The 115,343-nt window shown below is 54.6% G+C and carries 79 protein-coding genes, 1 tRNA gene and 3 pseudogenes (1 of these 83 running past the window's edge); 35 read left to right on the top strand and 48 right to left on the bottom strand.

The window, feature by feature from the left end; genetic code table 11:
- A protein-coding gene (locus tag KTE_RS14115; protein ID WP_201381877.1) for an SRPBCC family protein crosses the window boundary here: on the top strand, positions 1 to 140 show its final stretch. The gene continues 322 nt to the left of window position 1, outside the view; 140 of the gene's 462 nt are visible here — the last part of the coding sequence; the start codon falls outside the window, past its left edge; the stop codon is at positions 138 to 140.
- A gap of 78 nt (positions 141 to 218) precedes the next feature.
- Here KTE_RS14115 and KTE_RS14110 read toward each other — a convergent pair whose 3' ends face one another.
- From KTE_RS14110 to KTE_RS14100, 3 genes are all read right to left on the bottom strand, one after another.
- On the bottom strand, positions 219 to 1,709 hold the full coding sequence (locus KTE_RS14110; RefSeq protein WP_201381875.1) for an aldehyde dehydrogenase family protein: 1,491 nt from the start codon (positions 1,707 to 1,709) through the stop codon (positions 219 to 221).
- A 211-nt stretch (positions 1,710 to 1,920) separates the two neighbouring features.
- Positions 1,921 to 3,189, bottom strand: a complete 1,269-nt coding sequence (rho, locus tag KTE_RS14105) for a transcription termination factor Rho (protein ID WP_201381872.1) — start codon at positions 3,187 to 3,189, stop codon at positions 1,921 to 1,923.
- Positions 3,190 to 3,711: 522 nt separating this feature from the next.
- On the bottom strand, positions 3,712 to 4,155 hold the full coding sequence (locus KTE_RS14100; protein WP_157507109.1) for a hypothetical protein: 444 nt from the start codon (positions 4,153 to 4,155) through the stop codon (positions 3,712 to 3,714).
- A 602-nt stretch (positions 4,156 to 4,757) separates the two neighbouring features.
- Here KTE_RS14100 and KTE_RS14095 point away from each other — a divergent pair.
- From KTE_RS14095 to KTE_RS14085, 3 genes are all read left to right on the top strand, one after another.
- Complete coding sequence (locus tag KTE_RS14095) at positions 4,758 to 5,210, top strand: hypothetical protein (protein WP_201381870.1); 453 nt, start codon at positions 4,758 to 4,760, stop codon at positions 5,208 to 5,210.
- A 436-nt stretch (positions 5,211 to 5,646) separates the two neighbouring features.
- Positions 5,647 to 6,129: a septum formation initiator family protein gene (locus tag KTE_RS14090; protein ID WP_201381868.1), complete on the top strand. Its 483-nt coding sequence runs from the start codon at positions 5,647 to 5,649 to the stop codon at positions 6,127 to 6,129.
- 437 nt (positions 6,130 to 6,566) lie between these two features.
- Positions 6,567 to 7,346 carry a gamma-glutamyl-gamma-aminobutyrate hydrolase family protein gene (locus KTE_RS14085; protein ID WP_007912885.1) on the top strand — a complete coding sequence of 260 codons (780 nt, stop codon included), beginning with the start codon at positions 6,567 to 6,569 and terminating at the stop codon, positions 7,344 to 7,346.
- A gap of 344 nt (positions 7,347 to 7,690) precedes the next feature.
- Here KTE_RS14085 and KTE_RS14080 read toward each other — a convergent pair whose 3' ends face one another.
- The 5 genes from KTE_RS14080 to KTE_RS14060 form a co-directional block, all read right to left on the bottom strand.
- The gene (locus KTE_RS14080) at positions 7,691 to 8,785 is read right to left on the bottom strand and encodes a BMP family protein (RefSeq protein ID WP_201381866.1); all 1,095 of its coding nucleotides are present in this window, start codon (positions 8,783 to 8,785) and stop codon (positions 7,691 to 7,693) included.
- A gap of 351 nt (positions 8,786 to 9,136) precedes the next feature.
- The gene (locus tag KTE_RS14075; protein WP_201381864.1) at positions 9,137 to 11,899 is read right to left on the bottom strand and encodes an NYN domain-containing protein; all 2,763 of its coding nucleotides are present in this window, start codon (positions 11,897 to 11,899) and stop codon (positions 9,137 to 9,139) included.
- Between the two features lie 530 nt (positions 11,900 to 12,429).
- On the bottom strand, positions 12,430 to 13,191 hold the full coding sequence (locus KTE_RS14070) for a CDP-alcohol phosphatidyltransferase family protein (protein WP_201370118.1): 762 nt from the start codon (positions 13,189 to 13,191) through the stop codon (positions 12,430 to 12,432).
- A gap of 439 nt (positions 13,192 to 13,630) precedes the next feature.
- A complete protein-coding gene (locus tag KTE_RS14065; protein ID WP_201381862.1) occupies positions 13,631 to 14,494 on the bottom strand; it encodes a PHP domain-containing protein in 864 nt (287 codons plus the stop codon).
- Between the two features lie 264 nt (positions 14,495 to 14,758).
- Complete coding sequence (locus KTE_RS14060; protein ID WP_201381860.1) at positions 14,759 to 15,160, bottom strand: helix-turn-helix transcriptional regulator; 402 nt, start codon at positions 15,158 to 15,160, stop codon at positions 14,759 to 14,761.
- Positions 15,161 to 15,485: 325 nt separating this feature from the next.
- Between KTE_RS14060 and KTE_RS14055 the strand changes: the two genes are divergently transcribed.
- On the top strand, positions 15,486 to 16,385 hold the full coding sequence (locus KTE_RS14055; RefSeq protein ID WP_201381859.1) for an LLM class flavin-dependent oxidoreductase: 900 nt from the start codon (positions 15,486 to 15,488) through the stop codon (positions 16,383 to 16,385).
- A 56-nt stretch (positions 16,386 to 16,441) separates the two neighbouring features.
- Here the strand turns inward: KTE_RS14055 and KTE_RS14050 are convergent.
- The 8 genes from KTE_RS14050 to KTE_RS14015 all read right to left on the bottom strand — a co-directional run bounded on the left by KTE_RS14050 (position 16,442) and on the right by KTE_RS14015 (position 24,225).
- Positions 16,442 to 16,516 (bottom strand) — tRNA-Lys (locus KTE_RS14050).
- A 138-nt stretch (positions 16,517 to 16,654) separates the two neighbouring features.
- Positions 16,655 to 18,142, bottom strand: a complete 1,488-nt coding sequence (locus KTE_RS14045; RefSeq protein ID WP_201381858.1) for a cell wall metabolism sensor histidine kinase WalK — start codon at positions 18,140 to 18,142, stop codon at positions 16,655 to 16,657.
- A gap of 53 nt (positions 18,143 to 18,195) precedes the next feature.
- Entirely contained in the window at positions 18,196 to 18,939 is a 744-nt protein-coding gene (locus tag KTE_RS14040; RefSeq protein ID WP_201381857.1) for a response regulator transcription factor, read from the bottom strand.
- Positions 18,940 to 19,177: 238 nt separating this feature from the next.
- A complete protein-coding gene (locus KTE_RS14035) occupies positions 19,178 to 19,750 on the bottom strand; it encodes an NUDIX hydrolase (RefSeq protein WP_236600660.1) in 573 nt (190 codons plus the stop codon).
- A 275-nt stretch (positions 19,751 to 20,025) separates the two neighbouring features.
- Entirely contained in the window at positions 20,026 to 20,421 is a 396-nt protein-coding gene (locus KTE_RS14030) for a response regulator (RefSeq protein ID WP_201381854.1), read from the bottom strand.
- Positions 20,422 to 20,612: 191 nt separating this feature from the next.
- On the bottom strand, positions 20,613 to 22,238 hold the full coding sequence (locus KTE_RS14025) for a benzoate-CoA ligase family protein (RefSeq protein ID WP_201381852.1): 1,626 nt from the start codon (positions 22,236 to 22,238) through the stop codon (positions 20,613 to 20,615).
- A gap of 139 nt (positions 22,239 to 22,377) precedes the next feature.
- A complete protein-coding gene (locus tag KTE_RS14020) occupies positions 22,378 to 23,139 on the bottom strand; it encodes a TlyA family RNA methyltransferase (RefSeq protein WP_201381850.1) in 762 nt (253 codons plus the stop codon).
- Between the two features lie 69 nt (positions 23,140 to 23,208).
- Positions 23,209 to 24,225, bottom strand: coding sequence for an ROK family protein (locus KTE_RS14015; RefSeq protein WP_201381848.1), 1,017 nt, complete (start codon positions 24,223 to 24,225; stop codon positions 23,209 to 23,211).
- A gap of 318 nt (positions 24,226 to 24,543) precedes the next feature.
- Between KTE_RS14015 and KTE_RS14010 the strand changes: the two genes are divergently transcribed.
- The 6 genes and pseudogenes from KTE_RS14010 (at position 24,544) to KTE_RS13985 (ending at position 35,489) form a co-directional block, all read left to right on the top strand.
- The gene (locus tag KTE_RS14010) at positions 24,544 to 25,728 is read left to right on the top strand and encodes a lysylphosphatidylglycerol synthase transmembrane domain-containing protein (protein WP_201381846.1); all 1,185 of its coding nucleotides are present in this window, start codon (positions 24,544 to 24,546) and stop codon (positions 25,726 to 25,728) included.
- A gap of 220 nt (positions 25,729 to 25,948) precedes the next feature.
- The gene (locus tag KTE_RS14005) at positions 25,949 to 29,467 is read left to right on the top strand and encodes a DNA polymerase III subunit alpha (RefSeq protein ID WP_201381844.1); all 3,519 of its coding nucleotides are present in this window, start codon (positions 25,949 to 25,951) and stop codon (positions 29,465 to 29,467) included.
- Positions 29,468 to 29,629: 162 nt separating this feature from the next.
- On the top strand, positions 29,630 to 31,387 hold the full coding sequence (locus KTE_RS14000; protein ID WP_236600659.1) for a PrsW family glutamic-type intramembrane protease: 1,758 nt from the start codon (positions 29,630 to 29,632) through the stop codon (positions 31,385 to 31,387).
- A gap of 442 nt (positions 31,388 to 31,829) precedes the next feature.
- Positions 31,830 to 33,152: an MFS transporter gene (locus KTE_RS13995; protein ID WP_201381840.1), complete on the top strand. Its 1,323-nt coding sequence runs from the start codon at positions 31,830 to 31,832 to the stop codon at positions 33,150 to 33,152.
- Between the two features lie 93 nt (positions 33,153 to 33,245).
- Positions 33,246 to 34,410 (top strand): annotated as a pseudogene (locus tag KTE_RS13990) (RNA-guided endonuclease InsQ/TnpB family protein).
- A gap of 314 nt (positions 34,411 to 34,724) precedes the next feature.
- The gene (locus KTE_RS13985) at positions 34,725 to 35,489 is read left to right on the top strand and encodes a nucleotidyltransferase family protein (RefSeq protein ID WP_201381838.1); all 765 of its coding nucleotides are present in this window, start codon (positions 34,725 to 34,727) and stop codon (positions 35,487 to 35,489) included.
- A 201-nt stretch (positions 35,490 to 35,690) separates the two neighbouring features.
- On the opposite strand, the gene KTE_RS13980 is transcribed toward KTE_RS13985, so the two are convergent.
- Positions 35,691 to 36,131: a hypothetical protein gene (locus KTE_RS13980; protein WP_201381836.1), complete on the bottom strand. Its 441-nt coding sequence runs from the start codon at positions 36,129 to 36,131 to the stop codon at positions 35,691 to 35,693.
- A 69-nt stretch (positions 36,132 to 36,200) separates the two neighbouring features.
- On the opposite strand from KTE_RS13980, the gene aspS reads away from it, so the two are divergent.
- The 3 genes from aspS (at position 36,201) to KTE_RS13965 (ending at position 38,780) form a co-directional block, all read left to right on the top strand.
- A complete protein-coding gene (aspS, locus tag KTE_RS13975; protein ID WP_201381834.1) occupies positions 36,201 to 37,514 on the top strand; it encodes an aspartate--tRNA(Asn) ligase in 1,314 nt (437 codons plus the stop codon).
- A 152-nt stretch (positions 37,515 to 37,666) separates the two neighbouring features.
- Positions 37,667 to 38,203 (top strand): NUDIX domain-containing protein, encoded by a 537-nt coding sequence (locus KTE_RS13970; protein WP_201381832.1) that lies wholly within the window; start codon positions 37,667 to 37,669, stop codon positions 38,201 to 38,203.
- A gap of 28 nt (positions 38,204 to 38,231) precedes the next feature.
- Positions 38,232 to 38,780: a GNAT family N-acetyltransferase gene (locus tag KTE_RS13965; protein ID WP_201381830.1), complete on the top strand. Its 549-nt coding sequence runs from the start codon at positions 38,232 to 38,234 to the stop codon at positions 38,778 to 38,780.
- Positions 38,781 to 38,821: 41 nt separating this feature from the next.
- Here the strand turns inward: KTE_RS13965 and KTE_RS13960 are convergent, their stop codons facing one another.
- The 10 genes from KTE_RS13960 to KTE_RS13915 all read right to left on the bottom strand — a co-directional run bounded on the left by KTE_RS13960 (position 38,822) and on the right by KTE_RS13915 (position 62,533).
- Complete coding sequence (locus tag KTE_RS13960) at positions 38,822 to 39,601, bottom strand: class I SAM-dependent methyltransferase (protein WP_201381828.1); 780 nt, start codon at positions 39,599 to 39,601, stop codon at positions 38,822 to 38,824.
- An 83-nt stretch (positions 39,602 to 39,684) separates the two neighbouring features.
- Positions 39,685 to 41,097, bottom strand: a complete 1,413-nt coding sequence (locus KTE_RS13955; protein ID WP_236600390.1) for an aspartate ammonia-lyase — start codon at positions 41,095 to 41,097, stop codon at positions 39,685 to 39,687.
- Positions 41,098 to 41,137: 40 nt separating this feature from the next.
- Positions 41,138 to 42,397, bottom strand: a complete 1,260-nt coding sequence (locus KTE_RS13950; protein ID WP_201381824.1) for an RNA-guided endonuclease TnpB family protein — start codon at positions 42,395 to 42,397, stop codon at positions 41,138 to 41,140.
- Positions 42,398 to 42,876: 479 nt separating this feature from the next.
- The gene (locus tag KTE_RS13945; RefSeq protein ID WP_201381822.1) at positions 42,877 to 46,110 is read right to left on the bottom strand and encodes a protease pro-enzyme activation domain-containing protein; all 3,234 of its coding nucleotides are present in this window, start codon (positions 46,108 to 46,110) and stop codon (positions 42,877 to 42,879) included.
- Positions 46,111 to 46,369: 259 nt separating this feature from the next.
- Complete coding sequence (locus KTE_RS13940) at positions 46,370 to 46,612, bottom strand: hypothetical protein (RefSeq protein WP_201368949.1); 243 nt, start codon at positions 46,610 to 46,612, stop codon at positions 46,370 to 46,372.
- A complete protein-coding gene (locus tag KTE_RS13935; RefSeq protein WP_201381820.1) occupies positions 46,572 to 47,957 on the bottom strand; it encodes an IS701 family transposase in 1,386 nt (461 codons plus the stop codon). Before KTE_RS13935 ends, KTE_RS13940 begins: the two co-directional genes overlap by 41 nt.
- Positions 47,958 to 48,361: 404 nt before the next feature.
- Entirely contained in the window at positions 48,362 to 51,589 is a 3,228-nt protein-coding gene (locus KTE_RS13930; protein WP_201381818.1) for a protease pro-enzyme activation domain-containing protein, read from the bottom strand.
- A gap of 137 nt (positions 51,590 to 51,726) precedes the next feature.
- Positions 51,727 to 54,948, bottom strand: coding sequence for a protease pro-enzyme activation domain-containing protein (locus KTE_RS13925; protein WP_201381816.1), 3,222 nt, complete (start codon positions 54,946 to 54,948; stop codon positions 51,727 to 51,729).
- A gap of 567 nt (positions 54,949 to 55,515) precedes the next feature.
- Complete coding sequence (locus tag KTE_RS13920; protein ID WP_201381814.1) at positions 55,516 to 58,728, bottom strand: protease pro-enzyme activation domain-containing protein; 3,213 nt, start codon at positions 58,726 to 58,728, stop codon at positions 55,516 to 55,518.
- Between the two features lie 577 nt (positions 58,729 to 59,305).
- Positions 59,306 to 62,533 (bottom strand): protease pro-enzyme activation domain-containing protein, encoded by a 3,228-nt coding sequence (locus KTE_RS13915; protein ID WP_201381812.1) that lies wholly within the window; start codon positions 62,531 to 62,533, stop codon positions 59,306 to 59,308.
- A gap of 660 nt (positions 62,534 to 63,193) precedes the next feature.
- Here KTE_RS13915 and KTE_RS13910 point away from each other — a divergent pair.
- The 4 genes from KTE_RS13910 (at position 63,194) to KTE_RS13895 (ending at position 65,648) form a co-directional block, all read left to right on the top strand.
- Complete coding sequence (locus tag KTE_RS13910) at positions 63,194 to 63,691, top strand: NUDIX domain-containing protein (protein ID WP_007912934.1); 498 nt, start codon at positions 63,194 to 63,196, stop codon at positions 63,689 to 63,691.
- Positions 63,692 to 63,830: 139 nt separating this feature from the next.
- Entirely contained in the window at positions 63,831 to 64,106 is a 276-nt protein-coding gene (locus KTE_RS13905; RefSeq protein ID WP_201381810.1) for a hypothetical protein, read from the top strand.
- Positions 64,107 to 64,338: 232 nt separating this feature from the next.
- On the top strand, positions 64,339 to 64,743 hold the full coding sequence (gene panD, locus KTE_RS13900) for an aspartate 1-decarboxylase (RefSeq protein WP_007912939.1): 405 nt from the start codon (positions 64,339 to 64,341) through the stop codon (positions 64,741 to 64,743).
- 251 nt (positions 64,744 to 64,994) lie between these two features.
- Complete coding sequence (locus KTE_RS13895) at positions 64,995 to 65,648, top strand: RecX family transcriptional regulator (RefSeq protein WP_007912941.1); 654 nt, start codon at positions 64,995 to 64,997, stop codon at positions 65,646 to 65,648.
- Positions 65,649 to 65,747: 99 nt separating this feature from the next.
- Here KTE_RS13895 and KTE_RS13890 read toward each other — a convergent pair whose 3' ends face one another.
- The gene (locus KTE_RS13890) at positions 65,748 to 68,033 is read right to left on the bottom strand and encodes a serine/threonine-protein kinase (RefSeq protein ID WP_201381808.1); all 2,286 of its coding nucleotides are present in this window, start codon (positions 68,031 to 68,033) and stop codon (positions 65,748 to 65,750) included.
- Between the two features lie 723 nt (positions 68,034 to 68,756).
- On the opposite strand from KTE_RS13890, the gene groES reads away from it, so the two are divergent.
- Together groES and groL are read left to right on the top strand one after the other, a co-directional pair.
- The gene (gene groES, locus KTE_RS13885) at positions 68,757 to 69,059 is read left to right on the top strand and encodes a co-chaperone GroES (protein ID WP_007912946.1); all 303 of its coding nucleotides are present in this window, start codon (positions 68,757 to 68,759) and stop codon (positions 69,057 to 69,059) included.
- A gap of 137 nt (positions 69,060 to 69,196) precedes the next feature.
- Positions 69,197 to 70,780 carry a chaperonin GroEL gene (groL, locus tag KTE_RS13880; RefSeq protein ID WP_374226808.1) on the top strand — a complete coding sequence of 528 codons (1,584 nt, stop codon included), beginning with the start codon at positions 69,197 to 69,199 and terminating at the stop codon, positions 70,778 to 70,780.
- A 108-nt stretch (positions 70,781 to 70,888) separates the two neighbouring features.
- On the opposite strand, the gene KTE_RS13875 is transcribed toward groL, so the two are convergent.
- The 5 genes from KTE_RS13875 to KTE_RS13855 all read right to left on the bottom strand — a co-directional run bounded on the left by KTE_RS13875 (position 70,889) and on the right by KTE_RS13855 (position 80,140).
- Positions 70,889 to 72,427 (bottom strand): carboxypeptidase M32, encoded by a 1,539-nt coding sequence (locus KTE_RS13875; protein ID WP_201381806.1) that lies wholly within the window; start codon positions 72,425 to 72,427, stop codon positions 70,889 to 70,891.
- 21 nt (positions 72,428 to 72,448) lie between these two features.
- Complete coding sequence (locus KTE_RS13870) at positions 72,449 to 74,377, bottom strand: prolyl oligopeptidase family serine peptidase (protein ID WP_201381804.1); 1,929 nt, start codon at positions 74,375 to 74,377, stop codon at positions 72,449 to 72,451.
- 248 nt (positions 74,378 to 74,625) lie between these two features.
- Positions 74,626 to 75,849 (bottom strand): RNA-guided endonuclease TnpB family protein, encoded by a 1,224-nt coding sequence (locus KTE_RS13865; protein WP_201381802.1) that lies wholly within the window; start codon positions 75,847 to 75,849, stop codon positions 74,626 to 74,628.
- Entirely contained in the window at positions 75,821 to 76,435 is a 615-nt protein-coding gene (locus KTE_RS13860; RefSeq protein ID WP_201381799.1) for an IS607 family transposase, read from the bottom strand. The genes KTE_RS13865 and KTE_RS13860 overlap by 29 nt, the downstream gene beginning before the upstream one ends.
- 45 nt (positions 76,436 to 76,480) lie before the next feature.
- Positions 76,481 to 80,140, bottom strand: a complete 3,660-nt coding sequence (locus KTE_RS13855; protein WP_201381797.1) for a helix-turn-helix domain-containing protein — start codon at positions 80,138 to 80,140, stop codon at positions 76,481 to 76,483.
- A gap of 263 nt (positions 80,141 to 80,403) precedes the next feature.
- On the opposite strand from KTE_RS13855, the gene KTE_RS13850 reads away from it, so the two are divergent.
- Together KTE_RS13850 and KTE_RS13845 are read left to right on the top strand one after the other, a co-directional pair.
- Positions 80,404 to 81,102 carry a hypothetical protein gene (locus KTE_RS13850; protein WP_201381796.1) on the top strand — a complete coding sequence of 233 codons (699 nt, stop codon included), beginning with the start codon at positions 80,404 to 80,406 and terminating at the stop codon, positions 81,100 to 81,102.
- A gap of 244 nt (positions 81,103 to 81,346) precedes the next feature.
- Positions 81,347 to 82,681 (top strand): hypothetical protein, encoded by a 1,335-nt coding sequence (locus KTE_RS13845; protein ID WP_201381794.1) that lies wholly within the window; start codon positions 81,347 to 81,349, stop codon positions 82,679 to 82,681.
- A gap of 75 nt (positions 82,682 to 82,756) precedes the next feature.
- Here KTE_RS13845 and KTE_RS13840 read toward each other — a convergent pair whose 3' ends face one another.
- The 3 genes from KTE_RS13840 to KTE_RS13830 all read right to left on the bottom strand — a co-directional run bounded on the left by KTE_RS13840 (position 82,757) and on the right by KTE_RS13830 (position 84,490).
- Positions 82,757 to 83,239 (bottom strand): peroxiredoxin, encoded by a 483-nt coding sequence (locus tag KTE_RS13840; protein WP_201381792.1) that lies wholly within the window; start codon positions 83,237 to 83,239, stop codon positions 82,757 to 82,759.
- Positions 83,240 to 83,304: 65 nt separating this feature from the next.
- The gene (locus KTE_RS13835; protein WP_201381790.1) at positions 83,305 to 83,730 is read right to left on the bottom strand and encodes a DUF3037 domain-containing protein; all 426 of its coding nucleotides are present in this window, start codon (positions 83,728 to 83,730) and stop codon (positions 83,305 to 83,307) included.
- A complete protein-coding gene (locus tag KTE_RS13830; protein WP_201381788.1) occupies positions 83,708 to 84,490 on the bottom strand; it encodes a HipA family kinase in 783 nt (260 codons plus the stop codon). Before KTE_RS13830 ends, KTE_RS13835 begins: the two co-directional genes overlap by 23 nt.
- 506 nt (positions 84,491 to 84,996) lie before the next feature.
- On the opposite strand from KTE_RS13830, the gene KTE_RS13825 reads away from it, so the two are divergent.
- Both KTE_RS13825 and otsB read left to right on the top strand, forming a co-directional pair.
- On the top strand, positions 84,997 to 87,168 hold the full coding sequence (locus KTE_RS13825) for an amylo-alpha-1,6-glucosidase (protein WP_201381786.1): 2,172 nt from the start codon (positions 84,997 to 84,999) through the stop codon (positions 87,166 to 87,168).
- 89 nt (positions 87,169 to 87,257) lie between these two features.
- The gene (otsB, locus tag KTE_RS13820) at positions 87,258 to 88,085 is read left to right on the top strand and encodes a trehalose-phosphatase (RefSeq protein ID WP_201381784.1); all 828 of its coding nucleotides are present in this window, start codon (positions 87,258 to 87,260) and stop codon (positions 88,083 to 88,085) included.
- A 214-nt stretch (positions 88,086 to 88,299) separates the two neighbouring features.
- Here otsB and KTE_RS48855 read toward each other — a convergent pair whose 3' ends face one another.
- Positions 88,300 to 89,121, bottom strand: coding sequence for a trehalose-6-phosphate synthase (locus KTE_RS48855; RefSeq protein ID WP_201381782.1), 822 nt, complete (start codon positions 89,119 to 89,121; stop codon positions 88,300 to 88,302).
- A complete protein-coding gene (locus KTE_RS48850; protein WP_201381780.1) occupies positions 89,022 to 89,870 on the bottom strand; it encodes a trehalose-6-phosphate synthase in 849 nt (282 codons plus the stop codon). Before KTE_RS48850 ends, KTE_RS48855 begins: the two co-directional genes overlap by 100 nt.
- An 835-nt stretch (positions 89,871 to 90,705) precedes the next feature.
- Here KTE_RS48850 and KTE_RS13805 point away from each other — a divergent pair.
- The 4 genes from KTE_RS13805 to KTE_RS13790 all read left to right on the top strand — a co-directional run bounded on the left by KTE_RS13805 (position 90,706) and on the right by KTE_RS13790 (position 95,795).
- On the top strand, positions 90,706 to 91,872 hold the full coding sequence (locus KTE_RS13805; RefSeq protein ID WP_201381778.1) for a hypothetical protein: 1,167 nt from the start codon (positions 90,706 to 90,708) through the stop codon (positions 91,870 to 91,872).
- 12 nt (positions 91,873 to 91,884) lie between these two features.
- A complete protein-coding gene (gene hisC, locus KTE_RS13800) occupies positions 91,885 to 92,997 on the top strand; it encodes a histidinol-phosphate transaminase (RefSeq protein ID WP_201381776.1) in 1,113 nt (370 codons plus the stop codon).
- A 306-nt stretch (positions 92,998 to 93,303) separates the two neighbouring features.
- Complete coding sequence (eno, locus tag KTE_RS13795) at positions 93,304 to 94,608, top strand: phosphopyruvate hydratase (protein ID WP_201387074.1); 1,305 nt, start codon at positions 93,304 to 93,306, stop codon at positions 94,606 to 94,608.
- A 317-nt stretch (positions 94,609 to 94,925) separates the two neighbouring features.
- Entirely contained in the window at positions 94,926 to 95,795 is an 870-nt protein-coding gene (locus tag KTE_RS13790; RefSeq protein WP_201381774.1) for an alpha/beta fold hydrolase, read from the top strand.
- A 69-nt stretch (positions 95,796 to 95,864) separates the two neighbouring features.
- Here KTE_RS13790 and KTE_RS13785 read toward each other — a convergent pair whose 3' ends face one another.
- Positions 95,865 to 96,149, bottom strand: a complete 285-nt coding sequence (locus KTE_RS13785; protein WP_201381772.1) for a hypothetical protein — start codon at positions 96,147 to 96,149, stop codon at positions 95,865 to 95,867.
- A gap of 26 nt (positions 96,150 to 96,175) precedes the next feature.
- On the bottom strand, positions 96,176 to 96,946 hold the full coding sequence (locus tag KTE_RS13780) for a hypothetical protein (protein WP_201381770.1): 771 nt from the start codon (positions 96,944 to 96,946) through the stop codon (positions 96,176 to 96,178).
- A gap of 426 nt (positions 96,947 to 97,372) precedes the next feature.
- Here KTE_RS13780 and KTE_RS13775 point away from each other — a divergent pair, with 426 nt between their 5' ends.
- Together KTE_RS13775 and iscB are read left to right on the top strand one after the other, a co-directional pair.
- Positions 97,373 to 98,203 carry an XdhC family protein gene (locus KTE_RS13775; protein WP_201381768.1) on the top strand — a complete coding sequence of 277 codons (831 nt, stop codon included), beginning with the start codon at positions 97,373 to 97,375 and terminating at the stop codon, positions 98,201 to 98,203.
- Between the two features lie 355 nt (positions 98,204 to 98,558).
- A pseudogene (gene iscB / locus KTE_RS13770) lies at positions 98,559 to 99,883 on the top strand (RNA-guided endonuclease IscB).
- A gap of 18 nt (positions 99,884 to 99,901) precedes the next feature.
- Here the strand turns inward: iscB and KTE_RS13765 are convergent.
- Together KTE_RS13765 and KTE_RS13760 are read right to left on the bottom strand one after the other, a co-directional pair.
- Positions 99,902 to 101,308 (bottom strand): glycoside hydrolase family 18 protein, encoded by a 1,407-nt coding sequence (locus KTE_RS13765; RefSeq protein ID WP_201381766.1) that lies wholly within the window; start codon positions 101,306 to 101,308, stop codon positions 99,902 to 99,904.
- A gap of 190 nt (positions 101,309 to 101,498) precedes the next feature.
- Positions 101,499 to 102,443, bottom strand: a complete 945-nt coding sequence (locus KTE_RS13760; RefSeq protein WP_201381764.1) for an LLM class F420-dependent oxidoreductase — start codon at positions 102,441 to 102,443, stop codon at positions 101,499 to 101,501.
- Between the two features lie 329 nt (positions 102,444 to 102,772).
- Here KTE_RS13760 and KTE_RS13755 point away from each other — a divergent pair, with 329 nt between their 5' ends.
- The 3 genes from KTE_RS13755 (at position 102,773) to KTE_RS13745 (ending at position 105,665) form a co-directional block, all read left to right on the top strand.
- On the top strand, positions 102,773 to 103,402 hold the full coding sequence (locus KTE_RS13755) for an IS607 family transposase (RefSeq protein ID WP_201381762.1): 630 nt from the start codon (positions 102,773 to 102,775) through the stop codon (positions 103,400 to 103,402).
- Positions 103,362 to 104,657 (top strand): RNA-guided endonuclease TnpB family protein, encoded by a 1,296-nt coding sequence (locus tag KTE_RS13750; RefSeq protein ID WP_201381760.1) that lies wholly within the window; start codon positions 103,362 to 103,364, stop codon positions 104,655 to 104,657. The genes KTE_RS13755 and KTE_RS13750 overlap by 41 nt, the downstream gene beginning before the upstream one ends.
- A 189-nt stretch (positions 104,658 to 104,846) precedes the next feature.
- A complete protein-coding gene (locus KTE_RS13745) occupies positions 104,847 to 105,665 on the top strand; it encodes a helix-turn-helix transcriptional regulator (protein ID WP_201381758.1) in 819 nt (272 codons plus the stop codon).
- A 274-nt stretch (positions 105,666 to 105,939) separates the two neighbouring features.
- Here KTE_RS13745 and KTE_RS13740 read toward each other — a convergent pair whose 3' ends face one another.
- The 5 genes and pseudogenes from KTE_RS13740 to KTE_RS13720 all read right to left on the bottom strand — a co-directional run bounded on the left by KTE_RS13740 (position 105,940) and on the right by KTE_RS13720 (position 111,572).
- Entirely contained in the window at positions 105,940 to 106,395 is a 456-nt protein-coding gene (locus KTE_RS13740; protein ID WP_201381756.1) for a carboxymuconolactone decarboxylase family protein, read from the bottom strand.
- 325 nt (positions 106,396 to 106,720) lie between these two features.
- Positions 106,721 to 107,482 (bottom strand): NAD-dependent deacylase, encoded by a 762-nt coding sequence (locus tag KTE_RS13735; protein WP_201381754.1) that lies wholly within the window; start codon positions 107,480 to 107,482, stop codon positions 106,721 to 106,723.
- Positions 107,483 to 107,621: 139 nt separating this feature from the next.
- Positions 107,622 to 109,216, bottom strand: a pseudogene (locus KTE_RS49555) (ABC transporter ATP-binding protein).
- A 14-nt stretch (positions 109,217 to 109,230) separates the two neighbouring features.
- The gene (locus KTE_RS13725) at positions 109,231 to 110,175 is read right to left on the bottom strand and encodes an ABC transporter permease (protein WP_201381752.1); all 945 of its coding nucleotides are present in this window, start codon (positions 110,173 to 110,175) and stop codon (positions 109,231 to 109,233) included.
- A gap of 2 nt (positions 110,176 to 110,177) precedes the next feature.
- Entirely contained in the window at positions 110,178 to 111,572 is a 1,395-nt protein-coding gene (locus KTE_RS13720) for an ABC transporter permease (protein WP_201381750.1), read from the bottom strand.
- Positions 111,573 to 111,923: 351 nt separating this feature from the next.
- Here KTE_RS13720 and KTE_RS13715 point away from each other — a divergent pair, with 351 nt between their 5' ends.
- Entirely contained in the window at positions 111,924 to 113,138 is a 1,215-nt protein-coding gene (locus KTE_RS13715) for a GAF domain-containing sensor histidine kinase (RefSeq protein ID WP_201381749.1), read from the top strand.
- Between the two features lie 137 nt (positions 113,139 to 113,275).
- A complete protein-coding gene (locus KTE_RS13710) occupies positions 113,276 to 113,938 on the top strand; it encodes a response regulator transcription factor (RefSeq protein WP_236037969.1) in 663 nt (220 codons plus the stop codon).
- Between the two features lie 68 nt (positions 113,939 to 114,006).
- Here KTE_RS13710 and rsgA read toward each other — a convergent pair whose 3' ends face one another.
- Positions 114,007 to 115,113, bottom strand: a complete 1,107-nt coding sequence (gene rsgA, locus KTE_RS13705) for a ribosome small subunit-dependent GTPase A (RefSeq protein WP_201381748.1) — start codon at positions 115,111 to 115,113, stop codon at positions 114,007 to 114,009.
- Positions 115,114 to 115,343 lie beyond the last annotated feature (230 nt).

Below are 115,343 nucleotides of genomic sequence, written 5' to 3'. Positions count from 1 at the left end.
CCAAGATCAGCCGCGAACTGCACGAGGGCACCGGCTCGCAGGAACAAACCATCAACGAAAGCCTGGATCACGCCCTGCAATCCCTCAAGAATCTCGTCGAGGGCACCGGCGGCAAGGTTGAAGGCCGCGCCGAGCGCTAGCAGATCATACACTCAAAGTCTATACACGAAAGCGAGGGACCTGCCCGCGGGCAGGTCCCTCGCTTTCGTGTATAGACTTTAACTATCAATCTGGGCTTTCTGGAGTTTGCCGCTGTAGTCGGTGTAGACCACCTTCCATTCGGTGAAGACATCCAGTCCGGCGATGCCCGCCTCGCGGTGACCGTTGCCGGTGCCGCGCGTGCCGCCGAAGGGAAGTTGGATCTCGGCTCCCGTTGTGCCGGAATTGATATAGAGGATACCCGTGGTCAGGTCGCGCATGGCTCGCTGGGCGTTGTTGATGTTCTGGGTATAGATCGCGCTGGAGAGACCAAAGGGCGTCTGGTTGTTGACCTTGATGGCCTCGTCAAAGGTATCAACCGCGATCACGGAGAGCACCGGGCCAAAGATCTCCTCCTGGGCGATGCGCATCTCCGGGCGCACATCTTTAAAGAGCGTCGGGCGATAGAAATTCCCGGAAGTCAGCCCTTCGCCTTCAGCACACGCTCCACCTGTTACCAGGGTCGCTCCCTCGCCCTGGCCAATCTCGACATAGGCATGAATCTTCTCAAGCTGGCTGGCATTGATCACCGGCCCGACATCTACCTGCTCATCCAAACCATCACCCAGGCGCAGTTGCTCAATACGCGGCAGCAACTTCTCTAGCAAGTGATCATGCACGCCACGCTGTACGATCAGGCGGCTACAGGCGGTACAGCGCTGGCCCGTGGTACCATAGGCACTCCAGAGAATGCCCTCCACCGCCAGTTCCAGGTCGGCATCATCGAGAACAATAACGGCGTTTTTGCCACCCATCTCCAGCGAGACGCGTTTCAGCGATTGTGCCGCCTCGACCGCTACATGACGTCCCGATTCAGTCGAACCGGTAAAGGAAATGACCGCCACGTCGGGATGGTGAATCAGGGCCTCGCCTACCTCCTGACCAGAGCCGCACACGAGATTGACTACGCCCTCAGGCAGACCAGCTTCCTGAAGGATCTCGACCAGGCGCAAGGCACTCTGTGGTGTATCCGAGGCGGGTTTAAGGACAATGGTATTGCCGGCAACCAGCGCCGGAAACATCTTCCAGGTCGGGATGGCAATGGGAAAGTTCCAGGGCGTGATGCAGGCCACAACCCCCACGGGATCGCGCAGAGCCATACCACTCTTATTGGGTAGCTCCACGGGCACGGTATAGCCAAAGAGGCGGCGGCCCTCACCAGCCATATAGTAGGCCATGTCGATGCCTTCTTGCACATCGCCGCGTGTCTCTTTGAGTACCTTCCCCATCTCGCGCGTCATGATACGCGCCAATTCCTCTTTGTGGCGCGAAAGCAGCTCGCCAACACGAAAGAGAATCTGGCCGCGCTTGGGCGCGGGAACGAGACGCCAGCCCTCAAAGGCCTGGCGGGCCGAGGCGACAGCCGCATCTACGTCGGCCGTGGACGAGAGCGGGAAATGGCCCAGGGTTTCGCCTGTGGCGGGATTATAGTTGGCAAAGGTTCTTCCCTCACGCGCGGCCTGCCACTTGCCACCAATGAAGTTTTGAAATGTCTGCACAGTAGTCGTCATGCAATACCTCCTGACAAAAAATACAGCGCTCCACCATCTGGACCGCTCAAGCGATGAGACGAGAGAAGGCCAGTTCTGCTAGCTGGTATCCTGCTCGTTGTGGTTCTACTAGCATTTAGTATGCTATGCCAAACCACCAGTCAGGCGCAAGAGCGAGGTGAAGCGCTGTATATATCAGGGAATATGCGATTGTGAAGCAGTCAAACGACTGTTACGAGATGCTCCCTTTGAGGGTCGCCAGGAACTCCATGTTGTTGCCTGTCTTCGACATATGCTGCAAGAGAGCCTCCATGGCCTCCAGACCCGTGCGGCCTTGCTGATCGGACAGGGTCGCGAACATGCGGCGCATGACCACAACGGCGCGTAGTGTCTTCTCGTCGAGCAGGAGTTCTTCGCGGCGAGTGCTGGAGAGGGAGATGTCGATGGCGGGGAAGATGCGGCGTTCGGCAAGTTTACGATTCAGGACGAGCTCCATATTGCCGGTACCTTTGAACTCTTCGTAGATCACATCGTCCATACGGCTGCCTGTATCAACCAGGCAGGTACCGATAATGGTCAGGCTACCACCCTCTTCAATCTTACGGGCGGCACCGAAGAAGCGCTTGGGGGGGAAGAGCGCGCTGGGATCGAGACCACCTGAGAGGGTACGCCCACTTGGCTGCACAGCCAGGTTATAGGCGCGACTCAGACGCGTGATACTATCGAGCAGAACGACGACATCGCGTCCACCTTCCACCAGGCGCTTGGCCCGTTCGAGCACCATCTCAGCCACGCGTGTATGCGCCTCTGTTGGCTCGTCGAAAGTTGAGCTAATGACCTCGGCCTTCACGGAACGCTTCATATCCGTGACTTCCTCAGGGCGCTCACCAATCAGGGCGATCATCAAATGCACATCGTCATAGTTCGCGGTGATGGAATTGGCGATGGACTTGAGGAGCATGGTTTTACCGGCTTTAGGAGGGGAGACGATCAGGCCGCGCTGTCCACGACCGATGGGGGAGACAAGGTTAATGATGCGTCCGGAGATGTTGGAGGCACCCGTCTCAAGGTTGAACATCTCTCGTGGGGAGATCGGCGTCAGAACCTCGAAATGGGGTCGCCGTTTAGCGACTTCCGGATCGACACCGTTGATCGCCTCGACGCGCAACAGGCCATAGTATTTCTCGTTATCCTTGGGTGGGCGAACCTGGCCTGACACCATGTCACCGGTACGCAGGCCAAAGCGGCGAATCTGCGATTGCGAGACATAGACATCCATATTTCCGGGCAAGAAGCGCTCTTGACGGAGGAAGCCAAAGCCATCTTCAACGATCTCCAATACCCCTGCGCTAAAGATGTTGCCTTGCTGTTCAGTGTTGGCCTGGAGGAGTCGGAAAACGAGGTCTTGTTTCTTGAGGGTGCTGTAGCCGGAGAGTTCGAGGTCGCGAGCGATATCACGTAACTCCGGCAGCGTTTTAACTTCTAACTCTGCAATGTTCACGGTATGTAGGGCGGCGAAGCATTCAATTGCTTGAGGAAAGCGCCCCTTCTCCTTTCTGGGTTGAACCTAGATGAAATTGGTGGGAAAGAAACAAAGCTTTGACTGGAAACAAAGCTTTTAATGAAAGTACAATCATGCGGGAAGAGCAGACCTCCCCTGTAAAGCGTGGTTGTGGCATCGGGTAGCTTTGATGAAGTAAGAGGTGCCAGCTAATGGTCCAAAGAGCATGTACGACTTCTCAACACATAGCCATCGTTGGCGTGTAAAATTTTGGAATTTGCACTTGGAATTTGTATTTGTGTGCCTGGAATTTGCTTGGACCTGGTTGTTCACCAATGGTGGCGTGGCACACATCTTTGGAGCTAGCATGAATATATCATATGGTATAAAGAGATGTCAAGAGCTGGAGTACATATCTACCTTCACATCCACTGGAGCAGTGATTAAGGTTGATTGCCAGGATCAGGAGTGTAGAAGAGAGAAGGGAGAAAGGATATCAACAACAGCTACACTCACAGAGGACTAGCGCGACCTACGACCACGACGCGCAGAATAGCGCGCACTCAGCCAGCTCACCCAGCCAGCTTTCTGTTGCTTATCATAAAAGGGATACCACTCTTTGTCAATCCACTCATTACAAAGGTATAGCTGTTCACCCAGCGAGCGCTGCTCTAGCTCTTTATCAACAACGCTATTAGCGTGAGGATGCTGATATAGGCGCGGACGTGGAGAGCCGAAGCCGTGCACATAGTGCACCAGTTCATGCGCAATTGTCGTGATTAGCACACATTCTGGCACTTGCGCAACCTGGAGCAAAGAGTTAATGCCAATGAAGGATGTGTTCTCATCTAACGTCATGCGAATCACTCCCAGGCGCGTCTTCCAGGGATAGCAGTAGGCAATACAGACCTCGTTGACAGGTTGAATATCAGCAAAATAACTCTTCCAGATGTGCTCAAGATACACATTTATATCCCGCTCAGGAGAAAACACACTTGCATCATTTATAGAATTTATGGCAGGAGATTCTGCGGTCATTAAGAGCATTTATGGACTCCTTAGGATGGTAACACAATAGGTACTTTAAGACTAGTATAGCAGCACTGCTCTAATCGTGAACATAAGTTTTTATATCTGTAAGAGGTAACACTATCAGGACTTCTCGCCACTACGTGGCTCGCAGGGGTATAGGATATGCGGTGGAGGTGGGTCGGCGAAGCCGACCCACCTCCACCGCATATCCTATACCCCTGCGAAGCGTCGCAGACGCTGAGAGTACCACGTCTAACAAGAGCTCAGCATGACTTTAGTCTTAAGGGAAAGTAGGGGACTTTCGAAGTGTGCGGATGGGCAAGGGGAGAGTAAGGACAGCCAGAGAAAAGGGCGTGGTCTTCACCCTAAAAATCCTTGGGTCAAAAGCTTAAAGGCAGATTGTAGAAAATTAGATTCCACTTAAAGCTGCAAAAAGTGCGCCAAATCTGGCCAATATTGGCAAGTTTTTCGTCATATTTCCGATACTTCTACTCGTATAGAGAATAGATGTGTAGTAGGAATAAGGAGGAGACACAATGACCTGTACATTGAGCAGCACAATCGAAGCCATTGAAATGCCCCTGTGGTCTCAAGAAATTCCGGCCACATCAGAGGCAGCATACAAGAGATATGAGACCGCGCCTATGGTTGCGATCGCGCCAGTACCTGCCACCAGGGTTTCCCCTACAACCGACAAATTGAGTGAAGAAGAGCTTCACAGCTCATTTGAGGAAGCGCTGGAAGAGCGCATCAACTCTGGAGAAATGCGCCGCATCAGCGCCTTGCTTGAGGAGCTGCCTTCTTCTCGCCCATTGCCCCACACCGGGCCACTGGCACCGAAACAGATAGTGCCATCCGAGTTGCAGAAGTTACTCTCCACCCTGGGAACACTAAGCGCGAAGAGCTATGCCTTGCTCATCAGCTTCGGACTCCTGTGTGTGCTGCTTGGCTTCGATCTCCTGGGTCTCCTCCTCCTCACGACACGCTAGTCGCCGGTGTGCAGGGGAAAGCTGCCCTCCTGCCATAGAATGGGGATAGCGCATTTTCCCTCCTCCTTCTCTCGTTTCTGGAAATACTTTCGGTCCGCGAGACGTTGTAGTATATATAGTAGTGTTATTTTCCTGGGCAGGTGCTGTGACTGACAGGGTCCACCACACATCGCCTACCCAGGCAAGCATCGCAGATGCGAGAAATCAAGCTAAAACTTGCACCACTAAATTTCAGCAAATTCAGCAAATTCTAATAACCATTCGATACAGAGCTTACCTGCAAGCAAGTCATTTCCCAGGCGCATAGAGGCTCAAACATAGCCTTCATATCATGGGACCGACAAAATGCTACTTCTAGCGCGTTTATTTCGTATTAAGTACTAAAGGCAAGGGCGCAGGTAGTTACGCGGCGTCTCGCCGATTGAGAGGAGCGATTGTGCAGCGACGATCAAGGAAGCCACAATTTCCTGCACGCCCCGAGGAGAGTTACGGTCATGTGACCTCCGCCATAGGTCTGGAGGAGACCTTCGGTCACCAGCGGGCCAGGAGGCAGTCTCTCTTCAAGCAAACGCTGATGTGGATTACGGGGCTAATCTGCGCGGTGCTCCTGCTAGGAACCCTGGCTCAGGCCTGGTCCAATAGCCAGTTGACGCAGACGGTACAGAGCGAGCAACTGCGCTTGCAGTCCCTGCAACAGCGCAATGACCAGCTCAAAAAAGACGTAAACAAGTATAAAGATCCAGCCGTAATCGAAAGCGAAGCCAGGCAGCAGTTAGGCTATGTACGTCCAGGCGAGAAGCCTGTTGTAGTCGTACAAGCTGATACGACAACCACAACCAGGACAGCATCCACCAGGACCACGAAGAGTGACTCAGGCTACTGGCTGGAGTGGTTGCAGGCCCTCTTTGGCAATGGCTAAGCCATCTCGATAAGCCAAAGGTCCTCTTGTAAGCGTCCAATTCTTGACATTACTTGTATGATAAATGTATAACATCTGTATAGAAATGTCATAACAAGCTTAAACGTCAGGTAACAACAGATGAAGCAGCAGCGTGTTCTTGCGACAAAAATTACCCTTATGATTATTCAGCTCCAGCATTGGCTGGAGCTTACAGGGTTTGTAGTAAGAACATTGCGTTTCGTGGAATGAGGAAGTAGCAGCTACCCGCTAGCGAAACGCACAAACGCAAGTTTGGTGTTTCGCTTTTTTTATTATGATTTTATTCCGAAATCCAACCCCCATTCGGGGACAAGCGCGCTCAGGATTTCGGATAAGAAGATCTTCCTTGCGGATGTTTTCACCGCAATCATCAATGTGAACGAGTTTGAACACATTTAGAAAGGCAGTAACTGGTAATGCGTCCATTAATCGGTATACCTTGCCATGCAGGCGTGGGGGCTGAGTCGGATCGGCCCATATTCTACAACAACATAGCATACATACGGGCAGTGGAAGCAGCGGGTGGCGTCCCTATTCTCATCCCTATTCTTGACGATCTCGCTGGCCTCCAGACGCTTCTGCCTCGCCTTGATGGCTTGTTACTCTCAGGTGGAATCGACTTGCATCCACGTCACTATAATGAAGAGCCACATCCTATGCTGGGAAAAACCAACCCGCAACTCGATGATTTGGAGCTGGAACTAGTCCGCTGGGTTGTGCGGGAGAATCTTCCCACAATCGGTATTTGCCGTGGTATGCAGATGTTGAATGTGGCCCTGGGTGGCAGCCTCTACCAGGATCTGGAGGCACAGTATCCCCAGAGCTTGAAGCATCCCAACTGGGAGTTGCCGCGCAATCAGATCGTCCACCGCATCAACGTTCAGGAGGAGAGCCGCATGGCTACTATCCTGGGCAAGTATGATCTGGGCGTCAATAGCCTACATCACCAGGCGGTGAAAGAACCTGGTTCCGGGGTCATCATCAGTGGACGGGCAGAGGATGGTGTGGCGGAGTTATTGGAGATACCTGATCATCGCTTTATGCTCGCGGCCCAGTGTCATCCCGAAGAAATCTGGAATGATGAGCCAGCATGGAAAAATCTCTTTGGAGCCTTTATTGAGGAATGCTCTCAGCCTGTAGTCAAGCAACTTCATGCCATGGATACAGTACTCGAGGTTAGTGCCAGGACGGCCTAAGGATTTTTGACCCATGAGAGACGCCTGTACGTCTGAAGTCAGGGATTACGCCCTTCTTTATCTTCACTCGCACACACGTTTACCTGAGCCTACCTCTTATGCGAAAACCAACGCCACTCTCGTGGCTAGCGCTCCGCGCTCAGGTTTTCTGATAAGGCCTACAGTAAAATTGATAATAAACAAACCTATGCCAATGTTGTCATACTTGGTTCTTATTCCGAAATCCAACGCCGCTCTCGCGACTAGCACTTCGTGCTCAGGATTTCGGATAGGTAGACACTAAAAAGTCGAAAGCGGCCACCCAGAGTAGAGTAACCGCTTTCGACTTTTGCGTTTGATCGTATTTATTTGTCCGCAGGAATGTCAGCAGGCGGCGTCAGCGTGCCGCTCTTGATCATCTGCGCGAACTCGTCGGCCTTGGCCTTGGCGTCGGCAGGAACATCGCTCGAAGGCGTCGCATACCCAACACCATCCTGCTTCAGGTCGAAGACGGGAGGAGTGTTGGTGTACTGGTTCTTCGAGAAGTTGACAATCGTGCTGTAGACAGCGGTATCAACACGCTTGAGAGCGCTGGTGATGACATCGCTGTGCAGGTAACCCTGGTCAGCGTCGACACCAATACCATACACGCCCTTCTGGTTGGCGGCGTCCAGTGCGCCGATACCACAACCACCAGCGACCTGGAAGACGATGTCCGACTTCTGCTGGTCGATCTGGGTCAGGGCCATGTCTTTACACTTGGCGACGTTGGCGAAATCCTGGGAGAAGCCAACCACAACTTTGACCTTGGGATCGACCTTCTGCGCGCAGTACTTGTAGCCCGCGATGTAGTGGTTCACGGGGGGGATCGCCTGGCCACCAACCGCGCTAATAACATTTGAACCGGAGAGCTTTGGCAGCTTGCTCTTGCCATCAAGCTCCATCTGGCCCGCCATCGCACCTACGAGACAACCCGCCTCCTGCTCTTTGAAGAAGAGCGGCGCGACGTTTGGCAGGGTGGTGCAGTCAGACTGACCTGGAGCCGTGGCACAGCCATCAATGATGGCGAATTTTTTGTTGGGGAACTGCTTGGCAACCTGGTAGATAGGGGTCTGCATCAGGAAGCCAACGGCGAAGACGAGGTCAGCAGCCTGGGCAGCCTGGGTCAGGTTTGAGACATAGTCGTTCTGTGATGTCGACTGAATGACGCGCTCGTCGAAGTTCAACTCTTTCCTGGCTTTGGTATAACCAACGTATGAGAGGTGGTTAAAGCCATTGTCATTCAGGCCGCCGATGTCGGTTACCAGGGAGACCTTGATAGCGGGAGTTGTGTTATTGCCGGTGGTGTTCCCACCATTTGAGCTACCGCCACAAGCAGAGAGTACCATGGCCACAAGCGAGAGCAGCAGAGTAATCTGGACGAACCAGCCATACTTACCACGCAAATACGGGCGACGCATTCGATAGGGTCCTTTCTCCTCTATAGATAGAGAAATATAAAAATGTGAACATAGCAACCAGTTATCACAGGTGGCTTGTACGATCACAAAAATCGTCACATATAGATCCACTAATATAGAACTGGTATTCCTCAGCTTTTGAAGGGTGAAAAATGACCCGTACCAGGACATCTCTCCCCCTGCTTATTCCCACACTCGCGCCCAGGGAGAGCGTGAATGCTTTTTATTGCCTGCCAGTTACGTAGTATAGCATTCTTATTGCTGTGAAGCAAAAAAATGCATCCTGAATCAGCACAAAAAAATGGCAGAGTTAAAAACCGCTGCCATTTTAACATATTTTCTCTGGGATTACTACGAGCGAATTTCTTCGAGCAACGAGAGATTGACGAAGAGATCACAGCTCTGGCGCAGGGTAGCAGACATCGCCTCGTCAAAGGCGGCCACTTCAACGCGCACACCATGATCGGAGCAGTAGTCGAGCATAGGCATAAAGTCACTGTCACCACTGACCAGCACAACGCAGTCGACCGCGCGCCCCTCAACCAGGCGTACGACATCCATACACAGGTCGAGGTCCAGGTCGGCCTTTTTCGCACCGCTGGAGAAGGTCTTGTAGTTCTTAGTGGTAATGCGATAGCCCAGACCCTTCACGGCCTGCAAGAACATCTGCTCATCACCGGCCTGGGGGCTGGTGGGACAATAGGCCTGTGCACGCACCAGGCGGCGATTACCGCGCAGGAAGTCCAGCAGCTTGCCAAAGTCAACCGACATGCGCAGGGTACGCGCTGAGTAGAGCAGGTTAGCCACGTCGACGAAGACGCCTACGCGCTCAGTCGAGGGGAAAGGAGGCAGGGTGACCGAGACATTGGTGGGAGCCTGCGCTTGACGGCGCATCTCTGTCACCAGGCGGTCTGACTGCAACTGCAAGGCCTGCACTATCGAGTTGGTAAAGTGATTAAACGCGGCGGCGCTGGGCATACCCTCCTGGCCACGACCCGAGCCAGGCGTTGAGACCGGGTAGGAAGGCGTGCGCTGAACCTCGGCACGGGCAATAGTGCGTCCTCCATCGCGGCTCACGACACTGCCACGCGCGGGCGAGGGATCAGGTCCCATAAATGGGCCGGGCAGATCGCCGCCATGATTCATCTGGTTGATCGTGTAGCCCGACACGATGGAATATGCCATCCCTGAAGGAGACTGAGGCAATGAGCTCACTGGTGTCGCGAGTTCATTGCTCTGTCCACGCGCGGGCGCGGTTGGCTGCGCTAGCGCTGGTGCGGGTGTTGGCTCTAAAGGCGTCGGAGTAACCGGCGCGCTTGTGCTACCTGTCGTAGGGCGATGGCGACGACGACGACGCGAAGATGCCGCCTTCTGCAATTCAGAATATTCCAGGGGTGGCAGATCTTCAGGCGCGATCTCCTCGACGGCCGCCGCCAGGGTTGTATATGTTGGTGTATTATCCGAGTTTGGCGCTACAGGGGATGTTGCCATAGTGCTTGTCACTTCTTTCTGGCGCTCATGTCCTCGACGACGCCCATTCTCTTTGACGGGTGGCGTCGCTGTTTCGGAGGCAGTAGAATCCTGATTAGCTTTCTTGCTTGTCTGTCCTTCGCGACCCGCTGCGGTCTCCGCAGCTTTCGGCGCCACTTCGGGCTGGGCTTCGGCTTCAACCGCGCGGATCTCCGGGGTCTCTTTGGTCTCTTTGGTCTCTTTAGGCTCTTCGGCATGCATGGCTGGAGCTGAAGGGGTCGTCCCGTTGAGGGCACTGGGCGCGCCACTGGTGGCAGGCGCCGGCTTAGCCGCTGCTGCTTTTGAGGCAGAGGGACGGTCGAAGCGATAACGACGCGCGGGACGTGGCGGTGTGCTCTCAGCAGGCGCGGGCGCAGCTTCGGGCTGGGCCTCGGCTTCAGGCTGGACTGGAGCCTCAGCCTCATTTGAGGCGGCTTTCTCCTTTTCGCGCTCATCGCGCAGGTGACGGGCGCTATGACGAGGGAAGCGAATACGCGAGGCCGGGCGCAAGAGAGGTGAGACCGCTCGCTCTTTTACTGGCTGAGCGGCGCCCTCCTCTTCGCTCTTCACCGACTCCACATTTTTCTTCTCTTCGCTCTCGCTCATGCTTGTAGGTACCTCTTCCGTCGTGCGCTCAGGCACTGTCTCCTGCGTGTCAGCAGGGCTAGAAATCGTCTCGTCCAAACGCTCAGGCTCGGCAACGGGAGTAGAGCTAGTCGCCTCTTCTCCTGCCACCATATCCTGGCTCTCTTCCTGCTCCTGCCCAGTCTGCGTACGCTCCACCTGGCGCTGAGCCAGGGGTGAAAGCAGCGCGAAGGCCTCTAGCTGCGACTCACGCAGCGAGGCATCAAAGCGCGCCTGGGCCTCGGCCTGGCGAAATTCTTCAATGAAAGAGGTAAAGGAGCGAACCTCGTCTTCCTTTGACGGATGTAGCGAGGCAAAGCTTTCCTGACCAAATGGAGACAATTTCTCCTCGATGGCCTGGACATCTACTTCAATCACCGTTGGGGGCTGAGGCTCAGGCGTCTCGGCCTCGCTGGAGCCTACTACAGGCAGCGGCTCCTGCTCAGGCGTCGTGGGTGCCTCCTGTGCCTGCTCTTCTGTCGCACGCGGGGCTTCGACCGTCTCCTCTTGAGCGGGGATCTCCGCATCAGCCGGTTGCGTTACCTCGGCGCGATTTGTGTCCGTCTCTGAGAGTGTCGGTAGCTCCTTCTGAGAGGCATCGGCAACGCTTTCGGCCTTCTCGGCAACGGGTGTAGCCTCTTCCTGCTCGTGTGCGGACGAGGCGGTGCTCAGCTCAGGGGATGGTACAGATGCAGAAACCTCACTTGACGTGGGCAAAGATGCCTCAGTATCAGTGGAGGAAGATGCTACTGGAGTTGTAGGCTCTTCAGCCTGCTGCTGAGCCTCCTCCTCAACATGCTGCTCCTGAGAAACAGTGTCAGCAACGACAGGAAAGGAGGAACCTGTCACAGCCTCGGCCTCAGAAGAAGTGGCGGTTTCAGATGCGGTCGACTCAACCGTTGAGTTGGGGTCTGACGGATGCTCTACAATGTTCGCATCAACGTCATTGTGATCATCAGAATGAGAATGTTTTGTTGTCACTAAGATCTCCAGTCTCAGTCACTACGGACAGAGCACAGGGAATCATCATAGGAAGCACGACCGAGGGATGTGGGTGAAACACTGCACGATGGCTTCTAATGGGAAGGCCAGATAAGCCTATCAGCCCTGAGGCAGATGCTTATCAACAAAGGCCTCTAGAAGTATCCCAATCAGATGCAGTTTCACGACCTACCTGGTGCGTCATCAGCATTTATGCGATTGTGCGTAAGCGAATATACTACCTATTTGAAAACCTGAGCGTGTGAGCGCTAGTCACGCGAGTGGCGCTGTCCCCCGCATGGGGAGTTGGTTTTCGCATAAGAAAGTACCAGGGCGAAGTGAAGATCTTTTCTGATGAATCATCGTAGTCAAGTCTCCGCCCTCCATCAACTCTTAGCAGTCCTGCCCTATGGAATGATGTTTACGAACAAAGCACGCAGGCCTTCACCATAAGTGTACACAGCCTCGTGTTATACACGCATGTGTTCTCTGTACTCTAATCCGATCTCGCAAAGTCTATGCCGTTAGAATCATTCGTGTTTTATGCCCTCATTGAGAGGCGAAACGCTCGAGGGCAAGGGACGAGGGTTCGATTGAACGTTTTTGTCCGTCCCCGTGTTCAAGGTTGTATAAGGTATCGAATGACGCTGTTCGGGTTTACTGGTATCGTGTTGCTCATGAGATTGCTGTCGGGACGATTGCGCGACCTGAGCATGTGCGGACCGGCGAACAGACAGCCAGACCGCGAGCATCCGCTCTATAGCGGTTACATTTGAGAGTACCGCGAGCAGGGCCAGCGCCCAGATACCAGTACCAGTAATAAGACCTAAAGCCAGTAGGATGACACGTTCCGGGCGAGCCAGAAGTCCGACCTTGCACTCGATACCCAGGCCTTCAGCGCGCGCTTTTGTGTAACTGACCATCAGCGATCCGACAACAGAAACAAAAATCAGAGTCACCATCCAGCCTTGCTCAAAGGGAGCAGGCCAGACCACGTCATGTACATTGGGATGCTGTAACGCATAGATGAGCAATCCCAGGAGAATGATACTCTCTGAATAGCGGTCGATGGTCGAATCGAGAAAAGCGCCAAAGGTGGTCGCGGCATTTTGGACGCGGGCCATTGCCCCGTCAAACATGTCAAAAATGCCCGCAAACAGCACCAGCCATCCCCCAAGTACCAGTGATCCCTGCGCAATGACTACTGCGGTAAGAATACTCAGCACCAGTCCAATGCCGGTCAACATATTGGGGGTGACACCCGAGCGGGCCAGGGGTTGTACGATGTACATTACCAGTTGCCTGGCTCGTTGCTGTATGCGCCTACTAAACATATATCTATTGTATCATACTTCGCCCCGATGGGACTAGCTCTTTTTGGTAGAAGATGGGCTTTCTCTAAAAAATGGTTGTCAAGCAGACAAATTTCCTATGCAGCATGGTTGGGGGGAACCTGGCTAGCAGCCATGGCTGACAGGTTCCACGCTTCCTCGTCTCGGCCGGGTACATAGAGGGAAGAAAGTCGCTCCTTCGCATCTTGCTTAACCACCAAAAAGTCTTAGGAAAAAAGTTTGCCCCTCTGTAGGCAGGGCAGTTCTATAGCAACAGTCAATAAGTGGCCTATTATAGCAGAAACTTGTGAGCAGCACCAGGGCGTAGCTCCCTAGTAGCCGCGTACGCCAGTAGCGGGCTCCTGGAGCCCGCTACTGGCGTACGCGGCTACTATTTTGTTTAGGCGATTTGCGCGATATCGGTATTGATTCGTTCGCGACGGGCCTCGCGCCCTTGCTTGCTCATCAGGTAGCGTACCCATTGCGCGTACGCCCCTACATTCCAGAGCTTGCCGCCAGGGGCCGTCTGACCCGCCAGGATCATCGTGCGCAGGTCGGCCGCGTTCTCGCCCTCAAACCAGGTGACGCCGCTAGCGATGGCGCTCAAGGAGTGCGCGTCGCTATTGCCCAGTTCGGGGAGGCCATAGCGCTGGCGATTGATGCTCATAGCGACGCCATTGGCATAGATGCCACAAAAGCTGGCGTTCCAGGTCTCCGCGCCGTCGAACCAGACATCTTGCGCGGCGTGGATGCGATCCATGACGGTACGCTGACAACTATGGCGGAAGAAGCGATGCAGGGGATGCGCAATAATTGCCAGACCACCCTGTTCGTGAATCAGATCGATGCTCCGCTCCATGCTCAAACCGGCAGGAATACGCTTCTCGATAAAGAGGCCCAACAGATGCCCCTCTTTGGTGGTCACCTCTTCGCCAACAATAAAGTCGAAGCGGTATGATCCCTCGCGCCAGAGGTCACGTGCGCGCAACGACCCCTCAATCACATCATGATCGGTGATCGCGATGACATTCAGATCGGTGTTATGCTCGACATGTTGGAGTATCTGCTCAATCGTCGCGCTACCATCGCTATAAGTACTATGCATGTGGACGTCGGCTTTGCCATGTTTGCCAGCGGCCTGCGCCTGCTGCAATGTCATTTGTTTGCGGCGCGCCAACTCTGCGGTCCCAAGCGAGGCAATAGTGTTGCCATCAAGTGCTTTGTTCTCATTGCCAGTGCCATTGTAACCATCACGAGTAACCATGTAGCTCCTTCTATACCTTTCATATCACAAGTGCATACGTACCGATTATTTCACTACAGACAGTACCATGAATGCGTTAAGTTTCCCTCTTAAGACAAGGTAAAATGCGCAAAGTTTTTGTAATATCAGGTAAATTTTGTTAAAAAATTTTCCTCTTCTGCGCATACTCAACCTCGGAAAAAGCTCTGGGAAACGCACGTTATGCCGAAGCAGGGGTGGCATATCTGTATGATGTTGTCGAAACGTAGAGTTTTTTAAATGCATCTAGTCATTCATGCTCGCGTCAGCCTCGATGAGAGCATTCCCTACGGGAAGCACCTCTAGAATCTGAGAGGGATCTACTAACCGTCCCAGGCGCTCAAGACACTGCTGGAAACGCGAGTGATTTAAAGAACAATACACCTGGCGACCCGTACGGCGCGTCTGAATCAGGCCCGCACGACGCAGTTTACGCAGATGCCATGAGACTAATGGCTGACTGATGTTGAGCATTGCGGTCAGGTCGGTCACCGAAATCTCAGGCTGGCGGGCCAGGTGATAGACGATGGTGAGTCGAGCGACGCCACCCAGGGCTTTCGTCATCATTTTTAGATCGCGCCAGTCTTCCATAAACTGCCTATCACTCTCCAGAGAAGTTGCTTCTCTTTCGTCAACACTTACGACCAACTAGCTCTCCTCCTAAACTATATTATCGGCTAGGAGAGGTCCAGCCTTAACATATAAAGCTTTATTTATATTTTATCCATCTCTCTCCCACATGTCAAGGTATCTATCAACATTTCTTTATGTATCAACAAGGGACTTCTCTGTTTTATGCCCTGGGCTGCCGCCTGCGGCGGCAAGAGAAAAAAGAAGTTGGGGACACCCCAATCCCCGCCAGGGGCGCTGCCCCTGGACCCCGTTTGTCATGCCTTTTTAGAGCTCCCGGGTTCGCACAATGGCTGCTCTTGCTGCTAGAATGAGTATATATTCTGATAGAAGGAGTATCTTCATGAAAATAGGTGTAGCACTTCCTATCGCCGAGCGAGAAGGGCAACAGGTGGAGTACGACGAGATCCGCGCCCTGGCGCTCCAGGCAGAAGACGAGGGGCTGGATTCTATCTGGTTCTATGATCATTTGCTCTTCCGCTCGCAGGGAGAACCTACGCGTGGCATCTGGGAATGTTGGACACTTTTGAGCGCCCTGGCCGAAGCGACAAAGCGTGTCGAGTTAGGTACTTTAGTCCTATGTACTGCCTTTCGTAATCCAGCGTTGCTGGCGAAGATGGCTGTGACGCTTGATGCTGTCAGCAAAGGTCGCCTGATTCTGGGGTTGGGCGCAGGCTGGCATCAGCCTGAGTTCGATGCCTTTGGCCTTCCTTTTGACCACCTGGCTGGTCGCTTCGAGGAGGCACTGAGCATCATTGTTCCGCTGGTGCGCGAGGGGAAGGTCAATTTCGAGGGTAAGTACTATAGCGCCAAAGAGTGCGAGATGGCGCCCGGAAATATTCGCGCCGGTGGGCCGCCTATTTTGATTGGCGCCTCGCGACCGCGCATGCTGGAACTTACGGCGCGTCACGCTGATCTCTGGAATACTTGCTGGCTGGGCCCTGTGGCAGCCCTTGCTCCACGCCTGGCACCTCTTGAGGAGGCTCGCCAGAAGGTGGGACGTGAGGCTGGCAAGCCAGGGGTGACCGTTGGCGTGTCCGTCCATATTCTGGCGGCAGGGGAAGAGGTTCCGGCCGCAGTTGATCGTGAACGCGTTATTGTGGGCACGGTTGAGGAGGTTGGACAGGCCCTGTACGACTATCAGCAGGCGGGCGCGGTGCATTTGATCTGCGCGCTGCGCGAGAATACCAGCCAGGCATACACCCGGTTGGCCCAGGCCGCGCAATACTGCCGCAAGCTATAGGCTCAGTAAAGCCTCGGTAACGACAAAAACCCGCTTCTCACGAGAAGCGGGTTTCCTGGTGGGTGACCAGGGAGTCGAACCCTGAACCTGTCGATTAAGAGTCGAATGCTCTGCCATTGAGCTAGTCACCCGTGCGACGCCATTAATACTACCACAGGTCATATACGAAGTCAAGCATTCTGCCAATGAATTTTTCGGCTAGGGAAAAAAGATATAAGTGACTGATTGGCGGGTTGGCGCCCGCCAATCAGTCACTTATATCTTTTATATTAGACCTGGGCGGGCAAGAGGGCTTTCTCGGCCATGGGGAGGGAGAAGCTGATACGTGTTCCCTCGCCGGGTGTGCTCCTGGCCCAGACCTTGCCCCCGTGGGCGGTGATGATCGCACGCACGATGGAGAGGCCCAGGCCGCTACCACCAGTGGCGCCTGTGCGCGAGCGGTCGGCACGATAGAAGCGCTCGAAGATGTGCGGCAGGTCTGCCGAGTCAATGCCCACACCCGTATCCTCGATCCAGACCTCCACAGACTGCCCCGATTCTCCAGGGTGCGCCCCAACCGTTATCGTCCCCCCTACTGGAGTATGACGGCGGGCGTTATCCAATAAATTCAACAAAACCTGGGTAACGCGATCACTATCGGCCTGTACCAGGGGTACATCGTCCCGTGTTTCGTTATGGACGACAATGCCCGCGTGCTCACACTCTGGCTCAATAACGGCTAAGGTCTCCGCTATGAGCTCATGGAGTGAGAGTGGGGCCAGGTCAAGCCTTGTCCGACCAGACTCCAGGGAGGTCATCTGTTGTAGATCTGCTACCATACGACGCAAGCGCTGTACCTCTCGCCCAATACGTTGCGCAGTCTCCTGGCGCGCAGCCGGATCCTGGATCATATCGTCGGCCAGGGCCTCGCTAAAGCCCTGGATAGCTGTCAGAGGGGTGGCCAGGTCATGGGCGATATTGGCAAGCAGTTCCCGGCGCGCCTGCTCCTGGCGCCGCAATTCATTGACATCGGATTCAATAGTATCGGCCATTTCATTGAAGGTCTGCGCCAAAAGCCCCAGTTCATCCTGGGCCGCGGGGACGGGCACACGCTGGGCATATTTCCCTTGCTTCATCTGTTCCGCAGCGAGGGTCAGCCATTTGAGGGGCCGCGTCATGCTTCGCGTGAGCAGGAGGCTAAAGAGCAGAACCAGGCTGCCCACAATCAGCGCCGTCAACTCGATTGAACTATTGATGCGATTGATTAGGGCATCCGAGTCGGCCTTAGGATCAGAGATAAACAGGGCACCAATGATCTGTCCATTAATCCTCATGGGAACACTGATATAGATTGACAGGAAGGACCCCTTGGCAGTGGAGACGTTTAAGTAGCCATCATCCTCCTGTCCGTTCAGCGATTTGTGCAGAGCATTACCGAGCGTGGGATCTTTACAAGAAACGAAGCCATAAGGCTGGAAACATACAATATCCTGCCCACTGGCATCCACAATTTTCTGAATCTCAGGCTCACTAGAGACCAGGGTGCCATATTTATTGCCCCAGGTATAGCCCTGCTGGCGGTATTTATTCTCATAATAGCCAGCAAAATAGATGGCCTTCTGACGGAGGTTGTCGTGCTGGGCCTCGCGATAAAAACTTTGGATCGCCAGCGAGATCACGATGGAGAGAATCAGGATCGCGCCAATGGTCACAAGCAATAGACTAAGCGTAAGCTTGGTGCGTAGACCAACTTGTGTGATATCGAAAGGCCTCTTCATGCTTCACCTTACCTGCCTGCATCCAAATACCCAGCCAGAGTGGGCCTGGCTCCTCAAGAGGACGACTCCATGCCTGGAGGAACAAACTTATATCCCACGCCCCAGACTGTCTGAATAACCTGTTGCACCTGTTTCGTAGACTCGAGCTTCTTGCGCAGCGTGCCAATGTGGACATCGACCGTACGCCCATCTCCCAGGTAGCTATAGCCCCAGACCTGATTGAGGAGCGTCTCGCGTGTGAACACCCGGTCTGGAGCCTTCGCCATGAGCGCCAGCAGGTCAAACTCTTTGACGGTTAGCGAGAGCGCCTGTGGGCCGACGGTGACGCGTCGCGCGGGTATATTAATCAATAGGGAGCCATAGCTCAGCTCTTCACCTGAGGCACTCTTCTCCTCAGCGTGATGTCCCTCACCCTCCACACCGGGACTGGAGTAGAGGCCTGCCCGGCGCAGGATAGCCTTGACACGGCTTATGACCTCGCGGGGGCTGAAGGGCTTAACCAGATAGTCGTCCGCGCCCGAATCCAGGCCTGCGATGCGGTCCTCTTCGCCCTGGCGCGCGGTGAGCATCAGGATAGGAGTATTAGCCCAGGTACGAATACGCCGACATACCTCCATGCCATCGAGCATAGGCAGCATCAGGTCTAGAATCACTAGATCTGGCTTCTCGCGTGCATGGAGTTCAATACCAGCGATGCCATCGTTGGCGGTAACGACGGCATAGCCCGCCTGTTCAAGATAGAGGCGGAGCAACTGGGCAATATTTGCTTCATCTTCAATGACGAGAATCTTCATCATTCTCTACAACCTGTTTCCCTGGAAGAATATGGTGTTACTATAGCAGACGCACATCAAAGAACTTTAAGAAATATGTAAAGCTTTTTTTAAGCTACGCACTGACTGCTACTACTCTGTTAAACTTCATTTGAAAGGTATTCATGCCGCCTGCGGCGGCGGGGGAGAGGGGTGCAGAGGGGCTGACGCCCCTCTGCACCCCCACGTCCTCTCCGTTTTCCGCTTCGCGCCATGTTCCGGTCTACTCTCCGGGCTTGAGGTATCCCAGGCGCTCCAGAGCCATATACGCGGCCGCAATCTGTCCCTGTACCAGAAACTCCCCGCGATGAATAAGCTCAAGTAGCTCCGCTGGTGTGACCAGCAGGTTCTCAATGACCTCCAAGGGATCGGGCTTGGGGACTCCTGTTTGCTGGATATTCCGCGCCAGGTACCACCAGACGCGTGTGCGCGCCCCTGTGGGATTGGCATACATGTGAGCCAGGAACTCCATATCCTCGGCCACTGCGACGCTATAGCCAGTCTCCTCCATCAGCTCACGGTGCGCCGTCATAAGCGGATTCTCAAATTCATCTGGATCGATTCCCCCGGCTGGAAACTCTAGCACCACCTGGCCGATACCATGCTTGTACTGGCGATTGAGCAAGAAACGACCATCCTCTGTAACGGGTACCACGCCCGCCCAGCCGAAGTTCTCAATGATATAATAGTCTTCAACGATTGGTCCGCCTGGTACCTCTACGCGCTCGCTACGCACCCGCAAATAGGGAGTATCTAAAAGCCGCCGTGATGATAGTGTCTTCCATGGCTCATGCATATCCTTCAAAACAGGGGTTCTCCTTCACTATAGAAGTATACAAAAATGGTTGCACACACATTGTAGCACTGTTTCTCTCCTCTCAGGAGAGCCTTCCAATTCTCCTCTGGCGCCTGCCTCGGCTCGCTACGCTCGCCTCGGGATAAAGGGGATGTGTGTGGAAAACAGCTTTGCCGTTTTCCACACACATCCCCTTTACTCTGAGCGCCGCAGGTGCGAAGGATGCTCAACCCCATATATATGAGAATTAAATAGCCCTGGCTTCCATTGGCAGCTTATTGACTTAATAACTGGTTGATGGTATTCATCAGAGTATCAATGTCAAAAGGCTTCTCTAGCCCCAGGAGGTGACGTTCCTCTAGTTCTTCAGTGCGCTGACCCAGGCTCGCGCTGGTGATGATTGTAGGAACATGAGAGAGATCTTTCATGGCATGAAGGCGGTCATAGAGCTCAATTCCAGTCATTTCGCGCAATAGATAATCGATAATTAACATATCAACCTGAATACTATGCGCCAGATTGAGCGCTTCATGCGGGGTTGTGGCAAGCAGGGTATAAAATTGTGGCTCCTCGGAGAGAGCCATTTTCATGACCTCACCAATGGCCTCGTCATCTTCAACAACGAGAATCACTTTGAGGGCTTTGTTATCCACGCTCTGGTCTTGCGCCATATTCTACCTTCATTCCACCTAGTGTCTAAGGATAGACTTTGTTTGCTCACGAGTTCTGAACATATATAGATAACACGCCAGGGGCATCGATACAAAATACACGACGCCCCCAAATGGATTATTATCATTCTCTATCCTTATCGACACTACAAAGGTGGAGATGAAGGTTGATCGCGCGTACATCAGTAACGCTATATATCAAGTGGAACCGTTTCGCCGGTGCCTCGCAATAGGAAACGCTGGATTTTGCCTGTCGCGGTCTTAGGAAGCTCAGCGCGGAACTCGATGTAGCGCGGATACTTGTGGGGTGCCAGCCGCCCCTTCACAAATTCCTTAAGCTCCTCTTCCAGGGTCTCCGAAGGCTCTATCCCCTGCTTGAGAACCACATAAGCCTTGGGCTTAACGAGCTGCGCCTCGTCTAAGTCAGCTACTACCGCCGCTTCAAGCACCATGGGATGCGCGATCAGGGTGTTCTCGACCTCTATTGGTGAGACCCACTGCCCGCTCACTTTGAGCATGTCATCGGAACGCCCACAATACCAAAAGTACCCCTGCTCATCGAGATAATATTTGTCACCAGTAGAGATCCAGTGTCCCTTAATCGTATCCTTCGTCTTCTCGTGTTTGTTCCAGTACGAGGCGGCAATACTCTCGCCACTAATCAAGAGGTTGCCGATATCCCCCTGTGGTACAGGCTGGCCCTGTTCATCGACCAGGAGCGCCTGGTAGCCTGGAACAAGCTTGCCCGTGCTGCCGGGCCGGATATCATCAAGGCGATTGCTGATAAAGATGTGCAGGATCTCAGTTGAGCCAATGCCATCGAGAATGGGTACCTGGAAGGCATCCTGCCAACGCCGCAGGAGATCGGCGGGCAGCGCCTCACCAGCGGAGACACAGACACGCAGCGAGGAACAATCAAAGCGGCGTGCGGCCTCAGGCAGCGCCAGCATACTGGCATACAGGGTGGGAACGCCAAAGAAGATACTCGGGCGATACTGCTCAATCACGCGAAACATGTCTTCCGCCACGGCGCGCCCTGGATAGTGGATAGCGGAGCCACCAACGCCAAAAGGGAAGTAGAGACCATTACCCAGGCCATAGGCGAAGAAGAGCTTGGCAGCGGAGAAGGTAACATCCTGCTCATGTATGCCCAGAACGGCGCGGGCATAGTACTCGGTACAGTACAACATATCGTGCTGCAAGTGTACGCAGCCCTTGGGGAAACCTGTGCTACCCGAGCTATAGAGCCAGAAGGCACTATCATCCTTGCCGGTTGCCGCCGCCTCCAGGCTCGCCGAGGCCCGCGCGATCCACGGCTCAAATGCATGCGTCCGGGCATCAGGTGCGCTCTGTGTGCCGCTTTCTTCAACGATCACAATATGACGCAGAAAGGCCAGTTGTGGGCGTAAGGCCTGGATAATTGGCCAGAGCGAGGCATGGACCAGGAGCACACGCGCACGGCTATCATTCAGCATATAGAGATAGTCAGCAGGGCGGAGCAGGGTATTCATGGGAACGGGGACCGCACCAATCTTGATCGCGCCAAAGAAGGCCGCGGCAAAGTAAGGAGAATCGAGTAAGAGCAGGGCAACACGCTGTTCCTGGTCTACTCCCAGGTCGAGGAGCGCGTTGCCCACGCGGTTCGCCAGTTCGCTTACCTGGGCGTAAGTGTAGGTCTGGCCTTCATAATAAATGGCGGGACGCTCGCCGCGCCCCTCTACAAGATGACGATCCAGAAAGACTGAGGTCGCGTTGAGCTGATCGGGAACAATAACCTGTGGCGTCGCGGGGTCGTGTATGGGCTTAGCGTAGAGCATTGGCACACCTCTTTCATCTTCGAAAGATAGCCAACCAGGCGCGCAGGCGCGTCTCGTATGGCAAGCAAACGACATCCAGCCGATTGGAGGTAAGCTACGAGACGCGGTTGCGCGTATGTATGCGTATATAAAATAGCGCTTACACTTCTGCGCGGAAGCGTATATGAAAAAGGAACTCACGGTTCCCATCGCGTCCCAAAATTGGAGAGTCACTCACCTCCAGTACTTGTAGCGCTGTATGCTGGGGAATCCATTCCTGCAATTCACGCAGGACACGTTGGTGAACCTCGGGATCGCTAATAATACCATTACCTCGGTCCACCTCGGCCTTGCCAGCCTCAAACTGCGGCTTGACGAGCGAGGCGATCCAGGTTTCGGGCGAACGCACTAAGAGGGGTTCAAGTGCGGGTAGCACGAGGCGCAGCGAGATAAAAGAGACATCAATAACGGCGCACTGCATTGGCTCTGGGAGTGATTCCAGGTGCCGGATATTGGTGCGCTCCATCACGACCACGCGTGGATCGTTGCGCAGAGACCAGGCCAACTGGCCATGCCCAACGTCGACCGCGTAGACGAGTCGTGCCCCACGTTCAAGCAGGCACTGGGTGAAGCCTCCAGTTGACGAGCCAACATCTATCGCCACGCGACCGGTTGGATCGAGATGAAAGGCGTCCAGGGCCTTCTCCAGCTTCAGCCCGCCACGGCTGACATACTTCATTTCGGGCGTGATCTCTGCAAGGCGACACTCTACATCGAGCGGTATCATCGAACCAACCTTGTCAACCATACGCTCGCCTACAAAGACCTGGCCAGCCATGATCAGCGCACGCGCACGCTCACGGCTTGGTACCAGCCCCCGCCTCACCAGGGCGACATCGAGTCTCTCTTTATTCGCGGCCATAAAAATGCTTGTGCATCCTCCCACACTCCATGCAAACCATGTTCCTGTTTAGTATAACCTATTTTTCGCTTATGCCTGGTTGTAGTAGATCAGAGCGCCAGCACCGACGAGGCCGACGTTGGGACCCAGCTCGGCGGGTACGATGCGCGCCATCTCGCGAGGCACCTGCATCGCGCGCTGCTGGACGATAGCACGCGCGGGGGCCAGCAGTTGCTCGCCCATCTGCATCAGCCCACCACCCAGGACGATAAGCTCGGGATTAAAAATATGAATGATATTGACTAAACCAACACCCAGCGCCTCTGAAGCCTCGCCCAGGACCTGCTGGGCCAGGGACACACCAGTGATAGCGGCCTGCGCGACCAGGCGCGCGTCTACACGTAGCTCTTCGTCCGCGTGCAGCCCAGGCTGTTGCTGGCGCGCAAAGCGCAGGAGTTCTTCGCCCTCGCCACGGGCGATAGCAGCCAGGACACGGCGCGCGATGCCCGTTCCTGAGGCCAGGCCCTCCAGGCAGCCAACATTACCACACCCACATGGCTCACCACGCCAGTCAACGGTAATATGCCCCAGTTCACCCGCGGCTCCCGCGATCCCCTCCAGAATCTTGCCGTTAGTGATCACGCCACCACCGATGCCAGTGCTGATGGTCAGATAGACCATTTCATTGCTGCCACGGCCGGCGCCAAAGAGATGCTCGCCCAGGCCAGCCGCGTTCGCGTCGTTCTCCAGGTAAGTAGGTAGCTGGTAGTGCTCGGCAAAGATGTCCCGCAGGGGGATATCGGTCCAGCCTGGCAGATTGGGGGGTGAGATCACGACGCCAGTGCGGTTATTAAGTGGCCCCGGCGCGGCAATGCCAATGCCCGCTATTTGGGCAGGCGTGAGCTGAGCGTCAGCTAAGGCCTGGTCTACCGCCTGGAAGAGGCGTGGAATTACACGTTCGGGGGTACCGTTGTCACCGGTAAGCAGATTCGCGCGCGAGAGCAAGGTCGCACCCTGCAATACCGCCGCCCGAATCTGCGTCCCTCCAAGGTCAACTCCTACCACCAGGGGATAGGAAGCGTACGTTGTCTGGTTATCACCAATCATATCAGCTCCACAGGTCTGCTTTTTTGTTAGATGATACTCCATTTCCCCAAGAGCGACAAGATTGATAGAGATGCACTTTGGTACATTTATCTATTCCGAGTTACTAGAATATATTCATGCCGTTCTTTTACTTGTAAGCGGTAAATACCAGGAAGCAGCCGTTTATTCATTAATGTTGTGTGTAACTTCTTTCAGATAGGTGGTTGTGGTGGGTGCTGGCAGCCTGCGGCTGCCAGCACCCACCACAACCACCTATCTGGACGAGCGCCGCAGGCGCGAGAAGTCAAAAGATGTGCTTTGTGGATGGGAGGGTAAGAGATGACGACGCTACCAAACCCAGGCTCCGATATGCCTTTGCGGCCTTTTCACAGCCTGCGCGACTTCGGCGCCTTTCAACACGTCCCCCAGACAACCCCACAGGTAACAGTACCGGGCGCCCCCGAACCCCGTCAACCTATGGCGTATGCTACACATCGCCCCCAGATCAGGCAATCCCAGGTAGCGAGTACACAGACAGACACAAGCAAAGTTGCGACCGATACAGAACAGCTACAGCATGAGCAACGAAAGCGCAGGCTGATTATCAGCCTGCGCGGGAGTGTGAGCCTGGTGCTGCTTGGCTACCTGCTCATTACGGCTCCCTGGACATCTTTGTTCACAACATTGCATGCGCTAAATCTCGGTCTCGTGGGCATCGCTTTCCTCCTGGGTGGCATGAGTAGCGTGGCCTACGCCTTTCAATGGCATCGTTTGTTGCGCGCCGAACATATTCGCTTTGACCTGGCGGACCTTATCAAGCTTCACCTGGTCAGCCTGACATTCTACCATTTTCTCCCGACCAGTATAGACGGGGATACGCTTAAGGCTACCTATGTTGGCAAATGCGCCGATAACCCTACCGGGGCGGCGAGCGCGATGATGCTTTGTCATGTCACCAGTTTTCTTGGCATGCTTGTGATAGCAGTGCCCATGCTGGTGTTACGCCCTGAGCGTTTTCCCTTCGCTATAAGCATGTGGTTTGTCCTGCTTGCGCTTGGCATTAGTGCGCTCTTCAGTGGCGCGCTTCTCGTCTCCCTGATGCTGCCGGAGATCATCTTTGGCAAATGGCTGGAGTATCGCCCGGTGCGAGCCCTGCTGCTCCTGGGCAATACCCTCAGTATCAGCCTCAATCGACCACGCGCCCTGCTCTTCGCCATTAGTTATGGCCTGCTCTCCTGGCTCTGCGCCATCTTTAGCTGCCAGACCTGCGCCCTGGCTCTGGACATGCATATACCGCTCGCCTTCTACTGCGTGGCTGTGCCCCTGGTCACCCTGGTTTCAATCCTGCCTATCTCGCTCTGCGGCTTTGGTCTGCGTGAAGTCATTCTTATCGCTGTCTTTAGCGCCGCGCCCATCCCAGCGGGAAGCGCGCTTGCCCTGGCGCTGCTCCTGGATGCCCAACTCCTCTTCTTTAGCGCGCTTGGAGGCTATCACTACTTCACCCTGGGACGCCATAGCGTTTAAATAGTTTGAGAGTGTGCTGCGTGCTGGCAGTTTGCCAGCACGCAGCACACTCTCAAACTATGCCTACATACATAGACACTCAACCGTATATGTCGTACACTGATACAATCTTCCAGACCTTGACTGAATGAACAAATGTTCGTATTCTATAAAGTAATATATTGACGGTATAATATTTTCCCGTTACAGGCACATATGAATCGCGCATGGAGGAGGCGCCATGGGGGCAGATTTCGCACACTTGCACGTGCATACCGAGTATTCTTTGCTCGATGGCTTGAGCCACATCAAAAAACTGGTACAGCAGACAAAAGAGCTAGGTATGCAGCACCTGGCGATCACCGATCATGGAGCAATGTACGGAGCGCTTGAGTTCTACAAGGCCTGTCGCGCGGGTGGCGTCCATCCTATTATTGGCTGCGAGGCCTATCTCACGGAAGATATGCAGGACCACTCCAGGCGCTTTAGCGATGACTATTACCACCTCCTCCTGATCGCGAAGAACAATACCGGGTATCGCAACCTGATGAAATTGACGACGATTGCGAATACCGAAGGCTATCATCTGCGCCCCCGCATCGATAAAAAGGCCCTGGCACAATATGCCGAGGGGCTGATCGTCACCTCGGGCTGCCTCTCCGCCGAAATTCCCAAACTGCTCCTGGCGGGTAGACAGCAGGAAGCGCAGCAGGCTGCACGCTGGTACCAGGATGTCTTTGGACCCGAGAACCTCTATCTTGAGATTCAGGAGCACCACGGCGTCTGGGATAATGATACTCCTTCCCCCCAGGAGCGCCTCAACCAGATGCTCTACCAGATGCACAAGGATCTCCACATCCCTTTGATCGCCACCAATGACCTGCATTATATTCGCGCCGAAGACGCTCAGTCCCATGACGTGCTCTTATGTATCCAGACTGGCAGGCAGATCGATGCCCAGAAACGCTTCAAGTTTGATAGTCGCGAGTACTATCTCAAGAGTCCAGCGGAGATGCTCCAGCTCTTCCCCGAACTTCCGGACGCCTTGAGCAATACGGTCCGCCTGGCCGAGCAGTGCGAGGTCGATCCCCTGGCTCATAAAGCCAGCCTTCCCCAGGTGCAGATCCCAGCGCAGTATGCCTCCGCCAACGACTATCTCTACGCCCTCTGCCTTGAAGGCGTGAAGTATCGCTTTGGCGAGCTGACGGAGCCTATCAAGCGCCAGCTCGACTACGAGTTCAGCATTATCATGCAGATGGGCTACGCGACCTATTTCCTGGTAGTCTGGGATTATGTTAACTATGCGCGCTCGCATGGCATTCGCTGTTCCGCACGTGGCTCGGCGGCTGGCAGCCTGCTAGCGTATGTGCTGGGCATCACTAACGTCGATCCCCTGCGTTACCAGTTGCTCTTTGAGCGCTTCCTCAACCCCGAGCGCGCGGATATGCCAGATATCGATATGGACTTCCCGGATGATCGCCGTGAAGAAGTTATCAACTATGTCGCGCAGAAGTATGGCGTGGACCACGTGGCACAGATGGTCACCTTTAACACCATGGCGGCTAAGCAGTCGGTTAAAGATGTTGCGCGTGCCATGGGGCGGCAGAACGTTGGCGACCGCATTACGCGCCTCATCCCTACTGGCCCCCGTGTTACCCTGCGCGGCTCGCTGGAGAGCGTGCGTGACCTGACCTCTACCTACGAACAGAACCCGGAGGCACGCGAGATCATCGACCAGGCGCTGGAGCTGGAAGGTGCCGTACGCAATACCGGCATCCACGCCGCGGGCGTCATCATCTCCTCGGAGCCGCTGGAGCTCTTTGCACCCCTGCAACTGCGCGACTTCCGCGATGCCAGCAAGGGCTTTATTACCCAGTTTGAGCAATCGCACCTTGAGGAGTTGGGGCTGGTCAAGTTCGACTTCCTGGGCCTCTCCAATCTGACCATCGTCGATAACACGCTCAAGTTTATCAAAGAGGCGCGCGGCGAAGAGATCGACCTGGAGAAGCTGCCCCTTGATCTCACGGGCGACCCCAAACAGGATCGTAAGCGCGCTAAGGCCTTTGAGCTGCTGGCCGCAGGCGAGACAACCGGCATCTTTCAGCTTGAGGGCGCGAAGATGCGCGAGTATATCAAACAGCTCAAACCCACCAGTGTCGAAGATATTATGGCCATGATCGCCCTCTACCGGCCCGGTCCTATGGAGAGCATTCCGCACTTCATTGATGCCAAGCATGGACGTCGAGCCGTGCAGTATCTCGATGAGCGACTCAAAACCTGGCTGGAGGAATCGTACGGCATTATCGTTTACCAGGACCAGGTGCTCCTCATCGCCGTCAACCTGGCGGGCTTCTCCTGGGGCAAGGTCAACAAGTTCCGCAAGGCCTTGAGCAAGAAGATCATGCACGAGGTCGAGGGCTATAAGGGCGACTTTATTCAGGGCTGTATCCATAATGGCATGTCGCCTAAGATCGCCGAGGAGCTATTTGAGCAGATCAAACCCTTTGGTGGTTATGGCTTTAACAAGGCCCATGCCGCCAGCTATGCCGTTGTAGCCTTCTCTACTGCCTACCTCAAGGCCAACTATACCGCCGAGTTTATGGCCGCCACGATGACGACCGAGGCCGCGGACGCCAGGAAGATCGCCAACGCCATTGCCGAGTGCAAGCGCATGGGAATCAAAATCCTGGGTCCAGACGTCAACAAGAGCAGCAAGGGTTTTACCGTTGAAGAGGGCGGTGTGCGCTTTGGCCTGCTGGCGATCAAGGGCATTGGCGATGCCCCGATTGATGCCATCATTGAGGCCCGCCAGGCCAAGGGACCCTTTAAATCCCTGGCTGACTTCTGTATCCGCGTTAATCCTCAGTCGGTCGGCAAGGGTGCCCTCGAAACGCTCGCCAAGGCCGGAGCATTGGATTCACTTGGGCGAGGCCAGCGCCACGTCCTGCTGGCCTCGCTGGAGCGCGCCATGCAGTATGGCAAGGGCGAGCGCGAGGCACGGGAGCGCGGCCTGCTCAGTCTCTTTGGCGATATTGAAGAGCATGGAGGCGCCCTGGCCTTTAGCCTGGCCACCAATGTTGAGGAAATTCCCATGCAGCAGTTGCTGGATTGGGAGCGCGAGCTGATCGGTGTCTACATTACGCAACATCCCCTGACGCACCTGAGTGACACCCTGGCGAGCAAGGGCGTCACACATCACCTGGGGCAGATCACAGATGAACTCACTGGCCAGAAAGTCATTGTTGGAGGCATGGTCAAAGAGGCTCGACGCATTACCACCAAAAAGGGTGACGATATGTGCGTCATCCAACTAGAAGATATGTATGGTACAGTCGGCGTGACCGTCTTCCCACGCCTCTACGCTCAGACCAGGGAGCGCTGGGTAGAGCATAGCATCGTGATCATTAAAGGGGGAGTTCAGGTACGGCGCGACGAACCCGAAATCATCTGCGACGCCGTCGCGGTCCTGGAAGTTGAAGAGGTGGAGGCCCCACGCAAGCCCTACCAGGTCTGGCTCACGATCCAGATCAGCGGCAACGACCAGCAAGCCATTGAAAACGACATGCTCAAAGTGCAGGATATCTATCGCTTCATTCAGGAGCGTCCGGGGCGCGACCACTATGAGATCCTGGTTAGTAATGGAGAGTGGCAAGTACGCCTGACACCCGGTGACAACACCATGCACTACAGTGAAGAACTGCACCATAAGATTGAAGATGTTCTGGGTGAGGGCACGGTCGAAGCTACGCTTGCCGGTTGATTCCAGCAGCAGAAAAAAGTGAGCGTAGAAGCCTCTTCTTTGACAGCAGAGATGGTCAGCCGTTATACTTAGTAGCAACCATTAACCCTAGCAATTCGTACTAAGTATTAATCGCAAAAAATATACATATCTAAATAGTTTAAAAGAGAAGGCTTGAATATCGTGGGCGCAGAATATCGCGAGTCACCAACTGACTCAAGGCCAGTCTCTGGCCCTACTTCTAGCAACAACATGCCGCCGCATGAGCCACACCAACCAGGCTCACAGCCCGCGGCCAATCCAGGGCAACACCCCTTCGACAAACACCAGGTGGTGGAGACACCTCGTCCCGCAATCCAGGTTTCTTCTCATCACTATAATGACTATCCAGGTGACAGCTACCAGGAACCTGTGTACCGGGAGCATGTTTCTGGCTATCTAGGGGCGCCATACCAGCCTCCCTTCTCTCCTACGCAGGCTGGACAGCCAAATGGACGGGTGCATCAGCCATACCAGCCTCAGGCGGCCCATAATGGGGCCTATGGGGCACGGCAACCCTATGCACCTCATGCGCCCTATAATCCTTATGCCCCCGCTTCCTACGCACAACCCCATTACTACTATGGGCAGGTGCCATATGGCTATCCATACGCCTATGGCTACCCCTATGGTTACTATGCGCAACCCGAGATTAAGGAGCCAGGGCGCACCTACCAGCTCACAATGGGTATTATTACCCTGATTGCATCGGCCCTCGCCTTTCTGGGAGGTCTCTTCTGCGTGCTCATGCTGGTGCTTACCTCGACCTTAGAGACCGCGACCTCCAACCTGCCTGCGGACCAGCGCTTCGCGTCGATCAGCCTGTTCACGGCCCTCGCCTTCGCGGGCATCATTGGTGGCGCAGCCTGCGGCTATCACAGCATTCGCGCGCTGCTGCGTAAACAGTCATGGGCCTTTAAACTTCCACAATTCTGGATTTTCCTGGCCCTCTACGTGGTCCTGATCGGTATCGCGATCGCGATGTCCATTGGCGGTGTGGCCACCGCTAGCATTCCCCTGACACTATTCTTGATTGCCCTGGCGGGCGTCTTCCCAGCCCTTACTGTAGCCTCTCTGGCCATTCGCCACATTCGCAAACCGAAGACCGCCCCCTGGCCCACGACCTGGAGACGTTTTATCGTCGCCATGGTTAGCGGCGCCACCATCTCAATTGTGCTGGCCTCAGTGCTGGAACTACTACTCGAAGTGGTAGTCAGGCTCGTCCTGGGAACCTCCAGCAGTATTCTAAGTAATCCCGATCAACTCCCCAGCGATCCTCGGAGTATCATCGCCTTGCTGGTCACGCTGTCGATCATCGCCCCCCTGGTTGAAGAGGCCGTCAAGCCCCTGGCCGCGATCACGATGCTTGGACGCATGCGCAGCGCTGCCGAGGCCTTTGTCATGGGCATGGGCTGCGGTATCGGCTTTGGTCTGGTGGAGACCGTGATGTATATCAGCACGGGCTACCAGGACTGGCTCCAGGTCGCGCTCCTGCGCAGTAGCGCCTGCCTGCTCCATGGCTTTGGCGCAGGCATGGTCTCGCTAGGCTGGTATTATCTCACGCATAAAAATTCTACCAAGAAATATAATCGCATCCTGCTCGGCATCGGGTGTGGCGCATACGCTGTACTCCAGCACGCCATCTGGAACGGCTCAACCGGGCTGGAGCTACTGCCCTTCTTCCCCAAGGACAATTTCCAGCTTGGCACCTTCTCGCTCAGCCCCGAGTGGGCAATTGTACCCGTCTACGTCGTGCTCTCCGCACTGATGATCGCCTTCCTCCTCTTTGTCACCAGGAGGTTGCGCACACAAAACAGCGAAGGCGCACCCAAAGAGGCACAGCCCCAACAGCAACCACAACAGGCATGGAATGCTGTTCCACAACCAGCCCGCGTTGGCTAGAGTTAAGAATGACGGTATGGTGTTTTTGGGCAAAAGCTCAAACATCATACCGTCATTCTTACCCTATTTTACTTGCTTTTTCACGAACGCCATGTTATAGTTGGGCTATACATACACCTTCTTCACATAAGAAAAGGAGTTATACATGTCAGCCACCACATTCTCTCTCTTCGGCGCCGTAGCCTCACATGGCCGCGTAAGCGATGAGCATGAGTGTTGTGGGTATTCATGTATGGCAACAAACTCCACACTCAACCTCAGGTAAGCTCTCTCCGCGAGATGTTCCTGCTCTATTACTCATTCCTACGCTCAAGCAGCTAGCTTGAACAGCCAGAGTGCTACGCTCATGGCCTTTTTCTATCCACTTTATCAAGGACCGCCATGAGGAATGCGCCCTAAGGCTTTTTTTGTCTGCTTTTTTCATTGAGGAGAAATAGAGCATATGCATTCTATGAGCCGGAAGCTCAATGCTTATAGCGTATACCTGCTTATGGTCGGGATCGATTCCCTGGCCCGCAGTATTATGTTTACCCTTAACCTCATTTACCAGGCCGAGGTCGTCCATCTCAATCCCTTGCAGCTCGTTCTGGTTGGGACCACGCTGGAAACCGCCTGCTTTCTGGCCCAGATTCCCACCGGTGTCATCGCCGATGTGTATAGCCGTCGCTTCTCGGTCGTCATTGGCTATCTCCTGACGGGAGTAGGCTTCCTGCTTGAGGGGCTGGTACCTACATTTCCAGCTGTCCTGCTGGGAAATATCCTCTGGGGGATCGGCGCAACCTGCATCGATGGCGCCCAGGAGGCCTGGGTCGTCGACGAGGTCGGCGAGGAACATGCCGGTCGCATCTTTACCCGTGGCTCGCAGATAGGCCAGATTATGGGCCTGGTCGGCATTCCTATCAGCGTCGCCCTGGGTAGCCTACGCCTCAATGTTCCCGTTGTTACAGGTGCCCTGCTGATCACGCTCCTGGGACTGGTTCTCCCCTTTATTATGCGCGAGGATGGCTTTACGCCGACGCCCCGTGAGGAGCGCAACTCCTGGCAATCCATGGGACGCCAGCTCACAGATGCCCGACACATGGTCAGCCTCAAACCCATGCTGGTCAGCATCTTTGGCGCAACCCTCTTCATGGGCCTCTCCAGCGAGGGCTTTGATCGCCTGAATCAGGTGCACTTCCTGCAAGACTTTACCTTTCCGATCCTGTGGGGCCTGACACCCGTCATCTGGTTCGGCATCATTAGCGCGGTCGGCTCACTCCTGGGCATCGCCACAACTGAGCTGGTCAACCGCCGCCTGAACCTGAATCACGCTCCCTCCCTGTTACGCGCTCTAACTATCATCAATTCGTTGTTGCTCATCAGTATGCTTAGTTTTGCCCTGGCTGGCAACTTCTACCTGGCCCTCATCGCTGTCTGGGGCGTCGGGGTCATGCGTACCGCGAGCCGCCCGCTCTATAACACCTGGGTCACACAGAACAGCGACTCACGGGTGCGCGCCACCATCTTCTCAGCCACAGGCATGATCGATGCCATTGGGCAAATCGGCGGTGGCCCAGCCGTTGGCTATATCGGCGAGCGCGTCTCGATCCGCGCCGCCCTGACAGCCGCAAGCCTGCTCTTGAGCCCCATCCTCTTCTTCTTCCTACGCGGCTTCCGCCTGCTCCAACAAGGGGAAAATACCTCCTTGGAGGGCCAACCACCGGAAGTCGCCACGAAAATAGAGGATGCAACTGTTTCCCACTTTTTGGGAAACAGAGATCAATAGTGGGCAAGACGCCACGCTTTCGAGCTTCTTGACAGATGAGAACGTTTGTCCTATACTGAAGAAAATATGAGGTAAGAGAAAGAGCAGAACCGCATGATTCGCGCCCATAAGATCAGACTGCATCCCACACCTGAGCAGGCCAACTACTTTGCTCGTGCCGCAGGCGTTGCTCGCTTTGTGTGGAATTGAGCGCTGGCCGAATGGAACCGCCAATATGAGGCCGGAGAAAAACCCACCGCCTTGAAACTCAAGAAACAATTCAACGAGATTCGGCGGGTGCAATTCCCCTGGACATGGGAGGTGACGAAGAACGCCTCAGATCAGCCCTTTCTCGATCTGGGAAAAGCCTACACTGCGTTTTTTGAAGGGAAAGCCAAACGCCCCACGTTCAAGAGCAAGAAAACAAGCAAACCCTCCTTTTACCTTGCCAACGATCAATTCGCGTTGGGGGATCATCGCATGTGGATCCCCAAGCTCGGATGGGTCAATCTGGCTGAGAAGCTGCGGTTTGTGGGCCGCGTGAAAGGGGCGCGCATCACCAAAACAGCGGATTGGTGGTTTGTTTCCATCCAGGTCGAGATCCCTGAGACCATCCCGGTGAACAAACCAGCCGCCGTGGGTATCGATGTGGGGCTCAACCGCCTGGCCACTTTGAGTACAGGAGAGAAAGTCGAAAACCAAGCCTTCCTCAAAACCGCTCTCAAGAAATTGCGTCAGGCCAACAAACGGCTGCATCGCCGAAAACTGGGATCCGCGAATCGGGAGAAAGCGCGCCGACAGGTCGCCCGTCTGCATTATCGCATCACCTGCCTGCGCCAGGATGCCCTTCAGAAGCTCACCACCAGGCTGGTCGACAGCTACGGGATCATCGGAGTGGAAGATCTGCACCTCAAGGGACTGCTCAGGAATCGCCGTCTCGCTCGCTCGTTCGCCGATGCCTCGCTGGGCACCCTCAGACGTCTGCTCGAGGCAAAAGCGGCGCAACGTGGGGGACAGGTGATCAAAGTGGACCGTTTCTTTCCTGGAAGTCAAGACCTGTCATTGCTGCGGTTGGACGTGGGAAGCGATGAGGCTCAAGGATCGCATCTTTGTGTGTCAGAATCCTGCTTGCCCGTATGATCAGTTTCCGCAGGATCGAGATCACAACGCAGGTCAGAATGTGTTACGCGAAGCCCTTCGCTTGATCGGGCTCATGGATCAAGCCGTCTCCGGTACTGGCTCGGACGAAGACGCAAACTTGCCTGCGGACGCGGGGTAAGACCAAAGGGCTTCGGCCCGGAGGCACCTACGGATGAAACAGGAACAACGAAATTCGGTGCGAACGTGTGCTTGCATACGTTTGCATAGGAAAATCGGAGCAGTAAGGGAGACGGGTACTGGTCACGTGCAGACCAGTACCCGTCTCCCTTTCCCTTTGAGCGCCAAGCTATTGAATTCTCTTCTGCTTCTTGCCTCGGCTTGCTCCGCCCATACCCCCTTCCCGCGAAACGTCTGCGGCGTGAAGGCACTCCTGAAGAAAGACATGAGATAGGTAAAGATTGCTACAATCTGTAGCACAAGGAGGAAGCTACGATGCATTATCCGGTGAAAAAGACACGTGAAGAGCGCTTACAACTTGCGCAAGAAATCGTGGCAAAATTAAAAGAGCAATATCGGGATAATTTGCTGGCGGTTGCCATTGTTGGTTCGGTGGCACGGGGAGAAGATAAAGATTTCTCTGATCTCGATATGATTGCCGTGATACAGGGTGCAGGTATCGCAGACGATTTTAACGCTATTATTGATGGGTTGAAGTATACAGTCGATGTCTTCAGCCAGGATATCATCCTCGGAAAAATCACAACTGTGCATATGCGCTGGCCCTTTCTGGCGGGTAAATTTGTCACGGCTATCCCTTTATATGATGAGCGGGGAGTGTTTGCCTCATATAAAGAGACCTTTCAAACCCTTGTACAGAGGGATTTTGCACCTTATGTGAGGCAGGTGTTTGTCGAAGAGATCTATGAGGAGTGCAACAAATTCATCAACACAACCTGTACTGGCAGCATGGGCCAGGCCTACTACAATGCCTATCACCTCTTCACCAAATTCGCCATCTTTCTTGGTATCGTCAACAAGTCGTTTTATACCAGTGCTGTTGCCCTGCCTGAGCGGGCAATGGCACTCCCAATCAATTTCCCTTCATTTAGGCTTCTTGGGAGATTTGTCATAGGAGAAGTTATCTATAATCCTGAACAGCTGCGAGACATTGTTGAAGGTATGATGTTTGAAGTCATAGACTATCTGCGAAGCAAAAGCATAGAGTTTGAGACGAGAGAAATCTCCTTTGAACTTTGAACATAAAACCTTTTCAGAAAGGGAGCGCGAGGTGTCCTCGAAAAAGCTCTTTTCCTGCTTTTGCTCACCGCCGCAAGCGCGAAGAAGACTTTGCAACCCCATTGAAGGTCAAAAAAGCTTGACAGCGCCATCAAAGCCATGTTATGCTATATAGAACAAACATTAATCGTATACAGGCGATGAATGGGACATATTAAGTAGTTATCCCAACACACAGAGAGCGATGCCATGGCTGCAAGCATCACAGTTGGTCCTGCTTAATGACACCCCTGAGCCAGGCAGTGAACCGCCTACAAAGAACGATACACTAGGCGCAGTAGCTGTTCCTTCGGGATCGCGCCCGTTAACGCGTGACGGTTTTACCTCTTGCGTACAGGCAAAGATAAAACCGGCTGAGGCCCCTTGAGAGGTCTGCCTTGTAAAGGCTACAGACTGCTCGGGGCGAATGGTGGTGGTACCACGACAGGCAAAAAGCAATTGATGCCCTCGTCCTCCAAAGGATGAGGGCTTTTTGTTTTGTCCGTCAAGCCACCAACATTCGCTTGAAGCAGAGAAAGGATGCCTATGGAGAGTGACGACGGTAACGACGACGATGATAACAACAACACTATAAATATTCTGGGAAGCACCTGACAACTGCATGTCTGTATGACTTCAGGTATGCTTCCCTGCGCTCAAAACACAGAAATTTTATGAGAAGGAGCATACACCATGCAGAAGGCAAGAACATTAACTACGGAAATCCATAAACATGTCGGTGAGCGCGTACGCGTGCAGGGCTGGTTGCAATCCTGGCGCCAACTTGGTAGCATTCACTTCCTCGTTATTCGCGATGGCTGGGGCCAGATTCAGGCCGTGGCCGAGAGCGAGGCAGAGATCACATCCCTAACCGAGGCAGAGGCGGGAGTCGAGAGCCTGGTCGCGATTGAAGGGCTGGTCGAGAGCGTTCTCCAGGCCCCCGGCGGCATTGAGCTCCACAACCTGGCGATTGAGCTTATTGAGCCGATTCGCGAGACGCCTCCCTTCCCCATCAACAAACGCAAGATCAACGCTCAGCTTAGCACGCTACTCGATCACGCCGTGATTACGCACCGGCATCCTACCCGGCGAGCAGTGCTGCGCCTCTCGTCCGTTCTGTCACAGGCCTTTCGCGAGAGTGTGCTCACCCGAGGCTTTACCGAGATCCACACGCCCAAGATCCTTGGCACGACCACGGAGGGTGGCGCCAACGTCTTCAAGCTCGATTACTTTGGGCGGCCCGCGTACCTGGCGCAAAGTCCACAGCTCTACAAGCAGATCATGGTTGGTGTCTTCGAGCGCGTCTTTGAGGTTGGCCCCGTTTTCCGCGCCGAGGAGCATGACTCAACACGCCACCTGAACGAATACGTCAGCCTGGACGTAGAGATGGGCTTTATCGAGAACCATTTCACGATTATGGCGCTCCTACGCGACATCCTGGCGGACATTATTGGTGCCTTTCAGGAGCACTGCGCACCCGAACTAGAGCTACTCAAGGCCAACCTGCCTGTTGTGCCAGCCGAGATCCCACATATCCACTTTCAGGACGCCCAGGAGCTTATCCTGAAACTGCACAAGGTCGACGTCAGAGGCGAGCCAGACCTCTCGCCCCAGGACGAGCGCTGGCTGGGAGAGTGGGCGATGAAGGAGTTTGGGAGCGACTTCCTGTACGTAACGGGCTATCCCACGAAGAAGCGCCCCTTCTACACCCATACAGACCCGGAGCGGCCTGAATACACTAACTCATTCGACCTGCTCTTCCGTGGCCTGGAACTTGTGACCGGTGGCCAGCGCCTGCATCGCTACGCGGACTACCTGGAGGCGCTCCAGAGCCGCAACATGTCCATGGAGCCATTTGAGCACTACCTGGAGGCCTTCCGCTATGGCATGCCACCACATGGAGGGTTCGCCATTGGCTCCGAGCGCCTGCTCATGCAGCTGCTCGGCGCGCCCAACGTACGCCTGACAACGACCTTCCCCCGCGACATGCACCGCCTCGTGCCTTAAGCTTTTGAAAGAAGAATGGGCCAGCCTGGGAGTTTCCAGGCTGGCCCATTCTTCTTTCAGAAACTACTATTCCATGAAACGAAGCCTGAATGCTATAATATTTGCACACAAGCTAGAACATAGCGAAGGTTAGAAAAGAGGAGCAGCACGCCATGACGGAGCCAGAAAAGATACTCAACGAGCCAGTGGCACGCCCTAAGCGTCCCCTGAGCCTGGGCGCGGGCGCCATCGTGGTTCACGATAACAAGGTCTTGCTAGTACGCAACCGCTATGGCGTCACCAAAGGGCGTTACCTGCTGCCTGCGGGGCGTGTAAAGGCAGGCGAGTTGCCGGACCAGGCAGCTGCGCGCGAGACCGTCGAGGAGACTAACCTGCACGTTGAGATTGAGGGCCTGCTTGGAGTACGCCTGTGGGTGATGGACGATGGCGAACACAACTACTTCTTTATGTACAAGGCCCATCTTATCTCACCTCTCAGCGAACTGCTACCCAATCTGGCCGAGGTCGATGATGCTCGTTTCTTCTCGCGGGAAGAGATGGACGCGCTGGGACCGAATGAGACGTGGTCTGGCGCCATTGCCATCGCCTATAAAGGGCTGGATTCTGAGGCTGTCACCTGGCCCAATCACGCTCATCTCTCCGATTCATCCGGCGTAGAGAACGCGGAGAGATGGCGTATCTGGCTCTAGAAGTGCATGTGGTAGAAGAGAGGTTACTGTGCGCATACGCTTGCTTACCCTGGGTCCCCAGGAGATCAAATACTGGACAGAACAGATTCTTGATGTCTATCGCCAGGCCTTTGAAGCCCCACCCTACAACACACAGGAAGAAGGGGTACAGAGCTTTGGGCTGGTCCTACCGCGCCATAGCCTGCGCTCCGGCTTTCGCTTCCACGCGGCCTACGACGAAGAGACTCGGCGAATTGCAGGCTTTATCTATGGCTATACCAGCCGCCCAGGCCAGTGGTGGCATGATACGATCCGCGGGGCTATGCCTCACGCCATGGCGTGCGAATGGTTCCAGGATACTCTGGAACTGGTGGAGCTAGCGGTGCTGCCAGGCGCGCAGGGCTGTGGCCTTGGAGGCTGGCTCCACGATATCTTGCTCCAAAACACGCCTCACCGCACAGCTCTGCTCTCAACCTATGACGGCGAGACCAATGGTATGCAGCTCTATCGCAAACGTGGCTGGCTGCCCCTCCTGCCTCACTTCTACTTTCCCGGCGGCGACAAGCCCATGAGCATTATGGGGCGCCAGCTTCGCTAAGCAGTATACGACTTTGCAACGAAATTTCCCAGCAGAGTTATCTATGCCTTCTCAGCGCGCAAGAGCAGTTTATCGTCGGTAAATGTCACCGGAGTGCCATCATCCTGGAAGCTGATCTCATAGTGCTCCCTGGCGGCTGGCGAGGCCTCGACGAAGGCCTGGTACACGCCCTGCCTGATGGCATCATCCACACCGGCACGCCGCAGCCAGTCGGCAATGGTATGCGTCTTGCGGAAAATCTGAGCTTCGGCGACCCTGAAGCCTGCCTGCTCCAGGAAGCGCCGCCACTCCATCTCGCTATAGGAGCGCACATGCGTTGGATCGCGCATCTTCTCGACGGTATTAATAAACTGGTCCAACTCCTGCGCTTCCGGGACCAGGCTATCTTCAAGCACAAAGAAGCCACTCGGGCGCAGGACGCGCGCGATCTCACGTACCGCGCGCTCGATATCCAGGAAGTGGTGAGGGGCGATACGGCAGGTCACAGCGTCGAACGCCGCGTCTGGAAAGGGCAGATCTTCGACGTCGGCCACCTGGGTAGAGATATTCGTCACGCCACGCGCCTGGCATAGCTCCTGGACGCGCTCCAGCATCTCGGGTGTGAGGTCAGAGGCCACGACTTCCTGCACATATGGCGCTACCGCCAGCGCCGTGTGGCCACCGCCCGTCGCGACATCCAGCACACGCATGCCTACTTGAGGTGCTAACAGGTTCAGCAAGAGTTGCAAGTCATGTCCCTTAGCATGGGTCACACTCTCGACATAGGCATGAGACATACGCCCAAACTGGCGCTTTATATCATCCTTTGAAGGTTGAGACATCGAAGCCATAAAGCCTCCTTGACACAGTTTATTTCCCAACGAAAAAAAGAAAGACCGGAACTGTGTGTTCCGGTCCTGTCTGTTTAGCCTGCGGTGGGTCCTCCGTCCAGGCCGGGTCTGGTCATGCTTGAGGGGTCCAGGATGCGATCCAGGTCCGCCTCGGAGAGGTCGGTCTTCTCACGGGTCACCTCGCGAATGGTCTTGCCCGTTTTATGCGCCTCTTTCGAGATCGCGGCGGCGGCATCATAGCCAATCACTGGCGCTAACGAGGTACAGATCGCCAGGCCACGCTCGACCATCTCGGGTCCCTTCGTCGTCGCCTTCAGGCCCTTGATGCACTGACGCGTGAAATTGCGCGCCGAGGCCGCCAGCAACTCAATAGACTGCAAGAGATTGTAGGCTGTGACCGGCATCATAACGTTGATCTCAAAATTACCCGCCTGGCCTGCGACTGTAATCGTCGTATGATTGCCTATCACCTGGGCACAGACCATACAGACCGACTCAGCAATGACTGGATTCACCTTACCCGGCATAATCGAGCTACCAGGCTGTACGGCGGGCAGTTCGATCTCGCCGATGCCCGCACGGGGACCAGAACCAAGCCAGCGAATGTCGTTCGCGATCTTCATCAGGCTGACCGCCAGAGTATTGAGCGCACCGCTCGCCTCTACGACATTATCCAGCGTGCTCTGGGCCTGGAAGTGATTGCTCGTCTCGCGTACCTCGATGCCATTAGCCTGGGAAAGGCGCTGGCAGACACGGGCCGAGAACTCGGGATGCGTATTCACCCCTGTGCCAACGGCTGTTCCACCCAGGGCCAGCTCAGCCAGTTCGCCCTGCGCGTGGCGCACACGAGCGATGCCGCGTTCAATCTGACCTACATAGCCCAGAAACTCCTGGCCCAGGCGAATAGGGGTCGCGTCCTGCAGGTGGGTGCGCCCGGTCTTGATCACGGGCATAAACTCGTCAGCCTTCTCCTGCAAGGCCTGCTGAAGCTCCTGAAGCGCGGGCGCCAGGTCTTTCTCTATGCTGACCAGTGCCGAGAGATGTATCGCGGAGGGAATGACATCGTTGGAGGATTGACCAAAGTTGACATGATCATTGGGATGCACCTTGCGCGAGCCACGGGAACCACCCAGCAGCTCGCTGGCGCGGTTGGCGATCACCTCATTGGCGTTCATATTGGTCGAGGTGCCAGAGCCGGTCTGAAAAATATCCAGCACAAAATGCGCGTCCAGCTTGCCATCAATGACCTCTTGCGCCGCCTTAACGATGGCTTCGGCGATAGTGCCATCAACGGTCCCCAACTCCTCATTGGTCTGCGCGGCTGCCTGCTTAATCTGGCCAAGCGCGCGAATGAAGGCGCGGGGGAAGCGCAGCGAGCTAATGGGGAAGTTTAGCACTGCACGCTGTGTGCTCGCGCCATAATAAGCGTCTATAGGAACCTGCATCTCGCCCATTGAGTCGCGTTCGATGCGGGTCTCTTGAGTCATAGTCATATCCATCTGCCTTTCTAAATCTACTCAAAAGTGCTCACGCACTCTCAAATAGATTCAATTGCTGCACTTGCCCCTCACAGGAAGCCTCCTTGACTTCTACACCGCTTTGGGTCGCATGCAGCACACCGCACTCAGAACCAGCCTGAGCGTGTGGCTCTCGCCGAGCAAAGAACCTCGCTAGGATATTATGAGCACTATTTTCATCTCTATCCATCACGAGTCCACATTCAACGCAACAATAGGTGCGTTTCCAGAGCGGCATTGCTTGTACATTGCCACAGCCAGAACACATCTTGCTCGTGTTGCGCTCATCTAAGAAATGCAACTCTTTCCCAGAGAGGACACATTTGTACTTGAGCATTTCGAGAAAGGCATACAGCCCCCACTCGTTATAGACCGCTCGATTCAGGTGTTTATTGCGTTCTCTATGCTGTTTTGTGACCATTTGCCGTTGGGAAAGATCCCCCACCACAATAGTTCTTTCAACCAAGTTGTGGCTTATCAAATGGGAAGCCTTATGCAGACTATCCCTTTGCTTATTGCGTTTCTTCTGGGAAACGCGCTTGTACACCTTGCTCAAATGCAAGTAACGGCGTGACTTTTTCTTGCACTTGTCACGCTTTGACCGAATTTTGTCCAGTTGTTTGTTGTACCAGCGTGACCCTTTGAAGCCTCCGACTGTATAGATTCTGCCTTGCTCATTCACGCCCGTTGCCAGTATTTTGACGCCTACATCAAAGGCGGCAACACCATCGGTTGGGCATGGCTTGGGTGTTCGCTCAGCCGGGAAAGAGGCAGAGTAGTTGCCTCTGGCATCTCGGCTGATCGCCACTTCCTTATAGCCCTCTGGAGGTATTTCTGTGAGACGTGCAATGATGTTGTGATAGACCTTTGCACCATGCTTGCCTCCGCCTCCTGTGGGCAGAATGAGCTTGTCACCTTCAATCTTGATGTACATGGCTGGATAGCAGAGCGTAAAAAAGCAGTGCCGTGGGCGCACACGTGGGAAACCGGGTTTCTCTCCTGCTTTGACTCTGCGATAGAAGGCTTTCATTGCGCCATGAAGGCGATAGTAGACCTCTTGAAGCAGTTTGCCATAGACCTGAACAAGTTGAGGATCATGCTGCTTACTTTCTTGCAAGCTTCGTTTCGCCTCATAGAGATCCCACTTCTCACCCGCCCTGAGCTTCATCACCCACCAGTTGTACAGCCCACGACACTTGCCTTGCATAAATTCAAGGGTGGCGGCATCTTGCTCAGAAACCTCAATCCTGATCTTTTTGCAAAGCAGCATCCTTGCATTCCTCCTTCTGCTGTCGTTGCAAACGGATATATTCTTGCTGAACCAAATGCTTGAACGTGTGAACCATACTTTCTCGACGAAGCGCAGCTACCACTTTGAGAGTTTCAATGTCTTCTTTAAATGCACGAAAATTTGCGTACTTTTTAGCATCCATGCACGCATTGTACGCAATTGCGCTACATTTGTCAAGAGGGAAAAATGTATGCAAGTAGAAGATATTTAAGCACAATTACACACAAATTCAATAACTGTTGATATGCTCCTCATCGAGCATAAGTGGTAATAACGCTGGTATTATATCACGCCAGCGGCTCCTCACGACTTCGCGCCACTACGTGGCTCGCAGAGCCAGGTTATGTGTGAACGGCATGGCTGCGCCATGCCGTTCACACATAACCATAAAAAACGGCGGCCCTGGAAAGTTTCCAGGGCCGCCGTTTGCAGACTAGTTCAGGCCTGCTATACCACACTTAGTTGCCGGTATAACCAATGATGTCGGTGCCACCGTTCTTGTCATGGTAGCCAAAGTACATCACGCGCTCGGCCACAACTGTGCCATTCATCGCCTCAACCGTTGAGGAGTTCACACCCGATCCGAAGGGCAGGATCGTATCGCCCACATTGACCAGGATGACTTTGTGCGCCTTCACCACAAACTGCTGCTGGAAAACACGGTTATCACCAAAGTAGGTGATCACCACCGTCTCATCAGCATCCGTTGGGTTCTGCACACTGATGTACTCCGAGAAGGAGGAGGTGACGTAACCTTCGGCGAAGGAGTAGACTCCCTGCGCCTGAAGCGCACCAATCACATCCGTCAGACCAGACTCGTTAGCGGGACCATAGTGGAAGAACTGCTCGCGGTCTACCACCACTGGCTGATCGGAGATGATCTCCGCGCCAAAGATAGCAGGCTTATTAGCATTCTTACTGTTCACATCCACCGTGTACTGAGTATACGGTGCAACCGGCACAGAGAAGCTGGTCGGAGCTGTTGCATCAGCATATGTCAATTTTACTGTCACATTCGCAGTAATTGCACCGTAATTCGCCACTACATAGTACTGCTGATACTTCGAGCCAGTATTACCCTGTGCGAAGTCCCAAGTCGTCCCAGGAGTGACCGCTCCAACCTGGCTGGCCGCGCCAGTGGTGACCCCACCCGCGGTCGCGATGTTGGTCTTCACATACATCGGACGCTCAACCACGATGGGCTGGTCAGAGGTAACCGAGACCGCCACTTTCTTAAGCAAGCCCAGAGCGGTCGGCGTACCGGTGCCGCGCATGAGCGCGCCAACGCTAATCGTCTGTGTCTTACAAGCCGCCTGTCCTCTGGCACCACAGGTGCCATCGTAGTAGGTCAGCTTCACATTGGCTGCTTTTGTCGCGCTCGGATTCAGGATACTGATGTAGGTCCAGGAGAGAGCCGAGCTATCCTGGCGCGTATCGGCCAGCGGGAAGTAGTAGCTGGTGCCAGGGTTGGAGGCGCCCAGCACATCGGTACCGCTGCTGATGATGCCGCGATAGTTAAAGTACATCGGGCGTTCCGACACAATGCCAGGTCCACTCGTCACCTGAACAATCGTTGAGATGGCGTACTGTGTGCTCTGAGGCAGACCTAGTTCATTATTGACGTTGACGGTGAAGCGCGAGCTCGGATTGACTGTGTATGACTTCGTGAGTGCAGGCATATTCGTAAACAGGTAAGTGATACTTACCTGCGAGGCAGTCGTCGCGTCAGGATTTTGTAGCGTGATAAACTCCTGGAAGGCACCACCCCCACCGACGCTACCCTCGGCGAAGTACCACATCTTGCTCGTGGGAGCCTGACGCGCGCTCTTGCCCGCGTTCGCCAACACTACCAGGTCGTTGGCCAGGTTGGCCGCATTCAAGCTACCCAGGCCTGTCGCCATATCGTAGCCGGTTGTGGCTGGATATTTCCCACTCTGATGACCGTAATAGTCGTTAGTTCCAGTGGTAATATCATGGAAATCGCTGCTGTAGTTACTCCCACTGGCAATCTGGTAGAGGGAAGGATTGATAAAGCCCAGGTTGTAACCGCCGTTCTTGACCGACTGCTCATTTGCCAGGGCCACAAAGGACGCCCACATTGCAGATGCGGCAGAAGGATCACCAACTGTCAACCATTCTCCCGGATAACAGTTTGCTTGCATTACAGAACAGTAGATCAGATACCCTTGATATCGGGCTCCATATAGAGACACATCGGGAACCTGGCGATTTACACTTGAATCTATGCCAGGGGTAACCTGCCACGAGGGATGCGGCCAGTAAGAGCTAATGCCGCCTCCGCTTGCGCCATTAAAATCATTGTAGGTCGTCTCACTGGCATAGCTACCGTCACTATTGATGCTAAGTACAGTAGCGCCTACACCTGTAACATATGGCTGGCTTGCAGGATCATCTACAGCGGGAGCCGTAGGAGCACCCGGATTATAACGATCAAAACAATCAGAGCTGCCAAACATCCCGGACGCCGCCACAATAGTCTGGCCCTGAGCAGCTGCCGTCATAAAAAGATTATTCTCGGTATCCATTATGCTGGTACCCTGATTAGCTTCACAGAGTCTCCAGCCAGTACTGACCACGGGAACGTTATCAGCGATAATCCGCGCCCACTCGCCAAGGTAATTGGCGCTATTATTATTGTCATTTGCAGCTTCATAGATACGTAGCTGGTTAAGGTTGGGAGCCATGCCTAGAACGATATCAGCGTCTAACTCAACCTCGCCTGCGCCACTATAACTAGGCGCATCAGTTGAAGTCTGGATAGTGTGGATAGTAGTTGGAGTGCCTTGATCGAAGCAATTGATAAAAGTCTGTAAATCGCTGGCAGTGTAGGCAGACATCTCGAAGAGCGCCACCGACTGACCCTCACCTTTATAGCCCTTCGCATACAGGCCATTGTAGTTATATGCTGTGGCAAACTGAGAAGGCAACAAATATGGATACGGATCAACGGAAGGGTTATAAGGAAGAGGGCAGCCATTACTACCGATAGCCGATGCGGTAACGCTGCTATTCTTCGTAGGCGCAGTGTTGTTAACTGGTGATTGATAAGTCAATTTTGCGTAGTTATTCAAACCAACAACACTCTGCACTACGCCAGCAAGCTCCTGGGGCAGCATTGGATCATTGGCATTGGCATAGTACTGCCTGCCTTTGGCATCAACATAGTTGTTGAGCTGCACATGGAAGGCGTTCTCCACCTGGGAGACCGTGCCGCTGAAGGAGATCAGCAGACGATGGCTATAGGTGTGATCGATCTTGAAACCCTGGGATTGCAGGTAGCTCACGACCGCGTCATAGCTTTGCTGCGTTGGTGAGAAGGAGTTCTGCACCTGGCTAGCCGTGAGATGGCGACCATAGTTGATCGACTTTTTGTTCTTGGCATCTTGCAGCAGGCCTTGCAGGGCCTCTTTGTTGCGCAGTTTGAGGCCAATCGCCAGCGAGAGGGTCTGGTCACCCGAGACCGCGCTGACGTTCTTGCTGTGTGCCACCACCGCAGGCACCGATCCGGGTATGGACGAGAATGACATCGCCGAGGCGGACATGTGCAGGTTGATAAGGATGGTCGTAACCAGTCCAAGCAAGAGCGCGAGTCCGATTGAGGCGCCAATAAACCAGGAACGTCGTTCACGTGGTTTAGGCTGCTCGCCACTCACAGGAGACGTAAAGGGCATGATATTTTTACCCCCAAAAATAAACACAACAATGTAGAGGCAGTGCATCTCCATCGACACACATCAATGCACTAGCCGAGGAGAAAAGACGAGAGAGATGAAGGGTTAGAGGCTCACCATTAGGAGGTAGAGAGGGATGGTTCGCTCAACCACCTCCTAATTAAGAAGTTGTTTCTACAGCAAATTTTTTACATAGGCAGAAGGTGCAACATGAGCATCGTTGCCAATCAATTTATTGCACTAGTATTACAACGAGACTTTACCAACGCAGCCCCTGCAATTGGGCAAGAAGCCGCTTGCGATGAGAGCAATAGGCGGCGTAGTTGTGGCGTTGCTGATACGCGATCAACGCCAGGGCTGCAGGCAGATCCAGTACGGGTTGGGGCAAGGCAACCTGCAAGAGCAAGCGTACCTGGGCGATGCTCAGTGGCAGAGAGGCATGCGCGTCCAAGCTGGGCACCTCACCTGGCGTGGGCAAGGGGCGTGTCGTTGTTGGGCGCAAGATCCCCCTCTCTCTGGTTGAGGCGTTGTTGCCAACGAACCAGGAAATGATGAGCGAGAATGACCATAGTCATGTGATGGTGCCACCCGCGCCAGAACCGCAGCTCGTAGTGGTCCATGCCCAATTCCCCCTTGCATTCGGTAAAACAGGTCTCGATGGGCCAGCGCATCCCGCTCACCCGCACAAACGTGGCAAGCGGTGTCTCCAGCGGAGCGTTGCTCAAGTAAAATTTCCATTCCGGCTCTTCTGCAAAACCGCTGACTTTGCGTCGGATCACCACCCAGACCTGAGGGCCTGGCAGCCGATCAAGTGGCAGGATAGCGCGCAGCACGAGAAAATCAGCGACCAGCGGGCCTTTGTGCCCCTCCAACAGACGGTAGCGCTGCCAACGAGAAGCAGGCCACTGCTTGGCCAGGTCCTCTAAGGGCACTTTGGCTGGACTGCTGGGATGCAGCCGCTCACGCCGAGGAACTGGCCCCTTGCGCGAGGGGATCTGGGACCGAAACCAGCTGTGCGGGCGCGCGCGCTCCGTCTGCCCGTCGGTTTCCAGCAGTGGCCAGACCTTGGTATCTCGCGGCACCTCGGCTAGATACCACAATCCCGCCGCATCCAGCCGTTGCAGGAAAGCAGGGGAGTCGCCATATCCTTCGTCGCAGACGACCCACTGGGCTTGGAGACGACCCGAAGCCATGATGCCCTCGACCAGCTGCGCCGCTAACTCATGCTTTGTCTGAAAGACGATCTCATCGGGAATCTGGCAATCCTGCCACCGCGTTTGATGATCCTCAGCGAACCAGGATTCTGGCAGATAGAGCCGCCGGTCAAGTAATGTGGCTCCCTTGCGACTGGCATAGCCCACGAAGATGCCGGCCTGGCAGTTGTCCTTTTTGCCGGTGTGGCCGCACCATTGAGGCGCCACACCGGCTGAGTGATTCCCATGTTTGGGAAAGTCCGAGCCATCCACGATCAGGACTCCATCCTCTTCGCCAAGCGTCTCGTTCACCAGGCGCTGATGTTCGGCCAGCAGCGCGTCATCATCCCACTTGCCTTCCCCAATGAACTGCTGGAGGGCACGCACTTGCCGATCCGCATGTGGTCCCACTCCCAACAGACGCAAGGCCATCGCTTCGACATTTTTGCGGGGCACATCCGCCGTGAGCAGTCCGCGCACATAGATCTCCGCCCATTCCCGCTGTTCGCGCCGATACAACAACGGGGCGAAGTGCTGATGATAAGCTAGTAGTTCTTCGGCCAGGGAAGCTACCTCTTCTGAGGTCAAGTCCTGCACTGCCAGTCGACCTGGAAGAGGCGGCTGCTCGGCGGTTATATCGACCATGAGAGACATTCGGTTTCACCTCCAGGTACAGACCTCTCTCCTTTCAGTATATCCCACAAAGTCTCGTTGTAATACTAGAGTCGTCGAGAGTTCTACTCCGTGCGCACCACTAAAAACTCTCGTATAGAAGAGATTAACACGAAATCTTTTGGAAAAGCAAGGATACAAGCATAAAAAGAATAAAGTACCGAAAACAATTAATGCTCGTGAGAAGCATAAGAAATATCAAAGCATATAAAGAAATATTCTGACGCACAGTGCTAATCCATCCTGGAAGGCGCGCAGGTGGAGTGTGCCGCATATTAGGTGTGTCCGCTCTCATGATCTTGCACACACAAAAAGGTGGCCCTGGAAGGTCTTCCAGGGCCACCTTTTTGTGTGTGCAAGATCAGTTCAGGACTGCTCTGCCATGTTTAGTTGCCGGTGTAGCCGACGATATCGGTGCCACCATTCTTATCGTGGTAGCCGAAGTACATCACGCGCTCGGCCACTATCGTGCCGTTCATCGCCTGTACCGTCGAGGAGTTCACGCCCGACCCGAAGGGCAGGATCGTGTCACCCACGTTGACCAGGATCACCTCGTGCGCCTTCACCACAAACTGCTGCTGGAAGATCGCGTTGCTGCCAAAGTAGGTGATCACTACCTTCTCATCAGCATCCGTTGGGTTCTGCACACTGATATACTCCGAGAAGGAGGAGGTGACGTAGCCTTCCGCGAAGGAGTAGACCCCCTGCGACTGAGGAGCACCAATCACATCCGTCAGACCCGACTCGTTGGCCGAGCCATAGTGGAAGAACTGCTCACGGTCCACTACCACCGGCTGATCTGAGGTGATTTCCGCACCAAAGATCGCTGGCTTGCCCGAGTTCAATGAGTTCACATCCACCAGCGACTGGCTGTAAGGCTGAACCGGTACCACTGTGCTCGAAGGTGCTGTATTCTCAGCATCGGTGTACGTCAATTTAACCGTGACGTTGGCAGGCGTCGCGCTGTAGTTGGCCACCACGTAGTACTGCTGATACTTTCCAGGGTTCGTGTTATTGCTGGTGTTGCCCTGCGCGAAGTCCCAGGTCGTCCCAGGAGTGATCGTGCCAACCTGGCTGGCCGCGCCAGTGGTTGTACCACCAGCAGTCGCGATATTAGTCTTCACATACATTGGACGCTCAACCACGATTGGCAGATCAGAGGAGACCGAGACCGCTACCTGCTTGAGCAGGCCCACCGCGGTCGGCGTACCAGTGGCACGCAGCAGCGGACCAACGCTGATCTGCTGGGTCTTACATGGGTTGCTGGCGGCACCGCAAGTGCCATCATAGTAGGTCAGCGTGGCATGAGCAATCTGGTCCGTGCTCGGATTCAGAATACTGATATAGGTCCACGACAAGGCCGAGCTATCCTGGCGCGTATCGGCCAGCGGGAAGTAGTAGCTGGTGCCAGGGTTGGAGGCGCCCAGCACATCGGTACCGCTGCTGATGATGCCGCGATAGTTGAAGTACATCGGGCGTTCCGCCACAATTCCCGGTCCGCTCGTCACCTGAACAATCGCCGAGATGGCATACTGTGTCGTCTGAGGCAGACCCAGCTCACCATTGACGTTGACGGTGAAACGTGAGCTTGGATTGACTGTGTACTGCTTTGTGCGCGAAGGCATATCCGTGAACAGATAGGTGATATTCACCAGCGAAGCGGTCGTTGTGTCCGGGTTCTGGAGCGTAATAAACTCCTGGAAGGCGCCGCCGCCACCAACGCTGCCCTCGGCGAAGTACCACGTCTTGCTCGTGGGAGCCTGGCGCGCGCTCTTGCCCGCGTTCGCCAATGCTACCAGGTCATTGGCCAGGTCAGCCCCAATGATGCTACCCAGGCCGCTCGCCATATCATACCACCCCGCGGCTAGATACTTCCCACCCTGCATATTTTTGTAGTCGTTGGTACCGCCGATAGGATCACGGAAATCGATGTTATAGTTAGGACCGCTAGCAATTTGGTAGAGGTAGGGGTTGATAAAGCCCAGGTTATAGCCACCGCTCTTGACCGACTGCTCATTCGTCAGGGTCACAAAAGCTGCCCACATTGAAGCTGCAGCAGAGGTACCACCAATACCCCAAAAGCCACTCGATGGGCACCCTGTATTAGGAGTACAATAGATCAGGTAATGCTTCTCTGCGGCAGAATTCATTGCCACATCTGGCACCTGACGATTCACGCTCGCATTCGTTACAGGAGCATTCTGCCATGCGGGATGTGGCCAGTAGGAACTGATACCACCACCGCCTGCACCTTCAGAGTCATTCCAGACGCTATCTCCCACACTGTTGCCGTATTGATCAATTGACAACATTGTACCTCCGACACCCGTCACATATGGCTGGCTAGCTGGATCTTCGACTGAAAGCGAGGTATTGCTTGTATTAGCATGATAGCAGTCAGAGCTACCCGTATCTCCAGCTGCAGCCAGAATAGTCTGCCCCTGCGCAGCCGCTAGCATAAAGAGGTTATTCTCAGCATCCTGATTACTGGTACCGACGTAAGCTTCACAGAGTCCCCAACCAGTGCTAACCACCGGAACGTTATCAGCAATGATCTGCGCCCACTCCCCAAGACCATTCGCAAAGTTATTTCTTTGAGCTTCATAGATACGCAGCTGATTAAGGTTCGGTGCCATGCTTAGTACAATATCCGCATCCAACTCAACTTTGATTGGATCATCAGCGGTCGTAGCAGCGGCGGATGTTTGAATAGTACGAATACTGGTTGGTGTGTTTTGGTCGTAACAATTAATAAAATTCTGTATATCGCTTGCCGAGTAAGTTGACAGCTCGAAGAGTGCCACTGATTGCCCCTCGCCTTTATTGCCCTGAGCATACAGACTATTATAATCGTAAGCCCTAGCAAATTGAGAAGGAAGTAAATAATTGCCATGCTGATCTCCAGGACCTTGACAAGTTATAGCATTGGCAGTCGCTGTTACAATAGCACTGCCATTTGTCACGGGTGCAGTTTTATGAATTGGCGTATAGGTATATTGCGCATAGTTATCTAGGCCAACAATGCTCTGCACCACATTAGCAAGCTCATGGGGCAGCGTTGGATCATTGGCATTGGCGTAGTAATGTTTGCCTTTGGCGTCAACATAGTTATTGAGCTGTACGTGGAAGGTGCTCTCTGCTTGAGAGGCCGTACCGCTGAAGGAGATCAACAGGCGGTGGTTGTAGATGTGATCGATCTTAAAGCCCTGAGACTGCAGATAGCTCACAACAGCATCATAGCTCTGCTGTGTCGGTGAGAAAGAGTTCTGCACTTGGCTAGCTGTGAGATGACGACCGTAGTTGATCGATTTCTTGTCCTTGGCGTCTTGCAGCAAGCCCTGCAGAGTCTCTTTGTTGCGCAGCTTGAGGCTGATCGCCAGCGAGAGGGTCTGGCCGCCCGAGACCGCACTGACGTTCTTGCTGTGCGCTACAACCGCAGGCACCGATCCGGGTATGGACGAGAACGACTTCGCCGAGGCTGACATATGTAGATTTACAAGGACGGTCGTGACCAGTCCGAGCAGGAGCGCGAGTCCAATTGAGGCGCCAATAAACCAGGAACGTCGTCCGCGTGGTTTGGGCTGCTCGCCACTCACAGAAATCTTAAAGGGCATATGCTTTTTTTACCCCCAAAAAATAAATTCAGCAATTAAAGAATCTGCATCTAAAATGTAAATTAAAAAAAGCGGGTGGCCCTGAAAATTTTCCAGGGCCGCCGTTCGCAGACCAGTTCAGACCTGCTCTACCAGGGTTAGTTGCCGGTGTAGCCGACGATATCAGTGCCACCGTTCTTGTCATGGTAGCCAAAGTACATCACGCGCTCGGCCACAATCGTGCCGCTCATCGCTTGCACCGTCGACGAGTTGACGCCCGACCCGAAGGGCAGGATCATGTCGCCTACGTTGACTAGGATCACCTTGTGCGCCTTCACCGCAAACTGCTGCTGGAAGATCGTGTTGCTTCCAAAGTAGGTGATTGCAACAGTCTCATCATGGTCAGTCGGGTTCTGCACGCTGACGTACTCTGAGAAGGTATTGGTGGCATACCCTTCGGCGAAGGAGTAGACCTCCTGCGCCGTAGGCGCACCGATCACATCCGTCAGGCCCGACTCGTTGGCCGAGCCATAATGGAAGAACTGCTCGCGGTCCACCACCACTGGCTGATCGGAGGTGATCTCCGCGCCAAAGATCGCAGGCTTACCAGCGTTCCACATGTTCAAATCCGCTACATACTGCGTGTAGGGTGCTACGACAATTGAGAAGAAGTATGCAGAAGTGTTGGCATCGGCATATGTCAGTTTCACCATCACAATCGCAGAATTGGCGGTATAGTTGGCCACCACGTAGTATTGCTGATACTTCGAGCCGGTGTTGCCCTGCGCAAAGTTCCAGGTCGTTCCCGGAGTGACCGCGCCCACCTGGCTGGCCGCGCCAGTGGTAATCCCACCCGCGTTGGCGATGTTGCTCTTCACATACATCGGGCGCTCGACCACAATAGGTTGATCGGAGGAGACCGAGACCGCCACTTTCTTCAGCAAGCCCAGCGCGGTTGGTGTACCCGTGCCACGCATCAGCGCGCCAACGTTAATCTGCTGGGTCTTGCAGGGATTACTAGCGGCCCCACAGGTGCCATCGTAGTAGGTCAGCGTCACATTAGCCGTCTGGCTCGTGCTTGGGTTCAGAATACTAATGTAGGTCCAGGAGAGGGTCGAGCTATCCTGGCGCGTATCGGCCAGGGGGAAGTAGTAGCTGGTGCCAGGGCTGGAGGCGCCCAGCACATCGGTACCGCTGCTGATGATGCCACGATAGTTGAAGTACATGGGGCGTTCGGCCACAATACCCGGTCCGCTCGTCACCTGCACAATCGCCGAGATGGCGTACTGCGTGCTCTGAGGCAGGCCCAGCTCACCATTGACGTTGACCGTGAAGCGCGAGCTTGGATTGACCGTGTACTGCTTCACACGCGATGGCATGTCCGTGAACAGATAAGTGATATTCACTGCCGCAGCGGTCGTAGTGTCTGGGTTCTGCAGCGTAATAAACTCCTGGAAGGCACCAGCACCACCGACGCTGCCCTCGGCGAAGTACCATGTCTTGCTCGTGGGAGCCTGCCGCGCACTCTTGCCCGCGTTCGCCAATGCTACCAGATCATTAGCCAGGTTGGCCGCATTGAAGCTACCCAAGCCCGTTGCCATATCGTAGCCAGCTGTGGCTGGATACTGCCCACCATGCTCATTGTTATAGTCGTTGTTACCACTGGTAATATCGTGGAAGTCATTATTGTAGTTGTTACCACTGCCAATCTGATAAAGGGAAGAATTGATAAAACCCAGGTTATAGCCGCCACTTTTGATCGACTGCTCATTCGCCAGGGTCACAAAAGCTGCCCACATTGGAGCTGCTGCAGAGGTGCCACCCACCACGCCCCAATACCCATAAGTAGAGGAAAATAGACTCGAATGGACCAGGTATCCATGATTCGGGTCTGCATCTAGAGATACATCTGGCACCTGTCGGCCAACTGTTGAATTCGTTCCAGGTGCGCTCTGCCAACTGGGATGCGTCCAATAACTGCTGTAGCCACCACCACCGGCTCCGCCATAATAGCTATGTGCAATATCGGGAGTCGTATTCCAGACAGTCTCACTAGAGTAAGTGTTATCATTGTAGTTCAATGACAAAGATGTGCCGCCCACACCAGTAACATATGGTTCGCTGGCTGGATCGCCTACAGCAATATCAAAATCTGGTACTGCGTCAGGGATATAGCAATCAGAGCTGCCAAAATTTCCAGACGCAGCTACAACAGTTTGTCCTTGAGCGGCTGCCATCATAAAAAAACTACTTGACGTATCAAAATCAGATTGAGTTCTCCCCGATTCACAGACACCCCAGCTCGTGCTTACGACAGGAACATTATCAGCAATGATCTGCGCCCACTCACTAAAGTAATCAGGACTATTAGGGCTAGCTTCATAGATACGCAACTGACTGAGATTGGGAAGCATACCAAGCACAATTTCTGCGTCTAGTTCCGCTTTAATCTCGTTATCATCAGTAAACGCACCGGGTGTTACTGTAATGGTCTTGATGTTGGCCTGGCTTTGACCATAACAACTCTCGAAGGCCTGCAAATCACTTAAGTTGTAAGCAGCCATCTCAAAAAGCGCGACCTTTTGTCCCTCGCCATTGAAGCCTTTATTGTACAGACCATTGAAATTATAGGCCGAAGCAAACTGTGAAGGTGTATAGTAATTGTCGCCTTGCGCAGAATTCTGAGGACATGTTACAGCGTTGGACGATACAGCATTACTGCTTACCTTAGCGTTTTGCGTCTGCACCGGAGGGTGAGTGTACTTGGTATAGTTATTCAAACCAACAACACTCTGCACCACACCAGCTATGTTCTGAGGTAGCGTTGGATCATTGGTATTGGAATAGTATTGCCTGCCTCTGGCGTCAACATAGTTGTTGATCTGTACATGGAAGGCACTCTCTGCCTGGGAGGCTGTACCACTGAAGGAGATCAACAGGCGATGATTGTAGGTGTGATCAATCTTGAAGCCCTGGGCTTGCAGGTAGCTCACGACCGCGTCATAGCTTTGCTGCGTCGGAGCGAAGGAGTTCTGCACCTGGCTGGCCGTGAGATGACGACCGTAGTTGATCGACTTTTTGTTCTTGGCGTCTTGCAGCAGGCCCTGCAGGGCCTCTTTGTTCCGCAGCTTGAGGCCAATCGCTAGCGAGAGCGTCTGGTCGCCTGAGACCGCGCTGACGTTCTTGCTATGTGCTACGACAGCAGGAACCGAGCCGGGGATGGACGACAATGACTTCGCCGAGGCTGACATATTCAAATTTACAAGGATGGTCGTGACCAGTCCAAGCAAGAGCGCGAGTCCGATTGAGGCGCCAATAAACCAGGAACGTCGTTCACGTGGTTTAGGCTGCTCGCCACTCACAGGAGACGTAAAGGGCATGATATTTTTACCCCCCAAAATAAACACAACAATGTAGAGGCAGTGCATCTCCATCGACACACATCAATGCGCTAGCCGAGGAGAAAAGACGAGAGAGATGAAGGGTTAGAGGCTCACCATTAGGAGGTAGAGAGGGATGGTTCGCTCAACTACCTCCTAATTAAGAAGTTGTTTCTACAGCAAAAATTTTTACATACGCAGAAAGTGCAACATTTACATTGTTGCTGATCAATATATTGCACTAGAGTCGCCGAGAGTTCGACTTCGTGCGCGCCACTAAAAACTCCCGTATAGAAGAGATTAACATAGAGCCTTTCTGAAAAGCAAAGATGCAAGCAGTAAAAGAATAAAGTACTAAAGTTAATAAATATCTTGTGAGAAGCAGAAGAAATATTAAAGCATGCAAAGAAATATTCTGAACTTAGCGCTAATCCATCCTGGTGAGTGCACAGGCGAAGTATGCCGCATATCAGGTGTGTCTGCTCCAATGCTCCCGTAAAAAAGCGGCGGCCCTGGAAGATTTCCAGGGCCGCCGCTTGTGAAGCAGTTCAGACTGCTACGTCATGCTTAGTTACCGGTGTAGCCGACGATGTCGGTGCCGCCGTTCTTGTCATGATAGCCGAAGTACATCACGCGCTCGGCCACAATTGTGCCGTTCATCGCCTGGACCGTTGAGGAGTTCACGCCCGACCCGAAGGGCAGGATCGTGTCGCTCACATTGACCAGGATCACCTCGTGCGCCTTCACCACAAACTGCTGCTGGAAGATCGCATTGCTACCAAAGTAGGTGATCACCACCGTCTCATCGGTATCAGTCGGGTTCTGCACACTCATGTACTCCGAGAAGGAGGAGGTGACGTAGCCTTCCGCGAAGGAGTAGACCCCCTGCGACTGAGAAGCACCAATCACATCAGTCAGGCCCGACTCGTTGGCGGGACCATAGTGGAAGAACTGCTCGCGATCCACCACCACTGGCACATCAGAGCTGATCTCCGCGCCAAAGATCACGGGCTTGCCCGCGTTCAACTGGTTTACGTCCACTGTCCACTGCGCGTACGGCGCTACCTGCACATTGGTAGTGGTTGGGGCCGTGGCATCAGGATAGGTCAATTTAATGGTCACAGTAGCCATGCTCGCGCTATAGTTCGCCAGGACATAGTACTGCTGATACTTCGAATTGGTGTTACCCTGCGCAAAGTCCCAGGTCGTTCCAGGGGTGACCGCTCCAACCTGGCTGGCCGCGCCAGTGGTGGTGCCGCCGGCGGTCGCGATGTTGGTCTTCACATACATCGGGCGCTCAACCACGATAGGCCGATCGGAGGTAACCCCAACCCCTACCTTCTTCAGCAGACCCACCGCTGAAGGTGTGCCAGTGCCGCGCATCAGCGGACCAACACTAATCGTCTGGGTCTTACAAGCTGGCTGCCCGATATCAATATCACCGCAGGTGCCATCATCGTAGTAGGTCAAGGTCACATGAGCCGTCTGCGTGGTGCTCGGATTGAGGATACTGATATAGGTCCACGAGAGGTCCGAGCCGTTCTGGTTTGTATCAACCAGCGGGAAGTAGTAGTTGGTGCCAGGATTGGAGGCACCCAGCACATCGGTACCGCTGCTGATGATGCCGCGATAGTTAAAGTACATCGGGCGTTCCGCCACAATGCCAGGTCCGCTCGTGACCTTCACAATCGCCGAGATGGCATACTGCGTGCTCTGAGGCAGGCCCAGCTCTCCATTGACATTGACAGTGAAGCGTGAGCTTGGATTGACTGTGTACGACTTCACGCGCGCAGGCATGTTCGTAAACAGGTAGGTGATACTCACCTGAGACGCGGTCGTCGTGCTCGGGTTTTGCAGGGTGATAAACTCCTGGAAAGTACCGGCGCCACCGACGCTGCCCTCGGCGAAGTACCACGTCTTGCTCGTAGGAGCCTGCCGTGCGCTCTTGCCCGCGTTGGCCGCCGCTACCAGGTCATTGGCCAGGTTGGCTGCATTGAAGCTCCCCAGGCCAGTCGCCATGTCATAACCACTTGTCGCGGGATATTGCCCACCTTGTAAACTGCGATAATCGTTGTCACCACTCGTGACATCGTGAAAATCGTTGTGGTAGTTGCTGCCACTGGCAATCTGGTAAAGGTAGGGGTTAATAAAGCCCAGGTTATAGCCACCATTCTTGACCGACTGCTCGTTTGTCAAGGCCACAAAAGTAGCCCACATTGAGGTTGAGACAGGGGTTCCGACAAAGCCCCACCAGTTATCAAATTCACACCCTGCAGCAGCAGAGCAATATATCAAGTATTGTGCACCCATAGCAGCGTTCAATGCAACATCAGGTACCTGGCGGTTCACACTGGCATTCGTGCCAGGGGCAACCTGCCATGCAGGGTGTGACCAGTATGAGCTGATACCGCCACCACCTGCACCGACACCAGTGGAATCATTCCAGGTTGTTTCACCAATATAGTTGCTGTTGCCATCAACTGACAGCGATGTACCGCCTACACCTGTTACATAGGGCTGGCTGGCTGGATCCTCTACGGAGAGCGAGATATTGCGGACATCACTGCTAAGGCAATTAGAGCTACCCGAATCTCCAGACTGGGCCACAATGGTTTGCCCTTGGGCTGCTGCCAGCATGAAGAGATCATTTTCGACATCTCGAGTACCACTACTTGTCAAGGCTTCACAAAGCCCCCAGCTGGTGCTCACTACCGGAACATTATCGGCAATAATCTGCGCCCACTGCCCGACATAACCTGATGTAGTATTTTCAGCCTCATAGATATTCAGCCGATTCAGGTTAGGAGCCATACCTAGAACGATATCAGCATCGAGCTCAACCCAATACGCTTGAAGAGCATCTGGGGCATTAGTGGATGTCTGAATAACAAGAATGCCAGTTGGAGTATTTTTGTCATAACAGCTGATATAGTTCTGCACATCGCTTTCAATAAAAGATGACAACTCGAAGAGCGCAACCGACTGGCCCTCACCCTTATAGCCCTTCGTATACAAACCATTGTAGTTGTAGGCTGTAGCAAACTGCGAGGGTATCCGAAGTTGACTATTACCAGAAATAGAAGGACACGACACACTATTACCAGCAGCAGCATTGGCAATGCCATTACTCACAGGTGCGCTGTTCGCTGAAGGGCGCGTGTACTTGGTATAGTTATCCAGGCCCACAATGCTCTGCACCACGCCAGCGAGATCCTGAGGAACCGTTGGATCATTGGCGTTGGAGTAGTACTGCTTGCCTTTGGCATCTACGTAGTTATTGATCTGCACATGGAAGGCGTTCTCCACCTGCGAGGCCGTGCCACTGAAGGAGATCAACAGGCGGTGGTTGTAGGTGTGATCAATCTTGAAGCCCTGAGATTGCAAGTAGCTCACGACCGCGTCATAGCTTTGCTGTGTTGGCGCGAAGGAGTTCTGTACCTGGGAGGGAGTGAGATGGCGGCCATAGTTGACCGACTTCTTGTCCTTCGCGTCTTGCAGCAAGCCTTGCAGGGCCTCTTTGTTCCGCAGCTTGAGGCCAATCGCCAGCGAGAGAGGCTGGTCGCCTGAGACCGCGCTAACGTTCTTGCTATGTGCCACGACAGCAGGAACCGAGCCGGGGATGGACGACAATGACTTCGCCGAGGCTGACATATTCAAATTTACAAGGATGGTCGTGACCAGTCCAAGCAAGAGCGCGAGTCCGATTGAGGCGCCAATAAACCAGGAGCGTCGTTCACGTGGTTTAGGCTGCTCGCCACTCACAGGAAACGTAAAGGGCATAAGCTTTTTACCCCCAGAAATAAACACAACAATGTAGAGGCAGTGCATCTCCATCGACACACATCAATGCACTAGCCGAGGAGAAAAGACGAGAGAGATGAAGGGTTAGAGGCTCACCATTAGGAGGTAGAGAGGGGTGGTTCGCTCACTACCTCCTAATTAAGAAGTTTTTTCCAGCAAATTTTTTACATAGGCAGAAGGGGCAACATGAGCATCGTTGCCAATTAATTTATTGCACTAGGAGTCGTCGAGAGTTCTACTCCGTGCGCACCACTAAAAACTCTCGTATAGAAGAGATTAACACAAAATCTTTTGGAAAAGCAAGGATACAAGCATAAAAAGGATAAAGTACTGAAAAGAATTAATGCTCGTGAGAAGCATAAGAAATATCAAAGCATATAAAGAAATATTCTGACGTACAGTGCTAATCCATCCTGGTGGGCGCGCAGGTGGAGTGTGCCGCATATCAGGTGTGTCTGCTCTCATGATCTCGCACACACACAAAGGTGGCCCTGGAAGGTCTTCCAGGGCCACCTTTGTGTGTGTGCGAGATCAGTTCAGATCTGCGATGCCATGCTTAGTTGCCGGTGTAGCCGACGATGTCGGTGCCACCGTTCTTGTCATGGTAGCCGAAGTACATTACGCGCTCAGCCACAATTGTGCCGTTCATCGCCTGCACCGTCGACGAGTTCACGCCTGACCCGAAGGGCAGGATCGTGTCGCCCACATTGACCAGGATCACTTCGTGTGCCTTCACCACAAACTGCTGCTGGAAGATCGCATTGCTACCAAAGTAGGTGATCACCACCGTCTCATCGGCATCAGTCGGGTTCTGCACGCTGATATACTCCGAGAAGGAGGAGGTGACGTAGCCTTCGGCGAAGGAGTAGACTCCCTGCGACTGAGGAGCACCGATCACATCCGTCAGGCCCGACTCGTTGGCCGAACCATAGTGGAAGAACTGCTCGCGATCCACCACCACTGGCTGATCCGAGCTAATTTCCGCACCAAAGATCGCTGGCTTGCTCGAGTTCAACGAATTCACATCCACCAGCGACTGGCTATAAGGCTGAACCTGTACCACTGTGCTCGAAGGTGCTGTATTCTCAGCATCGGTGTACGTCAATTTAACCGTGACGTTGGCAGGAGTCGCGCTGTAGTTCGCCACCACGTAGTACTGCTGGTATTTGGAACCGGTGTTGCCCTGCGCAAAGTCCCAGGTAGTACCAGGGGTGACCGCGCCGACCTGGCTGGCAGCGCCGGTGGTAAGACCCGAGTTGGGTACAGTCGCCTTCACATACATTGGGCGCTCAACCACGATGGGCTGGTCGGAGGTAACCGAGACCGCCACCTTCTTGAGCAAGCCCAGGGCAGTCGGCGTACCGGTGCCGCGCATCAGCGCACCAACGCTAATTTGCTGGGTCTTACATGGGTTACTCGCGGCACCACAGCTACCATCATAGTAAGTCAGTGTTACATTGGCGGTATTCGTCGTGCTCGGATTCAGGATACTGATATAGGTCCAGGCGAGGTCTGAGCTGCTCTGGTTCGTATCGGCCAGCGGGAAGTAGTAGCTGGTACCAGGGTTGGAGGCGCCCAGCACATCGGTACCGCTGCTGATGATGCCGCGATAGTTAAAGTACATGGGGCGTTCGGCCACAATCCCCGGTCCGCTCGTCACCTGCACAATCGCCGAGATGGCATACTGCGTGCTCTGAGGCAGCCCCAACTCACCATTCACATTGACGGTGAAACGCGAGCTCGGATTGACTGTGTACGACTTCACGCGCGAAGGCATGTTCGTGAACAGGTAGGTAATGTTTACCAGAGACGCGGTCGTCGTGCTCGGGTTTTGCAGGGTGATGAACTCCTGGAAGGCGCCACCACCACCGACGCTGCCCTCAGCGAAGTACCACGTCTTGCTCGTAGGAGCCTGGCGCGCACTCTTGCCTGCGTTAACCGCCGCTACCAGGTCATTGGCCAGGTTGGCCGCGTTGAAGCTCCCCAGGCCTGTCGCCATATCGTAGCCGGTCGTGGCTGGATACTTGCCACTCTGGAAACCGTTATAGTCATTGTTACCAGTGGTGACATCATGGAAATCGCTGTTGTAGTTGCTCCCACTGGCAATCTGGTAGAGGGAGGGATTAATAAAGCCCAGGTTATAACCGCCACTCTTGACAGATTGCTCATTTGCCAGAGCCACAAAGGATGCCCACATTGGAGCCGCAGCAGAGGTGCCACAGAAATACCACCAGCCAGCTGGGGTGCACCCTGTCGCCGATACAGAACAATATACACGGTAGTATTGACCACTAGCTGAGTCTAATGAAACATCCGGTACCTGACGACTCACGCTCGCATTCGTGCCAGGTGCAGTCTGCCAAGCGGGGTGTGGCCAGTAGGAGCTAACACCGCCGCCACCAGCACCATCAGCATTGTTCCAAGGAGTCTCACCAGCATAATTGCTACCATTAACCGATAGTAAAGTGCCACCCACACCAGTTACATATGGCTGGCTAGCTGGGTCATCCACAGAAATCGAAGTAGTGGTTCCATCAGCATGATAGCAGTCGGAGCTACCAGTATCTCCAGCCGCAGCTACAATCGTCTGGCCTTGGGCTGCTGCCAGCATAAAGAGGTTATTCTCGGTATCCATTATGCTGGTACCCTGATACGCTTCACAGAGCCCCCAGCTGGTGCTCACAACAGGAGTGTTATCTGCGATGATCTGCCCCCACTCACCCAGGTAGTCAACACCATTATCGTTGATGGGGTTAGCCGATTCATACACACGCAACTGATTCAGATTAGGAAGCATGCTCAGGACAATATCCATATCCAGTTCAACTTCACCTGCACCCGAAAGATCTGGCGCGGCAGATGAAGTCTGGATGTTACGAATGCTGGTCGAGGTACCTTTATCAAAGCAATTGACAAAGGTCTGTACATCACTGGCAGAGTAGGCAGACATCTCGAAAAGCGCCACCGACTGCCCTTCACCTTTATAGCCCTTCGCATACAGACCATTGTAGTTATATGCCGTGGCAAACTGAGAAGGCAACAAATACGAATACGAATCAACGGAAGGGTTATAAGGCAGAGGACAGCCATTACTGCCAATAGCCGATGCGGTAACGCTACCATTCTTCGTAGGTGCTGTTTTGTGAATTGGCGGTTGATGAATAAACTTCGCATAGTTGTTCAGGCCAACAACGCTCTGCACCACACCAGCGATATCCTGGGGCATCGTTGGGTCATTGGCATTGGAGTAGTACTGCTTGCCTTTGGCGTCAACATAATTGTTGATCTGCACGTGGAAGGTGCTCTCCACCTGGGAGACCGTGCCGCTGAAGGAGATCAACAGGCGGTGGTTGTAGGTCTGATCGATCTTGAAGCCCTGGGATTGCAGGTAGCTCACCACCGCGTCATAGCTCTGCTGCGTCGGTGAGAAGGAGTTCTGCACCTGGCTGGCCGTGAGATGACGACCGTAGTTGATCGATTTCTTGTTCTTGGCGTCTTGCAGCAGGCCTTGCAGGGCCTCTTTGTTGCGCAGCTTAAGGCCAATTGCCAGCGAGAGGGTCTGGTCGCCCGAGACCGCGCTGACGTTCTTACTATGTGCCACGACAGCGGGAACCGATCCGGGAATGGACGACAATGACTTTGCCGAGGCTGACATATTCAAATTTACAAGGACGGTCGTGACCAGTCCGAGCAGGAGCGCGAGTCCAATTGAGGCGCCAATAAACCAGGAACGTCGTCCACGTGGTTTAGGCTGCTCGCCACTCACAGGAGACTTAAAGGGCATATGCTTTTTACCCCCAGAAAATAAACTCAACAATTAAAGAAGAGACGTCTCCATCGACAAGCATCTATACAATAGTCGAGGAGAAAAGACGAGAAAGATGAAGGGTTAGAGGTTCACCATAGGAGGTAGAGAGGGATGGCTCGCTCAACTACCTGCATACTCAAGAAGTTTCTACAACAAAATTTTTTACATAGGCAGAAAGTGCAACATTTACATTGTTGCTGATCAATATATTGCACCGGAGTCGCCGAGAGTTCGACTTCGTGCGCACCACTAAAAACTCCCGCATAGAAGAGATTAACATAAAATCTTTTGGAAACGCAAACATACAAGCATAAAAGGGATAAAGTACTAAAGACAAAAAATGTCTTGCAAGACGCAGAAGCTTCACAAAAACACAGAGAGAAACTCATCGAGACACAATACCTCTTTTACCCTCATCCGTGCGAAACTGGTTGACACCTTTCACATGGTACAATAGACAGAAATTAGAGGCTCAAGGCGTTTTCTGCTTCTCTACTTGAGAGACATTTTCCACTGGAAACGGGCATAAGCGTGCAGCAGGCATGAATGCGTCTGTCAAGTCTGTAGGCCTGTCGTCTGTGCCTATGAGCCGCTGCCGGGATCGTCGTTTATGCTGCTAGTCAGGAGAGTATACGAATGTCCGATCTGCACATCAAATATTGCCCGGTATGTGCTACGCCGCTGGTCAAAAAACAACTTTTCAACGCAGAGCGCCTCGCCTGCGAGAACTGCGGCTATATCTTCTTCCTCAATCCCAAAGTGGTCGCGATAGTCGTAATCCGCCACGAGGGAAAATTTCTGCTTGGCAGGCGCAATATTAATCCAGGCAAGGGCAAATGGGGCTTCTCCGGCGGGTACGTGGACCGGGGAGAGACCGTTGAAGAGGCCGCACTACGTGAAGTTAAGGAAGAGACTAACCTGGATATCGAGCTGGGCGGCCTGATTGGTGTCTATAGCGAGACCAGCAGTCCCCATGTCATCATCGCCTACCAGGGCACCATCCTCGACAACACACTTCATACCCTCTCGGCCCAGGCAGAAGAGGTCAGCGAACTAGGCTTCTTCCAACCAGATGCCCTCCCCGAACTGGCCTTCCCCGTAGACCAGCAGATCCTTGACGACCTTTTCAAGTAAAAAATTGTTCTTTATAATATACTCAGCAATACTCCAAAAACAGCGTGAAGCCGATGGCGATGTTGGGGAGTAACTATAATAGAGATAGCAGTTTGTTGCAGAGTTATCTATATCACAGACAACACAGGTGGAATATCTTATGCTTTCTACAGAGACCCAGGCACGTTTACAACAGCAGGGCCTTAGCGCCTTCGACGAAGTTTCCTTGCGCGAAGAGCTGGAGAAACACGCGTCAACCTATACGCTTATTCGCCTGGCGGCCTGGCCCGCACGCCGCTGGAAATGTCACTATCGCTTGATGCTAGGCGACGCCATCCATGATGCCCAAAACGTAGCCGAGGCCTATGCGATGGCTCTCCTCTCGCTCCTGGAGCACCCTCTCGTCGAAGCCGAGCCTCAGCCCAGCCATAGTTAGCAGGCGGCAGGCAATCGCCGCGCCACGCGAGCAAACAACCAATTAGTAATAGCCACTCTGCCTAAATATAGGACAAGTGGCAAAAGTATGGCTATAATAAGGGTGCGGATCGTTTATTCTTATGAATAGTTATAATAAGGGTAGAGTATTCAATACTCAGCCATTGTTAATGCGTATCGTTAGTTCTACATAAGCACATCATTTTGTAACGCGGAAAGGAACAACCACTATTATGCTGCGTACCATGTGTAAAGGGAAAATCCATCGCGCCACCGTTACCCAGGCCAATCTCAATTATGTCGGTAGCATCACGATTGACCAGGATCTGTTGGATGCGGCAGGCATCTACCCTTACGAGAAGGTACAGATTGTCAACATCAATAATGGTGCCCGCCTCGAGACCTACACCATCGCTGGCGCGCGTGGTTCCGGTGTCATCTGCTTGAACGGTGCAGCCGCTCGCATGACCGCTGAAGGCGACCTGGTCATCATTATTAGCTATGCTGACTTCACAGAAGAAGAGATTCGTACCCTGACTCCACATCTTGTATTCGTCGACGAGAATAACCGTTTGACCGAGAAAAAAGACGTTCCTCTGTACGAGATGTTGCCCGAGCCTGAAGCCGCCCTCTTCTAGGAGCGCAAGCTTCAAGTAGTCATTTCATTCAACCAGGAGGTTGGATGAATTACTACTTACATCCAACCTACCAAACGTTTGTAAGGTTCCCTCAAAACCCTCCTCATTTCACAGATCCACTCTAAGATTAGGCCCTCTTCCACTTTTATAAGTCTGTTTAAGAATAGGAAAATAGTGTACTTTTGTCCGTAGAAAAAGGCTTATATGTGCCTCCACTTGGAGCAACACCGTAAAAAAACTATAATACCCCTATGCGAATTACATCACTGCAAACGCAGGTCAATAATCCTGACCGTATAAATATTTTTGTCGACGAGCACTTCCTGCTCGGCGCCAATGCGATGCTGGTCTTACAGATGAGCTTACATGTGGGACAGGAGATCACTCCCGCCCAGGTTGAGCAGATCCAGCAAGAGGAGGCTCTACAGCAGTCGGTCGACCGCGCCTTGAACTATCTCTCATTTCGTCCCCGTAGCCGCCAGGAGGTTCGTAACTATCTTCGTCGCAAAGGTACCACTCCCGAACATATCCAGGTGGTACTAGAACGCCTGGACCGCATGGACCTGGTCAATGACCGCAGCTTTGCCTCGTTCTGGCTGGAGAATAGAGAGCAGTTCAGTCCCAAAGGCGCTCAGGCCCTTAAGAATGAACTGCGCCAGAAAGGTATACAGCGCGAAGTCATTGACGAGCTTGTAGATGAGGAGAACGACGAGGGGCGCGCACAACGCGCCGCGGAGAAAAAGGCGCGCAGCCTGCTGCGCCAGCCCAGTATCGACTACGCCACATTCTATCGTCGCCTGGGAAGCTTTCTGCAACGTCGTGGCTTCAGCTTCGAAATCACCAAGCGCATCGTCAAGCGTATCTGGGAGGAACAGCGACAGGAGACGGTGGGAGAGGAAGAATAGAGCGGAGACGCAGGAGTTGGGCGTGGCCCGCTACTGGCGTACGCGGCTACATATAGGGCATGATATGTAGCCGCGTACGCCAGTAGCGGGCAGTTTTGCTCACTGCCCCATATAGCGAGGATCATATGGTGGGAAAGCCGGGCTACCCATACTGTTATTGTCATCGTTATTGTCGGAATTATCCGTCGTAGGCGTATTCTGCGGCGTGGGTACTGCTGGTAGCTGGACGGAGGGCAGGGTCGCGGGATTCTGGCTTGACACTGTGATCTGCTGTACATTGCCGGGAAGTGTATCGCCATACGAGAGATTGACCGAAACGCTATTGGGATCAATCCCCTCCTGCTTTGCGATATACGCCCGGACATCGCTTTTCTTCATGCTCTTGAGATGATTCTGCATAGCCTGGAGTTTCTGAGGCGTGATCTGATAGCGTATCACGCTGGCAATCGGCACCAACAGCGTTGCCCCCTGCGCATCAGTTCCTTTAAGCACGGGTTGGCCTACGCGTACCGTAGAATTCATCACCTCAAAGTTCGCCCCCGCATCCTGCAACAGCTTCTGGCGCGCCACTGTCTGCGCATCGCTGTTGCTGTAGTAGCTCAGTATCCCCTCTTCCGTCAGCGTCACGGAGACGGTAGAACTCTTCTGGCCAACTTCGGGCTGGTAGGAACTCTGCTTATCGTTAAAGGAAGGCTGCCCCAGCGGACTGGCGTTTTTGCCTTTGACCTCGTTATTCAAATCCTGGGTCAACTGTTTAATTAGACCTTGTTTGGTTTCAATACCCAGGTTAATAATATCGTTGCTGGCAACCACGGTCGGGCAATTAAAGAGACAGAAGAAGGGGCGACCCGTAGCTGGGCCAGAGCGTGTACCCGTCTCGGTCTTACGAGCCTCATTAATAGGAATGGTGCCCGCGTTGGTATCCACATGCGAGGTTCCATCGACAGCTCGGATAGTATACACCTTGCTGATCGTCTGCACCTGTGGGCTAAATGTTACTTTGGCCGTAATGGCATTCTGAAAGACAAAGAGCGACATCCCAACAATCAGTACAACAATTGCTACGATACCAATGGGAATCAGAAGGGCTAAAGGACGCCTGTTCTTTTGTGGCCTGGGCGCTGGAGGACGACTCGTCTGTGGTGAGGATTGCCGCAATTGCGCGGGATCCACAAATGAGGTGGGCGCATCATAGTCGCCACCACCAAAGGACTTCGTACTGCCAGGCAGGATAAACTCTTCGCGCTGCAAGACCGCCTGCTCCTTGCGAGGCGGAACAGGACTCTTTTTTCCAGGCAGTCCTTGCCCGAGATCGGGTGAGCTCTTCCCCCGCACCTGCATGCCCTCGGCTGAGGCAGCTTGATAGCTACGTGGAGAGGCAGGAATCGCGGGATAAGCTCCCGAGGGCGTGCCAGACGCTGTCTTACTAGCCAGATCGCGTCCCTGACGTGTGGGCGTTGGTGGTACATTGGATGGTCCAGCAGATTTTGGCGTAGGCGAGACGGCGGGAAATTTATCGCTCAGGCCAGAGGGCCGCGTCTCGGGCGACACACGTAGAGATCGGTAGGCCTGCTCAAATGCCTGAAGTAGCTCGTCGGCGCTGGCATAGCGGCGCGCAGGATCAGGGGCGACAGAGCGCGCAACGACCTCCTCAAGTGGAGGCGGCAGCATCGTACCGGTGCTGATATGTGGCAGGTGCCCCGTAATCATTTGATAGAGAATAATACCCAGCGAATAGATATCGTTGCTGGGAGCTGCGACGCCATCAGCCCGTTCAGGCGCCATATAAGCCACAGTCCCCACCTCGTGATCAGCCGTGGTCAGAGGAGGACTGGCAAGCGACCCCTGGAGTGAGGCAATCCCAAAGTCGATCAGACGCACATAGACCTGGTTCCCATCATCCTCACGATCCAGCAGGATGTTACTGGGTTTCAAGTCGCGGTGAATGACGCCTCGCTTATGAATATAGGCGATAGCCTGCACCAGTGCCTTGAAGAGCTGATAGATTTCGCCATATGAGAGCGGCCCCTGCTGCAAACGCTGCGCCAGCGTGCCGCCCTTGATATAGGGGGTTACGAGGAAGAGGCGCCCCTGCTCCTCACCAAACTCGAACAAAGGGAGAATATGCTCATGCTTCAGATGCGCGCTCACCTCGGCCTCGCGCAGGAAGCGCTTGCGCGCTACACTATCATAGGCCAGGTCCGAGCGAATAATCTTGACCGCGACTTCACGGCCAAAGGCACTACGCTGGCGCGCCAGGTAGACCTCGCCCATACCACCCACGTCGATACGATGCACCAGGTCATAGTTGCCAAATTTCTGCGGGTTTGCTTGACCATCTGTCGCACCAGGCAAATTTCTCAGATTTCCACGCTGTTCTTTCATGAGTTATTTTTCGAGGGCTATAGAAAAGACGGACTCTGTAGAGTACTACGAAGACAGAAGCTATAAGTGCCTACTAGGAAACCTGAGCGCGCTTGTCCCCGAATGGGGGAAGCGCTAGCCACGACAGTGGCGTTGGTTTCCGCATAGCAATAAATCGCAAGAAGATAAACGTTTTTCAGCCCAGTTTTCCACGTCCTCTCCTCCCAGGTAGCTCTCGTTGTCTACCACACCTATCAGTATACATTCTCAACAGGTACCCACCAGGAGTAGTTCACAAACTTGCATCGGGTAAGGTGTGTCTGGTGGTGGGCTGGTGGAGTCAGCCCACCACCAGACACACCTCATTCCTGAGCGCCGCAGGCGCGAAGGGCACTGTATAAAAAGACATGTTGAATAATTCCCACATTGGCTCTATTTTGCAGTATAGCACCTAAAAGGAAGGAATGGAAGAGAAGGTTATCATAAGAAGAGAAGGGGCGAAGACAGTAACGCACTCACCAATATAACGTAGAGTCTCTCGCTAGCGCGTTATAGCTTTTCGTGTCCCTTAGCTGCACGCCATAGGCAAAATTTGGGTGCGAAACCCTTGCACATTCGCCATTGATGGTGTATTATGTATGCGGTTCGCACTCTCATGCGCAGAGTGCTAAATTTAAAGGTCATACAAAGATCCGATCCAGTTGCCTGGAATAAAGCAAAGCAGTAATCAGGGAGAAAAAGAGTATGCCAACTGTGAGTGTCAAGCTTCGACCACTTGGTGATCGCGTGGTAGTTAAACCCCTGGCTCGTGAAGCCGTCACGAAGAGCGGTATTGTCCTGCCGGATACAGCCAAAGAGAAGCCTCAGGAAGGCGAAGTGCTAGCAGTTGGTTCTGGCAAAGTGCTAGACAACGGCAAACGCACCACTCTCGAGGTTCAGGTTGGTCAGACCGTCCTATTTGCGAAATATGCTGGTACTGAGATTAAGCTCGAGGGTGAGGAGTATCTGATCCTCCGCGAGAGCGACATCATGGGTATTATCGAGTAGACCAAGACACATATCATTGAAGAGAAGGCAAACAACTTCTCCAAGAAATACAACCAATGTACCATAAATAGGAGAGATGTATCGTGGCTAAACGTGTACAGTTTGATGAGAAAGCACGCTATTCTCTGAAACGGGGCATGGATGTGCTGGCCGACGCCGTCAAAGTGACGATTGGTCCTAAGGGCCGCAACGTTGTGCTGGACAAGAAATTTGGCGCCCCCACCATTACCAACGACGGCGTCACCATCGCCCGCGAGATTGAACTGCCCGACCAGTTCGAGAACATGGGCGCTCAGTTGCTCAAAGAGGCGGCGACCAAGACCAATGATGTCGCCGGTGACGGCACCACCACCGCCACTGTGCTGGCGCACGCCATCGTGACCGAGGGCCTGAAGAACCTCGCCGCAGGCGCCAACCCCATGATCCTGCGCCGTGGCCTGGAAAAGGGTTCCGAGGCTGTCATCAACGAGATCAAAGCGATGAGCAAGCCCGTTGAGACCCGCGAGCAGATCGCCCAGGTCGCCTCGATCTCCGCCGCTGATCCTGAAATCGGCGACCTGATCGCCGAGGTCATGGAGAAGGTCGGCAAAGACGGCGTGATCACCGTCGAAGAGGGCCGCGGCATCGAGATGGAGAAAGAGTATACCGAGGGTATGCAGTTCGACCGTGGCTTCATCTCCCCCTACATGACGAGCAACAACGAGCACACCCTGGCCGAGCTCAACGACCCCTACATCCTCATCACCGACAAGAAGATCAGCGCCATCGCTGACATCCTGCCCATCCTGGAGCGCGTGCTTCAGAGTGGCCGCAAGGACCTGGTGATTATCTCTGAGGATATCGACGGCGAGGCCCTGGCAACCCTGGTTGTCAACAAGATGCGCGGTGCCTTCAACGTCTTGGGCATCAAGGCCCCTGGCTTCGGCGATCGCCGCGAGGCCATGCTGGAGGATATCGCCATCCTGACCGGTGGCGCTGTTATCACCGAGAAGAAGGGCCTCAAGCTTGAGAGCACTTCTCTCGATGACCTGGGTAGCGCCCGCTCCGTAACCTCGACCAAGGATTTCACCACCATCGTCGAGGGTGCTGGCTCCAACCAGGCCATCCAGGCCCGCATCGCCCAGATTCGCACCCAGATCCAGGATACCACCAGCGACTATGACCGCGAGAAGCTCCAGGAGCGCCTGGCCAAGCTGGCTGGTGGCGTCGGCGTTATCAAAGTCGGTGCCGCGACCGAGGTCGAGATGAAAGAGAAGAAGCATCGTGTTGAGGATGCGCTCTCCGCGACCCGCGCCGCAATCGAAGAAGGCATCATCCCTGGTGGTGGCTCAGCGTTGATCAAGGCCCTTAAGGTCCTCGACAACGTCCAGGCCCCCGCTGGTGACGAGGCTACTGGTGTGACCATCCTACGCCGCGCGCTCGAAGAGCCTCTGCGCCAGATCGCCAAGAACGCCGGTCTTGATGGCTCCGTTATCGTCGACCAGGTCCGCAAGGCCGATGGCTTCGTTGGCTTCGACGCCTACGCGAACCGCTACGTCGACATGTTCGACGCCGGTATCATCGACCCCGTAAAGGTGACCCGCTCGGCCCTGCAGAACGCGGTCAGCATCGCCGGAATGGTCCTCTCGACCGACACCCTGGTCTCCGAGATCCCCGAAGAGACCCCCGCAGCCCCCGCCGGCGGCATGCCCGGCATGGGCGGCATGCCCGGCATGATGTAAGATATAGAGTAAAAAGGAAAAGGGGTGGTCCTGCGTACGCAGGACCACCCCTTTTCCTTTTTACTCTAGGACAGGATGCAGGTGCACCCATTTTGTTTGCAACAACAGTTATAGGCCGTAAATTCCGGAGAACTTCTCAGTCAGATAACGGACGAAGTACTGGGGATCGGCCTCTTCGCCCACGACACGCTTGAGCAGGTCGGCAGGCTTGTAGGTCGCGCCATAGGCGTACATGTTTTCCTGCAACCAGCTCAGAACGAAGCGGGTATCGCCCTGCTCCAGGCGCGCGTCGAAATCGGGGAAGACGCTGCGCAGCTTGGAATAGATCTGGGCGCCATACAGGTTGCCCAGGGTGTAGGATGGGAAGTAGCCGAAGCCAGAGGACCAGTGGACATCCTGCAACACGCCCAGGGTATCGGTTGGCGGCTCAACACTCAGGTACTCTTTGTACTTGCTGTTCCAGATGCTGGGCAGCGACTCAACGGCGATATCACCATTGATCAGGGCACGCTCGATCTCAAAACGAATGATGATGTGCAGGTTATAGGTGACCTCGTCGGCCTCGGTGCGGATCAGGCTTGGCTCCACATGGTTAAGCGCGTGGGCAAAGGTTTTGGCATCCAGGTTTTGGAACTGCTCGGGGAAGGCACGCTGGACGATGGGAAACTGCCCACGCCAGAAGGCCTCAGAGCGACCAATGCCATTCTCCCACAGGCGCGACTGCGACTCATGCACGCCCATTGAGGCACCACTGGCCAGCGGAGTGCGTAGCAGCGAGGACGCACAGCCCTGCTCATAGACGGCGTGGCCGCCCTCATGCAGGGAGGACATGATCGACCAGAGCAGATTCTTCTCGTCGTAGCGCGTGGTCAGGCGCACATCTAGAGGCGAGCCAAAGCTGGTGGTAAAGGGGTGCGCGGAGACCGCCATCTGCCCACGATTGAAGTCATAGCCCATACTCTCCAACAGGTGCTTATTCAGCTCTTGCTGCTTCTCGACAGGGAAGGTGTTGGAGAGGCTACTGGTGTCGACCTTGTGACCACTCTCCTGAATACGCTTGAGTATGGTGGCGCTGACCTCACGCACGGGAGCGAAGAGCACATCGACACGGCTGGCAGTCAGACCCGGCTCGTAGAGATCGAGCAGGGCATCATAGCGGCACTCCTGGTAGCCAAAGCGGTCCGCGACCTCACGCTGAAACTCGACCGTGCGCTGGAGCCAGGGCGAGAAGCTGGCGAAGTCGTTGTTGTGGCGTGCCTTGACCCAGGCCTCGAAGCTCTTCACGCGCACGCGCTCCATCTCTTCAACCATCTCGCGCGGGAGCTTGGTCGACTGGTCATAGGAGCGGCGCGCATGATACACCAGGCCACGATCAGCATCGGTATACTCCGGCTGCTTGACGATCTCTTCGAGCTGCAATACAAGCTCACCCAGGCGAGGATTGGTCAGGCGCTCGTGAATCAGGCCCTGCATGGTTGCCATCTGATGCGCACGCGCCTCGCCCGCCCCCTCTGGCATACCCGTCTGCTGGTCCCAGTCGGCCAGGGCGGAGAAGGCCCCCAGGTCGGAGATAATATTCATATGCGTGAGCAGTTCATTGATGTGTTCGTTGCTGCTCGTAAATTTCAAGTTATTCTGTTCTGTCACGGTTACGGTATGTCCTCTCTTCTATAAATTCTCTATCTCGACTGGCTCAACCTCGTCTGCAAGGGAGAAGCCAAAGATACGAGCGTAAAAGTATAGTTCGGCCTCCAGGGAACGTTTGATGTTCTCCGCCTTGCGGAAGCCATGCTGCTCTCCCTCAAAGGGGAGATAGGCCACGGGAATTTTCTTGGCGCGCAGGGCTTCAACCATGACCTCGGCCTGGCTGGGAGGTACGATCTTATCTTCAAGCCCCTGGAAGAAGATAATCGGACGAGCAAGCCGGTCTACGTAGGTCATGGGCGAGCGCTCGACATAGAGCGGCTTGGCCTCGGGATAGGGACCAACCAGGCCAAAGAGGTAGCGCGACTCAAACTTGTGTGTGTCATGCACAAAGGTCGTGAGATCACTGACGCCAAAGTGACTGGCCCCGGCGGCAAAGGTGTCGCCGAACGAGAGGGCACACAGGGTTGTATACCCGCCCGCGCTCCCACCATGAATGAGCAGGCGCTTGCTATCGGCCAACGAGCGCTCAACCAGGTAGCGCGCTCCATTGGCGCAGTCATCAACATCTACAACGCCCCACTGGCCCTTCAGGCGCTCACGGTATGCCCGACCATAGCCAGTACTGCCACCATAATTGACATCCAGGAGCGCAAAGCCCCGGCTGGTCCAGAAGAGGCGCCCCAGACCCAGGACACTCGATATCGAACTGGTCGGGCCACCATGAATTTCCACAATCAACGGCGGGAGCTCGCCCTCCGGAGCCTGGAACTCAGGATTGGTTGGCGGATAGTAGTAGGCATACGCCGTCTGACCATTGGTAGTGGGAAACTCGATTGGCTGGGGTAAGGCGAAGTAGCGCTCGTCGAGCTCAACAGCTTCAGCGGCACGTAGGACCTCAAGTTTCTTATTGGCGAGATCATACTGCACAATCGCCGGGCGCTGGGTCGGCGAGCCGGCGGTGAAGACGACGCGCTCAGAAGAGATGGCGGGTGAACTCAGCGCGGTATAGGGAGTCTCGATCTCCGTTAATATACCGGTCTTCAGGTTGATACTTCCCAGGTGGTCGCCGTTCTGGCCATAGATGCATACCAGGCGCTCAGCCGAAACAAAGCCATAGGTGCTCATGTCAAAGACCCATTGCGGACGCCCAAACTCGGCCTCCATCGGGCAAACGGCCTCGATGGATTCGCCCTTCAGGCGGTAGAGGTTCCACCAACCGCTGCGATCAGAGACGAAGTAGAGTGTGCCATCAGGCGACCAGGCAGGTTGAAAGATCGACTCGCTCGCTCCCCCGGCGACATATTGGGCATAGCTCACAAAGCCGTTGGCATCCAGTTCGCCAACCCAGAGTTCGGTGCCATCCCAGGGCATGTTGGGATGATTCCAGGTCAGCCAGCAGAGGCGTGTCTTATCGGGACTCAGGCGTGGTGTGGAATAGAAATCATTGCCCGCGACTAGTGTATGAACCGAACCGCTTCCGTCCAGGGCGATGCTCACCAGAGTATTGACGGCCTCGCGCTGTGTATTGGTATGGTCCTCACAGACACAGAGCAGGCGCTGGCGCAGCCCATCGATAACCAGGTCGGCATAGCGCTTATTTCCGGCCTCAGTTAGCGCCTCTGGCTCTCCACCCAGAGGCTGACGGTAGAGACGCTGGTCGCTAAAATTCGCGAAATACACTGTATTTTCGTGAACTATATAATCGCCGCCGCCATATTCGTGGACCCGCGTGCGGGCGTTAAACGGGGCTGGTGTGATATCCTGCGTCACACCATCGGCTCCCCGGCACACGATTACACCACGCCCACCTTCTTCTGGGCGCACTTCCAGCCAGTAGGTATCCTGGCCCTGGACCTGCACCTGTCCCCGCCTAACCGCTTTAGCGACAATCATATCAGTCGTGATAGGAGACGCCCAGGCACCATAGGGGGCAATTTGTGGTTTTGTCATGATGTGTATTCTTCTCCAAATATATTCTTCCCTACTATATACTAGCACATTGCCATATGGGCCAACTACTTTTCTATGTTCTCCTGAGGCGGGTATAGATACCATTTGGGATAGATGGTATGGTGCGTCCTGGCAACCTCGGGTTGCCAGGACGCACCATACCATCTATCCCAAATGTTGTTATTACTGCCTTTCTAAATCTCCTCAAATGTGCGCGAAGCCCATTCGAATAGATCCAATTGCTGCACTTACCCCTCACAGGAAGCCTCTTTGACTTCTCCGCTGCTTTGGGTCGCCTGCAGCACACCGCACTCCACAGAGGGAGTGTGTGGCCCTCGCCGGGCAAGGAACCTCGTCAAAATGTTCACCGCGCTATTCTCATCGCGATCCATGACGAGTCCACATTCGACGCAACAGTAGGTTCTCTTCCACAGCGGCATGGCTTGCAGATTCCCACAGCCACTACACTGCTTGGAGGTGTTGCGCTCATCTAAGAAGTGCAATTCTTTCCCGTACAATTGGCATTTGTACTTCAGCATTTCGAGGAAGGTGGAGAGTCCCCACTCATTATAGACCGCTCTATTGAGCTGCTTATTGCGCTCTACATGCTGTTTTGTGACCATTTGTCTCTGGGAGAGATCACCAACCACAACGGTTCTTTCAACCAGTTTGTGGGCTATCAGGTGGGATGCTTTATGCAAACTATCCCGTTGTTTCTTGCGTTTTTTCTGGGAAACGCGCTTGTACACTTTGCTGAGATGGAGGTAGCGACGTGACTTTTTCTTGCATTTATCACGCTTGGATCGAATTTTGTCCAGTTGCTTGTTATACCATTTTGCCCCTTTGAATCCGCCAATGGTGTAGACTCTGCCTTGCTCATTCACGCCTGTTGCTAGGGTTTTGATGCCAAGATCAAAGGCGGCAACATCATCAGTTGAACAGGGCTTTGATGGCCGCTCAGCCGGGAAGGAAGCATAGTAGTTGCCTCTGGCATCCCGACTGATCGCCACCTTTTTGAACTGTTCTGGCGGTCTCTCAGTGAGACGGGCAGTGACGTTGGGATGTACCTTTGCCCCATGCTTCCCGCCACCACCTGTAGGCAAGATGAGCTTGTCACCCTCACGTTTGAGGTACATGGCAGGATAGCAGAGCGTAAAAAAGCCGTGTCTTGGACGTACACGTGGAAATCCAGGCTTTTCACCTGCTTTCACTCTACGATAGAATGCTTTCATGGCCCCATCAAGGCGATAGTAGACCTCTTGAAGCAACTTGCCATACACCTGAATAAGCTCAGGATCATGGTGCTTACTTTCCTGTAAACTCCGTTTGGCTTCGTAGAGATTCCACTTCTCTCCTTCCCTGAGCCTCATAACCCACCAGTTGTACAGCCCTCGACATTTGCTTTGCATGAACTCAAGCGTAGCAGCGTCCTGCTCGCTCACGTCAATCTTGATCTTTTTGCAAAGCAGCATCTTTCATCACTTTCTTGTAGGATCTGAGTCCGTGAAGCCTGGCACTAAATACGGTTATGATGGCGATAAGATCGCGCACAAGCTCTTGCTCAGGAGAAAGGTGGTCACCATGAAGAAGAACCAGTTGGGTGTGATGCCGTTCGCAGAACGCCTCAAAGTAGTCATACCCAAACCGCACTAAGCGATCCTTATGGGCAATGATAATCGTGCGAACCTGCCCTAACTCAACCATCTCCATCACATGATTGAAGCCTTTGCGTTTGTAATTGAGTCCACTGCCAATATCCTGTACCCATTCATCGACAGTGATCTCATGAGCAGTACAATACGCTTGTAAGGCAGTCATTTGGTTGGTAAGGTCAGGTTTTTGTGAGACCCCTGAAACGCGCGCATAGACAATGGTACGTCCCTGTTCTGGTGCTTTGAGCCCGCGATACTCAAGATACTGATCGTGGGTGTAGTAGCGCCTGTTTGATTGTGGAGAACGATGAGCAACTAACTTGCCATCGCGGTCCCATTTTTGCAGCGTCTTGGTTGACTTGCCAATAAGCTTCCCAAACGCCTGAATGCTATATATGTTTTGCATAAGCATATTTTAACACATTTGAGTGCTTATGTCAAAACAGTTTTATTACTCCTCCACGGCTCCAAGGGCGCGGAGCATGGCGCGCTGAGCGGATGAGATGCCAGTCACGCCGCGAATATTCATGCGCTCGTATGGGCGCTCCCGGCGGAGCGTTTTGAAGCACTCGCCGTTCTGCACGTCCCAGAGACGAATGGTACCATCATAGCTCCCGCTGGCAACCATATGCCCCTGAGGGTGAAAGGCCACGGCATAGATGCGCTTGTTATGCTCGCTTCCCGTCCAGAGCAGGCGCCCGCTTGCGACGTCCCACAATCTGACGCTATTGTCATCCCCACCGCTGGTCAGGCAGCTCCCATCGGGGCTGAAGGCGACCGACCAGATCCAGTTGATATGGCCCTTAAAGATGAGTACACATTTGCCGGTCGCCAGTTCCCAGAGCCGGATTGTACTATCATCGCTACAGCTTGCCAGCACCAGGCCATCCGGGCTAAAGGTGACGGAGCGCACACGCCGCTCGTGCCCATGCAGTTCTCTCAGGCATTCACCCGTCTCCTTGTGCCAGAGGCGCACGACGTTATCCTCACCCCCACTGGCAATCGTATGGCCGTCCGGGCTGAAGGCGACCGACCACAGGCGGCTCTGTCGATGCTGTAAGATGCGTATGCAGAGACCAGTGTTGACTTGCCAGAGGCGCACAGTCTGATCATCGCTACCACTCACTAGTTGCGTACCGTCCGGGCTGAAATCGACGGCGCGCACCCAGTTCTCATGCCCTCCCAGGGTACGCAGGCAATAGCCAGTATTCACATCCCAGAGGCGAATGGTCTGGTCATCACTGCCACTGGCGACAATATTGCCATGGGGACTGTAGGCCACGGCATAGATCCAGGTGCTATGGCCTTGCAGGGTCTTGATGCTCTGGCCACTTGCCACATCCCAGAGGCGCACGGCGCGATCATCGCTACCACTTAAGAGGCGCGTGCCATCCGGGCTAAAGCGCACCGAGCGCACACGGCTACTATGACCCTGGAGTGTTTTAAAACACTGGCCGTCCTCGCAGTTCCACATGCGAATGGTCTGGTCATCACTGCCACTGACGATGACGCGGTTGTCAAAGCTATACGCCAGCGCCCAGACACGATTATGATGCCCCCTGAGTGTGGAGAGGCACGTCCCGCTGGCGACATCCCAGATACGGATAGAGCGGTCCTCGCTACCACTGGCAAGCTGCTTGCTATCATAGCTAAAGCGCACAGGCCAGATGCGCCCGGTATGTCCCTGTAGGTTTTGTACACACTCACCGCTTTGTAGATCCCACAGGCATATTGTCTGGTCCTCACTTCCACTCGCCAGGTAACGCCCATCGGGGCTGAAGGTCACAGAGTGCACACGCCCGCTATGTCCTTTAAGCACACGCACGCACGCGCCACTCTCCACATTCCAGATACGCACAGAAAAATCGCTGCTCCCACTGGCAACATAGGCTCCATCCGGGCTATAAGCCACAGACCAGATGCGGCTCTCATGCCCGCGAAAGATGCGCAGACACTCGCCCTTCTCCAGATCCCAGAGCATCAAGGTCATATCATCACTACCGCTGATCGCCCGGTCGCCCGCGGGTGCGAAGGCAATTGAGCGAATGCGGTTGGTATGACCCACCAGGGTCTTCAAGCACTGTGTAGTCCTGGTGTCCCAGAGGCGAATGAATTGATCGTCGCTGCCACTGATAGCACGCTTACCATCGTAGCGAATATCGACCGCGCGCACCCAGTCAGTATGCCCCTGACAGATGCCCTGTGGCGCGCCCGTGTGCGCGTTCCACAATCTGACATCGCCATTAGCAGTTCCCGCCGCCAGGCGCTCTCCATCGTTGCTGAGGGCCACTGAGAGGATACTACCAAAGGTATCACTAAAGACACAGCGCTCCAACTGGGCATTGGAGAAGTCAACCTCGGGGAGCGAGACATCTTGCAGATAGGCGTTCCAGACTACCAGGTTAGAGAAGTCATAGCCACGCAGGTCAATCTTAAGCTGGACCAGCAGGTTGAGAATATTCCCCGCCACATATTCAGGCGTTTGCGGGCGCTGTAGCTGGAGATTGCGCAGCATCGTCTTCAGCCGCGCCCCACACTCCACCATTCCCAGGCGCGTGAGGAGTTGAAGCGCGATTGGCTCCAGAAAGAGGCGCACCTGGTTGTTACGGATATGGTCCTTGGCCTCGGCCCGCACCAGGGCATGACTGGTGAGGAGCGCGTATTCATCTTGCTCAATCTCACGACAGAAGCTGCTCACCAGGGCATCGGTCACATACTCCATGATGACAGGCTGGAGGCCGAAGCGTGCGCCACTGCTATTCTCAATCATAGAGCGCCGGCGTAGAGAATCAAGGGCGGCAAGGAGCATACGACGCGGCACGGGACGCACAACCTCTTTGGAAATATCATTCAGAGAGACCGGCTCGCAGGCCAGCGCCAGCCAGTAAATCATCTCGCGTTCCTCGTCTGAGAGGCGATGAAACTGTTTATCAATGAGGTCATAGACATCGCCAATCACCATACCACGCTCGGCGAGAAACTCTGCGATATCTCCACCAAAGACCTCGCGGATGGGCGCGGCGACCAGTTTGAGTGCCAGGGGATTTCCAGCATAGCTCTGGATCAGCCGGGAGAAGTCCTCCTCGCTACCAAGGAGCTCGCGTTCTTGAAGGATCATACGTCCCTCATCCAGGCCAAAACCGGATAGATGAAGCACCTGCCTCCGGGGATGATTCCAGAACTCTACCTCCTGGGGCAACTCACGACTCGTCAGCACCAGGCTACTCATATGCTCGCTATTGCCAACATATTCAATAAACTCGCCGTATCCCTCGTAGCCCGGGCGATAGCTCCCTACGCTCTGGCCGCTCGCCAGAATGGTCTCCATATTATCCAGGATCAAGAGGCAGCGATGGGCACGTAAATATGAACCAAGCTGTTTAATCAGATCACCAATGTCATCTGGCAGCTCTACCTGTTCCAGGCCAGAGAGGAAGCGGATACAGTCTACGAGAAATTCTTCTAGTGGTAGTGCATTTTGGAGTGTCCGCCAATAGACAAAATCAAAGGTCTCTTTCAGGCGTTCCTTAAGCATAGAGGTTAGCGTTGTCTTGCCAACTCCACCAATGCCCAGGATCGCCGCAATACGGCAGTGATCCTGCGCTAACCACTGTTCCAGGGTCGCCAGTTCCTGGTTACGTCCATAGAAGTTTGTGATACGGGGCGCTTCACTGGTCTGCTCCTGCGCGCGAGCGGCTTCTAGTACCGTGGCCTGCTCGCTTACAGCTAGATGCGCGGCCCGCTTATGATTGGGCGCCTCCGGTTCCTCTTCACCAGGCTCAGTTCCATGTCTTTGCATCTCCATATCTGGATGCAGCACACTACTGCCAATGCCAGCCGTGACAGGCTGGGCCACGATCACAGGTTTGCTGATCTGCTCCAGGAGCGTTCCTCTCGCAAGTGCTAACGCCTGTTCATATGCCAGGAGTAGTTCTTGCGAAGGGCGACCATACCCATTTTCAACTGCGGAGAGTCGGCTTTTGGTGTAGCCGATCTGACGCGCCATATCAGAGAGGCGAATGCCCTTCTCCTGGCGTGCCAGGCGCATCCTGGCCCCTACCGAGGTTGCCTCCCCATTCTCAAGTTCGATATGCTTTTCTTTTCGACCCATCGCGTTTTCCTCCTCTTTCACAGTATAACGTAAAAAGAGTAAGAACAAAATAGTTTTGTCAACAAAAATTGCTCAGTAATGTATTGCCCTCTTATAGTTTTCTATGTTATTATTGTTTTGTAAGCAACAATGAAACAAAGAAACAATTTGAACTGTTCTCCTTTAAAAACAAAAACAATTTTTACTGTAGGGAAGAACCCACGTAGTAAAGTAACACCTATGGATGGACACCACAGCAGTAAGCCATATAAGGAGACTCGATCATGCAAGCGACCATGGCGGTGCCAGTAGACACAGAACCTCCCCTATATCCTGGTGGGCAAGAGATAGACCGCTTTTTTGACCAGTACGACAGCTACATCAGTCTTCAGGCACAGCGCCGCTTTAGCCGGAAGAATAGTATGGCCCGCGCCGAGACATATGATCTGGACGTGGATGATGTGAAGCAAAGCCTGCGCCTGCATTGCTGGCTCGTGCTGCGCCAGCACACCATCGAAAATCCCAGAGCCTATATCAGCCGGGCGGCCTTCAATGAAACAGTCTCGCTCGCGCGCCAATATAAACCATGCAGTCAGCTTACCCTTGACGATGATGGCGAACTCTTCCAGGGCAACATCTCTCAGACCTTTCATACGAGCAACCAGGACCCCGATCCCGCTGAAGTGGTGGAGCATAACGAAGACGCCACTCACTGGCTGGAGCTAGCCATTAACGCCATAGTGCAGCTACCACAAACACAGCGTTATGCCATGCTCAGCTCAATCAAAGAGCGCTTCGATGATCCGCAACAGTTGCGCGCCGTTTGCTATAAACACAATATTGATCTGGATGACATTCAATGGCCTGAGCATCCAGTTGAGACGCAGCGCCTGCGCGCCTCGCTCTCGGTCGCGCGCAAAAATAAAACGATGCAGCACCTACGCCTGGCCCTTCAGCATAAGCTGGAAAATCCCGCTGAATGACTTTTCATCTACCTGTTGACAGGATGATAGTTATGCCTTACTTTATACTGGATATAAAGGAGCCTGCACACCGAGAAGGTCACAGCTCACTGGTTTTCTCAGCACAATAACAAAACTAGAATTTTCTCTGGCATTTCATAATTTTTATCCGGCCTTCTTAGACGGAAACCAACGCCACTCTCGTGGCTAGCGCTCACGCGCTCAGGTTTCCGAGAGGCACAGTATCAAAGTAAGGCAACAACATATGGGAAGTAGTATTCAATTGCCCGCTTATGGGCATAGATTGCAGGTCCGTTTGCAGAAAGGCGACCTTTATCGCCTCTTTACTTCTCTTGAAGATGCGGAACATGAGGAGGCTATACTCCGCCAGCTTGGGCCTTTGCGCGAGACCTTCGCCAGTTTCCTGGGGCACGAGCGAGAGCTTGATCCACCCGATAACGCAACCCTGATACGCTATTTTGACGCCTGTAGTGATCCAGAACAGGGTTCACAGGAGCTGCTAGAAATCCTGCGGCTCCTCGCGCCGGGCAATGGACATATCGGGCGAAACCAGGTCAACTTTCTGGCCGATCACCTGCGCACACGCGTTGAACATTTTCTACAGAGCAAGCAACAGGATCTATCGCTTCTGCACACACACGACCACGTCTTCGGTAGCGGCGGTGACTTCTGCAAAACAATTCACGCTAGCACAGCCGCCGCGATTGTCGCTGCTCCCCTGGTAAAAATTTGTAAGACCGGCACCACCAACGTTACTTCCTATCATGGTAGTGCCCAGGCGATGGAGACCTTTGGCTATCGGCACCCGCACTTATCTATTCCTACACTTAATCAAGAGCTTGATAGCAACGGCTTTACCTTTATCCCACTCTCGGCCTTAAATTTCCCCTACTCCCAGGCACTCAAACAGGCACGCGAGGCGCTCTGGCACGAAGCCATGAAGCAGTTAACTCAGCGCTGTGACGTGGGCGACCCCAACTGGCAGGAGACGCTACGCACCACCCCACTTACACTGGATATCTTCAAGATTGTTTCACCTAACGCCCAGGTCCTTCGCCCCGCTCACCACTCCACGGGCGTCTGTAGCCTGGCGATGCTTCCCTACGTGCTCTCACTCTATCTTCACCTGGGGAGTGAAGGCATCATCGTGCATTGCTATGATGGCATTGATGAGCTCTCCAATGCCTCCAGCATCTCCGATCCCCAGCAACCCATCAACCTGCTCATCCAGGTCACACGCGACGAGGTCATTTTTGAGGAATGCTCACCGGAGGATATCGGCTTGACACGCGCACAACTTGTGGATATTCGCGAAGAAGTAGATTTAGCAGCCACCCAGAGCGATATATGGCATATTCTCTCAGGTGAGGAGCAGGGGCCCAGGCGTGACTTCATCGTCGCCAACGCCGCCCTGCTGCTGGTTGCCAACCAGGGCATCATCCCACCTCAGGACAGCCTGCACGCCCAACTACGTGAGGCCATTGCCCGCATCAACACCGTGATCGATTCGCACCAGGTCGCCGACAACTTCACTCAGCTCCTCAATGCTCACCAGCAACAATATACACAACAGCAATAACGACTATGGATGATACAAAAGTGGCTCTCGGCGAACGCCGAGAGCCACTTTTGTATCATCCATAGTCGTTTTAATCTAAAATTGTTTTAGAATCTTTAATGCTTCATCAACATGCTTCTGCGGCGCGAACTGCGACGAGAAGATGTGGCGCACAACTCCCTGCTTATCAATAATATAGGTCACACGCCCTGGCAAGAGACCAAGCGTCGAGGGAACTCCATAGCTCTTCCGAAGCGCACCGCCCTCGTCGCTGGCGAGAATAAAGGGAAGATTGTTCTTCTTCGCGAAGTTTTCGTGAGACTCGCTCGAATCTGAACTTACGCCAATCACTTCCGCGCCCGCCTCCTGAAAGACCTCGTAGCTATCGCGGAACGAGCAGGCTTCAGCAGTGCAGCCAGGGGTACTATCCTTGGGATAAAAATATAATACGACGCTTTTCTCACCACGAAACTCACTCAAGCTGACCTGGTCACCCTTTGCGGTTGGAAGGGTAAAGTCAGGAGCCTGGTCGCCAACCGTGACGCTCCCCGAGGTACGTTCCTGTGTGCTCATGCTCATACTCCTTATGATTAGAGAACATATTTTTATTCTCTGCTCTAAATAAACATACCATAAGCCGAACTTTATTTCCCACTAGTGCCAGCTCGCACTATCTTCTGCTTGCGTAGACGGACCATGGTATCGAGGAGGTGCTGGAGCGCTGCGGCAGGATCGCTACAAAGGCCTGAGTGAACCGCCGAGATCTGGATGATAGCGCTACGCGGCGCGACCAGCCAATGGAAACGCTCGGAGAGCGAGAGGTGCGCGATTGGCCCTCCTTCCGCCTTCCCCTCACAAATCAAGGCGATGGTCTCCAGGTGCTCACGTACCGCTGCCACGTCGATATCGGGATCGAGCGCGAGCAGGCGCTGCTCATCAAGCTCGATGCGCGCGCAGAGGAACTGGCGCGTGCGGCAGAAGAGGATCACACCCACATTGAGGCACTCACCGCGCTCCACGCTTGGCACTACACGCACAAGGGCGTAATCATACGAGCTGTTCGCGGGCATGCAACGCCTCCTCTACAAAAACATGTGAAGCCAACAAACGATCCTGTAAATAGGCCAGGTATGCGGCTCGATGCGCATCGGGATCGGTATAACGTTCGTCATTCTCCAGCCAGGATGTAGGGATGGCGGCGACAATACCGGCCAGGCGCGCAACGGGCAATAAAGCCTTCATGCGCGCGTCCACCTCTTGCAAGCCATTGGCAAAAGGCAGGAGAACATGGTCTTTGATAGCCGCAAATGGCGTACGACTGCGCTCCATATAGTTGATTGGCATATGGTGAAAATAGAGCGAGGATCCATGATCAATCAGGATCAGGCGGCGATGCCAGAGCAGCATATTCGTATTGCGTGGCGTGCGATCCACGTTGGAGACATAGGCGTCGAACCAGACAATGGAGGCGGCCAGGAATGGATCTAGCTCACGCGCATCGCGTGGATCAAAGGCTAGCGCGCCCGGCAGGTAATCTAGCGCCAGGTTCAGGCCCGCGCTCTGCTTGATCAGGGCCTGGATCTCAAAATCTGGCTCAGAGCGACCCAGCACAGGGTCCAGTTCCACAAAAACAATTTCTGGCACGGGGAGATCAAGCGCACGACCAATCTCGCCAGCAACCAGTTCGGCAATCAAGGCCTTTGGTCCCTGGCCGGCGCCGCGAAATTTCAGCACATACAGACCATCATCGTCGGCCTCTACAATCGCGGGCAGTGAGCCACCCTCGCGTAAGGGTGTCACATAGCGTGTGGCGGTGAGTGTTCTTAACATGGGGTTATTGTAGCATACATTAGGCCAAAAAGTCCTATGCAACCTTCGCTCTCTTTTCTTAAGGCCGAGAGAAACCTTATATGCCTACAAGCAAACAAACAGCCCATGAGTACTAGGAGGGCACTACACATTTTTGCCAGGCCCCATCATCAAAAGCATTTCCCTGTTATTATTTCTCTAATCTCTGTGTTAACTCAGGCATAGAGACGCTTGCAGGAGCCTGTAAGCACGCTAGAGTGCTCTCTGGTAAGATGTCTTTCTCGTAGTATCACGCTACGTCACTTTCTGCCCGTAACCAGAGGAGAAGAAAGTCGCATTCAGATATTGAAACATGTCTGAACTTTAGCATCGGTACAATTAAAGCTAGCCCCTGGAAGGGTGTAACACGGGCAGGAAGCATATAACATACCGGGTACCCCTCACACTCCTGGCGTTTCGCGCGCCTGGCGTGACTGTTCACTCTTAACGCATCGTAGCGAAGTATCAGGTAGAAAGTTATTAGTATTATGACGGATCACAAGCCAGATGTACTGCTGCTTCCAGCAGAAGAAGGCCCCGATGGAGCCTTCAAGCAACCAGAGATAGTCGAAGAAAAGGCCCATTCAAGCGCCACACACATTACTTTGAAGAGCGGAGATGCTTTTCTTGTCGCCAATATACGCGGCGATTTGTTGGGCGCGAACCAGGCTATGGGTCTCTACTGGCATGGGACGCGCTTTCTCCGCGAGAACAATTTCTTTCTGGAGGGCCACCCTCTGGCCATGCTTTCACACCACATCTCACCAGCGGGACTTGCCAGCCAGGTAGATTTAACGAATCCAGCGCTCAGAGTCGACGCTGACACCTTCATTGAGCAAGGCGAAATCTATGTCAGTCGGCTTCTGGAGCTACATAATGAGGAGCTGATCCAGACCTTTACCATTACAAGCTTTCGCGAGCTTCCACAACCGCTCCGTTTTAGCCTCAAGTTTGGTAGCGACTTCTGCGACCTCTTTGAGGTGCGCGGACTCAAGCGCGAAGAGCATGGTCAGTTACAGCCAGCCCAGGTTACCGACAAGGGTGTAACTCTGAGTTATATCGGACGTGACCAGGTCACTCGCGAGACGCAAATTACCTTTACGCCACATAGCAAATATATCAGTGAGGATCGCGTCCACTGGTCGCTCCAGCTTGAGCGTGGCAAACCAGTCGTGCTCCAGATGCGCGCCCAACTGCGCGAGCTTAATGCCGAACGCTTTGCCAAACATATCGAAGTTGAGGGTGTTCATTCGCTTGAGCGCCCAACAATACATACCGATGACTATCTCTTGAATCGCCTGCTCAAGCGTGGGATGGATGACCTGTTAATGCTCTGCACACTGACGCCTTATGGCTACTATCCCTACGCAGGCATTCCCTGGTTCTCCTGTCCCTTTGGGCGCGATGGCCTGATTACCTGCCTGCAATATCTTCCCTGGTTCCCCCAGGTCGCACGCGGCACGCTGGCCTTCCTGGCTATGCACCAGGGTACAAAAACTGACGATTTCACTGAAGAAGAGCCAGGCAAGATGCTCCACGAGATGCGCACAGGCGAGATGGCAAACTGCCGCGAGATCCCCTATGTGCCTTACTATGGAAGTATCGATGTCACACCACTCTTCCTCATCACCCTCGGCGAGTATATTCGCTGGACCAATGATCTCGATTTTCTGCGCCAGCTCTGGCCAAACGCGCAACTGGCCGCGCGCTGGATGATTGAGTATGGCGACAAAGATGGTGACGGCTTCCTAGAGTACCACCGTATCCTTGATAGCGGTATCCTAAATCAGGGCTGGAAGGACTCCTGGGACTCCACCTCTCATGAGAACGGCGAGTTGGCTCGCTCTCCCATCGCGCTCAGCGAGGTTCAAGGCTACGCCTTTGCCGCGTATCGCAATATGCATTACCTGGCCGGGCGCCTGGGTTACCAGGATGAAGCTGAACGCTGGGAGCAGAAGGCAAGTGAGCTTCAGGCCAATTTCATGCGCGCTTTCTGGTGGGAAGAGGAGCAGAGCATCTATATTGCGCTTGACCGCGAGAAGAAGCCTTGCAAGACGGTTAGCTCCAACGCGGGCCAATGCCTCTGGAGCGGGATTGTCCCCGAAGAGCAGGCAAAGCTGGTCATCGAGCGTCTGATGCGCGAGGACATGTTCAATGGCTGGGGCATGCGTACTCTCTCGGCCAACGCCATTCGCTATAATCCTATGAGCTATCATAATGGCTCGGTCTGGCCACACGATACGGCCATGGTTGGAGCTGGCTTCGCACGCTACGGCGGCAAGTCTGAGGCATCTCAATTGCTCAAAGGACTCTACCAGGCCGGTCAGCACTTCGAGGATGCGCGCCTGCCCGAGCTGTTTTGCGGCTTTATCCAGCGCGAGGGCTTTGGTCCGACGCGCTACCCGGTCGCTTGCTCACCTCAGGCCTGGGCCACGGGCGCACCTGGACAGATCCTTAACGCGCTCCTTGGCCTGCGCGCCGACGCCGAGCAGAAGCGGCTTGTGCTTGAACAACCGACCTTACCCTCCTGGGTCAATGCGCTGGAGGTGCGCGGCATCTACATAGGTGACCAGCATGTACACTTCCACGTGCACCGTCATGGCTCACAAATAGAGGTTCAGCCAGGCACAGAGAACGAAATAGAAATTATAGTACGCTAAGAAGAAGCCGGTGGGGGTAACCCCCACCGGCTTCTTCTTAGCGTACTATAATGAGATGGTTGCACAATATGTAGGAGAGAAAGGCATTCATGAGCAAGGTACAACTACAAGACGTTCTGGCACAGCGGCCGCTGGGACTGGTTTTTGATATTGATGGCACTCTAAGCGAGATCGTTCCCACTCCTTCAGAGGCCCGTCTCTACCCGGGCGTCGCTGAGCTCCTCACTGAGCTGGCTGGCTACGCCGAAGTAGCCATTATGACGGGCCGGGCCGCAGAGGATGGCGCGCGAATGGTTCAGGTTTCCGGACTGACATATATAGGAACACATGGACTGGAGTGGAGCGAGGGCCTGCCGACAAGCAGCACCCAGATCCAGCTTGTGCCCGAAGCGCTGAATTATGTAGAGCCTGGTAAGCGCCTGCTGGTCCTGGTAGAGCGCGAAATGGCACATGAAACCGGTATTATTGTCCAGGCCAAAAGCGTGGGCGGCTCCATTCACTATCGTCAGTGTGCCAATCCAGACGGGGCGCGTGAGCAAATTCTGGCGCTGCTCGAAGAGCCTGCGCGCCAGGAGGGTATGGTGATCGGCGAGGGAAAGCGTGTCGTCGAGGTACTCGCGCCCTTAAAAATCAACAAGGGTGAGGCGCTCAAGCGCTATATAGAGCGCAAGCAGCTTCGTGGCGTGGTCTTCGCGGGCGATGACCGCACCGATCTCAACGCCATCTACGCGGTACGTGAGCTACGCCAGGAGGGATTCACTGGCTATACCATCGCCGTCCGGCATACTGACGCCCTGCCCGAACTGCTGACAAGCGCGGACGAAGTAGTGGACGAGGTGCCCGGCATGGTAGAACGCTTGCGACAGATACGGGATATGCTGGCTACACTGCGGCAATCCGGAAGGCATGAGGAGTAGTGTGGGAGGGGAGAAGAGAAAATAGAAGCCCGCTCTTCGGTGATGACGCAACCATTGCGTCCACCGAAGGTGCTTCCAATCCTGATATATAGATGGCCTCTATGAGGATACTATCGAGGGTGCGAGAAGCCAGCTTGTGGGCTGCTGGCATCCATCTATCTATCTGTCTATCTGTCTATCTAAAGAGTTCGCTCAGTTCGCTGCGAAAAAGCCTCTACCCTACGTTCGCGACGACATCGTCTGGGGAAGCTTCGGCTTCTTCAACTGGCGTCTCCGCTGACTCGCGCTCAAGGATATCATTGATATCATTGATCTGCTTCGCGAGCCAGGTTGTCAGATTGCTACGCTCCACCGCCTGGCATGCGAAGACCGCCTTCGCGTGACGCTCCTCTTTCGACATTGTCAGCGCCTTATAGAGCGCCTGCGCTGTCTCCATCACATCTGTGGGCGAGGTAGGAACTGACCCCTTCGCGAGTTGTTGGAACGCGCCAACGGTACGCGAGAGCACCAGCACCCCATCTCTCTGATTGACGACCGGCCCTTCTTTGGCAACCAGGTTCATACCATCAATAATGGGGTTAACCAGCAGCACATCATAGAACTGCATAGCCGCAAGGGCGCGTACACGATCATTGCCATAAAAGGCGCGAATAGGCGTCCAATCGTCGGTACTGTATTTCTGATTGATCTCCTCTACAATCGCCTGAACCTCCGCGGTTGTACGGCGGTAAATGGGCAATGATTGGCGTGAAGGCACCAGGAAAGCCAGGAAGTTCACGCGACCAATCAGCTCTGGATGCTCCTCAAGCATATAATCATATGCCTGGAAGCCACGAAGAATGTTCTTGGTGGGTTCAATACGATCTGTGCGCATGATCGTAAATTCGTTGAGGAGAAGCTTCATCTCCTCGGCGGCACGCTTGCCGGGCGCGCTTTTCACAACGCGTCGCTCTTCATGAACGGAGATCGAGATGGGATAGGCTCGCGCCTGCGTGCGGTGGCCCTGCCACCAGACAGCCCCCTCTTCAAAATCCACCACGGCCCCTCTAAGAGGGTGCGTGCCCCTTCCAGGAAGTTGCGTGCATCGCGCTCTGTCTGAAAACCAATGATATCGTTGCCTACCAGACCGCTATAGATAGCCTGGGTGATATTGCTTGGCAGAAAATGCCAGCAGCGAACATCGGGCCAGGGGATGTGAATAAACTGCTGAATAACGATTGAGGGGTGGACTTTGCGAATGAGCGAGGAGACTAAGTAGAGATGATAGTCATGTAGCATAACAACTGGCATCGAGTCTTCGCGCTCAATTTCGTCGACTACAGCATCCGCGATAGCCTGGTTGGCCTCGCAATACCCATTCTCCCAGGCGTCTTGCAACTGTCGCATGTTGCTTTGAACGGGATCATACATATAATGCTGTAGGAACCAGAGCAGTTCATTACTAATTTTATCATAATGCTTACGGTAGGTTGTTTTGGGAACCGAGACGTAGTGCAGTTTCATCTTCTGACCACGTAGTGGAGAAGGCATTACGCCTCCATGTTGCTCCATCTCCTTGACGATCATGCGATCGCCTTCGGTCATGGTCATCGCAACCCATGTCATATCGAGTTGGTTCCCAACATCAATGAGGGCAGTTACCATTCCACCTGCGCCACGTCTTGCTTTGAGCGTATTATCCTGGCCGAGTTGGAACTCAACGGGACCGCGATTGGAAGCAATAATCAGACGACGCGCATGCTTCAACTGCGGAAGATGAACATCCGTCTTCATCCGCGTGGGCATGAGGTTTGTCCTTTCTAACAGGTGCTTACTGTTATAGCCTGGGAGATCGGCTACAATTGTTTCCTCCAGGTGGGAAGCAAATTTACCCCTCTTATCTCAAGAGTACACCTGGCACATACAAAGGTATGATCAGACCAGACAATATAAGAAAGCGTTACGCAAGACACCATGTGTAATGTTACCATACAATGGAGCAGAATTACCAGAACACACCAATGCCTATGGAAATAATGCGACGCTGCACCCACATTCAAGGCCCTCTTATGAGCTATGCCTTTATCTCGACAGTACTTTGAGAACACAGAACGGTTCCTTCATCTATGACACGAATCAGTAGATGAAAATAGACTCAACAAGTAGTTCTTATGGGGGAGTGAGGAGCGCCAGAGGCGCAAGAAATCCCCCAGAGAGTTAGACGCAAATCGCAGCCATTCTATCAAATAGCCCGTTAGAGAGCAGCCAAAAGTTTCATCGTTCTCCCTCTAAAAGCTATCGCATGTTCAGTACCATAGTACTGCCTGTCGTTTCTTCTCACGACGCTCCTCGTTGTAAAGAAGAGAAAGAAGGCAAATAACTGTCGTGTGCCAGGACTGCCACCTCGTTTTTCCGCGCCTCCCTGGTCAAAAACATGCCTCGCTATCTGTTATTTAAAGATAACATCGAAATAAAATCAAGGTAGCGCAGAAGCATCGACATCACCCATAACTACCTGCCTTCTAGACAAAATTTGCAGTTAAATAGGGCGCATGCTAGAATCAGCTTTACATAAGCCCAAGAAACGTATCGCAAAAATAGTACTCTGTCGAACCAGTGGCAGAACCGAGAGGAGCGCATTTTGGAAGAGAGGAAAGGCAATAGCTGGCTTAAACGCATCCTGGATTTTGTGAATCCACTGCGCGATCCTAGCCTGATGGTCGCCGCAGTACTAACCTTCATAGAAGAAGCGGGAAATCGTGACCCCTGGTACATGATTGTCATTCTGGCGCTCGTAAACTGGTTAGCAGTGCGCGGTATCGTCTGGCTGGTCGTCAATTTTACATTTGCCTCAACGTTCCTGGTCCGCCGCTTCTGGTGGGCAATGAAACACCCTCGCCTGGCCTGGCGCATTCTGGATGCCGTAGGCCACGAAGAGATCGTGATTGGTGGCCTGCCCTCAGAGGGAGTACTTCTGCAAGACGGAACCGCCATCATGGGACCCATGCTTGGTGCCAGTGGCATTCAAGTCATTGGTGAGCTCCCCGCAGGCACTGAGATTCCTATGCTTGGCCTTCCCAATCCCAATGGGCAGATGGGCCAGTTTACGACCGATGGTCAGAACATGCATACTCCTGGTTTCTTTCCCGGTGCTGGATCATTCGCGAATGTCAATGGTTTCGGCAATCAGGGTATGGGCAATAATAATTATATCAGCACGCAGAGCACGGATGGCTTACCACGCAGCTTCCCTCAACGTTCATCTGAAGAGGAAGAGCGCCTGCGCCAACAACTGGCTACCTACTCGCGCCTCCTCGACGACTGGATTCAGTTTACCGAAGAGAAATGGCGCACGATCAGTGACGGCCAGCTTGGCTGGAAACCCCTCCGTGGCCGTTGGAGCGACTGGGACGATATCTTCCAGGATGTTTACGCCGCCAAAACCTCCGACCCCATGGCCGAGGCCGCGCAAGCCGCGGGTGCCGCGACATCTCGACGCTTTGACTCCTCTCGCGAAAAAGGGTCCGCCGCCTCAGCTGTCGCTTGCTTTATGCGTGATATGATGACACTGCGCCAGGGTCTGGATATCCTGCAGGGTTCAACGAATGCCGGAGGCGAGGCTTCCAGCACAAATGCCCAGCAGCAACAGTCCCCTGTCTCGCCGCTTAATCGCTCATTCGGGGGCATGAATAGTGGCAACCTGGGCAGTGGCAACCTGGGCAGTAGCACCACAGGCAGTTTTAGCCCGCGCAGCACTCTCATTCGCAGGCCCGCGCAGATCTTCGTCGACGCCGATTCAGAGAAGTAGGACTAGTCGTACATGTATACATACTCTTCTCCCCGTCTTGTTACGGTGCGCCCAGAGATGGATCGCCTGGCTCAATATGCTCCAGGCGAGTCTCTGGAGGCATTTAGCGAGCGCACAGGTATTCCCATAGAGGATATTATTAAACTTAATAGTAATGAAAGCCCCTATGAACCCGCGCCTACAGTATTGCAAGCACTCAGCAATTTTAGAAACTATAATAATTATCCCGACGCGAACTCAACCGCTTTACGCAATGCACTCGCCGATTATACTGGTGTCGATGGACGCCATATCGTCGTGCATCATGGGAGCGCCGAGCTTATCAATCTCCTCTGGCACCTCTTTCTCTCGGTAGGAGATAACATTCTCTGCTGCCCCCCAACCTTTTCACTCTATACCTCGGTCACGACCTTCTGTGGCGCGCATGTACTGGAGGTTCCTCGCAAGCCAGGCTATGAGCTTGATATCGACGCCATCCTCGATGCGCTCACTCCTGAAACCAAGCTCATTGTGCTGACTTCGCCCAATAACCCCACTGGCAACTCCATTTGCGAGCAAGATATATTAACATTGCTCGATACAGGTCGCATCGTGATTGTGGATGAGGCATATGTGGAGTTCGCGGATAATTCTCGCGGCTTCGCGTACCTGGTACCTCAGCATGAAAATCTGATCGTGATGCGCACCTTCAGTAAATGGGCCGGGTTAGCAGGACTCCGCATCGGCTATGCCCTGACCCCTGAGTGGATTCAAGCCTATATGCGCCGCGCACAGTGTCCCTTTGAGGTGAATGTCGCCGGTCATATCGGCGCGATTGAGACCCTCAAGGCCCTGGATTATACCCTGGATAACGTCCGACGCATTACGCAGGAGCGCGAGCGGCTGTACGCCCTCCTGGACAGTTACTCCTTCCTTCATCCAGTACCCTCGCAAGGAAACTTTATCCTGATGCGCGTAGATGAAGACCAGGTGAGTGTGCGAGAGATTCGCGCAGCGGTTGAGGCCCATGGCATCCTGCTCCGCTACTTCTCGCAGCCAGAGATGCGCGACTTCATCCGCGTCACCGTGGGCAAGCCAGAGCACACCGATAAGATCGATAGCGCTCTACATAATCTCTTACCATAACACGGTACCTGCCTATGCTAGTGTCGAAGAGAGGTACATGGTTTATGCTCGCCCTCGGGTGAGCATAGACCATGTACCTCTCTTCGACACTAGAGGGATTGCTTGCCCACCTCCCTCTCCAGGATGTACAATAGCCACGGCGAGGATGTATGGCACTTACTACATCCTGTACTGGTATGGCTATACTACCTATGTATGGTATAGCACAGCTTCGAGGGTCCCGCATGGCGCTATCATAGCAATGCAATAGATATCGAATCTTGTTTTCGTGGAGGATTTTGTAGTATGCCACTGAATACGGATGATCTGACAACAATTGAAGAGGTTACCGCGCACGAGATACTCGACTCGCGTGGCAATCCAACCGTTCAAGTTGAAGTGCTTCTGATGGGCGGAGCACATGGGATCGCAGCGGTTCCCTCGGGCGCGTCAACCGGCGCCCACGAGGCCGTCGAACTGCGCGATGGCGACAAGAGCCGTTATGGCGGCAAGGGAGTACTCAAGGCCGTTGAGAACGTTAACGACCAGATCAGCGACGCCCTTGTTGGCCTGGACGCCTCCGACCAGGTAATGATCGACGAGATCATGATCGAACTGGATGGAACCTCTAACAAAGGGAAACTGGGGGCGAACGCCCTCCTGGGCGTCTCTCTGGCCGTTGCCAAAGCCGCAGCCCAGGCCCATCAGCAGCCGCTCTACCGCTACCTGGGAGGCATCTCGGCTCGTACGCTACCTGTACCAATGCTCAATATTTTAAATGGTGGCAAGCACGCCGATAATTCGACCGATTTCCAGGAATACATGATTCTCCCCGTTGGTGCGCCTTCCTTCCGCGAGGCCCTGCGCTGGGGCGCCGAGGTCTATCAGGGCCTGAAAAAGGTGCTGCACGGCAAGAAGTTCAATACCAATGTCGGCGACGAAGGTGGCTTTGCGCCTTCGCTCTCTTCCAACCGCGAGGCCCTTGAGTTGATAGTCGACGCCATTGAGGCCGCAGGGTACAAACCAGGTGTGGATATCTTCCTGGGTATGGACACAGCCTCGACCGAGCTCTATGAGAATGGCAAATATGTGCTCGCGCGCGAGGGTCGCACCCTCAACTCTAAAGAGATGATCGATCTCTATGAGCAGTGGATTGGCGAATATCCCATCGTTACCATCGAGGATGGCCTGGCGGAAGACGACTGGGAAGGCTGGTCTATAATGCGCCAGCGCCTGGGAAGCCGCGTCCAACTGGTAGGCGACGACCTGTTTGTCACCAACACCACCCGCCTCAAACGTGGCATCAGCGAGGGCTCAGCGAACTCCATCCTGGTCAAACTGAACCAGATCGGTACGCTGACCGAGACCCTGGAGGCCATTGAGATGGCCAAGCGTGCGGGCTATACCGCAGTCGTCTCGCACCGCTCCGGTGAGACCGAGGATACGACAATTGCCGACCTCGTCGTGGCCACCAATGCCGGGCAGATCAAGACTGGCGCCCCCGCCCGCAGTGAGCGCGTCGCCAAGTACAACCGCCTGCTGGTGATTGAGGATGAACTAGGGGCTGAGGCGGCTCGCTATGCTGGCTTTAACGCTTTCTACAACGTACCTGCTCTGTACGCCAAAGCCTAACTAAGTCGGTAGGGACCAGCTTTAGCGCGTCCGAAGGCGATTGATCGCCTGTAGGCGGAGCCCGAAACGCTTCCATGGCACCATATTGGATGGGCGGTCGTTTGCTGCTCACTCAAGGTTTCGGCTTGCGCCGCACTGCCATAAATGGCATTCGGACGCGCTAAAGCTGGTCCCTACCGAGGTCCGAGATCTGCGCGCTTCAAATGTTTCAGCCATTTATCTGCCTTTCGTTCAACGAGAGGGTTCTTGCCTGCATGGACATCTCCAACGTGGCGCGCTATAGTATACATATCATTTATCCAATTAAGAGAGGACTTATGCCTACAAGTACCAATACCTCACGGGAGCGGCGCACAGGGCACGCTATCCATTACAAATATAGCTACATCGTCCAGAATGCCGAGCGCGGTCCCGAGGGGGCAATCGTGCTCCTGCACGACCTCCCCGCTGGCGCCTTCGCCTGGGAAGAGATCATGCCCCAGCTAGCTGGCCTGGGTCGCGCGGTCTATGCCTTCGATATGCTTGGCTATGGTCAGTCGGAGCATCCCTGGCCCGCCGATACCTCGGTCTGGGGACAGGCAGACGGCCTGGCCCTGCTCTTCAAAGACCTCAAATTGAATAATATCATCCTGGTCGGGCATGGCGTTGGCGGCGGCGTCGCGCAGATCCTGGCGACGCGTCTGTATCGCGAGCAGACCTCGGCCCTGGTCCTCCTGGATACGATTAGTTACCTCCACTCCTTCGACGAGAACTGGCCCCTGTCCGAGATGAGCAAGCGCCAGGATTTTGATGCCCCTAAAGAAGCTTCAGTCGAGGATGTCGTGCGCGACCTGCGCGAGACCCTGGGCAAGGGCGTGGTCAACGTCAAAGGCTTCGCCAGTGTGATCGATAACTATATCGCACCCTGGAACAGCGAAGTGGGCAAAGAGGTGCTCTACCAGCACATTCGCCTGCTCATCCCCTACTATACCAATGCCGTCTCAACCGACCTGGCGGTGCTCAAGAAGCCAGTCCTCCTCATCTGGGGTGAGAAAGATCAGCAGATGCCGCTCACATATGCCGAGCGCCTGCACCGTGAGATTCCCCATTCCAGGCTGGCAATCATCCACAACGCCGGCCACCTGGTCAACTTCGACGCTCCTGAGGCCGTGGCCACAGAGATCGTCAATTTCGTCAATGGCCTGTAATATCGTAGGTCAAAAAAGAGGGCGCAACCCATCTGGTTGCGCCCTCTTTTTTGACCTACGATATCCGCCCTACGAGGCTTTCCTACGCTGACGACGCTCCTTTGGGCGCTCCTCGCCTTGGGGCACACACATAAGCTGCTGCGAAGTCCGCACAGCGGGCAGTGTGCTTCTGGCCTGCTGCTGCTCCACGAGATAGGACTCGGAACATCGGTTATACTCTTCGACAGCGAGCATATACGTGTTAAAGAGCCGCTCAAGGGTCGGGAGCGAGGCTCCCTGCTGCTCGGCAAGCGCCAGGTCATACCATTTCTGTTTCATACGCTTTTCGGCGTACTCGATATCGCTAGGAGTCATGTAGAATCAAGCTTTCTGGAGGATGGTTAGGACGCCTTTTTCTGTTGCTTCTGCGCCCTATACTCCTCCGTAAACTGCTGGAGCAACTGTTTCGCATTTAAGAAGGTCAGGTTCGAGAGGTTGTCTGGTTCTGGCTTCTCCAGGTGCTGACAGAGCTTCTTAATGCTAGAAATCTGCTGCTCCGTCGCAGCCGCGTCAGGCGCTGGTTCACTCTTGCTCGGGCCTCCATTTGGGCCCTGCGCGTTCGCGCTCTGCTGCCCCTGGCCGCTAAAGCGCCCATTGGCGGTGGCCGCAAAGCCGCCCTGGGTGTGACTATTGCCATTGCTACCAGCATAGCTGCCATTTGTGGGCCGCTCTACGGGCGCATCGACAATGCGCTGCTCCTCATTAAGTTCTGGCGCGAACTGTGTGCCATAGCCAAGCGCGGCCAACGCACGGCCAATAGAGCCCGACTCGGCCTTCTCGATAAAATCTGGAAAGTTCGCCGCGTTCTCCGACTTGGTCCCCGTCGCCGATCCGCCCTTGCCATCATGGACAGTCGCCCGGAAGATGGCCACACCCTTCGCCGTCTTCACGACCTTCTCGCTGCGCCGCTTCTCGGCGTTCCACACAAATGCCTCGGCCTCGACATCCTTATCCAGGTCCAGGTGCACGATTTCGGTTTCAATCGTACCTTGAGGGCACTCCTGGCGGAACCACACCAAACGCCACTTCACCTCCAGGTACTCCGATACGCCCTTCCCATTCTTAATATTTATCAGGTGTTCTCTAGGGTTAAACGTCTGGCCGTTACTCATTGTTAACACTCCTATTAGATGATCAATCACGTTGTCTTCTCTGGGAAATATGCGCTTTGCCCAGTATGTACGCCTACTCAATACAACTCTACTGTGCCATCCCTGACAGAAACACCCATTCACATTCCGCTAGAATCTCGCCCCATTCAATCTATATCTTGAAAATTTGTTCTAACATTATAGAACAACCTGGAGCATGCTGTCAAGTTATGAAGATTGGTCACGAGAAGGCTGCTAGCGTGGCTTGAACCCTATATCTACCTCGCCTATCGCAAGGAAGATTCTCGTTATCGTGTCACTATCATATTCTTTTCACGTAGGCCAAAAGAGGAAAATACTAGCGACCAGGGGAGAGGTTGCAGTCAGCGTAATAGTATAATAACAGGATAAGTATTCAGTGATTGAGTAGTGCGCGAGAGGTGGGCAATGACTGCCATTACTTTGTACAATGAGATTCAGGCGGCCCTGCGACGTGGTGAGCGCGTCGTCGTGGCCACAGTCGTGAAGACGATGGGTGCGGCCCCCTGCGAGATTGGCACCAAGCTGCTAATCGCGGCGGACGGCACGCCCCAGGGGCATATGGCGGGACCCGTCACGGATAAAAAGGTCGTCGATGAGGGATTGAAGGCGCTGAGTGAGAATCACTCACACCTGGCACATATTCATATCGATGCCGATAACGGCGAGTCAGTCGGCAGTTGTGGCGCGACGCTGGAGGTCTTTTTTGAGGTCCTACGCCCCGAGCCACGCCTGGTTATCGTGGGCGCGGGCTATGTGGCACAGGCCCTGGCGCGCCTGGCGCACAGGCTGGACTTCCGCATTGTCGTGGTGGACGACCGGCGCGACCTGGCTGATCCTCAGCTCTTTGGCGAGAAAGTACAGCTCATCTTCGGCGATATCCCCGCGACCATCCAGGCCCTTGAACCTGATGAATCAAGCTGGCTGGTGATCGTCACGCGTGGGCATCAACTGGATAGAGACGCCTTAAAGGCCGCGCTATCCACCCGGGCGGCCTATATCGGTATGATCGGGAGCACCAGCAAGGTCAAGCAGATTTTTCATCACCTGCGCGAAGAGGGCATCCCACGCAAGCAACTGGAGCGCGTCCACGCACCCATCGGCCTGGACCTGGGCGCGGAAACTCCCGATGAGATCGCGCTGAGCATCGCCGCGGAAATGGTGATGCTACGCCGCCAGGGAAGCGGCCTCTCGCTCAAAAACAAGCACAATCTTCTAGAGGATGAGGTGCTCGCCTGAGCACCTCATCTCACACGCCAGGAATAGACTAATCGTCTGAATCAGAGTCATGTACCCCCGCATCGAATGCGGGGGCTTGCGAGGGGCGTTCGCGCCGTCCGCAGGCCCGAGACATGAGCAGACTCAGCCAGGGGAAGAGCAGGCTCCTCCCATCGGGCTCCGTTGCAAGCGAATGCGGCACCGCCGATGTCCATAGGCACGTTCAGGTGCTTCACCAGCCTGAACCTCTGCGGGAAAGCGTTAAAATGTGTAGAGGGTGAAGCCGGTGCGCTTTCCAACAAACCGCTTGCACACGTTGTCGAGGTGAGCATTACCCGCGCAAGCGGAGGCCCGCAAGGGCACAAAGGAAGGAACCATGTCGAACGTCTTTGTCGTCGATACGCTCAAGCACCCGCTGCCCCCGGTCCATCCGGGGCGAGCACGTCGATTGCTCACCGCCGGAAAGGCGGCCGTCTATCGGACTGCTCCCTTTACCATCATCCTCAAGCGGGAGGTCGAGCATCCTGCCCCTGCCCCGCTGCGGCTCAAAATCGATCCGGGCGCCCACACTACCGGGCTGGCGCTGGTGGACGACGCGGGCGGGGAGGTCGTCTGGGCCGCCGAACTCACCCATCGGGGTGCCGCGATCAAAAAAGCCCTGGATACCCGCCGCAATGTGCGCCGGGGGCGCAGATCCCGCAAGACCCGCTATCGCGCTCCGCGGTTTGCCAACCGGAGGCGCAGAGCCGGATGGCTGCCCCCGTCGCTCGTCTCGCGGGTGGAGAACATCCTGACCTGGGTGGCGCGGACCAGCGGGATCGCGCACGTGACCACACTCTCCCAGGAACTGGTGCGCTTCGACCTGCAGAAGTTGGAGCACCCGGACATCTCCGGCCTCGAGTATCAGCAGGGCACCCTGTTCGGCTACGAAGTGCGGGAATACTGCCTGGAGAAATGGGGAAGGGCATGTGCGTACTGCGGAGCAACGGGCATCCCGCTCCAACTGGAACACATCCTCGCGCGCGCCAGGGGGGCAGCCAGCGGGTATCCAACCTCACCCTGGCCTGTGAAGCCTGCAATCTGGCAAAAGGCACCCAGGATATTCGAGACTTCCTCGCTCATGATCCTGTGCGCCTGGAACGCATTCTCAGGCAAGCGAAGACCCCGCTCAAAGCCGCGGCGGCCGTCAATGTCACGCGCTGGGAACTCTTCGAGCGGCTCAAGGCGACCGGTCTGCCCGTGGAAACGGGGTCTGGAGGCCTGACCAAGTACCATCGAATCACGCGGGCCCTCCCGAAGACGCATTGGCTCGACGCGGCAGTTGTGGGAGCCTCCACCCCTGAGCGCCTGCGCACGGGGGACGTCGTGCCCCTGCTCGTGCGGGCGACGGGGCGCGGGCATCGACGGCTGTGCAACGTCAATGTGCTGGGGCTCCCGGTTAGCCATCGCAAGCGCCGCAAACGCTACTTTGGGTATCAAACGGGGGACCTGGTGCGAGCCGTGGTCCCCGAGCGCTTTGCCTGCCGGGGTACCCACGTGGGGCGTGTAGCGGTGAAAGCCAGCGGCTACTTCACCATCACGACGGCGCACGGCAAGGTCACCGATGTGCCTCACCGCTTTTGCCGGCTGATCGGACGCAGCACTGGCTACGCCTACCAGGTTGGGACACGGCACGCTGCCCCATCCCCAAGCAGGCCGTAAGGAACGGCCACCGCGCCCCTATGGGGTTCCTCCCCGGCTTGCAAAGACCGGGGCTCCCTGGCCCGTATTTCTGTGGAAGCCATTGTAGACTGTCGTGGTCAGGGTAGCCGAGCTATCATCCCCATCCAGCGACCAGAACATTGCGCCAGCCAGATCGTGGCTTTTCACATAATGGACCTTAGTAGCTACCGCCGTGGCGTCATCAAACGACCAGAAGGTGGTGCCATCAAAGATCCAGGATGCTTTTGTAATGGGGTCGCGATACGTAGGATAATTGAGCTGTGCCAGGACGTTGTAGTCATTAGTGCCAGCCTCGTACACGCCTGGCGCGGGCTGCATGTCCGGACTGCTCTGGTAGAGTCCATGGTTCTGATTTGGTACGTTCGTCCAACCATGACCATAGAAGGGAATACCGACCACCAGTTTTTCTTCCTCAAAGCCCGCTCTCAAGTAGGCGCGCACGGCATCATCGACGCTGTACGCGTTTGTGGGAGCAGGGGAGGGATCCTTATGGCTGCTATAGAGCGGGGCAGCAAAATCGGTTGGTCCCTGGGCATCCCATGCCCCATGCAGATCATAAGTCATCAGATTAGCCCAGTTCAGGTAATGACCAATCTTATTTAGCTCGATCTTCTGATACTTATCCGGGCCAGCAGGCAGGGCGGCCGATAGGAGATAGCGCTTCCCGGTCTGCTTGCTTAAGGCATCAAGCTGATGGCGGAACTCGGCCAGCAGGGCCGTAAAGTTCTGCGTATCCTCGGGCCGATAAACGTTACCAGTGTTACCAGGCGCGGCTGGATACTCCCAGTCAATGTCAATGCCATCGAAGACACCAGCCCCCGCGCCATTGGCGGATGGCAAATTGCCCTTGATATAGAGATCGATGCAGGACTGGACAAAGGCCGCCCGGTTCTGAGGCAGTGCCGCGTCCGAGAAGAGCGCGGACCAGCTCCAACCGCCAATCGAGATCATGGTCTGGAGACCGGAATGCAAGGCTTTCAGCTCTTTAAGCTGATTAAAGTTGCCCCGCAAGGGATCAGACCAGCTATCGGCCTGGCCGTTCACGGCCTCGGCGACGGCGAATGGCCTGTCAGTATCCGCCCAGCTATCCCCAAGCTGACACTTAAGATCGCTACTGATGTTGCTAAAAGCATAGTTAATGGTCGTCAGCTTGCTGGCCTGACCATTAACATCTACATTATGCAAATTATAGTTGCGTCCATAGATGCTCCAGGCCGTGAAATAACCCACAATGCGCTTGCTCGCGGGAGCTGGCGCGGCGAACATGTCATCGCCACTCTTAGTAGCGGAGAACGTCTGTGCATAAGCCTTGCCACCACCATTGAGCAGGGCAAAAGCACAGAGATAAAAGAGGAGTAGAAAGAGGGTGCCTCCTAGCACCAGGGGTCGACGAGAGTGCGTCATACAGCTCTCCTTTCTGGCAATCATTGCCAGCACATCTTTAATACGCTTTTTAGGGCCTATACCCGAACGATACATTCTAAAAGCAACATTACCCACTTCCCATGACTTTGTCAAGACATCTAGACCACTAGACCTTATAAATAAAATTGTCGGGTCCATGCTGGCATGGACCCGACAATGACTGTTCCGTTTATGCGATGAACTCTTGAGCGAAGAAGCGCAAGGTGTCCAACTGCAAACTATCGGAGGAGAAACTAATGATTACTTCCTGGATACCAGCTTCCTCCAACTCAGCAAGCTGGCGACGAATTGTATCCGGGCTGCCGATCAACGCGCCTGCAGCTACCGGTCTGCCCAGGAGCGCGGCGGGAAATTTCGCCCTGGCCTGCTCATCGGTCTCGCCAATGGCACATAGGCAGGTGATCGTGCGATGAATGCTTTCGTAGTCGCGCCCAACCGTTTCGCAATGCTCTTTGAGCACGGCCAGTTTATGCTTGATGTCTTCTAGATCGCCGCTCAGGTTGCATGCATCAGCATACTGTGCGACCAGCTTGAGCGTCACTTTTTCGCCGCCACCTCCAATAAGCAGGGGAATATGTGGCTTTTGCACACCTTTAGGCTGGTTGATAGCTCCACGTACCTGGTAATATTTCCCCTCGAAGGCGGCTTCCTCCTGAGTCCACATGGCTCGAATAACTTGAACAGCCTCTCGCAGGTAGCGCAAGCGCTCAGGGGCCTCGGGATAGTCGTATCCATAAGCGCGATACTCGTGCTCAAACCAGCCTGCCCCGATACCAAAGTTGAGTCGTCCATGCGAGAGCACATCGACGGTACTGGCCATTTTCGCGAGCAGCGCGGGGTGACGATAGCCATTGCAGGTAACCAACTGGCCGATGCGCATACGCGTCGTATCACGCGCAAGGGCTGCGGTGGTGGTCCAGCATTCAAAGGTGAACTCCTGGGATGGGCGTGGGATAGTATGAAAGTGATCAACAAGCCAGGCGGATACAAAACCCACTTCTTCAGCAACCTGAGCCACGCGCGTCATTGCTTCATAGGCTTCGACTGGATCCTTAATTCCCACCAGTTCCATTGCCCAGCCTTGCGGCAGGGATACACCAAACTTCAGAGACATAGAATAATTTCCTCGCTTCTAAGCAAACATTTACAGAGCTTCCAATGCTCTTCTGACTCTCACCTCGGTTCGCCAATCCTCAGGGGTAAGGGTGTGCGTAAAAAATGGCAAAGCCATTTTTTACGCACACCCTTACCCCGAGCGCCGCAGGCGCGAAGGTTCTCTTGAGGAAAAGGAGCCAGGCCCTGTTGACGCAGGCGCCTGGCTTGACTATACTCTGTTGCTGATGCCAGGAACAGGGTTTCTTAATCATAGGTCTCTCACCACCAGGATAAGGAGATGAATACCAGATATTGACAAAGTGTGCAAAAGTGAGCTAAAATCATTACATGTACTCAGTTGCACAGTTTGCCAAGCAAATAGGTGTCAGTGTAAAAACCTTGCAGCGCTGGGATCGGGAAGGCCGCCTCAAAGCGAAACGAACCATTTCCGGGCGTCGCTACTATGATGAGGCCGATCTGGCTACGGCGCTTAACCTTCCTCAACGGCCAGCCATACGCCGAACGGTGGCCTATTGCCGGGTGTCAAGCCCCGCTCAACGACCGGATTTACACAACCAACGGGCCGCCTTAGAAAGCTACGCAGCCTCCAAGTCACTGGTGGTGGATGAGTGGATCATGGAAATCGGGGGCGGCCTCAATTTTGAGCGCAAGCGGTTTCTTCGGCTCGTCGATGCCATTATCGAAGGGCAGGTTTCGCGCCTGCTCATTGCCCATGAGGATCGGCTGGCTCGCTGTGGCTTTGCCCTGATCAAGCATCTGTGCGAGGCTCATCACACGGAATTGGTTGTGATGAACACGGAGACACTTTCGCCCGAACAAGAGGTCGTGCAGGACTTGATGAGTATTGTCCACGATTTTAGTTCACGCTTGTACGGTCTCAGGAATTACCGCAAAGCCTTAGAGAAAGCGCTCAAGGATGAAAACCGCGCACAAAATACGGATCAACCCGACGCCTGAACAGGTGGAGTATCTCAAACGTGCCTGTGGTACGAGAAGATTCATTTACAACTGGGGGAGAGAACAGTGGGAGAAACAGTATCAAGCGTACAAAGTGGAACAAGAAACGGTCCCCGAGGCCGAGCGCACGCTCACGTCTCCCAACGCGATGTCCCTGAAAAAGCAGTTCAACAAGATCCGGGAGCAGGAGTATCCGTGGACCTACGACGTGACGAAATGTGTGGTGGAAGGAGCTTTTGATGACCTGAAGAAAGCCTACGACAACTTCTTCGCAGGCCGAGCCGAGTATCCCAGGTACAAGAAAAAAGGGAAATCGCACGAATCCTTTTACCTTTCCAATGACAAATTCACCCTCGGCAGTCATTGGATGTCAATCCCAGGACTTGGCCGCTTCCTTCTGGATCAGCGCAAGATCGGGAAAGGGCGAGGGAAACTGCTTCGCAAACTTGGGACCGTCAATCTCGCCGAAAAGCTGCGCTTTGTGGAGGAGGGAAAAGCGCCACAGCCGACGAAGAAGCGCAACCAGCGCAAGCAGGTCATCTGTGAGTCGGTCAAAATGCTGGGGGCAACGGTCTCCTGTGAAGCAGGTCATTGGTATGTGAGTATTCAGGTCGAGATCAAGAAACAGCGCTCTCCCACTCCCACGGCTGTCGTGGGGGTGGATGTAGGCATCAAGCAGGCTGCTGTGGTTTCCGATGGGCGACGACTTGAGAACCAAAAGCCGCTCGAACACCATCTGGGGAAGCTCGGCAAGTTGCAACGAACCCTTGCACGGAAGCAGAAAACGAAAGACCCGGAGACGGGCCGAACCGTTTTCGGCAAAAATTATGAGAAACAACGGGTGAAGGTGGCCCGCGAGCACCAGAAGATCGCCAATATTCGCCGGGATGTCCAGCACAAGTTTACCACCGAACTGGCACGGACCGCTGGAGTGATCGGCATCGAAGACCTCCATCTGTTGGGGATGATGGCCAATCACAAACTGGCGAGAGCTGTGGCTGATGCGGCGATGGGACAACTCTTGCAGTTCCTCAAGACCAAGGTCGCCACCGCAGGAGGAGACGTGTTCATTGCCTCGCGCTGGTTTCCTTCCACCAAACGGTGTTCGTGTTGTGGGCATGTCAAAAAGCGCATGCCACTCAAACATCGTACCTATCAATGCCTGATTTGTAAACGCATCCTGGACCGCGACCTGAATGCCGCGTTGAATCTCGCGTGGTTCGCCACCGACATGCTTCGCCAGCTTCACGCCTAAAGCTGGCCGTCCTGGGTAGTGGCTACGACCGATGACGTAAAAGCGCCTGTGGAGTCAATGTGAGACCGAAACGGGAGGGCTGATCCAAAGGTTCCCGTGCGCTGGCAACTGACGATGAAGCAGGAACAACTGACCGCTTAAGGGTGGGTTCGCTCACCTTTGAGTATGAGAAAGGTAGCAGCAACCAATATGCATGAGCGTGAACGCCGTCAGACCCTCGCTACTTTTTTACGCCAACGGCGGATGCACCTTTCGCCCACCGATGTGGGACTGCCGCCTGGTATCCGCCGTCGCACGCCAGGACTGCGCCGAGAAGAGGTAGCACAGCTCGCCAATATTGGCACCTCCTGGTATGTCTGGTTGGAGCAGGGACGCGATGTGCATCCCTCGGCCCAGGTTCTTGAGAGTATCGCCCAGGCGCTCAAGTTGACCTCAAATGAACGCCGGCACCTCTTTGTGCTCGCTGGGCAACCACTGCCAACTCCGCTTTCTCCTACACACGAGAGTGTTAGCCCGGCGCTCCAACAAGTGCTTGACGATCTCAATCCGTCTCCCGCTTATGTCATGGGTCGCCGGTATGATTATCTAGCCTGGAATAAAGCCGCTGATATCATCTTCTCCATTTCAAACGCAACCTCCACATACACGCGCAACCTGATATGGCGCCTCTTTACCAGCCCCACGATGCGGGCACGCTCAAATTGGGAGACGATTGCGCGAGGCACATTAGCGGAGTTCCGTGCGGCTAGCGCACGCTATCCCGACGATCCCTATTTTGAGGAGTTAATTGAGGATTTGAAGCAGGTAAGTCCCGAGTTTTGCCAGTGGTGGCCCCACCATGATGTACGGAGCGCGCTAGAGGGTCCCAAGGTCATAGAGCATTCAACCTTGGGCATTCTAGAGTTTGAGCATTTCACCTTGCAGATGCTCGGTAGCGCTGATATCAGGCTTATAATCTATACGCCTAATAGCCGGACCCGAACAATCCTGCAAAGCCTTAACATTTGAAACCTCGCCAAGGACGCCCCTCATTTTATTTCCTTTGTCTCCGTCGTGGGATCGAAAATACCTCTCTTACTCACCTGGTCGAGCTTCCTCTTTTGCGCCCAGGCTGTGCATCGTTGGAGATAAGAAGCCGCCTACCCCTTGACATGATACGACACCGAACGTCCGAGCTGGGAAGATGAACGCGTGTATCGAAGAAATCTGGAACGACGGAGTGAAAATCGGCGCGAATCTCAAACCGGCGCGAATCGCGCCGGTTTGAGATTCATCATTCACATTACCAACTCTGACCCGCCACCTGCCTGGTGGTGGCGTTGAGGCGGTTGAAGAGGTTAGTCGTGGCGATCATAAGGACGATGGCCGCGAGCCCCTTTTCGTCGTAGTGGCTGGCAGCCTCGTTCCAGATCGAGTCTGGGACCGGGTCAGTTCGGTCGGCGAGGCGGGTGGCAGCCTCTGTGAGCGCGAGGGCGGCACGTTCGGCGTCGGTGAAGTAGGGCGTCTCGCGCCAGGCTGCCACGGCGAAGAGACGCTCATCTGTTTCGCCTGCCTTTTTGGCGCTGCGTGAGCCTGAGTCAACACAGGCACTGCAGCCATTGATCTGGCTCGCGCGCAGGTGGACAAGCTCAAGCGTCTGCTGCGGTACTCCGCCCTTTCTCGTCGCTTTGAGCAGGGTGAGTATGGCATTCATGGCGTCAGGAAGAATCGTTGCGGGATTGCTCATTCGTGCTTGCATGATGGATTTCTTCTCCTTATAGATATCTTTGTTGTACATGGTTAGATGATGCTGAACTGGGATGCTGGTTTACGCACGTTTCAGCATGCTACCGGGACCATCGGTCAATTTCCCAAGTGTGCGGCTTTGTGGTCGAAGCACCCAGGAAGCGGCAATGAGAAGAACTACGGAACCGGTCGCGATGAGGTGGTTTTCCCTCGTCACTTCTCTGACGGAACGCGGCGAGAGAATGTGACCGAAATCTCTACTCTCTTTGCGATTCTCCTATGCCAAAGAATAGCGTAAGGACTGTGTATTGATGGGCAATCCTGCAAAGCCTTAACATTTAGACCTCGTCCCGCCAGGCCTGGCGCACTAGCTCCGGCAGGATCTGCCCGGCAGGTCCATTGAGCTGGTAGAGGTCGGGCGAGGCCAGCGGCTCGACTTCAAGATTGATGAAGACAATGGTGGCCCCAGCCCGGCGCGCGACCTCTGTCAGCGAGGCGGCTGGCTCCACAAGGCCCGAGGTGCCGATAGAGAAGAAGAGATCACAGAAGATCGCGGCTTCTAGCGCCTGCTCAAAGGTCTCCTCTGGCAGCGATTCCCCAAACCAGACCACGTCTGGCCGTAACAGGCCACCACAGCGAGGACAATGCGGAGGCACCTCGCCATTCGCCGACCAGGACTCCACCAGCGTATCCTCTTCAATGCACCTGGTGCGCGTGATATTGCCATGCAGTTCCAGCACATTCCGGCTGCCCGCTCGCTGGTGCAACCCATCGATGTTCTGGGTGACGAGCGTAAAGGTAGCGGCATGCCGCTCAATAGCTGCCAGGGCCGCGTGCCCTGGATTGGGCTGAGCCTGGCCCATCAGTTCGCGTCGGTGCGCATACCATTCCCAGACCAGTTTAGGATTGCGTTGGAAAGCCTCAGGAGTCGCCAGGTCCTCCGGGCGAAACTTCTCCCAGAGACCCGTTTGGGGATCGCGAAAGGTAGGCAGGCCACTCTCAGCCGAGATGCCCGCCCCCGTCAGGACAGCAATGCTTTTCGCGCCACGCAACGCCTCCACCAATCCTGGAGGAATTGAGACCGCAGATTGCTCACTCATAGTTCATCTCTTCTTTCTTAGAAAATCAGCTTGCCCCTATTTTAATATTACCCTCAAACAAGGACATAACAAATAGAGGGTGTATGGATACGGGTTGGCTGAGCCAACCCGTATCCATACACCCTCTATTTGTTTATATTTATCTCTCTTCGTGGTGCGCTCCGCCGCCGGTCATGAGTACGCCGAGTTCCTCCTCGGTAACCTCTGGTCCGACGATGTCTACGATTCGCCCTTCGTACATGACCGCGATGCGGTCGGAGAGAGAGCGGATCTCATCCAGTTCGGCTGAGATCAGGAGCACAGCCTTACCAGCATCACGCTGCTCAATCAGGCGGCGATGAATGAACTCGATGGCACCAATATCGACGCCACGCGTAGGCTGGGCGGCGATCAGGGCCTCGGGATTGCTCGCAAGCTCGCGCGCGATGATCACCTTCTGCTGGTTACCACCGGAGAGCGCTCTGGCGGGAATATCAACCGATGGCGTACGCACATCAAAGTCCGCGACCAGCTTGCGCGCCGCCTCGCGAATCTTGCCCAGCGAGAGCAAGAACTTGCCGCGTGCGAACTCGGGCCAGCGCTGACGTCCCAGGATGATGTTGTCGCTAATTGACTCGCTGAGCACCAGGCCACACTCACGCCGGTCTTCGGGAATATGCGCCAGGCCCATCAATCGCTCATCGTCGGCGTGCATATTGGTCAGGTCAACGGTCTTGCCCGCCTTCCCCTCCTTAACCGGAGTGATGGTGATCTGCCCGAGGTCGCCTTGCGCATACCAGAGATAACCTCGATCAGCTCAGACTGGCCATTCCCCTCGACGCCTGCGATGCCCAGGATCTCGCCCGAGCGTACCTCGAAGTTGATATCATGCAACACATCAAGGCCCAGGTCGGACTTCGCGCAGAGATCCTTCGTTTGCAGCACCACTGGTCCCGGCTGGGCAGGCGTTTTCTCCACTCGCAACAATACGTCGCGGCCAACCATCATACGCGCGATCTCGCGCCGGTTGGTATCCCGCGTCACCAGGCTGCCAGCGTTCTTACCCCGCCGCAAAACCGTGATGTTATCGGTCAGATCCAGGACTTCGCGCAGCTTGTGGGTAATGAAGATGATAGTCTTGCCCTGCTTGACCAGGCCACGCAGCACGCCAAAGAGTTCATCCGTCTCCTGGGGTGTGAGCACACCCGTTGGCTCGTCCATGATCAGGATGTCCGCGCCTCGCGCCAGGACCTTGAGGATCTCTACACGCTGCTGCAAACCTACCGAGAGATCTTTGATCTTAGCGTCGGGATCAATGGGCAAGCCGTACTGGTCACTCAGGCGTTTCAGCTCGGCGCGCGCTTGCTTTAGATTCAAAGTACCGGCGACACCGCCGGGTTCGCGCCCAAGAATGATATTCTCTGCCACCGTCAGGGGTGGGATGAGCATAAAATGCTGGTGCACCATACCAATCCCGAGGCGAATGGCGTCACGTGGCCCGTGAATGGAGGCTGGTTTGCCATTGACCAGGATCTCGCCGCTGTCGGGTCGAATCAGACCATAGAGAATATTCATCAAGGTCGACTTGCCCGCGCCATTCTCGCCCATGAGGGCATGAATCTCGCCCTGGCGCACTTGCAGGTTGACATGATCATTGGCGATCACGCCAGGCCAGGCCTTGGAGATCTCACGCATCTCTACCGCATAGGGAGCGTTACTCTCGCCCACGGGTTGTATAAGCGTGCTTTCTTGCATAACTCTTTAACCTCCTATTCCGTGCCTGGCTCGTAAGGAACACCATCGGCAGCGGGTGGAATCGTGCGACCGACCAGGCCAACGAGGGCGAACAGCGTCAGGATATAGGGCAGCGTGCTCAACAGGTTAGGATCAATGCCTGGTCCCTGTAGGCGTGAGACCAGCGCCTCACCCAGGCCAAAGACGACACACGCGCCCGCGGTCCCCCAGGGGGTCCATTTGCCAAAGATCATCGCCGCCAACGCGATAAAGCCTGTGCCAGCCGTCATGTTGGAGGTAAAGACGCCAGCAATACCCAGCGAGAGATAGGCACCCGCCAGGCCAGCGAAGGCACCACTGGCACCCACGCAAATGTAGCGCATCAAGCGTACATTAACGCCCGCTGTATCCGCGGCGTGAGGGTGCTCACCGACCGCGCGGATACGCAGGCCAAAGTTGGTATGGAAGAGCAGGAACTGCGTCGCGAACAGGATCACCACGGCGACATAGAAGATAATATTCTGTTGTAGGAAGACGGGACCGATAAAGGGAATGTTGGAGAGCGGACCCAGCGAGACCTGGGGCAGGCGCAGCGAATCATTCAGCGAAGGCACGCCCTGGCCCGCCGTCTGGATAAAGACGATATAGTTAGTCAGGCCCAGCGCGAACAGGTTGATCGCGATACCGCTGACAACCTGATTGGCCTTGAAGTTAATCGAGACCAGCGCATGAATCAGGGAGATCAGCGTAGCCGCGACAATCGCGCCCACGACGCCTAGCAGCACATTATTGGTCGCACGCGCCACCATGACACCCGCGCAGGCCCCGGTCAGCATCATGCCTTCCATGGCGATATTAGTGATACCGCCGCGCTCTGAGATCACGCCACCCAGTGCGGGCAACAGCAGCAGGGCGGCAAACTGAAGCGTCGCGGCCCATAGGTCGCTTGAACGCAGCACACTCAAGATTAAGCCAAGCATTACTAACGACCCTCCTCAATGGGATTTGATGGGCGCTCCTCGGAGTGGACGCTCTCGGCAGGAACCCCCTCGTGCTTTGTTGTCACCGCGTCCGACGCGCCAGGCTCGACTTCGTGCAAGCTATCGTTCTCAATCACGATCAGGGGATTGCCGACGATGGGACCCGCCAGCGGAACCTCAATCGCGGGGACGACCGCGCGTTTAGAGCGGCGGCGGAAGGCCTTTGTGATCGCGGGCATGTAATCAGCGCCAACATTAAAGGAAGCGATACTAAAGAGCACCAGCGCCTGAATGACATACACCATGTCGCCAGGAATCTTAGCAAAGAGCTGCATTGTGGTTCCACCCTGACGCAGACCACCAAAGAGGAGGGCACTCAGGAGAATACCAACGCCCGTGGTCCGCCCGAGCAGCGAGACGCCAATCGCGTCAAAACCGGTCGGGTCAATCGCAAATGTCGAGCCAAACAATTGATACGGAGGTTGACCCATGAGGTGGATCGCGCCCGCCAGGCCAGAGAAGGCACCGGACAGCGCCATCACCAGGAACATATTGCGCTTGGTGCGGATACCCGCATATTGCGCGGCCCTGGGATTCTGCCCAATGACGCGAATTTCATAGCCAAAGGCGGTCCGGCTCGTAAGGAACCAGTAAAAGATGAGAACGACAAGCGCGATCAGCAAGCCGACATCGGTAAGATACTGCTCAGGATTAGTAATCTGAGGCAAGAACTGGCCCAGCGTATTATTATAGGTCGTGGCCAGGAAGGGAAGTTGCGCCTGAGTTGGCAGAGATGGCGTCTGCGTCGCCTGGTGAGGAGCTTTATAGGGGCCAGAGATGAGATAGTCGGTAACATAGAAAGCGATCCAGTTGAGCATGATCGTGGTCACCACTTCGTGCGCACCACGCCAGGCTTTAAGCAGGCCGACAATACCACCCCAGATACCACCAGCGACAATGCTTCCCAGTAGCATCAGTGGCACAAGCACGATGCCCGGGAGGGCGGGAAAGGTATAGGCGATAATACCCGCGGTCATGGCTCCAACAGCGAGCTGGCCCGCGGCACCAATGTTAAATAGGCCAGCCCGGTACGCAATAGCGACAGAGAGACCAGTCAGGATCAAGGGACCTACGCGCACAAGAGTATAGGAGAGACTCTGTGGATCGCCAAAGGAGCCCTGAAAAAGGTACTGATAACCGCTAAAGACGGTGTTCAGTCGAACATCAAATGTGCCTGAGGTCGTCGCCATGATAAAGATACCGCCGACAATCAACGCCAGCAGCACTGAGAAGAGAGGGCGACTCAGAGCAATCCAGATTCTATACAACCAACCGAGAAATTTCGACGCCGAAGAAGGTGTACTCTTCGCTTCGCGCCGACCTGGTGGCACGGCCATAAGGCTTCCTCCGAAACAGGAGGCGGCATGATGCGCCGCCAACGAATTGTAAGTCAGGAATGTATATCGACAATCAGGAATGTATATCGACAAATATGATAACATTAGCAATGGAGATAACACAAGCATAGATCTGGGGTGGCAAAGAGACGCAACATGGCATAACGAGAACTAGCTCTACCTCTTCCAAAGAGCCAGCAGCGCATCACCTCGTGATTCTAACGAGATAGCAGGCACCCGCTCGACACCCTCACCCAGCGGTGTTATACTTCTCTTAGCGCTGAGAACCTGCTATTAAGTGCGCTCCTACCAACTAACCGTAATGGCTATATCTTTCTCCCTGTGTGAGCAATGACACAAGAACCATTTGAGAAACAACCAGTCGAAACTCCTTCGCTGCTACATAATAACCGTGACCTGGCGGTGCTCTATGATATCGCGAGCTATCTGAATCATAGCATCGATGTTCACGAGGCCCTCCAGGAGGTCCTGGTCCGTGTCACGGACCTGCTCGGGCTACGCACGGGCTGGGTCTGGCTACTAAATGAATGGGGCAGTACCTATATCGCGGCCTCGCAGGATCTCCCACCCTACCTGGCGGACCACCCTGAGCGCATGACAGGCTCCTGTCAATGCCTTGATACCTTCTTAAGTGGCGAGCTTTCGGGTGCCTCAAATATCGACGTGCTACGCTGTAGCCGCTTAAAGAACGCGGAACGCAACAGCGATCCATCGGCGCTTGGCCTACGCTTTCATGCCAGCATTCCTATTTACGCTGGTGATACGCGCATCGGTGTCCTCAATGTCGCCAGCGAAGATTGGCGCGAGCTACAACCAGAAGAGCTGCAACTGTTACACATCATCGGCGACCAGATCGGCCTGGCAATCCAGCGAGCACGCATCTCGTCGCAACACATGCGCGCCGCGGCCCGCCTGGCGACTATCGAGGAGCGCAACCGCCTGGCCCGCGAGATTCACGACACGATTGCTCAGGGCCTGGCCGCGGTCACCTTACAATTGGAGACTGCCGACGCCCTGGCCGAGAGCAAGCCCCAGCGCGCGCACGAGGCCTTGCAGCGCGCGCTCCGCCTGGCTCGCGGCAACCTGGAGGAGGCGCGACGCTCAGTGATGGATCTGCGTGCCGCGCCACTCCAGGGGCGCACCCTACCCGAAGCCCTTGAGGCCCTGGTCCATGAGGAGAAGGCGCACGAAGAGCAGGCACCGCACGCACTGGTTAGTTTCCAGTATGCGCCAGAGGCCCTCTTTCCGCCGCTCCCGGCGAGTGTGGAGTCTGGTCTCTACCGCATTGCGCAGGAGGCGCTCAACAACGCCCATCGTCATGCCCAGGCCACGCATATTCACCTGGAGCTGACCGCCAACGAGCACCAGGTCCAGTTAAGCATCAAAGATGATGGTCAGGGCTTCGACCTCGACACGCTTGCCACCCAGGAGGGCCACTTTGGACTCAAAGGCATAGGCGAGCGCGTCAAGCTTCTCAATGGCACGCTCTGCCTTGAAAGCGATCCCGGCCAGGGAACATATCTCTATATCGCGGTCCCCTATTAACAGGAAGAGTCCATGCAAGCATGGACCCTACAACTTAGCCTACCGCCCGTAGGGTCCATGCTTGCATGGACTAACTTAGCCTACCGCCCGTAGGGTCCATGCTTGCATGGACTAACATGAAGAGAAAGGCACAGACAATGATCCATATATTGCTGGCAGACGATCACCCTATCGTACGCGAGGGATTGCGCGCGGTACTGGAGACCCAGCCCGACTTTGAGGTCATCTCAGAATGTGCCAGCGGCGACGAGGCCATCCGCCAGGCCGAACTCCTCAAGCCAGATATCTTGCTCTTAGACCTGGAAATGCCCATCATGGACGGAGTCGAGGCCATCAAGCAGCTCCGCCAGCGCCGGCAGAATGCGCGTATCATTGTCTTTACCGCCTTTGATACAGATGAACGCATCATTCACGCCATCCAGGCGGGCGCGGACGGCTATCTGCTCAAAGGCTCGCCCCGCGATGAGATCTTCAAGGCTATTCGCCTTGCGATGGAGGGAGGCTCGCTCCTCCAGCCTCTCGTCGCCTCTAAGCTGCTGCGGCACATGGGCCAGCGCGAACGCGAGAACAACCACCGGACCCTGCAAGGCATTCCCCAGGTTGAAGAGCTCACCGAGCGCGAGCTGGAGGTGCTACGTCTCCTGGCTCAGGGCATGCCTAATAAAGAGATCGCCTCCCATCTCGTCATCAGCGAGCGCACCGCCAAATTTCACGTCAGCTCCATCATGAGCAAGCTGGGCGCGACCAACCGCACCGAGGCCGTCGCCCTCGCCGCCCAACGCGGTTTAATAGATTTATAACTGGTCAGCATGTGATGGGGGGCTTGCCGAAAGCAAGCCCCCATCACATGCTGACCAGTTATAAATTTTTAGCGCTCGTCGCCGTTGTAGATGCGAACATAGCTACGATAGCGGTGCTTATCAATCACATCGTCCTCTACGGCCTGAATAATAGCACAGCCCTCTTCGTCGATATGGTTACAATCGTTAAAGACGCATTCGCCCAGGTAGGGGCGGAACTCAACAAAGCAGCGCGGAAGATCCTCTGGTGAGACATCCCAGGCAGCGAGGGCGCGAATACCCGCCGAGTCCGCCAGCCAGCCGCCAGAAGAGAGCGGATAGAGCTGCGAGCCGGTCGTCGTATGTCTACCCTTGCCCGTCGCCTCGCTAATCATCCCCGTACGAATCGCCATCTCTGGCTCAATGGCGTTCACCAGCGAGGATTTGCCCACGCCTGAAGGCCCGGTGAAGAGAGTGGTGCGGTCCTTCAGGATCGCGCGCAGGTCTTCTATCCCCTGTCCAGTGTGCGCACTACTCCAGACGATGGGGTAATCCAACTTAGCATAAAGATCGGCGGCCTCCTCCACACGCGAGGAATGAGGAAGATCGGCCTTATTAAGGCAGATGATGGAGCGAAGTTGCGCCGCCTCACAAATGACAAGGTAGCGATCCAGAAAAGCGAAATGCGGCTCTGGCTGGGCCACCGAAAGCACGATAATCACCTGGTCAAGGTTTGCCAGCAGTGTCTGCGGAATCGCTTTACGTTCCGTTGAGCCAGCGTCCAGGCGCGAGAGCTCGCTCTGGCGCGGCAGAATCTCTTCGATCAGGCCTGTACTCTCATCAAGCTTACGAAACTTGACATGATCGCCTGCCGAGAGGCGTGACTGAATAGGGTTTTCGGGTTCAGGTGCGGGTTTACTGTTTTTCTCACGTTCACGTTCGGCGCGTCGCAACTGATACTCATTCAGCTTGCGCCCTTTAGCAACAACCTGCGTGTTCTGAGACTGGACGCGTGCGAAGGCTTTCTTTAATTTTCCGCGCAGCGTACAGCGAAAGACGCCAGCATCAGTGTGAACGTCATAGATGCCATGTGCTCCATTGAGCACAACACCGGTAAGCAAAGCCGGATCATCAATCAAGCTTGTTCCCTCCCAAGGAATTGCAGGAAAAACGGCAGCCATATGCCAGGCAGACATAGCTATCTCTTGAAGAGAAGTATGCTGCACTGGTTCATCGATAGAAGAATGGCGCGCTACAAACAACGGCATGAAGGTGTCTGCCACGTGGGAGGGAGTGTCGACCTCTCAACTGGGGAAGCACTACGTTGAGAGCCTTTTCCAGTCAACCCATGGCCTCCTTATACGAAAACCAACGCCGCTCTCGCTTGTCCCCGAATGGGGGGCTAGCGCTCACGCGCTCAGGTTTT

The sequence above is a fragment of the Ktedonobacter sp. SOSP1-85 genome (assembly GCF_016587415.1).
Taxonomy (GTDB): domain Bacteria; phylum Chloroflexota; class Ktedonobacteria; order Ktedonobacterales; family Ktedonobacteraceae; genus Ktedonobacter.
This window is presented reverse-complemented; position numbering and strand designations above follow the sequence as displayed.

Excerpts from the sequence above, each read along its gene's own strand:
- KTE_RS14110 (WP_201381875.1), bottom strand. The coding sequence starts at position 1,709 with ATGACGACTACTGTGCAGACATTTCAAAACTTCATTGGTGGCAAGTGG.
- KTE_RS14095 (WP_201381870.1), top strand. The coding sequence starts at position 4,758 with ATGACCTGTACATTGAGCAGCACAATCGAAGCCATTGAAATGCCCCTG.
- KTE_RS14085 (WP_007912885.1), top strand. The coding sequence starts at position 6,567 with ATGCGTCCATTAATCGGTATACCTTGCCATGCAGGCGTGGGGGCTGAG.
- KTE_RS14080 (WP_201381866.1), bottom strand. The coding sequence starts at position 8,785 with ATGCGTCGCCCGTATTTGCGTGGTAAGTATGGCTGGTTCGTCCAGATT.
- KTE_RS14070 (WP_201370118.1), bottom strand. The coding sequence starts at position 13,191 with ATGTACATCGTACAACCCCTGGCCCGCTCGGGTGTCACCCCCAATATG.
- KTE_RS14065 (WP_201381862.1), bottom strand. The coding sequence starts at position 14,494 with ATGGTTACTCGTGATGGTTACAATGGCACTGGCAATGAGAACAAAGCA.
- KTE_RS14055 (WP_201381859.1), top strand. The coding sequence starts at position 15,486 with ATGAAAATAGGTGTAGCACTTCCTATCGCCGAGCGAGAAGGGCAACAG.
- KTE_RS14045 (WP_201381858.1), bottom strand. The coding sequence starts at position 18,142 with ATGAAGAGGCCTTTCGATATCACACAAGTTGGTCTACGCACCAAGCTT.
- KTE_RS14040 (WP_201381857.1), bottom strand. The coding sequence starts at position 18,939 with ATGATGAAGATTCTCGTCATTGAAGATGAAGCAAATATTGCCCAGTTG.
- KTE_RS14035 (WP_236600660.1), bottom strand. The coding sequence starts at position 19,750 with ATGCATGAGCCATGGAAGACACTATCATCACGGCGGCTTTTAGATACT.
- KTE_RS14030 (WP_201381854.1), bottom strand. The coding sequence starts at position 20,421 with ATGGCGCAAGACCAGAGCGTGGATAACAAAGCCCTCAAAGTGATTCTC.
- KTE_RS14025 (WP_201381852.1), bottom strand. The coding sequence starts at position 22,238 with ATGCTCTACGCTAAGCCCATACACGACCCCGCGACGCCACAGGTTATT.
- KTE_RS14020 (WP_201381850.1), bottom strand. The coding sequence starts at position 23,139 with ATGGCCGCGAATAAAGAGAGACTCGATGTCGCCCTGGTGAGGCGGGGG.
- KTE_RS14015 (WP_201381848.1), bottom strand. The coding sequence starts at position 24,225 with ATGATTGGTGATAACCAGACAACGTACGCTTCCTATCCCCTGGTGGTA.
- KTE_RS14010 (WP_201381846.1), top strand. The coding sequence starts at position 24,544 with ATGACGACGCTACCAAACCCAGGCTCCGATATGCCTTTGCGGCCTTTT.
- KTE_RS14005 (WP_201381844.1), top strand. The coding sequence starts at position 25,949 with ATGGGGGCAGATTTCGCACACTTGCACGTGCATACCGAGTATTCTTTG.
- KTE_RS13995 (WP_201381840.1), top strand. The coding sequence starts at position 31,830 with ATGCATTCTATGAGCCGGAAGCTCAATGCTTATAGCGTATACCTGCTT.
- KTE_RS13985 (WP_201381838.1), top strand. The coding sequence starts at position 34,725 with ATGCATTATCCGGTGAAAAAGACACGTGAAGAGCGCTTACAACTTGCG.
- KTE_RS13980 (WP_201381836.1), bottom strand. The coding sequence starts at position 36,131 with ATGCAGTTGTCAGGTGCTTCCCAGAATATTTATAGTGTTGTTGTTATC.
- aspS (WP_201381834.1), top strand. The coding sequence starts at position 36,201 with ATGCAGAAGGCAAGAACATTAACTACGGAAATCCATAAACATGTCGGT.
- KTE_RS13970 (WP_201381832.1), top strand. The coding sequence starts at position 37,667 with ATGACGGAGCCAGAAAAGATACTCAACGAGCCAGTGGCACGCCCTAAG.
- KTE_RS13960 (WP_201381828.1), bottom strand. The coding sequence starts at position 39,601 with ATGTCTCAACCTTCAAAGGATGATATAAAGCGCCAGTTTGGGCGTATG.
- KTE_RS13955 (WP_236600390.1), bottom strand. The coding sequence starts at position 41,097 with ATGACTCAAGAGACCCGCATCGAACGCGACTCAATGGGCGAGATGCAG.
- KTE_RS13950 (WP_201381824.1), bottom strand. The coding sequence starts at position 42,397 with ATGCTGCTTTGCAAAAAGATCAGGATTGAGGTTTCTGAGCAAGATGCC.
- KTE_RS13945 (WP_201381822.1), bottom strand. The coding sequence starts at position 46,110 with ATGCCCTTTACGTCTCCTGTGAGTGGCGAGCAGCCTAAACCACGTGAA.
- KTE_RS13935 (WP_201381820.1), bottom strand. The coding sequence starts at position 47,957 with ATGTCTCTCATGGTCGATATAACCGCCGAGCAGCCGCCTCTTCCAGGT.
- KTE_RS13930 (WP_201381818.1), bottom strand. The coding sequence starts at position 51,589 with ATGCCCTTTAAGATTTCTGTGAGTGGCGAGCAGCCCAAACCACGCGGA.
- KTE_RS13925 (WP_201381816.1), bottom strand. The coding sequence starts at position 54,948 with ATGCCCTTTACGTCTCCTGTGAGTGGCGAGCAGCCTAAACCACGTGAA.
- KTE_RS13920 (WP_201381814.1), bottom strand. The coding sequence starts at position 58,728 with ATGCCCTTTACGTTTCCTGTGAGTGGCGAGCAGCCTAAACCACGTGAA.
- KTE_RS13915 (WP_201381812.1), bottom strand. The coding sequence starts at position 62,533 with ATGCCCTTTAAGTCTCCTGTGAGTGGCGAGCAGCCTAAACCACGTGGA.
- KTE_RS13910 (WP_007912934.1), top strand. The coding sequence starts at position 63,194 with ATGTCCGATCTGCACATCAAATATTGCCCGGTATGTGCTACGCCGCTG.
- KTE_RS13905 (WP_201381810.1), top strand. The coding sequence starts at position 63,831 with ATGCTTTCTACAGAGACCCAGGCACGTTTACAACAGCAGGGCCTTAGC.
- panD (WP_007912939.1), top strand. The coding sequence starts at position 64,339 with ATGCTGCGTACCATGTGTAAAGGGAAAATCCATCGCGCCACCGTTACC.
- KTE_RS13895 (WP_007912941.1), top strand. The coding sequence starts at position 64,995 with ATGCGAATTACATCACTGCAAACGCAGGTCAATAATCCTGACCGTATA.
- KTE_RS13890 (WP_201381808.1), bottom strand. The coding sequence starts at position 68,033 with ATGAAAGAACAGCGTGGAAATCTGAGAAATTTGCCTGGTGCGACAGAT.
- groES (WP_007912946.1), top strand. The coding sequence starts at position 68,757 with ATGCCAACTGTGAGTGTCAAGCTTCGACCACTTGGTGATCGCGTGGTA.
- groL (WP_374226808.1), top strand. The coding sequence starts at position 69,197 with ATGGATGTGCTGGCCGACGCCGTCAAAGTGACGATTGGTCCTAAGGGC.
- KTE_RS13870 (WP_201381804.1), bottom strand. The coding sequence starts at position 74,377 with ATGACAAAACCACAAATTGCCCCCTATGGTGCCTGGGCGTCTCCTATC.
- KTE_RS13865 (WP_201381802.1), bottom strand. The coding sequence starts at position 75,849 with ATGCTGCTTTGCAAAAAGATCAAGATTGACGTGAGCGAGCAGGACGCT.
- KTE_RS13860 (WP_201381799.1), bottom strand. The coding sequence starts at position 76,435 with ATGCAAAACATATATAGCATTCAGGCGTTTGGGAAGCTTATTGGCAAG.
- KTE_RS13855 (WP_201381797.1), bottom strand. The coding sequence starts at position 80,140 with ATGGGTCGAAAAGAAAAGCATATCGAACTTGAGAATGGGGAGGCAACC.
- KTE_RS13850 (WP_201381796.1), top strand. The coding sequence starts at position 80,404 with ATGCAAGCGACCATGGCGGTGCCAGTAGACACAGAACCTCCCCTATAT.
- KTE_RS13845 (WP_201381794.1), top strand. The coding sequence starts at position 81,347 with ATGGGAAGTAGTATTCAATTGCCCGCTTATGGGCATAGATTGCAGGTC.
- KTE_RS13840 (WP_201381792.1), bottom strand. The coding sequence starts at position 83,239 with ATGAGCATGAGCACACAGGAACGTACCTCGGGGAGCGTCACGGTTGGC.
- KTE_RS13835 (WP_201381790.1), bottom strand. The coding sequence starts at position 83,730 with ATGCCCGCGAACAGCTCGTATGATTACGCCCTTGTGCGTGTAGTGCCA.
- KTE_RS13830 (WP_201381788.1), bottom strand. The coding sequence starts at position 84,490 with ATGTTAAGAACACTCACCGCCACACGCTATGTGACACCCTTACGCGAG.
- KTE_RS13825 (WP_201381786.1), top strand. The coding sequence starts at position 84,997 with ATGACGGATCACAAGCCAGATGTACTGCTGCTTCCAGCAGAAGAAGGC.
- otsB (WP_201381784.1), top strand. The coding sequence starts at position 87,258 with ATGAGCAAGGTACAACTACAAGACGTTCTGGCACAGCGGCCGCTGGGA.
- KTE_RS48850 (WP_201381780.1), bottom strand. The coding sequence starts at position 89,870 with ATGCCCACGCGGATGAAGACGGATGTTCATCTTCCGCAGTTGAAGCAT.
- hisC (WP_201381776.1), top strand. The coding sequence starts at position 91,885 with ATGTATACATACTCTTCTCCCCGTCTTGTTACGGTGCGCCCAGAGATG.
- KTE_RS13790 (WP_201381774.1), top strand. The coding sequence starts at position 94,926 with ATGCCTACAAGTACCAATACCTCACGGGAGCGGCGCACAGGGCACGCT.
- KTE_RS13785 (WP_201381772.1), bottom strand. The coding sequence starts at position 96,149 with ATGACTCCTAGCGATATCGAGTACGCCGAAAAGCGTATGAAACAGAAA.
- KTE_RS13780 (WP_201381770.1), bottom strand. The coding sequence starts at position 96,946 with ATGAGTAACGGCCAGACGTTTAACCCTAGAGAACACCTGATAAATATT.
- KTE_RS13775 (WP_201381768.1), top strand. The coding sequence starts at position 97,373 with ATGACTGCCATTACTTTGTACAATGAGATTCAGGCGGCCCTGCGACGT.
- KTE_RS13765 (WP_201381766.1), bottom strand. The coding sequence starts at position 101,308 with ATGACGCACTCTCGTCGACCCCTGGTGCTAGGAGGCACCCTCTTTCTA.
- KTE_RS13760 (WP_201381764.1), bottom strand. The coding sequence starts at position 102,443 with ATGTCTCTGAAGTTTGGTGTATCCCTGCCGCAAGGCTGGGCAATGGAA.
- KTE_RS13755 (WP_201381762.1), top strand. The coding sequence starts at position 102,773 with ATGTACTCAGTTGCACAGTTTGCCAAGCAAATAGGTGTCAGTGTAAAA.
- KTE_RS13750 (WP_201381760.1), top strand. The coding sequence starts at position 103,362 with ATGAAAACCGCGCACAAAATACGGATCAACCCGACGCCTGAACAGGTG.
- KTE_RS13745 (WP_201381758.1), top strand. The coding sequence starts at position 104,847 with ATGCATGAGCGTGAACGCCGTCAGACCCTCGCTACTTTTTTACGCCAA.
- KTE_RS13740 (WP_201381756.1), bottom strand. The coding sequence starts at position 106,395 with ATGCAAGCACGAATGAGCAATCCCGCAACGATTCTTCCTGACGCCATG.
- KTE_RS13735 (WP_201381754.1), bottom strand. The coding sequence starts at position 107,482 with ATGAGTGAGCAATCTGCGGTCTCAATTCCTCCAGGATTGGTGGAGGCG.
- KTE_RS13725 (WP_201381752.1), bottom strand. The coding sequence starts at position 110,175 with ATGCTTGGCTTAATCTTGAGTGTGCTGCGTTCAAGCGACCTATGGGCC.
- KTE_RS13720 (WP_201381750.1), bottom strand. The coding sequence starts at position 111,572 with ATGGCCGTGCCACCAGGTCGGCGCGAAGCGAAGAGTACACCTTCTTCG.
- KTE_RS13715 (WP_201381749.1), top strand. The coding sequence starts at position 111,924 with ATGACACAAGAACCATTTGAGAAACAACCAGTCGAAACTCCTTCGCTG.
- KTE_RS13710 (WP_236037969.1), top strand. The coding sequence starts at position 113,276 with ATGATCCATATATTGCTGGCAGACGATCACCCTATCGTACGCGAGGGA.
- rsgA (WP_201381748.1), bottom strand. The coding sequence starts at position 115,113 with ATGTCTGCCTGGCATATGGCTGCCGTTTTTCCTGCAATTCCTTGGGAG.